The sequence below is a fragment of the Sphingomonas sp. SFZ2018-12 genome (assembly GCF_022496715.1).
Taxonomy (GTDB): Bacteria; Pseudomonadota; Alphaproteobacteria; order Sphingomonadales; family Sphingomonadaceae; genus Sphingomonas.
On the sequence record NZ_WTFM01000003.1, the window covers coordinates 54,046 to 164,500 of the forward strand.

General features: G+C 67.9%; 117 protein-coding genes and 1 tRNA gene (1 of these 118 cut by a window edge). 58 read left to right on the forward strand and 60 right to left on the reverse strand.

Going from position 1 to position 110,455, the window contains the following annotated elements:
• Window positions 1-183: 183 nt before the first annotated feature.
• Window positions 184-1,179 carry an RcnB family protein gene (locus tag GO308_RS18650; RefSeq protein ID WP_156437626.1) on the reverse strand — a complete coding sequence of 332 codons (996 nt, stop codon included), beginning with the start codon at window positions 1,177-1,179 and terminating at the stop codon, window positions 184-186.
• A 91-nt stretch (window positions 1,180-1,270) separates the two neighbouring features.
• Window positions 1,271-1,756: a GAF domain-containing protein gene (locus tag GO308_RS13650; RefSeq protein WP_240885854.1), complete on the reverse strand. Its 486-nt coding sequence runs from the start codon at window positions 1,754-1,756 to the stop codon at window positions 1,271-1,273.
• A gap of 152 nt (window positions 1,757-1,908) precedes the next feature.
• Between GO308_RS13650 and GO308_RS13655 the strand changes: the two genes are divergently transcribed.
• Window positions 1,909-2,484 carry a hypothetical protein gene (locus GO308_RS13655; protein ID WP_240885855.1) on the forward strand — a complete coding sequence of 192 codons (576 nt, stop codon included), beginning with the start codon at window positions 1,909-1,911 and terminating at the stop codon, window positions 2,482-2,484.
• 119 nt (window positions 2,485-2,603) lie between these two features.
• Here the strand turns inward: GO308_RS13655 and GO308_RS13660 are convergent, their stop codons facing one another.
• The 13 genes from GO308_RS13660 to GO308_RS13720 form a co-directional block, all read right to left on the reverse strand.
• Window positions 2,604-3,509, reverse strand: a complete 906-nt coding sequence (locus GO308_RS13660; protein ID WP_066476750.1) for a flagellar motor protein MotB — start codon at window positions 3,507-3,509, stop codon at window positions 2,604-2,606.
• A 55-nt stretch (window positions 3,510-3,564) separates the two neighbouring features.
• Entirely contained in the window at window positions 3,565-4,428 is an 864-nt protein-coding gene (motA, locus tag GO308_RS13665) for a flagellar motor stator protein MotA (protein WP_066476748.1), read from the reverse strand.
• A gap of 105 nt (window positions 4,429-4,533) precedes the next feature.
• The gene (gene flgL, locus GO308_RS13670; RefSeq protein ID WP_066476747.1) at window positions 4,534-5,445 is read right to left on the reverse strand and encodes a flagellar hook-associated protein FlgL; all 912 of its coding nucleotides are present in this window, start codon (window positions 5,443-5,445) and stop codon (window positions 4,534-4,536) included.
• Between the two features lie 4 nt (window positions 5,446-5,449).
• Entirely contained in the window at window positions 5,450-6,796 is a 1,347-nt protein-coding gene (gene flgK, locus GO308_RS13675) for a flagellar hook-associated protein FlgK (protein WP_240885856.1), read from the reverse strand.
• Complete coding sequence (locus GO308_RS18730; RefSeq protein ID WP_240885857.1) at window positions 6,793-7,158, reverse strand: rod-binding protein; 366 nt, start codon at window positions 7,156-7,158, stop codon at window positions 6,793-6,795. Before GO308_RS18730 ends, flgK begins: the two co-directional genes overlap by 4 nt.
• Entirely contained in the window at window positions 7,155-8,246 is a 1,092-nt protein-coding gene (locus GO308_RS13685; RefSeq protein WP_240885858.1) for a flagellar basal body P-ring protein FlgI, read from the reverse strand. The genes GO308_RS18730 and GO308_RS13685 overlap by 4 nt, the downstream gene beginning before the upstream one ends.
• Before the next feature lie 14 nt (window positions 8,247-8,260).
• Window positions 8,261-8,959 carry a flagellar basal body L-ring protein FlgH gene (locus tag GO308_RS13690; RefSeq protein ID WP_240885859.1) on the reverse strand — a complete coding sequence of 233 codons (699 nt, stop codon included), beginning with the start codon at window positions 8,957-8,959 and terminating at the stop codon, window positions 8,261-8,263.
• Window positions 8,952-9,740, reverse strand: a complete 789-nt coding sequence (gene flgG / locus GO308_RS13695) for a flagellar basal-body rod protein FlgG (protein ID WP_066476736.1) — start codon at window positions 9,738-9,740, stop codon at window positions 8,952-8,954. Before flgG ends, GO308_RS13690 begins: the two co-directional genes overlap by 8 nt.
• Window positions 9,741-9,755: 15 nt before the next feature.
• On the reverse strand, window positions 9,756-10,502 hold the full coding sequence (flgF, locus tag GO308_RS13700; RefSeq protein WP_066476730.1) for a flagellar basal body rod protein FlgF: 747 nt from the start codon (window positions 10,500-10,502) through the stop codon (window positions 9,756-9,758).
• A gap of 32 nt (window positions 10,503-10,534) precedes the next feature.
• Window positions 10,535-11,782 (reverse strand): flagellar hook protein FlgE, encoded by a 1,248-nt coding sequence (locus GO308_RS13705; protein WP_066476726.1) that lies wholly within the window; start codon window positions 11,780-11,782, stop codon window positions 10,535-10,537.
• Between the two features lie 27 nt (window positions 11,783-11,809).
• Window positions 11,810-12,502, reverse strand: a complete 693-nt coding sequence (locus GO308_RS13710; protein ID WP_240885860.1) for a flagellar hook assembly protein FlgD — start codon at window positions 12,500-12,502, stop codon at window positions 11,810-11,812.
• A gap of 2 nt (window positions 12,503-12,504) precedes the next feature.
• Window positions 12,505-12,915: a flagellar basal body rod protein FlgC gene (gene flgC, locus GO308_RS13715; RefSeq protein ID WP_066476884.1), complete on the reverse strand. Its 411-nt coding sequence runs from the start codon at window positions 12,913-12,915 to the stop codon at window positions 12,505-12,507.
• A gap of 2 nt (window positions 12,916-12,917) precedes the next feature.
• A complete protein-coding gene (locus GO308_RS13720; RefSeq protein WP_066476723.1) occupies window positions 12,918-13,277 on the reverse strand; it encodes a flagellar basal body protein in 360 nt (119 codons plus the stop codon).
• Window positions 13,278-13,495: 218 nt separating this feature from the next.
• Between GO308_RS13720 and GO308_RS13725 the strand changes: the two genes are divergently transcribed.
• The 8 genes from GO308_RS13725 (at window position 13,496) to fliA (ending at window position 19,828) form a co-directional block, all read left to right on the forward strand.
• Window positions 13,496-14,197, forward strand: a complete 702-nt coding sequence (locus GO308_RS13725) for a MotA/TolQ/ExbB proton channel family protein (protein WP_231726106.1) — start codon at window positions 13,496-13,498, stop codon at window positions 14,195-14,197.
• Window positions 14,194-14,784, forward strand: a complete 591-nt coding sequence (locus GO308_RS13730) for a flagellar motor protein MotB (RefSeq protein WP_066476720.1) — start codon at window positions 14,194-14,196, stop codon at window positions 14,782-14,784. The genes GO308_RS13725 and GO308_RS13730 overlap by 4 nt, the downstream gene beginning before the upstream one ends.
• An 11-nt stretch (window positions 14,785-14,795) precedes the next feature.
• Entirely contained in the window at window positions 14,796-15,329 is a 534-nt protein-coding gene (locus GO308_RS13735; RefSeq protein WP_240885861.1) for a flagella basal body P-ring formation protein FlgA, read from the forward strand.
• A 68-nt stretch (window positions 15,330-15,397) separates the two neighbouring features.
• A complete protein-coding gene (locus GO308_RS13740) occupies window positions 15,398-15,697 on the forward strand; it encodes a flagellar biosynthesis anti-sigma factor FlgM (RefSeq protein WP_066674271.1) in 300 nt (99 codons plus the stop codon).
• Window positions 15,681-16,001, forward strand: a complete 321-nt coding sequence (locus GO308_RS13745; protein ID WP_066674273.1) for a hypothetical protein — start codon at window positions 15,681-15,683, stop codon at window positions 15,999-16,001. The genes GO308_RS13740 and GO308_RS13745 overlap by 17 nt, the downstream gene beginning before the upstream one ends.
• Window positions 16,002-16,102: 101 nt before the next feature.
• Window positions 16,103-16,999, forward strand: coding sequence for a lytic transglycosylase domain-containing protein (locus tag GO308_RS13750; protein ID WP_240885862.1), 897 nt, complete (start codon window positions 16,103-16,105; stop codon window positions 16,997-16,999).
• Between the two features lie 4 nt (window positions 17,000-17,003).
• On the forward strand, window positions 17,004-19,085 hold the full coding sequence (gene flhA / locus GO308_RS13755; RefSeq protein ID WP_240885863.1) for a flagellar biosynthesis protein FlhA: 2,082 nt from the start codon (window positions 17,004-17,006) through the stop codon (window positions 19,083-19,085).
• Complete coding sequence (fliA, locus tag GO308_RS13760) at window positions 19,082-19,828, forward strand: FliA/WhiG family RNA polymerase sigma factor (RefSeq protein ID WP_066479091.1); 747 nt, start codon at window positions 19,082-19,084, stop codon at window positions 19,826-19,828. The genes flhA and fliA overlap by 4 nt, the downstream gene beginning before the upstream one ends.
• Before the next feature lie 349 nt (window positions 19,829-20,177).
• Here the strand turns inward: fliA and GO308_RS13765 are convergent, their stop codons facing one another.
• Window positions 20,178-20,999 carry a flagellin gene (locus tag GO308_RS13765; protein WP_240885864.1) on the reverse strand — a complete coding sequence of 274 codons (822 nt, stop codon included), beginning with the start codon at window positions 20,997-20,999 and terminating at the stop codon, window positions 20,178-20,180.
• A 249-nt stretch (window positions 21,000-21,248) separates the two neighbouring features.
• Here GO308_RS13765 and GO308_RS13770 point away from each other — a divergent pair, with 249 nt between their 5' ends.
• The 20 genes from GO308_RS13770 (at window position 21,249) to GO308_RS13865 (ending at window position 38,239) form a co-directional block, all read left to right on the forward strand.
• Entirely contained in the window at window positions 21,249-22,544 is a 1,296-nt protein-coding gene (locus GO308_RS13770) for a sigma 54-interacting transcriptional regulator (RefSeq protein WP_240885865.1), read from the forward strand.
• The gene (gene fliE, locus GO308_RS13775) at window positions 22,541-22,909 is read left to right on the forward strand and encodes a flagellar hook-basal body complex protein FliE (RefSeq protein ID WP_240885866.1); all 369 of its coding nucleotides are present in this window, start codon (window positions 22,541-22,543) and stop codon (window positions 22,907-22,909) included. Before GO308_RS13770 ends, fliE begins: the two co-directional genes overlap by 4 nt.
• Window positions 22,910-22,913: 4 nt before the next feature.
• The gene (gene fliF, locus GO308_RS13780; protein ID WP_240885867.1) at window positions 22,914-24,680 is read left to right on the forward strand and encodes a flagellar basal-body MS-ring/collar protein FliF; all 1,767 of its coding nucleotides are present in this window, start codon (window positions 22,914-22,916) and stop codon (window positions 24,678-24,680) included.
• A gap of 5 nt (window positions 24,681-24,685) precedes the next feature.
• On the forward strand, window positions 24,686-25,693 hold the full coding sequence (fliG, locus tag GO308_RS13785; protein WP_066549305.1) for a flagellar motor switch protein FliG: 1,008 nt from the start codon (window positions 24,686-24,688) through the stop codon (window positions 25,691-25,693).
• A complete protein-coding gene (locus GO308_RS13790) occupies window positions 25,686-26,444 on the forward strand; it encodes a FliH/SctL family protein (protein WP_240885868.1) in 759 nt (252 codons plus the stop codon). Before fliG ends, GO308_RS13790 begins: the two co-directional genes overlap by 8 nt.
• Window positions 26,438-27,769 carry a FliI/YscN family ATPase gene (locus GO308_RS13795; protein ID WP_240885869.1) on the forward strand — a complete coding sequence of 444 codons (1,332 nt, stop codon included), beginning with the start codon at window positions 26,438-26,440 and terminating at the stop codon, window positions 27,767-27,769. Before GO308_RS13790 ends, GO308_RS13795 begins: the two co-directional genes overlap by 7 nt.
• Window positions 27,762-28,190, forward strand: coding sequence for a hypothetical protein (locus tag GO308_RS13800; RefSeq protein WP_066479116.1), 429 nt, complete (start codon window positions 27,762-27,764; stop codon window positions 28,188-28,190). The genes GO308_RS13795 and GO308_RS13800 overlap by 8 nt, the downstream gene beginning before the upstream one ends.
• Window positions 28,191-28,238: 48 nt before the next feature.
• Entirely contained in the window at window positions 28,239-29,840 is a 1,602-nt protein-coding gene (locus GO308_RS13805; RefSeq protein ID WP_240885870.1) for a flagellar hook-length control protein FliK, read from the forward strand.
• Between the two features lie 17 nt (window positions 29,841-29,857).
• Window positions 29,858-30,505: a flagellar basal body-associated FliL family protein gene (locus GO308_RS13810; RefSeq protein WP_066548270.1), complete on the forward strand. Its 648-nt coding sequence runs from the start codon at window positions 29,858-29,860 to the stop codon at window positions 30,503-30,505.
• A 6-nt stretch (window positions 30,506-30,511) separates the two neighbouring features.
• On the forward strand, window positions 30,512-31,459 hold the full coding sequence (locus tag GO308_RS13815; RefSeq protein WP_066477635.1) for a FliM/FliN family flagellar motor switch protein: 948 nt from the start codon (window positions 30,512-30,514) through the stop codon (window positions 31,457-31,459).
• The gene (fliN, locus tag GO308_RS13820; protein WP_066477637.1) at window positions 31,456-31,752 is read left to right on the forward strand and encodes a flagellar motor switch protein FliN; all 297 of its coding nucleotides are present in this window, start codon (window positions 31,456-31,458) and stop codon (window positions 31,750-31,752) included. The genes GO308_RS13815 and fliN overlap by 4 nt, the downstream gene beginning before the upstream one ends.
• Window positions 31,749-32,003, forward strand: a complete 255-nt coding sequence (locus GO308_RS13825; protein ID WP_066548272.1) for a flagellar biosynthetic protein FliO — start codon at window positions 31,749-31,751, stop codon at window positions 32,001-32,003. The genes fliN and GO308_RS13825 overlap by 4 nt, the downstream gene beginning before the upstream one ends.
• Before the next feature lie 131 nt (window positions 32,004-32,134).
• Window positions 32,135-32,884 (forward strand): flagellar type III secretion system pore protein FliP, encoded by a 750-nt coding sequence (gene fliP, locus GO308_RS13830; protein ID WP_231727454.1) that lies wholly within the window; start codon window positions 32,135-32,137, stop codon window positions 32,882-32,884.
• A gap of 4 nt (window positions 32,885-32,888) precedes the next feature.
• Window positions 32,889-33,158: a flagellar biosynthesis protein FliQ gene (gene fliQ / locus GO308_RS13835; protein WP_082730913.1), complete on the forward strand. Its 270-nt coding sequence runs from the start codon at window positions 32,889-32,891 to the stop codon at window positions 33,156-33,158.
• A 3-nt stretch (window positions 33,159-33,161) separates the two neighbouring features.
• Window positions 33,162-33,935, forward strand: a complete 774-nt coding sequence (fliR, locus tag GO308_RS13840; protein ID WP_066477641.1) for a flagellar biosynthetic protein FliR — start codon at window positions 33,162-33,164, stop codon at window positions 33,933-33,935.
• Entirely contained in the window at window positions 33,935-35,071 is a 1,137-nt protein-coding gene (locus GO308_RS13845; RefSeq protein ID WP_066477643.1) for a flagellar type III secretion system protein FlhB, read from the forward strand. Before fliR ends, GO308_RS13845 begins: the two co-directional genes overlap by 1 nt.
• Before the next feature lie 63 nt (window positions 35,072-35,134).
• Window positions 35,135-36,547 carry a flagellar filament capping protein FliD gene (gene fliD / locus GO308_RS13850; RefSeq protein WP_066477644.1) on the forward strand — a complete coding sequence of 471 codons (1,413 nt, stop codon included), beginning with the start codon at window positions 35,135-35,137 and terminating at the stop codon, window positions 36,545-36,547.
• A 2-nt stretch (window positions 36,548-36,549) separates the two neighbouring features.
• Window positions 36,550-36,948 carry a flagellar protein FliS gene (locus GO308_RS13855; protein WP_066477646.1) on the forward strand — a complete coding sequence of 133 codons (399 nt, stop codon included), beginning with the start codon at window positions 36,550-36,552 and terminating at the stop codon, window positions 36,946-36,948.
• A gap of 61 nt (window positions 36,949-37,009) precedes the next feature.
• Window positions 37,010-37,576, forward strand: a complete 567-nt coding sequence (locus GO308_RS13860; protein WP_082730851.1) for an NADPH-dependent FMN reductase — start codon at window positions 37,010-37,012, stop codon at window positions 37,574-37,576.
• A 57-nt stretch (window positions 37,577-37,633) separates the two neighbouring features.
• Window positions 37,634-38,239, forward strand: a complete 606-nt coding sequence (locus tag GO308_RS13865; RefSeq protein ID WP_231725972.1) for a response regulator — start codon at window positions 37,634-37,636, stop codon at window positions 38,237-38,239.
• Here the strand turns inward: GO308_RS13865 and GO308_RS13870 are convergent.
• The 5 genes from GO308_RS13870 to argH are packed head-to-tail and all read right to left on the reverse strand — an operon-like array spanning window position 38,211 to window position 42,839.
• On the reverse strand, window positions 38,211-39,167 hold the full coding sequence (locus GO308_RS13870) for a CorA family divalent cation transporter (protein ID WP_066548278.1): 957 nt from the start codon (window positions 39,165-39,167) through the stop codon (window positions 38,211-38,213). The genes GO308_RS13865 and GO308_RS13870 overlap by 29 nt on opposite strands.
• A complete protein-coding gene (locus GO308_RS13875) occupies window positions 39,167-39,928 on the reverse strand; it encodes an NAD(P)-dependent oxidoreductase (protein WP_240885871.1) in 762 nt (253 codons plus the stop codon). The genes GO308_RS13870 and GO308_RS13875 overlap by 1 nt, the downstream gene beginning before the upstream one ends.
• A gap of 5 nt (window positions 39,929-39,933) precedes the next feature.
• Window positions 39,934-41,199 (reverse strand): diaminopimelate decarboxylase, encoded by a 1,266-nt coding sequence (gene lysA, locus GO308_RS13880; protein ID WP_240885872.1) that lies wholly within the window; start codon window positions 41,197-41,199, stop codon window positions 39,934-39,936.
• Window positions 41,200-41,214: 15 nt separating this feature from the next.
• Complete coding sequence (locus tag GO308_RS13885; RefSeq protein ID WP_066477651.1) at window positions 41,215-41,460, reverse strand: hypothetical protein; 246 nt, start codon at window positions 41,458-41,460, stop codon at window positions 41,215-41,217.
• Window positions 41,457-42,839: an argininosuccinate lyase gene (gene argH, locus GO308_RS13890; protein ID WP_240885947.1), complete on the reverse strand. Its 1,383-nt coding sequence runs from the start codon at window positions 42,837-42,839 to the stop codon at window positions 41,457-41,459. The genes GO308_RS13885 and argH overlap by 4 nt, the downstream gene beginning before the upstream one ends.
• Before the next feature lie 16 nt (window positions 42,840-42,855).
• Here argH and GO308_RS13895 point away from each other — a divergent pair, with 16 nt between their 5' ends.
• From GO308_RS13895 to GO308_RS13905, 3 genes are all read left to right on the forward strand, one after another.
• Window positions 42,856-43,428, forward strand: coding sequence for a TlpA family protein disulfide reductase (locus GO308_RS13895; RefSeq protein ID WP_240885873.1), 573 nt, complete (start codon window positions 42,856-42,858; stop codon window positions 43,426-43,428).
• Window positions 43,429-43,769: 341 nt separating this feature from the next.
• The gene (locus tag GO308_RS13900) at window positions 43,770-44,441 is read left to right on the forward strand and encodes a glutathione S-transferase family protein (protein ID WP_066477655.1); all 672 of its coding nucleotides are present in this window, start codon (window positions 43,770-43,772) and stop codon (window positions 44,439-44,441) included.
• A gap of 276 nt (window positions 44,442-44,717) precedes the next feature.
• Entirely contained in the window at window positions 44,718-46,790 is a 2,073-nt protein-coding gene (locus GO308_RS13905) for a S9 family peptidase (protein WP_240885874.1), read from the forward strand.
• Window positions 46,791-46,896: 106 nt separating this feature from the next.
• On the opposite strand, the gene GO308_RS13910 is transcribed toward GO308_RS13905, so the two are convergent.
• Window positions 46,897-47,229, reverse strand: coding sequence for a hypothetical protein (locus GO308_RS13910; protein ID WP_066477658.1), 333 nt, complete (start codon window positions 47,227-47,229; stop codon window positions 46,897-46,899).
• 120 nt (window positions 47,230-47,349) lie between these two features.
• Entirely contained in the window at window positions 47,350-48,024 is a 675-nt protein-coding gene (locus tag GO308_RS13915; RefSeq protein WP_066477668.1) for a DUF4893 domain-containing protein, read from the reverse strand.
• A 167-nt stretch (window positions 48,025-48,191) separates the two neighbouring features.
• Here GO308_RS13915 and GO308_RS13920 point away from each other — a divergent pair, with 167 nt between their 5' ends.
• From GO308_RS13920 to GO308_RS13935, 4 genes are all read left to right on the forward strand, one after another.
• On the forward strand, window positions 48,192-49,019 hold the full coding sequence (locus GO308_RS13920; protein ID WP_066477670.1) for an outer membrane protein assembly factor BamD: 828 nt from the start codon (window positions 48,192-48,194) through the stop codon (window positions 49,017-49,019).
• Window positions 49,020-49,044: 25 nt separating this feature from the next.
• Window positions 49,045-50,706 carry a DNA repair protein RecN gene (gene recN, locus GO308_RS13925; protein ID WP_240885875.1) on the forward strand — a complete coding sequence of 554 codons (1,662 nt, stop codon included), beginning with the start codon at window positions 49,045-49,047 and terminating at the stop codon, window positions 50,704-50,706.
• 208 nt (window positions 50,707-50,914) lie between these two features.
• Complete coding sequence (locus GO308_RS13930) at window positions 50,915-52,672, forward strand: DUF885 domain-containing protein (protein ID WP_240885876.1); 1,758 nt, start codon at window positions 50,915-50,917, stop codon at window positions 52,670-52,672.
• A 126-nt stretch (window positions 52,673-52,798) separates the two neighbouring features.
• Window positions 52,799-53,131 (forward strand): hypothetical protein, encoded by a 333-nt coding sequence (locus GO308_RS13935; RefSeq protein ID WP_066546473.1) that lies wholly within the window; start codon window positions 52,799-52,801, stop codon window positions 53,129-53,131.
• A 64-nt stretch (window positions 53,132-53,195) separates the two neighbouring features.
• Here the strand turns inward: GO308_RS13935 and GO308_RS13940 are convergent, their stop codons facing one another.
• The 6 genes from GO308_RS13940 to GO308_RS13965 all read right to left on the reverse strand — a co-directional run bounded on the left by GO308_RS13940 (window position 53,196) and on the right by GO308_RS13965 (window position 58,197).
• A complete protein-coding gene (locus GO308_RS13940) occupies window positions 53,196-54,128 on the reverse strand; it encodes a cell wall hydrolase (RefSeq protein ID WP_240885877.1) in 933 nt (310 codons plus the stop codon).
• A gap of 109 nt (window positions 54,129-54,237) precedes the next feature.
• Window positions 54,238-54,441, reverse strand: a complete 204-nt coding sequence (locus GO308_RS13945; RefSeq protein ID WP_066477984.1) for a hypothetical protein — start codon at window positions 54,439-54,441, stop codon at window positions 54,238-54,240.
• Between the two features lie 18 nt (window positions 54,442-54,459).
• Window positions 54,460-55,602 (reverse strand): tRNA guanosine(34) transglycosylase Tgt, encoded by a 1,143-nt coding sequence (gene tgt, locus GO308_RS13950; protein ID WP_240885948.1) that lies wholly within the window; start codon window positions 55,600-55,602, stop codon window positions 54,460-54,462.
• Window positions 55,603-55,929: 327 nt separating this feature from the next.
• Complete coding sequence (locus tag GO308_RS13955; RefSeq protein WP_240885878.1) at window positions 55,930-56,448, reverse strand: EF-hand domain-containing protein; 519 nt, start codon at window positions 56,446-56,448, stop codon at window positions 55,930-55,932.
• Between the two features lie 5 nt (window positions 56,449-56,453).
• The gene (queA, locus tag GO308_RS13960; RefSeq protein WP_240885879.1) at window positions 56,454-57,497 is read right to left on the reverse strand and encodes a tRNA preQ1(34) S-adenosylmethionine ribosyltransferase-isomerase QueA; all 1,044 of its coding nucleotides are present in this window, start codon (window positions 57,495-57,497) and stop codon (window positions 56,454-56,456) included.
• Window positions 57,498-57,540: 43 nt separating this feature from the next.
• A complete protein-coding gene (locus tag GO308_RS13965) occupies window positions 57,541-58,197 on the reverse strand; it encodes a peptidylprolyl isomerase (RefSeq protein WP_240885880.1) in 657 nt (218 codons plus the stop codon).
• A gap of 165 nt (window positions 58,198-58,362) precedes the next feature.
• On the opposite strand from GO308_RS13965, the gene GO308_RS13970 reads away from it, so the two are divergent.
• Complete coding sequence (locus GO308_RS13970) at window positions 58,363-59,001, forward strand: M35 family metallo-endopeptidase (RefSeq protein ID WP_066672656.1); 639 nt, start codon at window positions 58,363-58,365, stop codon at window positions 58,999-59,001.
• A 66-nt stretch (window positions 59,002-59,067) separates the two neighbouring features.
• On the opposite strand, the gene coaD is transcribed toward GO308_RS13970, so the two are convergent.
• The 8 genes from coaD to GO308_RS14010 all read right to left on the reverse strand — a co-directional run bounded on the left by coaD (window position 59,068) and on the right by GO308_RS14010 (window position 67,369).
• Entirely contained in the window at window positions 59,068-59,577 is a 510-nt protein-coding gene (gene coaD, locus GO308_RS13975; RefSeq protein WP_066477683.1) for a pantetheine-phosphate adenylyltransferase, read from the reverse strand.
• Between the two features lie 18 nt (window positions 59,578-59,595).
• A complete protein-coding gene (locus GO308_RS13980; protein ID WP_066477686.1) occupies window positions 59,596-60,495 on the reverse strand; it encodes a polyprenyl synthetase family protein in 900 nt (299 codons plus the stop codon).
• Window positions 60,496-60,503: 8 nt separating this feature from the next.
• Complete coding sequence (locus GO308_RS13985; protein WP_066672658.1) at window positions 60,504-60,749, reverse strand: exodeoxyribonuclease VII small subunit; 246 nt, start codon at window positions 60,747-60,749, stop codon at window positions 60,504-60,506.
• Window positions 60,750-60,806: 57 nt separating this feature from the next.
• Window positions 60,807-62,513: an AMP-binding protein gene (locus tag GO308_RS13990; protein ID WP_240885881.1), complete on the reverse strand. Its 1,707-nt coding sequence runs from the start codon at window positions 62,511-62,513 to the stop codon at window positions 60,807-60,809.
• Between the two features lie 94 nt (window positions 62,514-62,607).
• The gene (locus tag GO308_RS13995; protein ID WP_066477694.1) at window positions 62,608-62,805 is read right to left on the reverse strand and encodes a hypothetical protein; all 198 of its coding nucleotides are present in this window, start codon (window positions 62,803-62,805) and stop codon (window positions 62,608-62,610) included.
• Between the two features lie 59 nt (window positions 62,806-62,864).
• Window positions 62,865-64,565: a diguanylate cyclase gene (locus GO308_RS14000; protein WP_240885882.1), complete on the reverse strand. Its 1,701-nt coding sequence runs from the start codon at window positions 64,563-64,565 to the stop codon at window positions 62,865-62,867.
• A 150-nt stretch (window positions 64,566-64,715) separates the two neighbouring features.
• Window positions 64,716-67,040 carry an ATP-dependent Clp protease ATP-binding subunit ClpA gene (clpA, locus tag GO308_RS14005; RefSeq protein WP_066477704.1) on the reverse strand — a complete coding sequence of 775 codons (2,325 nt, stop codon included), beginning with the start codon at window positions 67,038-67,040 and terminating at the stop codon, window positions 64,716-64,718.
• A gap of 131 nt (window positions 67,041-67,171) precedes the next feature.
• Complete coding sequence (locus GO308_RS14010; protein WP_066477712.1) at window positions 67,172-67,369, reverse strand: DUF1192 domain-containing protein; 198 nt, start codon at window positions 67,367-67,369, stop codon at window positions 67,172-67,174.
• 88 nt (window positions 67,370-67,457) lie between these two features.
• On the opposite strand from GO308_RS14010, the gene GO308_RS14015 reads away from it, so the two are divergent.
• Entirely contained in the window at window positions 67,458-68,465 is a 1,008-nt protein-coding gene (locus tag GO308_RS14015; RefSeq protein ID WP_240885949.1) for an NAD(P)H-quinone oxidoreductase, read from the forward strand.
• A gap of 53 nt (window positions 68,466-68,518) precedes the next feature.
• Here the strand turns inward: GO308_RS14015 and GO308_RS14020 are convergent, their stop codons facing one another.
• Window positions 68,519-69,610, reverse strand: a complete 1,092-nt coding sequence (locus tag GO308_RS14020) for a Coq4 family protein (RefSeq protein ID WP_240885883.1) — start codon at window positions 69,608-69,610, stop codon at window positions 68,519-68,521.
• Window positions 69,611-70,100: 490 nt separating this feature from the next.
• Here GO308_RS14020 and GO308_RS14025 point away from each other — a divergent pair, with 490 nt between their 5' ends.
• The 7 genes from GO308_RS14025 (at window position 70,101) to GO308_RS14055 (ending at window position 75,558) form a co-directional block, all read left to right on the forward strand.
• The gene (locus GO308_RS14025) at window positions 70,101-70,730 is read left to right on the forward strand and encodes a glutathione S-transferase family protein (RefSeq protein ID WP_240885884.1); all 630 of its coding nucleotides are present in this window, start codon (window positions 70,101-70,103) and stop codon (window positions 70,728-70,730) included.
• 83 nt (window positions 70,731-70,813) lie between these two features.
• Complete coding sequence (locus GO308_RS14030; RefSeq protein ID WP_066477715.1) at window positions 70,814-71,701, forward strand: UDP-2,3-diacylglucosamine diphosphatase; 888 nt, start codon at window positions 70,814-70,816, stop codon at window positions 71,699-71,701.
• Window positions 71,702-71,736: 35 nt separating this feature from the next.
• On the forward strand, window positions 71,737-72,762 hold the full coding sequence (locus tag GO308_RS14035; RefSeq protein WP_066477995.1) for a glycosyltransferase family 1 protein: 1,026 nt from the start codon (window positions 71,737-71,739) through the stop codon (window positions 72,760-72,762).
• Window positions 72,763-72,862: 100 nt separating this feature from the next.
• Window positions 72,863-73,546: a DUF1013 domain-containing protein gene (locus tag GO308_RS14040; protein ID WP_066477718.1), complete on the forward strand. Its 684-nt coding sequence runs from the start codon at window positions 72,863-72,865 to the stop codon at window positions 73,544-73,546.
• 79 nt (window positions 73,547-73,625) lie between these two features.
• A complete protein-coding gene (locus GO308_RS14045; RefSeq protein ID WP_240885885.1) occupies window positions 73,626-74,510 on the forward strand; it encodes a dienelactone hydrolase family protein in 885 nt (294 codons plus the stop codon).
• Between the two features lie 77 nt (window positions 74,511-74,587).
• Complete coding sequence (locus GO308_RS14050) at window positions 74,588-75,208, forward strand: glutathione S-transferase family protein (protein WP_240885886.1); 621 nt, start codon at window positions 74,588-74,590, stop codon at window positions 75,206-75,208.
• A 59-nt stretch (window positions 75,209-75,267) separates the two neighbouring features.
• Window positions 75,268-75,558 (forward strand): hypothetical protein, encoded by a 291-nt coding sequence (locus GO308_RS14055; protein ID WP_066477727.1) that lies wholly within the window; start codon window positions 75,268-75,270, stop codon window positions 75,556-75,558.
• A gap of 35 nt (window positions 75,559-75,593) precedes the next feature.
• Here the strand turns inward: GO308_RS14055 and GO308_RS14060 are convergent, their stop codons facing one another.
• From GO308_RS14060 to GO308_RS14070, 3 genes are all read right to left on the reverse strand, one after another.
• Window positions 75,594-76,442, reverse strand: coding sequence for a helix-turn-helix domain-containing protein (locus GO308_RS14060; protein ID WP_240885887.1), 849 nt, complete (start codon window positions 76,440-76,442; stop codon window positions 75,594-75,596).
• Window positions 76,443-76,552: 110 nt separating this feature from the next.
• On the reverse strand, window positions 76,553-78,829 hold the full coding sequence (gene ptsP, locus GO308_RS14065; RefSeq protein WP_066477733.1) for a phosphoenolpyruvate--protein phosphotransferase: 2,277 nt from the start codon (window positions 78,827-78,829) through the stop codon (window positions 76,553-76,555).
• Window positions 78,830-78,911: 82 nt separating this feature from the next.
• Complete coding sequence (locus GO308_RS14070) at window positions 78,912-79,475, reverse strand: helix-turn-helix transcriptional regulator (RefSeq protein ID WP_240885889.1); 564 nt, start codon at window positions 79,473-79,475, stop codon at window positions 78,912-78,914.
• 92 nt (window positions 79,476-79,567) lie between these two features.
• Between GO308_RS14070 and GO308_RS14075 the strand changes: the two genes are divergently transcribed.
• The 3 genes from GO308_RS14075 to GO308_RS14085 all read left to right on the forward strand — a co-directional run bounded on the left by GO308_RS14075 (window position 79,568) and on the right by GO308_RS14085 (window position 82,687).
• Window positions 79,568-80,023, forward strand: a complete 456-nt coding sequence (locus GO308_RS14075; protein WP_066477741.1) for a DUF6456 domain-containing protein — start codon at window positions 79,568-79,570, stop codon at window positions 80,021-80,023.
• A gap of 52 nt (window positions 80,024-80,075) precedes the next feature.
• Window positions 80,076-81,119, forward strand: a complete 1,044-nt coding sequence (gene dapF / locus GO308_RS14080) for a diaminopimelate epimerase (RefSeq protein WP_240885890.1) — start codon at window positions 80,076-80,078, stop codon at window positions 81,117-81,119.
• A 203-nt stretch (window positions 81,120-81,322) separates the two neighbouring features.
• Complete coding sequence (locus GO308_RS14085; RefSeq protein WP_240885891.1) at window positions 81,323-82,687, forward strand: hypothetical protein; 1,365 nt, start codon at window positions 81,323-81,325, stop codon at window positions 82,685-82,687.
• A gap of 46 nt (window positions 82,688-82,733) precedes the next feature.
• Here GO308_RS14085 and GO308_RS14090 read toward each other — a convergent pair whose 3' ends face one another.
• The 8 genes from GO308_RS14090 to GO308_RS14125 form a co-directional block, all read right to left on the reverse strand.
• Entirely contained in the window at window positions 82,734-83,147 is a 414-nt protein-coding gene (locus GO308_RS14090; protein ID WP_240885892.1) for a response regulator transcription factor, read from the reverse strand.
• Entirely contained in the window at window positions 83,144-83,524 is a 381-nt protein-coding gene (locus GO308_RS14095; protein WP_066477750.1) for a response regulator transcription factor, read from the reverse strand. The genes GO308_RS14090 and GO308_RS14095 overlap by 4 nt, the downstream gene beginning before the upstream one ends.
• Before the next feature lies 1 nt (window position 83,525).
• A complete protein-coding gene (locus GO308_RS14100; RefSeq protein ID WP_240885893.1) occupies window positions 83,526-83,903 on the reverse strand; it encodes a response regulator in 378 nt (125 codons plus the stop codon).
• Entirely contained in the window at window positions 83,903-87,832 is a 3,930-nt protein-coding gene (locus GO308_RS14105) for a PAS domain S-box protein (protein WP_240885894.1), read from the reverse strand. Before GO308_RS14105 ends, GO308_RS14100 begins: the two co-directional genes overlap by 1 nt.
• A gap of 11 nt (window positions 87,833-87,843) precedes the next feature.
• Window positions 87,844-88,140 (reverse strand): response regulator, encoded by a 297-nt coding sequence (locus GO308_RS14110; RefSeq protein WP_240885895.1) that lies wholly within the window; start codon window positions 88,138-88,140, stop codon window positions 87,844-87,846.
• Window positions 88,141-88,341: 201 nt separating this feature from the next.
• A complete protein-coding gene (locus GO308_RS14115; RefSeq protein WP_240885896.1) occupies window positions 88,342-89,535 on the reverse strand; it encodes a cation:dicarboxylase symporter family transporter in 1,194 nt (397 codons plus the stop codon).
• Window positions 89,536-89,538: 3 nt separating this feature from the next.
• On the reverse strand, window positions 89,539-90,570 hold the full coding sequence (locus GO308_RS14120) for an LLM class flavin-dependent oxidoreductase (RefSeq protein WP_240885897.1): 1,032 nt from the start codon (window positions 90,568-90,570) through the stop codon (window positions 89,539-89,541).
• Complete coding sequence (locus GO308_RS14125; protein ID WP_240885898.1) at window positions 90,570-91,523, reverse strand: alpha-L-glutamate ligase; 954 nt, start codon at window positions 91,521-91,523, stop codon at window positions 90,570-90,572. The genes GO308_RS14120 and GO308_RS14125 overlap by 1 nt, the downstream gene beginning before the upstream one ends.
• Window positions 91,524-91,635: 112 nt before the next feature.
• Here GO308_RS14125 and GO308_RS14130 point away from each other — a divergent pair, with 112 nt between their 5' ends.
• From GO308_RS14130 to GO308_RS14155, 6 genes are all read left to right on the forward strand, one after another.
• Window positions 91,636-92,406 carry a TlyA family RNA methyltransferase gene (locus GO308_RS14130; RefSeq protein ID WP_066477767.1) on the forward strand — a complete coding sequence of 257 codons (771 nt, stop codon included), beginning with the start codon at window positions 91,636-91,638 and terminating at the stop codon, window positions 92,404-92,406.
• Between the two features lie 96 nt (window positions 92,407-92,502).
• Complete coding sequence (locus GO308_RS14135) at window positions 92,503-93,057, forward strand: TspO/MBR family protein (RefSeq protein WP_066672695.1); 555 nt, start codon at window positions 92,503-92,505, stop codon at window positions 93,055-93,057.
• A 19-nt stretch (window positions 93,058-93,076) separates the two neighbouring features.
• The gene (locus tag GO308_RS14140) at window positions 93,077-93,337 is read left to right on the forward strand and encodes an accessory factor UbiK family protein (RefSeq protein ID WP_066477777.1); all 261 of its coding nucleotides are present in this window, start codon (window positions 93,077-93,079) and stop codon (window positions 93,335-93,337) included.
• A 120-nt stretch (window positions 93,338-93,457) separates the two neighbouring features.
• The gene (locus GO308_RS14145; protein WP_066478001.1) at window positions 93,458-93,958 is read left to right on the forward strand and encodes a YbjN domain-containing protein; all 501 of its coding nucleotides are present in this window, start codon (window positions 93,458-93,460) and stop codon (window positions 93,956-93,958) included.
• 44 nt (window positions 93,959-94,002) lie between these two features.
• Window positions 94,003-94,782 (forward strand): pyrroline-5-carboxylate reductase, encoded by a 780-nt coding sequence (gene proC, locus GO308_RS14150; protein ID WP_276616591.1) that lies wholly within the window; start codon window positions 94,003-94,005, stop codon window positions 94,780-94,782.
• A gap of 89 nt (window positions 94,783-94,871) precedes the next feature.
• On the forward strand, window positions 94,872-95,492 hold the full coding sequence (locus GO308_RS14155; RefSeq protein WP_066478008.1) for a hemerythrin domain-containing protein: 621 nt from the start codon (window positions 94,872-94,874) through the stop codon (window positions 95,490-95,492).
• 117 nt (window positions 95,493-95,609) lie between these two features.
• On the opposite strand, the gene GO308_RS14160 is transcribed toward GO308_RS14155, so the two are convergent.
• Entirely contained in the window at window positions 95,610-96,113 is a 504-nt protein-coding gene (locus GO308_RS14160; protein ID WP_240885899.1) for a helix-turn-helix domain-containing protein, read from the reverse strand.
• Between the two features lie 85 nt (window positions 96,114-96,198).
• Here GO308_RS14160 and GO308_RS14165 point away from each other — a divergent pair, with 85 nt between their 5' ends.
• The 3 genes from GO308_RS14165 to GO308_RS14175 all read left to right on the forward strand — a co-directional run bounded on the left by GO308_RS14165 (window position 96,199) and on the right by GO308_RS14175 (window position 97,639).
• Window positions 96,199-97,311, forward strand: coding sequence for a branched-chain amino acid aminotransferase (locus GO308_RS14165; RefSeq protein ID WP_066477780.1), 1,113 nt, complete (start codon window positions 96,199-96,201; stop codon window positions 97,309-97,311).
• 80 nt (window positions 97,312-97,391) lie between these two features.
• Window positions 97,392-97,466: transfer RNA gene (locus GO308_RS14170), tRNA-Gln, on the forward strand.
• Between the two features lie 26 nt (window positions 97,467-97,492).
• Entirely contained in the window at window positions 97,493-97,639 is a 147-nt protein-coding gene (locus GO308_RS14175; RefSeq protein ID WP_240885900.1) for a hypothetical protein, read from the forward strand.
• Between the two features lie 66 nt (window positions 97,640-97,705).
• On the opposite strand, the gene GO308_RS14180 is transcribed toward GO308_RS14175, so the two are convergent.
• Both GO308_RS14180 and GO308_RS14185 read right to left on the reverse strand, forming a co-directional pair.
• Entirely contained in the window at window positions 97,706-100,075 is a 2,370-nt protein-coding gene (locus tag GO308_RS14180; protein WP_240885901.1) for a TonB-dependent receptor, read from the reverse strand.
• 126 nt (window positions 100,076-100,201) lie between these two features.
• Entirely contained in the window at window positions 100,202-100,402 is a 201-nt protein-coding gene (locus tag GO308_RS14185) for a hypothetical protein (protein WP_240885902.1), read from the reverse strand.
• An 89-nt stretch (window positions 100,403-100,491) separates the two neighbouring features.
• On the opposite strand from GO308_RS14185, the gene GO308_RS14190 reads away from it, so the two are divergent.
• Complete coding sequence (locus GO308_RS14190) at window positions 100,492-102,174, forward strand: hypothetical protein (RefSeq protein ID WP_240885952.1); 1,683 nt, start codon at window positions 100,492-100,494, stop codon at window positions 102,172-102,174.
• Here the strand turns inward: GO308_RS14190 and GO308_RS14195 are convergent.
• From GO308_RS14195 to GO308_RS14230, 8 genes are all read right to left on the reverse strand, one after another.
• On the reverse strand, window positions 102,171-103,151 hold the full coding sequence (locus tag GO308_RS14195; protein WP_240885903.1) for a hypothetical protein: 981 nt from the start codon (window positions 103,149-103,151) through the stop codon (window positions 102,171-102,173). The genes GO308_RS14190 and GO308_RS14195 overlap by 4 nt on opposite strands.
• Entirely contained in the window at window positions 103,148-104,245 is a 1,098-nt protein-coding gene (locus GO308_RS14200) for a GNAT family N-acetyltransferase (protein ID WP_240885904.1), read from the reverse strand. The genes GO308_RS14195 and GO308_RS14200 overlap by 4 nt, the downstream gene beginning before the upstream one ends.
• Window positions 104,242-105,372, reverse strand: a complete 1,131-nt coding sequence (locus GO308_RS14205; RefSeq protein WP_240885905.1) for a hypothetical protein — start codon at window positions 105,370-105,372, stop codon at window positions 104,242-104,244. Before GO308_RS14205 ends, GO308_RS14200 begins: the two co-directional genes overlap by 4 nt.
• Window positions 105,369-106,193, reverse strand: a complete 825-nt coding sequence (locus tag GO308_RS14210; protein WP_240885906.1) for a ThiF family adenylyltransferase — start codon at window positions 106,191-106,193, stop codon at window positions 105,369-105,371. Before GO308_RS14210 ends, GO308_RS14205 begins: the two co-directional genes overlap by 4 nt.
• A gap of 44 nt (window positions 106,194-106,237) precedes the next feature.
• Complete coding sequence (locus GO308_RS14215; protein ID WP_156437661.1) at window positions 106,238-107,188, reverse strand: hypothetical protein; 951 nt, start codon at window positions 107,186-107,188, stop codon at window positions 106,238-106,240.
• Between the two features lie 567 nt (window positions 107,189-107,755).
• A complete protein-coding gene (locus tag GO308_RS14220; RefSeq protein ID WP_240885907.1) occupies window positions 107,756-108,520 on the reverse strand; it encodes a metallophosphoesterase in 765 nt (254 codons plus the stop codon).
• On the reverse strand, window positions 108,517-109,482 hold the full coding sequence (locus tag GO308_RS14225) for an acyltransferase domain-containing protein (protein WP_240885908.1): 966 nt from the start codon (window positions 109,480-109,482) through the stop codon (window positions 108,517-108,519). The genes GO308_RS14220 and GO308_RS14225 overlap by 4 nt, the downstream gene beginning before the upstream one ends.
• Window positions 109,479-110,455 carry the 3' portion of a glycosyltransferase family 4 protein gene (locus tag GO308_RS14230; RefSeq protein WP_240885910.1) on the reverse strand. The gene runs 196 nt beyond the window's last position, so 977 of the gene's 1,173 nt are visible here — the last part of the coding sequence; the start codon falls outside the window, past its right edge — the gene reads right to left on this strand; its stop codon occupies window positions 109,479-109,481. Before GO308_RS14230 ends, GO308_RS14225 begins: the two co-directional genes overlap by 4 nt.

Sequence of the window (110,455 nt, forward strand, 5' to 3'; positions counted from 1 at the left end):
CGTGTGCCGGGGTTCACTGCGCCATTCAGCTCGCGCCGCGCCAGGTGCAGCCTGCGCGGTGCCGTTGGTGCACACCCGTGCGACGGTCAAAAGCCTGTGCCCATGTCGCGGCGGGGCCCGGCATGCGGCCGGGGCAACGGCCCCTGGGGCTTCGTGCGCAGCGGATATTGCCGGGCCGACTGATCAGCCGCCGCAGGTCACCGTCGTCTCGAAGGTTGCCGGGAAGTACCAGCCGCGCGCGACATAGGCGGGGCGGACCTCGACCGTGCGCGTGGTACAGCCATTGCCCGTGACCTGGACCTGTGGCGGCACCGACGGCGGCAGGTCGATCTCGTCCGACCGCCAGTCGCGGTAGCCCGCGCGGTCGTCATCGCCCCAGGGCGGATAGTCGGCGTCGTCATCGCGCGGCGCCCGACCGCGATCCTCCGCCCGGTCGATCGCAAGGCCAGCCACTGCCCCGACGCCCGCACCGATCAGCGCCCCGCCCAGCCGGTCGCCGCGACCGGCGATCAGCCCACCGGCGACCGCACCGGCCCCCGCCCCGATGGCCGCGCCACCGATGCCGCGATCGGCGCGCACGGGCGCTGCCGCCGGCCGCGGGTAGCCGCGCGGGGGTGCGACCGGCCCCGGCCGGGGCGGCGGGGCTTCCGCCAGCACGGTCGCAGGCGCCGCCACCGCTGCCGGGCGGGCGGGCGGCGGCGCATAGGTCGCACCGGGCGCGGCCGGCGCGCGTGCGACGACGGGCGCTGATGCGGGTGCAGGTGCAGGTGCAATGGCGCGCATCGGTGCAGCGGGCGCGAACAGCGCGACCGGCGCGGCCTTCATCGCGGCGGGATTGTTCCAGTCGATGCCGGTGCGCGCGTCGATCACCCGGCCATCGTCGCCGACCAGCACCGCGTCGTCATAATAGCGCAGCCAGCGCCGCCCCGTCTCGGCGGCGGGCAGTCGGTACCGGGCCGGATCGCGCACCTCGAACCCCGGTTCGATCCAGTAGCGCGGCAGTTCGACACCGGCTTCGGGCGCGCGATAGGCCGCCCAGCCGCCCGGCGCATAGCTGCCCGCATACCAGCGCCCGTCGACGCTGCCGCCCCAGCCCGTCTCGGGTGCCGCCTGTCCCGCGTGAACGGGCATGGCGGTCAGGCTCGCCAGGATGAGGGCGGTCACGGTCGATCGGCGCATCTTGGTCAACTCCCGGGTGGTCGCGCGCAACCTAACAGCCGGGTCACCGGGTGGGAAACCGGCGCAATGGTTAAGCCTGTCCCGCTTCGGATCAGTCCGCGATGCGCGCGGCCAGGATCGCCATCAACGCCTCGCAACCCGCAGCATCCTCCGCATCGAAGTGCGCCACCTTGGGACTGTCGAGGTCGAGCACCCCGATCAGCCGGCCGTCATGGACGATCGGCACGACCAGTTCGGACGCGCTGGCCGCGTCGCAGGCGATATGGCCGGGAAAGGCGTGGACGTCGTCGACCAGCTGCGTGGCGCGGGTCTGCGCCGCGGTGCCGCACACGCCACTGCCGAACGCGATGCGGATGCACGCCGCCTTGCCCTGAAACGGCCCGAGCACCAGTTCGTCGCCGACGTTGCGATAGAAACCCGCCCAGTTGAGATCGGGCAGATACTGCCAGATCAGCGCGGCGGCGTTCGCCATGTTGGCGATCGCATCAGGCTCCTCCGCGGTCAGCGCATCAAGCGCGCCCGCCAGTTCACGATACAGCTCGGCCTTACTGCCGGCGGCGATGTCGAAGTCGTACATGGGCCGGGATGTAGGGGCTTTGTGGTACCGGCGCTACTGCGGCAAGGCCTGCATTTTCGGCGCGGTCAAGACTGGGAGGGTTGCGGTTGCGATGGGGTGCAAAAGCGGACGTTCGGCTTGCGGCCCCTTTGCGGACATTGCTTCGTTGGCGTATGCATGAAAAAATGCACGATCCTCTTCAAGAACCGTATCTTGGTAAGCTCGAACATTTTGCAAAGATGGCGCTCGTCGATAGGCATGAGCCAGAATGGGTTGATCTCAATAGTAAGTTGCTAGAGATCGCACTCAAGGACCAGATAGACGAACAAAGGGTTTTTAAAAAGCAGTCGCTCGACTGGCTTATGACTGCAAACGGAGCTGGTCTTGCATTCTTGCTGAGTTTTATGGCTATAAAATCTTCACCACCAGAAACAGTAGTTGTATTACTACCATCATTTATTGCTTATTTTTTTGGATTAATTGGAGCTTGGATAACGACGTTCTATGCGACAAAAGAATCGGAGAATTGGGTTGGATTTTATCTTAGACACATGAGATATGATTATTCTTTAAAATTATATCACCATTCAAGAATTGATACTACTAAATATTGGAATGATGCCAACAGATTCTGTGAAAAGATTATTTCTAATAATTTAATATACCGACGAGGAATCTTACTTTCTATTCTTATGTTTTTTGTCGGTACGGCAAACTTGTTTAGTTATATATTGATCTATAACTTTTAGTATGCCCTGTTCTGATCGTTGAATTTCCAGCTATGACTGGGCGTGGTGGGGCGGTGCTTTTCCACCCCCAGTCGAACGCAGAGCAATTGTATTGAACGCGCCCGTTCAACGTCTGACACTTAATCCCCGAACCCCGTCCGGCGATAGAGCAGCGTGATCGCGACGCGGCGGTTGCGGGGGTCGGCGGGGTTTTCCTTCACCATCGGCTCGCGGTCGGCGACGCCTTCGATGCGTTCGAACTGGTCCTCGCGGATGCCGCCCTGCGCCAGGCGGCGGCGCGTCGCCTCCGCGCGGCCGCTCGACAGCATCCAGTTGTTCATCGCCGCCGGGTTGCCATAGCCCAGGCTGTCGGTGTGGCCGCGGATCATGATGGGATTGTCCATCCCCTCGATGCTTTCGGCGACCATGCCGATCAGCGTGCTGGCGTCCGGCACCAGCGCGGTCGTCCCCAGCGCGAACATCGAATAATTGGCGTCGTCGATCAGGTCGATGCGCATGCCGTCGCGGGTACGCACGAAGCGGACATATTTGGCGATCTTCGCGATGCGCGCGTTCGACTTCATCGTCGCTTCGAGCTTGGAACGCATCTTGGCGAAATTCTCGCGATCCTCCGCCGCCATCGCCTGGCTTGCCTTCAGGCTGCCCTTGTCGCCGGTGCCGACTTCCTTGCCGCCGGTCGCGCCCGCCGGGATGGTCAGCGACCGCGTGCCGGTCTGCTGCGCCTTGTGCGGATAGCTGTCGACGTCGGTGATCGATTCGCCGCCGAAAATGCCGTTGGAGCCGGCGCTGTTCTGCTTGAGTTGGACCAGCGTCGGCGCGAAATAATCGGCGATGCCCTTGCGCTGCTTCTCGCTGGTCGCGCCGAGCAGCCACATCAGCAGGAAGAACGCCATCATCGCGGTGACGAAGTCGGCATAGGCGACCTTCCACGCGCCGCCGTGATGGCCGCCATGCCCCTCGATATAGATTTTCTTGACGATGACCTTGGGCGGCTGATTGGTCCCGTGGGGTGCGCGCGCGGCCATTATTCGACGCCTCCCGGCGCGACGCGGCACCGCATCGGCGTGAGCCGATCAGTCATCACTTCCCCCGCAGACCGTCGAACACCTCGGCAAAGCCGGGCTGGTTCTGATGAGCGATTCCCGAGCGTGCGGCTTCGATCACCAGCGGCTGGGGATGGCCGTGAAGCGAGGCGATGATAATCTGCTTGACGACGTGATAGATCGCGGCGTCCGCGTCGATCACCTGCTGCAGCCGGGTGGCGAGCGGGCCGACGATGCCATAGGCGAGCAGCACGCCCAGAAAGGTGCCGACGAGGGCCGAACCGATCATCCCGCCCAGGATCGACGGCGGCTTGTCGATCGATCCCATCGTCTTGACCACGCCCAGCACCGCGGCGACGATGCCGAGCGCGGGCAGCGCGTCGGCCAGGCCCTGCAGCGTGCCCTGCGGACCCTGGACCTCGTGGTGATGGGTCTTGATCGCGTTGTCCATCACCTCCTCGACCGCGTGCACGTCGAGCGTGCCCGACGAGACGACGACGAGGCGCAGCGTATCGGCGATCAGGTTGACCAGCGTGTGATCGGCCATCAGGCGCGGATATTCGGCGAAGATCGCGGAGGATTTGGGATCCTCGACATGCGGTTCGAGCGCGATCGGCCCTTCGGTGCGCAGCATCTTCATCAGCTTGGAAACGAGGAAGATGGTGTCGAGATAGTCCTGCTTCTTGTATTTCGGGCCCTTCAGCACCTTCATGACGCCGCCGCCGATCGCCTTCAGCTCCTTGCCGGAATTGCCGATGATCAGCGCGCCGACCGCGGCACCGCCGATGATCAGCATCTCGTGCGGCAGCGCGTGCATGACGGGGCCCAGCGCGCCGCCGGTGATCGCGAATCCGCCGAACACCATCGCCAGCAGGACAACCAGGCCAATCAGCGGAAACATCGGCGCATCACACCCTTAAAAAACTGCCACCGGTCCGGAATGGAATCGGCGGGCCATGGCCCTTCATGCCCGACACCCGTCGAGAAATGGTTACCGCGCGCGGCGTCAGCTCAGATAGTTGAACAGCGACAGGTCGCTCAGCCGCGCAAAGCTCGACTGGGTCGCCTGGAGAATGGTCAGCGTCTTCTGCAGCTCGGTGATCGCCGCGCTGACGTCGGTATCCTCGAGCGCGGAGCGCAATTCCTCGCGCACCAGCCCGTTGGCCTCGACCTGATCGCGCTCGAGATCGAGTCGATAGGCGCGCGCGCCGACCATCGATCGCGCCGCCGACACCTGGTCGAGCGCCGAATTGACTTCGCTCAACGCGGTCGCGCTGGGTGCCTGGACATCCGCGCCCGATCGCAGCGCGGCGCTGTAGGTCGCGATCATTGCGAAAATGTCGATCACGCCCGGCTGGCCCGCGCCGCCGAAGATGCGGCCGCCGTCCTCGGTGGTCTGGATCGCGACGCCGTCGGCGACGGGCACCGTTCCCGCCTCGCCCGACCCGGCATAGGTGATGCTGCCGTCGGGCTGGGTTTCGAACGCGACATCGCCGGACGCGCCGCCGAACAGGGGCTGGCCGCGTACGTCGGTCGCGTTGGCGAGGCGCAGCAGGTCCTCGCGAATCGCGTCGAGCGCGGTGGCGATGCCGACCCGGTCGTCGGCGGACAGCGTGTCGTTCGCTGCCTGGATGATGAGTTCGTTGACACGCTGAAGCTGGGTCTCGGTGCCTGCCAGCGCGGTATCGGCCTGGCTCAGCACGCCCTGCGCGAGGCTGATGTTGCTCGAATAGGCGACGTCGTCGGCGACCAGCGCGCGAAGCCCGCTCAGCCGCTGATAGGCGGCGGCGTCGTCCGATGCGGTCTGCAGCTTTTTCCCCGTCGCAATCTGCGTCTGCAGCCGGTTGGCATCGACGTTGAGCGTCGAGATGTCGCGCAACGACTGGCGGAAATATTGCGAGGTGGTGACGCGCATCATCGGCTTATCCGATATCGAAGATGGTCTGGAGGGTTTCGCGCGCGACCTGGATCACCCGGCTCGACGCCTGATAGGCCTGCTGGAAACGCAGCAGGTCGACGGCTTCCTCATCCAGATTGACGCCGGTCACCGAATCGCGCTGCGTCACCGCCTGGTCGCGGATCACGGTCTGCGCCGCGCTCACCGACTTGCGCGCTTCCAGCGCGGAGGCGTTGCCCAGGATCAGGCTGTTGACCCGCCCCTCGATCTGGCTCGAATCGCGCAGCGCGGCGATCGCCTGAAGATTGCGGTTGTCACGCGCGCCGCCGCCCGGCTGCGCCGCCGCGACCCCCGACGGATCGGTCAGCAGCACCGATACCTCGCCCGCGCCGCCAGGGCCGATCGCGAACATCGGTGCGCCCGGATTGCCGTCGAGCCCCTCGCCGGCTGCCTGTACCGCGTTGACGTCGTTCACGAATTGCGTGGCGAGCGCGTCCAGCCCCGTCCGCGCCTCGTCGATGCGAATCGCGCCTTCGGCGACGCCTGCCAGGATGCCGCCGGTCGGCGTCACGATCGATGCGGTCGCATTGCGATACAGCGTGAACGCGGTCGCGCCACCGCTACGTTCGTAGCGCAGCTGGCCGGCATTGTCGCCTTCCACCAGGATCGGGCCGGTCGCGCCGTTCAGCCGCACGCTCGCGCGACCATATTCGTCGATCGCGACGTCGATGTCGGTCTGTTCGGCCAAGTTTTCGAGCAGGCGGTCGCGCTGGTCGAGCAGCGCGGCATGCCCGGACGTGCCCGGCGACACGCGCGCCAGCCCCGAATTGACTTGGGCCAGCGAACTGGCGGTGCCGTTCAGGTCGCGCGTCGATTGCGCCGCGGTCGCGTCAAGTTCGATCGCGGCGGTGGCGAGCGCGCGGTCGGTCGCGACGAAACCGCCCGAAATGCCGCTCGCGCTGTCGAGAAACACGACGCGCGCCGCCTGCGATGCGGGGTCGGCGGCCAGATTCTCCGATGCACCGAAAAAGCGGGTCAGGCTGTCGCCCAGCCGGTTGCCAGTCAGCGCGCGCTCGATCGAATCGAGCCAGACGATGCCCGACTGCGTCTTGGCAAGGTCGGTGGTGGCGCTGCGCACCTCGCTGGCGCGGAACTCGTCCGCGGCGCGGGTGATGCCGGTCGCCGCGACGCCGAGCCCGTTGACCAGCCGCCCGCCGAGCAGGTTCGATCCGGGTGCCGAAATCTCGGTCAGGTTGGTCGTGCGGCGCGAATAACCGGACACGCCGGCGTTGGCGACATTCTCCGACGATGTGGTCAGCGCGGTCTGATAGGCACGCAGCCCCGACGCGCCGATTGCGAGCAGATCGGTCATCGCGTCACCTGCGGGTCATCGCCTGCCTCGGGCACCGCCGGCGCCGCCGGCGCGGGATCGGCCGCAACCGGGTGGCTGCGCGACAGGAACTCGGTCATCGCCTTGCCGATGCCCAGCGGCGTGGATGCCGCCATCGACTTGGCGAGCTGCTGGTCCTGCATGTCGCGGAACTGGTCGAGCGCCTGACTTTCAAAGAGCCCTTCGGACAGCCGCGCCTTGCGCATCGCGCCCAGCATCATGTTGACGAAGATCGCCTCGAACTGCTGGCCGGCCTGATCCAGATTCTCAGCCGTCGCCAACCGGCGCGTGTCGATCGACCGGCCGGCAGCTGCGGGAGAAACGGGGGCGACCGGCTGGGTCACAGGACGATCAGCTCCGCCTTGAGCGCGCCGGCTTCCTTCAGCGCTTCCAGGATCGCGACCAGGTCGGCGGGCGACGCACCGATGGCGTTCACCGCCTTCACGATGTCCGCCAGCTTCGGGCCGGGCTCCAGCAAGAACATCGGGCGCTTTTCCTCTTCGATTCCGACCGCGCTCTGCTGCTCAACCGCGGTCTGACCACGGCTGAGCGGTGCGGGTTGGCTGATCCTCTGCGATTCCTCGATACGGACAGTAAGTTTACCATGCGTTACCGCGGACGGCGCGACGCGGACCGCCGAATTGATGACGACGGTGCCGCTGCGCGCATTGACGATCACGCGCGCGGCCGCCTCGGCCGGGTCGACGGTCAGGTTCTCGATCTCGCTCATCAGCGCCGCGCGGACGTCCGCGCCCGGCGGCGGGGTCAGCGTCACCGACACCGCATCGAGCGCGCGCGCGGTGCCCGGGCCGAAGCGGCTGTTGACCGCGCTGGCGACGCGCTGGGCGGTGGTGAAGTCAGCACGCGCCAGGTTGAAGGTCAGCGTCGGCGAGCTGTCGAAGCCGGTATCGACCGAACGCTCGACCGTCGCCCCGTCGGGGATGCGCCCGGTCGACGGGACATTGACGACGATCTGCGATCCGTCCTTGCCCTCGGCACCGAGGCCACCGACCGCCAGATTGCCCTGCGCCATCGCATAGATCTGGCCATCGGCACCGATCAGCGGGCTGAGCACCAGCGCGCCGCCGCGCAGGCTCTTGGCCTTGCCCAGCGCCGACACGGTGATGTCGATCTTCTGCCCTGGCTTGGCGAACGCCGGCAGTTCGGCGGTGATCATCACCACGGCCGAGTTCTTGAGCGCCGGATTGACCTGGGGCGGCAATTGCAGCCCGAAGCGCGACGCGATACCCTTCATCGACTGGACGGTATATTCCAGATTGTCGTCGCCCGTGCCCGGCAGGCCGACGACGATGCCGTAACCCGTCAGCTGGTTGGTACGGATATTCTGGAACTTGCCCAGATCCTTGACGCGCTCCGCATTCGCCGGCGTGGCGAGCAGCAGGGCGGCAAAGAGGGTAAGAAGAAAGCGCATGTGAATGCTCCGCCTCAGAACGGGCTGATGACTTGGAAGAACCGGCTCAGCCAGCCCTGGCGGGCGGCGCGGGCGACGTCGCCCCGGCCGGTATAGGCAATGCGGGCGTCGGCGACGCGGGTCGACGCGACGCGGTTGTTCACGTCGATGTCGGCGCGGCGCACGATCCCCTTGATCTGGACGAACTCGTCGCCGCGATTGAGCGTCACGCGCTTCTGGCCCTGCACCACCAGCGTGCCGTTGGGCAGCACCTCCGCGACGGTGACGCTGATCTCGCCGGACAAGGCGTTGGACTGGTCCGCACTGCCCGCGCCGGTGAAGCCGCGATTGCCCGACAGCCGCGCGGCATCCGGGTTGAACGAGAACGGGCCGGACGCCGGCGGGGTCAGGCCGAAGCCGCCCTCGCTGTCCAGCTGCGTGCCGGCGGACTTCGATGCCTGCATGCGCTCCACCAGAATGATGGTCAGCGGATCGCCGATGCGAAAGGCGCGCGCGCCCTCGTGCAGCCCGGCATAGCCGTCGGCGACCTGAAAGATCGAGCCGTTGGCCGGGGGTGGCGCGGGCGGCGTTGCCGGCGCGATCGTTGCGGAGAAATCCTCCGGCGGCTGCTTCTTCCCAAACAGGCGCGCGTCCGCGGACTCCGGCGCCAGGATCAGCGCGAGCGCGGGGACGAGCGCGAGGCCCAGCCGGGCGGAGCCGCGACGATCAGACATTCTGGTTGACATATTGCAGCATCTCGTCGGTGGCCGAGATCATCTTGGAATTGACCTCATAGGCGCGTTGCGTCTCGATCATGTCGACGAGTTCCTCGACGACGTTGACGTTCGATCCCTCGAGCATCCCTTGGCGCACCTGGCCGCGACCATCGAGGCCGGCGATGCCCAGGTTGGCCGGGCCGCTCGATGCGGTCTCGATCAGGTAATTGTCGCCGGTCGCCTGCAGGCCCGCGGCATTGGGAAAGGTCGCGACCTGGATCTGGCCGATCTGCTGCGCCTCCGCCTGGCCGGGAACGACCGCGGACACGGTGCCGTCGCTGCCGACGGTGATGCTGGTGGTGCCTTCGGGAACCGTGATCCCGGGCGTGACCTGATAGCCTTCGCTGGTGACGAGCAGCCCCTGGGGCGAACGGGCGAAATTGCCCGCGCGCGTGTAGCCGAGCTGCCCGCCGGGCAGCTGCACCTGGAAATAGCCGTCGCCGTCGAGCGCGAGGTCGAGCGAATTGCCCGTGGTCTGCAACGAACCCTGGGTGTTGATCCGCGCGGTCCCCTGAACCCGGACGCCGGTGCCCAGATTTAGGCCGACGGCATACTGGGTTTCCTGCGTGCTCGCCGAACCGGCGGCGGTCACGACCTGATAGGCGAGCGTTTCGAACGCCGCGCGGTCGCGCTTGAAGCCGGTCGTGTTGACGTTGGCCAGGTTGTTGGAGATCACGCGCATCCGCATGTCCTGGGCATCCAGGCCGGTGCGGGCGATGTGCATTGCGGCGTTGCTCATAACGTTATTCCTTCATCAACCCTGCACACGCATCAGCGACGCGGCGCTTTCGTCCATCTGCTTGGCTTCTTTCAGCAAATTCGCCTGAACCTCATAGGCGCGCTGGTTCTCGATCATGTCGACCAGCGCCTGGGTGAGGTTGACGTTCGACTGTTCGAGCGCGCCCACGCGCACCTTGGCGTCGAGATCGACCGGCAGCACCCCGCCGCCGCGGACATGCAGCTGGTTGTCCAGCCCCTTGACGGTGCGGCTGCCCTGATCGCTGACCAGCTTCAGCCGGTCGATGATCTGCGGCGCGGAACCGGGCTCGGCACCCACCGGCATGATCGACACCGTGCCGTCCTCCGCCACCGCGATCGACTGATAGGGCGGCAGCGTGATCGGGCCGTTATTGCCGATCATCGGCCGCCCTTCGCCATTCTCGAGCAGCCCCGACGCGCCGACCTTCAGGTCGCCGCGCCGCGTATAGGCCTCCGTGCCGTCAGCTGCCTGCACCGCGAACCAGTTGTCGGTCGCGATCGCCACGTCGAGCGGCTGGCCGGTCTCGACGATGGTCCCGGCGCGCCGGTCCATGTCGACGACTTCCTCGGCATTGGGCTGGCGGGTTTCGAACTGCTGGCCCTTGAGCACCAGCCGCTCGAACGACACCCGGTCGGAGCGATAGCCGACGGTCGAGGCGTTCGCGATGTTGTTCGCGATCGACGCCTGTGCCGACATCTTGCTCTTGAGACCCGACAGGGCCGTGTAGACCAGACCGTCCATATGCGTGCTCCGTCAGCCTTTCCGCGACGCGATCAGATGTTGAAGATCGTCTGCGAGATCTCGTTCGACGTTTCGAGCGCCTTGGAGTTCGCCTGGAAATTGCGCTGCGCCGCGATCAGCGACACCAGCTCCTCGGTGATGTCGACGTTCGAGCCCTCGATGATGTTCGACATCAGGTTGCCCGCGCCGTCGCGTCCCGCCTCGCCCGCGATCGCCTCGCCCGACAGGCCCGTCGATGCCCAGTAGCTGTCGCCCAGCTGGCGCAGGCCGGCGGGATTGGCGAAATTGATGATCGCCACCTTGCCGAGCGCCTGGGTATCGCCGTTGGAGAAGGCCGCGGTCACGATGCCCTCGCTGTCGACCGACACCGATTCGAGCTTGCCGACCGCCACGCCGTCCTGCAGCCGGCTGTTGACCGTGAACGGCGACGCTTCCTGCGTCGAGCCGGTCAGATCGAACGACACGGTCTGCTCGCCGGCGCTGCCCGCGGGCGTGAACGGCGGAAAGGCCGTCGGCGTCGTCGGCGACACCAGCGCGCCGGTCCCGTCAAAGGTCGCCGCAATCGGCGCCGTGCCGAGCTGCTGGTCGCCGACAAAGTTGTAGATCGACCAGTCGCTGTTGGGGTTGCCAGCGGTCGGTGCGGTTTCGCGGACGAAATAGGTGGTCAGCGTGCGCGGATTGCCGGTCACGTCATAGATGGTGGTCTGCGTCGCCTGATTATAGGTCGACGGATCGAAGCGGTCGAACGTGCCCGACGGGATCGACGATCCGGCGTTCAGCGTCACCGACAGGCCGACATTGCTCGTCGCAACCGGCGTGCCGCTCGTCGCGGGCAGGCGCAGGCTGATCGTCGAATCGAGCCCCGACGCGACCACCGCGCCGCTGCCATCGACCGGATAAACCTGAAGATTGGCACCCTTGCCGTCGACGACATAGCGGTCCTTGTCGACCAGGAAGGCGCCGTTGCGGGTGAAGTTGACCTTCTCGCCGTCGGGATCGGGCTTCATTGCGAAAAAGCCGTCGCCGGAGATGGCGAGGTTGAGCGCACCGGTCTGCTGGACCAGATTGCCCTGGGTGAACTGCTGGCGGATCGCCTTGGTGACCACGCCCGATCCGACCTGGGCGGTGGGGCTCAGCGACACGCTCGACGAGATCACGTCGGCGAACTCGACGCGGCTCTTCTTGAAGCCGTTGGTCTGCACGTTCGCCAGATTGTGCGAAATGACCGACATGTCCTTTTGCGAAGCCTGCAGGCCGCTCAGCGAAGTGAAGAAAGACATTGGATTCTCCTGTTCCTAAAGGGCGGCTCAGCCGATCGAGCGGACCGCAGAGGCGGGGACCTGGCCGAGGCCGGGCAGATTGAGGATGGCTTCGCCATTGCTGACTGAAACCGAGTTGACGGGTGCCCACACCAAAGGCTGGGCCGCGACCGGGCCGTTGGTGCCGAGTGCGGTGACCTGGATCGAGAACGGCCCCGCGCCGGCATCCTCGCCGGCGGCATCCTTGCCGTCCCATTCATAGCTGGCGGTACCGGCGGACTGGGCGCCCAGGTCGATCGTCTTGAGCAACCGGCCATCGGCATCGGCGATCGACACCATGACGCTGCCGGCGGCTTCGGGCAGTTCGACCGCGCCCTGCAGCCCGCCAGTCGTGCGGCCGAAGGCGACGTCGCCGGCGGTCAGCACGTTGCGGCCGACCCATTGCAGCGCGTCGGTCGTGCTGGTCCCGCCCAGCTTCGCGGCGAGCGACTTCAGCGTCGAGTTCATCTCGCTGATGCCGGCCAGGCTGGAGAACTGCGCCATCTGCGCGACCATCTGGCTGTTGTCGACCGGCTCGAACGGGTCCTGGTTGTTGAGCTGCGCCGTCATCAGCCGCAGGAAATCGGACTGGTCGAGCGTCGCATTGGCGTTCGCGGACGCGGCAACCTGCGGCGAGCTGTCGCCGCTGCGGTTGATCCCCAGTCGCGAAAGCGTCGAGTCAAAGGTGTTGGCGATGGTCATGATCAACCTCCCATCCGCAGGGTTTCGGTGATCAGCGTCTTGGCCGTCGCCATCACTTCGACATTGTTCTGGTAGGTGCGGGCGGCTTCCATCATGTCGACCAGCTCGCGGGTCTCGTCGACCGCGCTTTCATAGACATAGCCGTCCTTGTCGGCGAGCGGATTGCCCGGATCGTGGCGCTTCACCGGCTCCTCGCCCGCGGTCACGACGCGCGCGACATCGACGGTGGCCATGGTCGAGGCCGCGTCGAAATGGGTGCGGAACACGGGCTTGAGCGAACGATAGGCCGCGTCGGGCGTGCTCGCGACCGCGCCGGCATTGGCGAGGTTGGACGCGGTGGTGTTCATCCGCACCAGCTGTGCCGACATCGCGCGGCCGGCGACCTGGAACAGGTTCATCGGAGCCTCAGGCATCTTCATTCACCCTTCAGCGCGCGCGTGATGGTCGAGATGCGACCGTTCAGGAACGCGAGCGTCGATTGATAGGCGATCGCGTTTTCGGCGAACGCGGTCTGTTCGGTGGTCAGTTCGACGGTGTTGCCGTCCAGCCGCGGCTGGAGCGGCTTGCGATACAAGGTCGCGCCGCGGATCGCGCGATCGGGGGACCCCCCCGGGCCCTCGATCGCCGACATCGCCGCGCGAAAGTCGATGTCCTTCGCCTTGTAACCGGGCGTGGAGGCGTTCGCGATGTTCGACGCGAGCACGCTCAGGCGCTGCGAACGGACGGCCAGCGCCGCGCCGTGCACTCCAAAAAGCGTATCCTGTGGCATCGTCATTCGTCTCCAAGGACTATTCCGGTTCCCGCTCAGCAAATGGCGTGCCAATTGCCCCGATGCCGCCTCGACCGGGCGTTTCGACGGTCCGGCAGCGGTCGGGCGGCAAGATTTTGCCGGGTGCGGCAGCCGATTGCCGGTCGCCGGCCGCGATGCGGCAATGCGCGGGGTTCCCCGGCGGCTTCGGTCGAATTGGCGCGGGACTTGCTGATATGAACGCCATGACTCCACCCGTCGCACCCCTGACCGGCGAAATCGCAGGCCTGGCCCCGGCAATGGCGCCGTTTCTCGATCCGACCGCGCTGGCGATCGTGGTCGGCGGGACGCTCATCGCCCTGCTGCTGCGCGCGCCGCTCGGCGATCTGGTCCGCGCCGTGCGCGCGCTCGGCACGCTCGCCCGCCGGTCGTTCGATGCCGAGGGCTGCCTGACACAGATCGACGCGCTCGCCCGCATTTCCGCGCGCCATGGGATCGTCCCGCTCGACCGGGCGGTGATCGCCGACCCCGATGTCGCCGACGCCATCGCGGCAATCGTCGACGGCATCGCCCCCGACATGCTCGAGCGCCGCCTGGCCGAGCGCATCGCCGCGCGTGACGAACGCCATGCGGCGGCGATCGGCGTTTGGACCGCCGCCGCCGACCTCGCGCCGGCGATGGGCATGGTCGGCACGCTGATCGGCCTGGTGCGGATGTTCAGCGCGATGAGCGATCCGATGGCGATCGGCGGATCGATGGCGATCGCGCTGCTCGCCACGCTCTATGGCGCGATCATCGCCTTTCTCGTCGCCAGCCCGATCGCCGGGCGCCTTCGCGCGCGCGCGCGTGCGGAATCAATTGGCCGAGCCCGGCTGGTGCCGCCGCTGGTCGAACTCGCCGGCCGCGAACAACCGCGCCGCGTCACCATCGCGACCGAGGCGGCATGACCGACGCCTTCGCCCCGACCGAGGCGGCGCGCCCCTTGTGGCTGACCACGCTCGCCGACCTGTCGCTGCTGCTGCTCGGCTTCTTCGTCCTGCTCCAGTCGATGCAGGCGGCGGACCGCGCGCGGCTCGCCGCGGGACTGCGCGCGGGGTTCGGCATCGATACGCCCGCCGCGGCCGCACCGATGACGCCGGCCGGCGCGCCGATGCCGGTCGATTATGCGCGCGTGGGCGGCTTCGCCCCCGCCAGTGCGATCGTACCGGACACCATCGCGACCTATGCGCAATGGGCCGCGACCGTCGGCAGCGACCGGCGACTGACGCTGACCGTCACCGGGTCGGTCGACGGATCGCCCCGCGATGTCGACCCGGCGACCGGCAGCGCCGCGATCCTGGCCGCCGACCGCGCCCGCGCGGTCGCACGCGCGCTCATCCTGTCGGGTCAGGTCGCCCCCGCCCAGCTTCGCGTCGCGATCGCACCGCCGTCCGAGCATGCCCGTGCGGTCCACCTCGCCATCGGCTTCGCGGGCAATCCTGCCCCCGCCGCTTCCACTACCGCCGCCGACCCGGTCGGCCGCGCCCTTCCCTGATGGAGCCCATCATGCCGCTTGCCCCGCTGACCTGGCTGCTGATCGCCGCCGCACCCACCACGCCCGCCTTTCAGGACACCCGCCTGATCGACGCGGCCGTCGTCCAGTTCACCGGCAAGCCGGTGGGCGAGGAAGGCGGCGCGCGCGCGCCGGTCGATGCGCGCCTCAAGCTCGCCGCCTGCCCGATGCCGCAATTCGAGTGGCGCAACGCCGCGCACGATGCGGTGGTCGTCCATTGCATGGCGCCGGCCTGGCGAATCTTCGTGCCGGTGGTGCGCGCCACCCCGGTCGCGCCGCCCCCTGCGGCGGCGGCGACACCCGCGGTCGCCGCGCGGCCGGAGCGTGTCGCGCCGGTCATCAAGCGTGGCGACCCGATCGTCGTCGAGGCGGTCGCGGTCGGCTTTTCGATCACGCGCGAGGGGATCGCGGCGAGCGACGCCGCGCCCGGCGCGCGGCTGCTGGTCAAGGTCGATCCGGCCAAGCCGCCCATCCAGGCGATCGCGATCGAAAGCGGCCGCGCGACATTGCCCGGCTGGGCTCAATAATTTTTTCTAAAGGTTTTCGCCAACCGGTCGTTTGGTCTGAATGTCGGCAGATTCATAAGGACGCAGACATGGTGGACCCAATCGGCTTCAGGCCCATATCGGCGACGGACGCCCGAAATGCGCCCGTTGCACCGGTCACCCCGGTGCAGCCGGTCGAGCCGGTGGCCAAGGCGGATCCGACCGCCGCCGAACTGAACGCCAGCGAGACCGCGCGCGCACTCGCCGCGGCACCGCCGGTGGATGTCGACCGGGTTCATCGCATTCGGTCGGCCGTCCAGGACGGAACCTTCCCCATCCTTCCCGCAACGATCGCCGACCGGCTGATCGCGCTGCGCCTGCAATGGAGTCCCCATGAACAGTCGGCGTGACGCCCTGATCCAAGTGATCGAATGCCTGCACGCCGAAATCGCGGCGCTGAAGGCCAACGATGTCGCCGCACTGGAGCGCGCGACGCAGGCAAAGCTGGTCGCGATCGAGACGGTCGCCGCCAACGACAACATGCCCGCGCAGGACCATGAGCTGCGCCTGCTGGCTGCGGAGGCGAACCGGCTCAACGAAACCGCGCGCATCTACGTCAACCTGATGGCGGCAAATGTCCGCCGCCGCCTGCAAGTTCTTGCCGGCCACGACGGCACGGCATATCGCGCCGCCGGCGCTGTCGCCTTCGGCTGAGCCGCCGCGCGGGCGCGAACACACCGGCTGCGCGCCGGCCTTGCGACATTGGCATGGTCCTTGCTGAGCTGTTCCCGACGGAATAGCCAGAGCAAGGATCGATGAGCGTCACCCCGGTCGGTTCCCCCAACCCCATCCAGAACGCGATCGCCAGCGCCGCCCGGCGCACCGGCGTCGACTTCGCCTATCTGATCGGCCAGGCGCAGGTCGAAAGCGGCATGCGCGCCGACGCGCGCGCCGCCACGTCGAGCGCGACGGGGCTATATCAGTTCATCGATCAGAGCTGGCTGGGCGTGATGAAGCGCCACGGCGGCGAGCATGGCCTGGGCTGGGCGGCGGACAGCATCCGCCAGACGCCGGGCGGACGCTATGTCGTCGACGATCCCGCCACCCGCCGCGCCATTCTCGACCTGCGCAAGAACCCGCAGGTCGCGTCGCTCATGGCGGCGGAGCACGCCGCCGACAACAAGGCCGTGCTCGAAGGCACGCTGGGGCGCGGCGCCAGCGGCACCGACCTCTACATGGCGCATTTCCTGGGTATCGGCGGGGCCAAGTCGTTCCTGTCGGCGATGCAGGACAATCCCGACCGCAGCGCCGCGTCGATGTTCCCGGCGGCTGCGCGCGCCAACCGCAGCATCTTCTTCGAAGGCAATGGCCAGCCGCGTTCGCTGGCCGACATCTATTCGCGCTTCGCCGCCAAGCTGGATCGCGGGGCCGCCGCCGCGGGTGCGACGGGCCTCGCCTCGGGGGGCATCGCGCCGCCGTCGATGCCGCAGCTCGAACCCGGCGTCGAGGTCATCATGGGCAACGCCGCCGCGGGCGGCAGCGAGGATCTCTGGCTCCAGACCACGCTCGCCAACCTGAACGTCGTCGGCGGCCAGCGCGGCACGCCGGTCGCGACCGCGCAGCTCGGCACGCAGCTCGGCCAGCCCGGCTACCGTCCGCTGCCCGAAACCGCGCGGCTCGCCTATATGATGCTCGCGCAGCTGGGCGCGTGACGCGATGATCGCTGCACTCAAGGCGCCCCAGGGGGTTTTTCCGGCATTGCGCAGCACCGCGCTGCCGCTCGCGATCCTGTTGCTCGTCATGCTCATGGTCGTGCCGATCCCGGCCATGCTGCTCGACGCCTTCTTCATCCTGAACATCATGATCAGCCTGGCGGTGTTGATGGTGGCGCTGAATGCGCAGAAGCCGCTCGACTTCTCCGCCTTTCCCACCGTGCTGCTGTTCGCCACGCTGTTCCGCCTGGGCCTCAACGTCGCGTCGACGCGCGTCGTGCTGGTCCACGGCCATGAAGGCGAAGCCGCCGCCGGTCACGTGATCGAGGCGTTCGGTACCTTCCTGATCGGCGGCGACTATGTTGTCGGCCTGTTCGTCTTCGCGATCCTGATCATCATCAACATGATCGTCGTGACCAAGGGCGCGGGCCGCGTGTCCGAAGTGTCGGCGCGCTTCACGCTCGACGCCTTGCCCGGCAAGCAGATGGCGATCGACGCCGACCTCAACGCCGGCCTGATCACGCCCGACGAAGCGCGCCAGCGCCGCTTCGACGTGTCGACCGAAGCCGACTTCTACGGCGCAATGGACGGTTCGTCGAAATTCGTGAAGGGCGACGCGGTCGCCGGCCTGCTCATCCTGGCCATCAACATCGTCGGCGGCCTGATCCTGGGCACGCTCAGCCACGGCCTGAGCGTGGGCGACGCCGCGCAGACCTATATCCTGCTCGCGATCGGCGACGCGCTCGTCGCGCAGATCCCGGCGCTGATGCTGTCGATCGCGGCCGCCGCCATCGTCACCCGCGTCGCGTCCAGCATGGACCTCGCCGGCCAGATCGGCAGCCAGTTCGGCAGCCACAAGACCTGGATCCCCGTCGCCGCGATCCTCGCGCTGCTCGGCATCGTGCCGGGCATGCCCAGCATGATCATCCTGCCGGCGGCGGCCGCCGCGGGTTTCGCGGCATGGCGGATGCGCGAGGCAGCCAAGCGCCCGCCCCCGCCCGCCCCCGCCCCGCCGCCGGCCGACCTGTCGCGTATCGGCTGGGACGAGGTCACCGATCACATGCAGATCATGCTCGACATCGGCTACGGCCTCGTGCCGCTGGTCGACGAGCGCCGCGGCGGGCCGTTGATGAACCGGATCACCGGGGTGCGCCGCCAGCTGTCGAAGGACCTGGGCTTCGTCGTCCCGCAGGTGAAGGTGCGCGACGACATCAACCTCGCGCCCTATACCTATCGCATCCTGGTCAACGGGGTCGCGCTGGGCGAGGACAGCGTTTCGCCCGACGGCATGCTGGCGCTCGATACCGGCCAGGCAGCGGGCAAGCTGAAGGGCAAGCCGGCCAAGGACCCGACGTTCGGCCTCGACGCGGTGTGGATCGCGCCCGGCGATGCCGACGGTGCGACCGGCATGGGCTATCTGGTCGTCGATCCGGGCACCGTGATCGCCACGCACCTCAATCATGTGCTGGTGCAGAGCGCGGCCGACCTGCTCGGCCCCGACGAGGTCCAGTCGCTGCTCGACGGGCTGAAGGAGCGCGCGGCGCAGCTGGTCGCGGCGCTGTCGCCCAACCCGCTGCCGCTGACCACGCTGACCCAGGTGCTGCGCGGCCTGCTGGCGGAGAACATCCCGCTCAAGGAGTTCCGCCTGATCGCCGGCGCGATCGCGGTCGCCGCCCAGCGCACCGCCGATGCCGAGGAGATCATCGAGATGATCCGCCCGCAGCTCGGCCCGCTGATCATCCAGAAGCTGTGCGGCGTGCGCGAGCCGCTGCGCGTGATGACGCTGGAGGGTCAGCTCGAGGCGCTGCTCGGTCAGGCGATGCGCAGCGACACCAGTCGCCGCCACACCGTCGAACCCGACCTGGGCCGGCGCATCATCGACGCGGTGCAGAGCGCCGCCACGCCGCTGATCGCCGAATCGAAACCGTTCGTGCTGGTCGTCCAGCCGTCGATCCGGCTCGCGATCCGCAAGCTCGTCCGCACCGTCCTTCCCGACACGCCGGTGATGAGCTTCTTTGAAGTGCCCGAGGACAAGGCGGTCGAGGTGATCGCGGTGATCGGGGCGCCCGAAATGCTGCCCGCATGAGCGTCCCCTTCACCCCGCCCGACGACGCGCAGCCGCTGACCTATGGTCGCACTGCCCAGGCACGCGACCATCAGGCGCTGATGCGCCGCCACCTGCCGATGGTGCGCCGGATCGCATGGCACGTCCACGGATCGATGAGCACGCTGGTCGAGGTCGAGGACCTGGTCCAGATCGGGCTGGTCGCGCTGGTCGAGGCGCTCGCCGCGTTCGAGGATCGCGGCCAGGTCACCTTTGAACAATATCTCGCCACCCGGCTGCGCGGCGCGATGATCGACGAACTTCGCCGCCAGGCGACGATCACGCGCGGCGCGATGCGGCGCAAGCGCGTCTATCAGGATGCCGTCGCCGCCCTGACCCGCGATCAGGGCCACGCGCCCAGCGATGCGCAGGTCGCCGACAAACTGGGGATCACCGTGGAAAAACTCCGCCAGGACTATGCGACGGCCGAACCGGTCCGCTTCGATTCGATCGACGACGTCTATTCGGACGAGGGGCCGTGGTTCATGTCGGACGCGCCCGACCCGTTCGTGGCGCTGGCCGAAGCGGATCAGCGCGACCTGCTCGTCGCCGCGATCGAGGATCTGCCCGAGCGCGAGGCGCTGGTCATCCAGCTTTATTATGTCGAGGAACTGAACCTCGAGGAGATCGGCCATGTGCTGGGCGTCGGCCAGGCGCGCGTGTGCCAGATCAAGAAGTCCGCGCACGATCGCCTGAAGCGCGCACTCGATCGCCGGCTGGGCTGAGCGCCACACCCGCGTGTCGCGGGGAGGCTCCCCAAAAGCAACAAGGCGTCGCCCTGGCGGAGGCCGGGCCTTTGGCCGAATGGAGCGCTCCTTTCTGCCGGGGGCCCCGGCCTCCGCCGGGGCGACGTCTCGGATTCAACGGCACCGGGTGCTGCACGCCCTGCGCCGGAGCGACGCCTTTGCTGTTGGCGGGCTGGAGCTGATCAGCCGACGAGTGGCTCGCCTCCCTTCGCCGGACAAACAAAAACCCCGGTGGCAAACACCACCGGGGTTCTCGCGTCCCGTTCGGATCGGGAGCCGAACCGCCGCCCTTTCAGGGGGGGTGGCGGCGGCTCGAGCCCGACGTTCCTTAGCGGAGCAGCGTCAGCACGTTCTGCTGGCTCTGGTTCGCCTGGGCGAGCATCGCCGTCGACGCCTGGCTCAGGATCTGGGCCTTGGCGAGCGCGGTCGTTTCCGCGGTATAGTCCGTGTCTTCGATGCGGCTGCGCGCATCCGACAGGTTGGTCGCGTTGTTGGTCAGGTTGTTGACCACCGACTGGAGGCGGCTCTGGCCCGCACCCAGCGTCGCACGGGTCGTGCTGACCGCGGTCAGCGCCGTGTCGACCAGGTCGATCGCCGTGTTGGCGCCAGCCTGGGTCGCAACCGACGAACCGGTCGCGCCGGTGATCGCGGCGTTGAAGCCGGTCGCCGACATGGTCAGCGTGACGTCGTCAGCCGCTTCGGTGCCCGCCTGGACGACGACGGTCGCGCCGTCGGTGGCGAACAGGTTCACGCCGTTGAAAGTCGTGCCGCTGATGATCGCACCGATCTGGGTGCTCAGTTCGGCAGCTTCCGCCTGCAGGTTGGTGCGGTCGCTGTCCTGATAGGTGCCCGAAGCCGACTGAACCGCCAGCTCGCGGATACGCTGCAGCATGTTGGTGACTTCGTTCAGCGCGCCTTCGCCGGTCTGCGCCAGCGAGATGCCGTCATTGGCGTTGCGCACGGCCTGGTTCATGCCGCGGATCTGCGAGGTCATCGACGTGGCGATGGCGAGGCCGGCGGCGTCGTCCTTGGCCGAGTTGATGCGCTTGCCGGTCGACAGACGCTCCATGGCCATCGAGAGGCCCATATTGGCACCACGCGACGCATTCGCAGCGCGCAGGGCCGAGGTGTTGGTTGCGATAACGGTCATTTGTCCGATCTCCTGTGTCCTGGCGTTCCCGCCTTCCCCCCGAAAAGCGGGAGCCGGGCTGCCACAAGGGATAACGACCGGGGCGCAAAGGACTTTAGGGGGACCGGCAAATATTCCGCGACCCCGTTTTCGCGGGGCCCTCACGCGCGCGCGCAAGGGCGCGGGTGTTCCAGCGGTATTTTTCTTCGGACGTTTACCACGTCTTTACCACGGAACCCGCAAAGAACGCTGGAAGAACGGGGGAAGTCCATGCCGACCATCATTGCAAGCGATTCGGTGCTCGATCGGCGCTTCACGCTTGTGTCCAGCCTGCGCACGCAGGGCTTTGAAATCGCGCCGGTCGCCACAGCGCGGCCGGGACCAGGCGACCTGTTCCTGGTCATGGCGGGCGAAACCCCGCCGATCGCCGCGCGGACGCTGATCCTCGACGATGGCCCGGTGCTTGCGATCCCCTTTGCCGACGGCAATCCGGCGCGGCTCAGCTATACCGCCGACGAAGCGACCATCGGTCAGGCCATGGCGATCGCGATGCTGCGCGGCCCGCACGCGCCCGTCGCCGCCGATCCCGAAAGCCTGGCGATGTTCGCGCTCGCCGAACGCGTCGCCGCCGCCGACATCACCGTCCTGATCAACGGCCCGACCGGCACCGGCAAGGAAGTGCTGTCGCGCACGATCCATCTGGGCTCGCCGCGCGCGGAAGGGCCGTTCGTCGCGATCAACTGCGCCGCCCTGCCCGAGACAATGCTCGAAGCGATGCTGTTCGGTCACCAAAAGGGTTCGTTTACCGGCGCGTCATCGGGCGGAGAAGGTTTCTTTCGCGCGGCCAATGGCGGCACGATCCTGCTTGACGAAATCGCGGAAATGCCGCTGTCGCTGCAGGCGAAGCTGCTGCGCGTGCTGCAGGAACGCGAAGTGGTGCCGATCGGCGCGACGGCCGCCGAGCCGGTCGATGTCCGCGTCATCGCCTGCGCCAATCGCGACCTGCAAACCGAAGTCGAGGCCGGCCGCTTCCGCGCCGACCTTTATTACCGGCTGAGCGTCTTCCCGCTCAACACGCTGCCGCTGGTCGATCGCCCCGCCGACATCCTGGCGCTCGCCGCCGCGATGACGGTGCGTCACGCCGGCAACCGCGCGAAGCTGCCTTGGATTTCGGCGGAGGCACAGCAGCTGCTGCTCGCGCACGACTGGCCGGGCAACGCCCGCGAGCTCGAGAATGTCATCCAGCGTGCGTTGCTGCTCGCCGGCGACGCGATCGAGGCGCGCGACATCGTGTTCGACCGCAAGCCGGCGCCCGTCGCGCTGCGCACCGACAACGTCACCCCGCTGCGTCCGCGCACCGCCACCGGCGAGAAGCTGAGCAACATCGTCCAGATGTCCGAGTTTCAGGCAATCCGCGACACGCTGGCCGCGTGCGGCGGCAGCCGGATCGAGACCGCGCGCCGCCTGGGCATTTCGGAGCGCACGCTGCGCTACCGCCTCGCCAAGGCGCGCGAACAGGGCGACCTGATCGACACCTTTCCTCATGAAGAGGTACGTTCGGCATGAGCATCGGCGGTGTCGGCGGTGCGATGAGCATCGACCGGATCATGGCGCTCCGCGCCGAGATCCTGGAACGCAACACGGCGCTTCAACGCGCCAGCAGCGCGCCCGCGCCGACGAACGCGCCGGTCGGCGCGCCGTCTTCGGGCGTCAGCAGCTTCACCGATGCGATGGCGAGCGCGCTCAAGGGCGTCAACGCGGCGCAGGCCCAGGCGGGGGAACTCTCCGCCGCCTATGAACGCGGCGAAACGGTCGACATCGCCAAGGTGATGATGGCCCGCCAGCAGGCGTCGGTCGGGTTCGAAGCCACCCTCCAGGTCCGGAACAAGCTGTTGAGCGCGTACAAGGACATCATGAGCATGCCGGTCTGATCCCATGGAAAACGCACTCGCACCCGCCCTTTCCGCGCCCGCCGCGCTGCCGGTCGCCGAACGCTTCGCCAATCCGCTGAAGCAGCTCAACACGCTGGTCAGCCAGCCTGCGGTCAAGCGCAGCCTGCCCGTCCTGATGGTGCTGGGCCTTGTCGGCGCGGCGGCGCTCGCCTGGATGCTGCTCGCCACCCCGCCGCAGCGCGTGCTGTTCCCCAGCCTGACCGATGCCGACAAGGCCGCGGTCAGCGAGGCGCTGAAATCGGGCGGCATCACGCCCAGCTTTGATCAGGCCGGCTCGCTGACCGTGCCGGAGGATTCCTATCACAAGGCGCGGATGCTGCTCGCCGCGCAGGATCTGCCCAAGGCCGCGCCGGGCGGCTATGCCATTCTCGACCAGCTGCCGATGGGCGTCAGCCGCGCGGTCGAGGGCGAACGGCTGCGCCAGGCGCGCGAGACCGAACTCGCCCGCTCGATCCAGGAAATCGATGCCGTGGTCGAGGCGCGCGTGCACCTCGCCATGCCCGAAAGCTCGGTCTTCATCCGCGACAATGCCGCCCCGTCGGCATCGGTGATCGTGCGCCTCAACCAGGGCCGCACGCTGACCGACGCACAGGTCAAGTCGATCATCAACCTTGTCGCCTCGTCGGTGCCGGGCATGAAGGCCGAAGCGGTGACGATCGTCGACCAGATGGGCGCGCTGCTGAGCCAGCCCGGCTCGGGCGACGGCCCCGGGGCGATGAGCGACAAGCGCATCGATTTCCAGCGCCGCGTCGAGGACAAGTTCCGCGCGCAGCTGACCAAGCTGCTGACCCCGCTCGTCGGCCCCAACAATTTCTCCGCCGAAATCCAGGCCGAAGTCGATCTGGACGAGAATCAGGCGACCAAGGAAGTCTATGACCGCCAGGGCGCGCTGCGCGCCGAACAGGGCAACTGGACGACCCCAGACGGGACCGTGGTGCCGGAGGGGATTCCCGGCGCGCTGTCCAATTCGGCGCCGGCGCCGAGCACGCTCGACCGTCCGAACCAGCCTCCCGCCGCCGGCCAGCCGGCCCCCGGCCAGCCGCCCGTCGACCCGGCGGTCGCCGCCGCGGCCAACGGCACCGCGGGCCAGGTGGGCGCGGCTCCGGCCAATCCCGCGGTCAAGGCGAGCGAGAGCTATGCCCGCAGCTATGACCTGGGCAAGGAAGTCTCGGTCACCCGCACGGCGCCCGGCCAGATCAAGCGGCTTTCGGTGGCGGTGCTGCTGCGCGAGCCCGATGGCGGCAAACCGCGCAGCCCGGCCGAAATCCAGCAGATCACCCAGCTCGTCCGCGCCGCGGTCGGTTTCGACCCGACCCGCAACGACCAGGTCACCGTCATCAGCCGCAAGTTTTCGGCCGAGGTGACCGATCCGGTCGAGGCGGCATGGTATGAAGCACCGTGGGTGCCGATGGCGGCGCGCAATGCGACCGCGCTGATCATCGCCCTGCTCGTCCTGTTCATGGGCGTCCGGCCGCTGGTCCGCTCGATGACGCGCGGCAAGAAGGATGCCGCCGCCGCGGCCCAGGCCGGCGATGGCGGACCGACCGATCGGCCCGCGCTGGCGATGACCGGCGACGATGCGTCGGGCACCGGCGCACAGCCCGAACGCCAGGGCCCGCCGCCGATCAGCATCGAGATGCTCGACAATGCGCGCAGCTATGATGAGCGCGTCGGGCTGGTCCGCGGCTTTACCCGGGACAATCCCGCGCGCGCGGCACTGGCCGTACGCGACATGATCAAGGCGGAGTAGAGGGCATGATTGCGCCCGCGCGTATCTATAGCGGCGTCGAACGCGCCGCGGTGCTGATGATGCTGGTCGGCGAGGAGGAAGCCGCCGCCATCCTGCAGAAGCTGGAGCCCGACGAGGTCCGCCAGCTCGGCAAGGCGATGTTCGCCGTTGCCGACGTGTCGGAGGAGGAAGTGGTCGGCGTGCTCGACGATTTCGTCGAAAAGGCGCGCGAACGCACCGATGTCGGCTTCGACCCCCGCCCCAAGATCGAGACGATGATGACCCGCGCGCTGGGCCAGGAAAAGGCCGAAAGCGTGCTGTCGCGGATCATGCCGCCGTCGGCGCAATGCGCGATCGAGCTGCTCGACTGGCTCGACCCGGCCGAGATCGCCGGGCTGATCGAGGAAGAGCATCCCCAGATCGCGGCGGTACTGATCGCCAATCTCGACCCCGCTGTCGGTGCGCAGGTGCTGGAAACGCTGCCCGAAGCGGTGCAGCCCCAGATCCTGCATCGCATCGCGCGACTGGGGCCGATCACGCCCGAAGCGATCGAGACGCTGAAGGGCGTGCTGTCGCGCGCGTCGGGCCGGGCACAGAGCCCCGCCGGCCTGCAGCTGGGCGGCACCCGCGACGCCGCCAAGATCCTGTCGAGCGCGCGCAAGACCACCGAAGTCCGCGTCATGCCCAAGCTGGCCAAGATCGACCGCGAAGTCGCCCGCCAGATCGAGGAAGCGATGTTCGTGTTCGACAACCTGCTCGAACTCGACGACCGCAACCTGGGCACGCTGATCCGCAATGTCGAGGCGAGCCTGCTCGTCCCCGCGCTCAAGGGCGTCGACGAAAATGTCCGCGCACGCTTCCTGGGCTGCATGTCGTCGCGCGCGGCCGACGGCATCCGCGACGAGCTGGAGGAACGCGGGCCGATGCGCCTGTCCGAAGTGCTCGACGCGCAGAAGGCGATCATCGCGATCGCGCGCGCGCTGGCCAAGGACGGGGTCATCATGATGGGCGGCGGGGAGGACGACTATGTCTGATTTCGCCCCCGGCTTCGCCAGCCGCCATGCCAGCGTGTCGCCCGAAATCCTCAGCGCCGCCTTTGCGCCGCCGCCCGGCTTCATGCCGGGCGAGATCAAGCCGCGCGACGCCGCGCCGCGCACCGCGGCACCGCGCCACTTCACGCCCGAAACACCGGGTCCGCGCCATTTCAGCCCCGCCGACCGCGATCGCAATCCGACCGAGGGGTGGGATCCGTTCGACACGATGGCGGACGTGCACGCCGACGCACCGCCCGCGGCCTTTGTCGATCCCATCGCCCAGGCGCGCGCGTCGGGCTTTGCCGACGGCATGGCGGCGGCGATGGCGGATGCGGCGGCCGCGCGCGCACGCGACGAGCAGCTGCTCCGCGGCCTTGCCGATGCGCTGCGCATGAGCGGCCATATCGATCGCAATGCCCTGGCCGAGCGGCTGCGCCATACCGTGCTGACACTGGTCGCGCGCCTCGTCGGCGAAACCGGGATTTCCGCCGAACTGCTGCAACAGCGCATCGCGTCGGCGGTCGAGCTGATTGCGGAAGGAACCGAGCGCGCCAGCGTCCGGCTGCACCCGTCCGACATCGCGCTGGTCCGCGATGCGCTGCCGCCGGGACTGTCCGCAGTCGCCGACGCCGCGATCGGCCGGGGGGCGTTCGTCATCGAATCGCCCGCGACGGTGGTCGAGGACGGGCCCACGCTGTGGCTCGAGCAATTGACCGAGGCGCTGGATCGCGCCGCGTTGCCCGGATGCTGAACCGCTTCGCCGAAGACTATCTGGAAACGCTGGCGCAGGGCGACTTTGCGCCGCGCCCGCGCGCGTCGGGCCGTCTTGCATCCTATGACGGGTTGCTGATGGAGGCGGTCGGCCTGTCGCTGCCGGTCGGCACCGTCTGCCGGATCGGTGCCGATCGCGCCCATCAGGTCGAGGCGGAGGTCATCGGTTTTCGCGGCGGCCATACGCTGCTGATGAATCTGGGGGGCCCCGCTCCGCTGCTGCCCAACGCGCCCGTCCGCGCGATCGGCGCACCGGGTGAAGCCGAAGTCGGCGATGCGCTGCTCGGCCGGGTGGTCGACGGCGCGGGCAAGCCGATCGACGGCTTGGGCCCGATTCGCGGCGCCCGGCGATGGCCGCTCGCCGGCAAGCTGCAGGGTCCGCTCGACCGCGGCCGCGTGCGCCAGCCGATGGATGTCGGGGTGCGCGCGATCAACGGGCTGCTCACCATCGGCCAGGGCCAGCGCGTCGGCATCATGGCGGGCTCGGGCGTCGGCAAGTCGGTGCTGCTCGGCATGATCGTGCGCGCAGCACAGGCGGATGTCGTCGTCGTCGGCCTGATCGGCGAGCGCAGCCGCGAAGTCGCCGACTTCCTGGAAACCAAGGTTTCGGGCGAGGCGCGGGCGCGATCGGTCGTGGTCGCCGTGCCCGCCAATCATTCGCCGGTGCTGCGCATCCGCGGCGCGCTGCGCGCCACCGCCATCGCCGAGGCGTTTCGCGATCAGGGCAAGAACGTCCTGCTGATCATGGACAGCCTGACCCGCGTCGCGCATGCCGGGCGCGAGATCGGGCTGGCGTTGGGCGAACCGGCATCGGCGCGCGGCTATCCGCCGTCGGCGATCGCGATGCTCCCCGGGCTGATCGAACGCGCGGGCACCTGCGTCACCTCGGGCGGGTCGATCACCGCCATCTACACCGTGCTGGCCGACGGCGACGACGGCAACGACCCCGTGGTCGATTCGGCGCGGTCGATCCTCGACGGGCATATCGTGCTCAGCCGCCAGCTCGCCGAACGCGGCGTCTACCCCGCCATCGACCTCGGCCCGTCGGTCAGCCGCGTGATGACCGACATCGTCGGGCGCGAGCATGTCCAGGCTGCGCGCGTGCTGCGCCGCCACCTGGCGACCTATGAGGAAAATCGCGATCTGGTGCTGATGGGTGCCTATCGTGCCGGCACCGATCCGACGATCGACACCGCGATCGCTTATCAGCCCGCGGTGCTCGACTATATCCGCCAGGATGCCGACGCGGTGGTGCCGCTAGATCAGGCGGTCGCCGAACTGATCGGCGTGTTCGGCGATGGCTGAACGCCACGCGCGCAAGCTCCAGCGGCTGCTGCACGTCCGCACGCTTCAGCTCGGTCTGGTCCGCGCGGACGAAGGGCGCGCGGCGGAACGCGTCGCGCAGGAATCGATGCTGCGCCAGCGCATTGCCGGGCTCGCCGCCGATGTCGCCCCCACCGTCGCCCCCGCGCCTGCCCCGGCGATCGGGCTGCAGGCCGCGGCGACGTTGCGCGCGCGGCTGCACGTCGCGCATGAAGCCGCCGACCATCGCCTGGCGGGGGCGGAGCACGCGCTCCAGTTGGCCCGTTCGGCGACGCTTGAGGCCAAGCGCGACCAGAGCGCGATCGAAAAGCTGATCGAACAGGCACGTATCGCGGAGGGGATCCGCGAACGTCGCGCGCTCGAAAAATTGCCGGCCACGCCCCGGATGAAAACGGCACGGTAATTGCTGTCCGGTACAAGGACTCGTCACGAGCCTGCACAAGGACCGCCCATGATCGACCCATTGACGATCACGCTGCCACCCACCGGTGCCGCAAATCCTGCGCGGCCACCGGCGATCGGCGGCGATTCGTCCGATCGTTTCGTCGATGCGCTGGCGCTGCTCGCGCAGCCGCCCGCCGACGCCGCGGCCGCGGCGACCCGGCAAGAAAGTGCCGCCCCCGGCAATGATTTGCCGGCCGACGACCTGGCCGACGACATGCTCGACACGATGCTGGCGGACCTGCTCCAGCTGGACGCGCCGCCGCCACTGGCTGCACCGGTGCCGTTGCCGGTCATGGCGACACCCGTCATCACGCCGGCCCCGACTGCCCAGACGATCGCGCCCGCGGTGTCCGCCCCGGTCGCGCGGCTGACGACGACGGCATTGACGCCGCTGTCCCCCGCCACGCCCGCGCTGCCAGAGGCCGGCGCATCGAGCGTCTTGGCCTTACCCGACAGCGCCGCACCCTCCCTCCCCCTGCCGAGCCAGCTCGACACGCCGGGATCAGCGGACGAAGCCGCCGCGCCGTCGCTGCCGGCCGCCGCACCGGCCGCACCCGCCGACGCACGCCCGGCCGCCGGACGAACTGACCCGGCCCCTACCGCCAGCCCGGCGATCGCGGGAGCATCCCTGCCCGCTGCACCCGCCACGCCGCATGAAAGTGCGGTGCCCGAAACCGCGGCGATCAACGCCCCTGCACCCGCGCCTGCACCGGCCGTGTCGCGCACCGGCCCCGCCGCCATCGTGCCGCCGGCCGAAACCGCCGACGCGGTCGTGGTCCAGACATCACTGACCGCCGCTGCCCGCACCGATCGGGCCGCCGCGACGCCAATTTCGGCGGTCGAAGCGCCGGTAGACACGCGCGACCGGCCAGTGTCGCGCACGCAGGCGACACGCGCCATCCCCGACGCCGAACCGGCTTCGACTGGTCCCGCCGCGCGCATATTCGCCCGCCAGCTCGCCCAGCCCGGCGCGGCCGTGGCCGGGCCCGCCCCTGCCGACGACGCGCTCGCCGCCCCGGTCGCCGAGATCGCGGACATCGGCGAAACCGGCATGGCCGGCGACGTCATGGTCGAGAGCCCACCCGCAATCACCCCCGCCGCCCGCCCCGCCGTGACGCCGCCGACCGGCGCTCTGCCGCCGATCGACACCGGCCGCGCGGAATGGATGGAGGGGATGATCGACCGGATCGAGACGCTGCGCGACGAACCCGGTTCGCGGACGCTGCGTATCCGGCTGAGCCCCGACGCGCTCGGCGATGTCGAGCTTGTCTTTGACGAAGGCGCGGGCCGCGATGTCGGCGTGCGCATCCATGCCGAAAATCCCGCGGCGCGCGCGCTGCTGGCCGACGCCGCACCCCGCCTGGCCGAAATGGCCGAAGCGCGCGGCATCCGCCTGGCCCAGCAGGACGGCGGCGCGCCGAGCGGCGGGGGCAATGCCGGCAATGGTGCTGGCCATGCCCAGTCCGGGCTCGCGCATTCCGGCGCCGGATCGAACCCGGGACAGCAGGATGCCGGCCAGGGCCGACGTCCCGCCCCGGCCACACCCCAGGACGCACGCCGCGATCCGCAGGCCGCGCATGCGACCGCTGACGACGAACGAATCGCCTGAATTGAAAGGATCCTCCGATGAGCGACGCCAAAACCGATACCGAAAAGCCCAAGAAGAAGGGCGGAATGAAAAAGCTGCTGCTGATCGCCGGTGGCGCGATCCTGCTGACCGGCGGCGGCGCTGCGGCCGGCATGTTCCTGAGCGGGTCGCTGATGGGCGGCGGCGGCGCGGCCGAACATGCCGAGGCCGAAACCCCGAAGCTCGTCCCCAAGTCGGAGGAGAAGCGCGCGTCGCTGAGCGGTGACAAGGGTGGCGAAGGCGGCGGCGACCATGGCGGCGGCGGCGAGGAATCGGGCGGTTCCGAGCACAAGGGCAAGCCGACGCCGGAGGGCGAAGGCGGCGACCGCTATGCGTCTAACTATTATGCGATGGACAAGGAGTTCACCGCCAATCTGCGCGAGAGCGTTCATTTCGTTCAGGTCGGGATCGCGATCTCGACCCCCTATGACGATCGCGTCCTCGAAAACCTGAAGACGCACGAGATCGCGGTTCGATCGCAGGTGCTGATGACGCTGGGCGAAACCGACGAGGAACAGGTGTTCACGCTGGCGGGCAAGCAGGTCCTGCAGCGCCGCCTCGCCAAGGCGATCAACGACGTGCTCGAAGAAAAAGAAGGCTTTGGCGGCGTTAGTAACGTCTACTTTACCAATTTTGTTGTTCAGTGACCGTGCATGGTTAACGGCACGTCATCTTTGGGCAGCGAGGGGCGCGAGCGCGATCGGCCGCGGGCGGAGCATGCGCTCGCGCTCGCGGCCAACAACCTCAATCCGTTCGGCGACCTCCACACCCTCCAGCACCTGTCGGCGCGTCTGGCGCGGCTGCTGCGCGGGGTGTTCGAGCCGATGATGCGCCGCGCCATCCGCGCCTGGGCCGAACCGCTGACCGTCGAGCGGTTCAGCAACTATGTCGCCGAACGCAAGCCAGGTCTGACCGCCTGGGTGCCGCTGACGCTGCGTCCCGGCGGCGGCCAGGCGTTTCTGGTGCTCGACGGTCGCTTCACGCTCGAGATGCTCGACCTGTTCTTTGGCGGGCTGGGCGATACGCCGGATACCCTGCCCAACGAATTTTCGCCTGCCGCCGAGGCGCTGGTGCGCCGGATCGCGGCCGCGCTGGTCCCGGTGCTGCAGACCGCGTGGGAGCCGGTGACGCGAATCGGCTTCGAACCCGGCAATGTCGAAATGAACCCGTCGCTGCTCGCCTCGCTCGACAGCGAGGATCCGGTGATCGTCACCCGTTTCGGGATCGCGGCTGCCGATGGCGAGCCGACGATGGTCGACCTCCTTTATCCCGTCGCCGCGCTCAAGCCGCACGCGGTGTCGCTCAACACGCGCGTGCACGGGCCGTCGGCCGAACCCGATCCGCGCTGGCGCAACAACCTGACCCGCGTCGCGATGGGCGTGCGCTTTCCGGTGCGCTCGGTGCTGGCCGAACCGACCATTTCGCTCGGCCGCCTGCTCGAACTCAAGGAAGGCGACGTCATCCCGGTCAGCTTCGGCCCCGAAGTGCCCGTGATGGTCAACAACCACCGCCTGGGCACCGGCACCATCGGCACTGCCAATGGCAAGGCCGCCATCCGCCTCGCTTCCATCGTCCCGCTGCTCGAAGAGGATCTGACATGAACGACATGACCGGCGGTTTCCCCGCCGACGGCGCGGTCGCCGCGAATTTCCGGCTGCTGCAGGACGTCGACGTCCGCCTGACCGTCGAGATCGGATCGACCCAGCTGACGCTGCGCGAGCTGCTCGCGCTGGGCGAGGCGAGCGTCATCGAACTCGACCGCCACGCCAACGAGCTGCTCGACGTGTTCGTCAACGGCACGCTGATCGGGCGCGGCGAAGTGGTGACGGTGGGCGATCGCTTCGGCGTGCGGATGACCGAACTGGTCAGCCCCGAAAAGCGGCTGTCGCGCTGATGTGGGAATATATCCTCAAGCTGGTCGTGCTGCTGCCGCTCGTTTGCGGCCTGCTCGTCGGCTGCCTCTATCTGTGGCGCAAGCTGGAGGCGCGGATGCCCGGCCAGCAGGGCGAGCGGATGTTGAAGGTCAAGGAAACGATGATGATCTCGCCCGGCCTGCGCCTGGCCGTGCTGGAGTTTGAAGGCCGCAAGCTGCTCGTCTCGGTGGGCCGCGGCGGCGTCAACCTGATCGACCGGGGCCAGGGATGATCCGCCTTGCCGACCTGTTCGCGGGCCTGCGCGCGCGCATTGATGACGTCATGACGCCAATCGATCCGCGCCCGGCCGACCGCGCCGAACGCCGGGTGCGCTGGATCGGCATCGCCGCGGCGCTGCTGGTCATGCTCGCCGCGGTCGAGCCCGCGCTGGCTCAGTCGGTTCCCGCGCCCGCCGCGCCTGCGGCACCGGGCGTCGGCGACGCGATCGACCGCGCACTGGGCGACCTGGGCGGCGGCGACGCGCCGCTGTCGCTGTCGCTCCAGATCCTGATCATCATGGGGCTGCTGACGGTCCTGCCCAGCATCCTGCTGATGATGACCAGCTTCACCCGCATCCTGATCGTGCTGTCGGTGCTGCGCCAGGCGCTCGGTCTGCAACAGACGCCGCCCAACCAGGTACTGGTCGGGCTGTCGCTCTTCCTCAGCTTCTTCGTGATGGCACCGACCATCGACCAGGTGAACCGCACCGCGATCCAGCCCTATTCCGCCGGCACGATCGGCGCGACCCAGATGATCGAGAATGGCGGCCGCGCGCTCCACGGCTTCATGGTCAAGCAGACGCGCAAGAAGGACATCACGATGTTCGCCGAAATGGCGAAAAGCGGCCCCTATGCCTCGCCCGCCGACATCCCCTTTTCGGTCCTGCTGCCCGCCTTCGTGACCAGCGAGCTCAAGACCGCGTTCCAGATCGGTTTTCTCATCTTCCTGCCCTTCATCATCATCGACCTCGTCGTCGCCACCGTGCTCATGTCGCTCGGCATGATGATGCTGTCGCCGACCATCATCTCGCTGCCGTTCAAGCTCCTCCTGTTCGTCCTGGTCGACGGCTGGGCGCTGACCATGGGCAGCCTCGCCAACAGTTTCGTGAGTTAGCGCCGTGGATGCAGATTATTTCATGGATGTCGCGCGCGAGGCGATGTGGGTGCTGGCGCTGGCCGCCACCCCCATCCTGCTGCCTGCGCTGCTCGCCGGGCTCATCCTGGGCATGATCCAGGCGGCGACGTCGATCAACGAACAGACGCTGACCTTCGTGCCCAAGCTGATCGTGGTCGGCGTGTCGCTGATCGTGTTCGGCGGCGCGATCCTGACGCTGATCGGCGATTTCACCATCAGCATCTTCGAGCGCATTCCCGACCTGGTGCGCTAGCCGATGCTCGGCTTCGGCCTCTCGATCGAATCGCAGCTCTGGGCGATGCTGTTCGTGATGGTGCGGATCAGCGCCGCGTTCGTCGCGGCCCCGGTGTTCGGCGCGGTCGCGGTGCCGGTGCAGGTGCGGATCGTGCTGTCGGGCGCGATTGCGATCCTGACGCTCAACGTGGCTGCCATTCAGCCGCCGGCCGAAATCTTCGCGCTGACCACCTTCCTGTCGATCGCGGCGGAGGCACTGGTCGGCCTCGCGCTGGGCTTCATCCTCCAGATCGCGTTTGCCGCGCCGCTGATCGCCAGCGAGACGATCGGCGTGTCGATGGGCATCGGCTTTGCCGCCGCACTCGACCCGCAGCGCGGCGAACAGACGCCCGCGCTCGGCAATTTCCTGGGCATCCTGCTGACGCTGTTGTTCCTGGCCATTGACGGCCACCTGATCCTCACCCGGCTGGTGGTCGAAAGCTACACGCTCCTGCCCCCCGGTGGCGCATGGCTGGCGACCGCCCGGCTTCAGAACATCGCGATGTTCGGCGGCTACGCGTTTCTGGCCGGCCTGTTGCTGGCCCTGCCGGTCGGGTTCCTGCTGCTGTGCCTCAACGTGATCGTGGGCATGCTGTCGCGCTCGGCGCCTTCGCTCAACCTGTTCGCGGTCGGCCTGCCCGCCAGCCTGCTGGTCGGCGTCGTCGGCCTGTTCGTCGCGCTGCCGGCGATGAGCGACTACATGCTCGTCATCCTCGATGAGGCGCTGAAGGCCACGCGCACCCTGGTGGTCGGCTGATGGCGGAGCAGGCCGGCGAACGGACCGAAGCCCCAACCCCAAAGCGCCTCAAAAAGGCGCGGGACGACGGCGATGTCCTCAAATCCACCGACTTGTCGTCGGCAATGGTCATCCTGTTCGGCTGCTTCTGGATGCTCATGCTCGGCCCCGCGCTGCTCTCCGCCTGTCGCGAGGTCATGGCGGCCAGCTTCACCTTCGGCCGCGCCGATGTGGAGGATTTCGAACCCTGGCGGCCGCTCGCCAATGCCGGGTGGCAGCTCGCCCCGTCGCTCGGCGGGTTGCTCGCCTTGTCCTTCGCCAGCGCGATCGCGGCACAGGCGGTGCTGGGCTCGCTGCGGTTCAATTCGAAGCTGATCCAGCCCAAGGCGTCGCGGATCAATCCCGGCGCGGGCATCAAGCGCATCTTCGGTCCCCAGGGCTGGATCGAGCTGATGAAGTCGCTGCTCAAGGCCGTGCTGCTCGGCAGCATCGGCTATGCGATGCTATGGTCGTCGGCGGAACAGATGGCCGGCCTGGTCTCCTCCGACCTCATGGGCGCGGTCGGCGCGCTGGGCGAAACCTTCCTGCTGCTGATGTTCGTGATGGCGCTGGGCATGGTCGTCATCGCCGGCATCGACGTGCCGATCGCGATCGTGCGGCGCATCAATCGCCTGAAGATGTCGAAGCAGGAAATGAAGGACGAGCACAAGGAGAGCGAAGGCTCGCCCGAGAACAAGGCCGCAATCCGCAGCCGCCAGCGCGAGGTGATGAAGCGCGGGTTCAGGAAGGCGATGAAGGAAGCGCATGTCGTGCTGACCAACCCGACGCATTTCTCGGTCGCGCTGCGCTACGAGCGCGGCCGCGACCAGGTGCCGGTGGTGGTCGCCAAGGGGCGCGGCGCGACCGCGCTCGCCATCCGCGAACTGGCGGGCGAGATGACGGTGCCGGTGCTCGAATATCCGGCGCTTGCCCGCGCGGTCTATTATACCAGCAAGGAAGGCCAGGAGGTCCGCGACGACCTGTATCTGGCGATCGCCACCGTGCTGGCCTTCGTCTTCGGGCTCAACGTCGCGGCCGGCGGCACCCCGCCGCCGATCACCGTGCCGGCCAGCGCGCGCTTCGACGAAAATGGTCAGCCGACCGAGAAAAACAGCTAAAGATTCCGCGGGTTCGGCCGTTTTCACGAACAGGCCTGAACCCCGGGGGGAGCACTACGCGAGATGGAGTCGATTACCAGCACGCTAGGCGCCGGATCCGGCATCAACATCACCGAACTGGTCAACGGCCTGGTCGAGGCGCAATTCGCGATCAAGACCCAGCGGCTGGAGGCGCGCAGCGAGACGCTGACCGCCCAGATTTCCGCGGTCGGTTCGCTGAAAAGCGGCATCAACAACCTGGCTTCGGCGCTCGGCTCGGTGACGCGCAGCGGCACGCTCGCCACCCAGCCGACCAGCGGCAATCCAAATATCGTCCGCGCCAGCCCCGTCGTCGGCACCAAGATCGAGAATCTGAGCGCCAGCATCGAGGTGCGTCAGCTCGCGACCGCCCAGTCGAGCTATACCGCGCCGATCGCCGATCCCGCGGCTGCGGTCGGCACCGGCACGCTGACCCTCACGCTCGGCACCGCGACCGTATCGAACGGCGCGATGACCGGCTTCACCGCCGGCACCGGCACGCCGGTCGACATCGCCATCGACGCGAGCAATTCGTCGCTGACCGGCATCCGCGATGCGATCAACGCCGCGCGCGCCGGCGTCACCGCCTCGATCGTCGCCGACAGCGCGGGATCGCGTCTGATCCTGAAGGGCGCGACGGGCGAGGCGCAGGCGTTCACGCTGACCGCCACCGAGGATGCGGGCGCGCCGGGGCTCGCCGCGCTCAATGTCGGCGTCGGCGCGGCGGGCACCACGATCGGGGCAACCGCCGGCGATTCGATCGTCGCGGTCGACGGCGTTGCGCTGCGCCGGTCGGTCAACACCATCACCGATCTGCTTCCGGGCATTCGCCTCGACCTCGTCTCGGCGAGCGTCGGCACCCAGGTTTCGATCAACTCCGCCCCGCCGGTCGAAAGCCTGCGCCAGACGGTCAACGACGTCGTCGACGCGATCAACGAGCTTCAGGCGTCGATCCGCACCGAAACCGATCCGGTCACCGGCCCGCTGCGCGCCGATCCCGGAGCGCGCTCGCTGGTCCAGTCGCTGCGCGAGCTCACGCTGCGACGGCTGTTGCCGTCGACCGCCACCGGCCCGGCGACGCTGGCCGAAATCGGCGTCAGGACCAATCGCGACGGTTCGCTGAGCGTCGACGCCGCCCGGCTTTCGCGCGTGCTCACCGAAAATCCCGAAGCGGTGGAGGCGATGTTCGCCTCGATCGGCGGGCTGGGCAGCGAGATCAACCGGATCGCCGTCGCGGCCAGCAGCCGGGTGACCGGACTGGGCGCCAGCGAGCAGCGCTACACCCGCGAACAGACGCGACTGAGCGATGAACAGGCCGACGCGCTCGAGGAAGCGGAGGCGACCCGCGTGCGCATGACCCAGCAATTCGCCAGCATGGATGCGCGCGTCGCGGCCTATCGCCAGACCCAGACCTATCTGCAGCAACAGATTGACAGCTGGAACGCGGACCGGAATTGATCATGGCACGCTACGCGACGGTCCTCAGCAATCCCGAAGCCACATATCGCGCGGTCGACCTCGCGGGGCGCGTCGGCGGCTCGGACAGCCACGGGCTGGTCGGACTGCTGTACGAAGAGCTGATCCGCGCCCTGCGCACGGCGGCGTGGGCTGCGGAAAACCAGAAGCTGGCGCTGAAAAGCGAGCGCGTGACCCGCGCTGTCGCCATTCTGTTCGCACTCGAAAACGGGCTGGATTTTGAGCGCGGCGGCGGCGTCGCGGATACGCTCGCCACGCTCTATCGCGGCATGCGCGGCGACATCGTGTCGGCCAGCCTGGGCACCGATCCCGCCCCCTTCCGCCGCGCCGCCGACGACCTGGCCGAAATCTCCGGCGCCTGGGCGAGCCTGCGCGCGGCCTGAGCGGCTTCGCGCCACCGCGCGGCTCTGGCGGTCGGCGCGGCTTTCGGCTAGCGCCTTGCCGATGACCACGCCCCATATCGTCGCGATCGGCGGGACGCTTCGTTCGGATTCGAGCACCGCCCGCGCGCTTTCCGCTGCGCTCGACGTCGCCGCGCGCAGCGGCGCGCGCACCACGCTGCTCACCGCCGATGCCATCGATTTCCCCGCCTTCGATCCCGAAGCCGCGAGCGATAGCCCGGCGATCGTCCGGTTCGTCGCGACGATCCGCTCGGCGGACGGCATCCTCATCGGATCGCCCGGCTATCACGGCACGCTGTCGGGGCTGGTCAAGAACGCGCTCGACCACGTCGAGCTGACCCGCGACGATGCGCGCCCGTATTTCGACGGCCTGCCGGTCGGGATCGTCGCCACCGCGGCAGGCTGGCAAGCGGCGGTGTCGACGCTTCAGGCGCTGCGCACCGTCGTCCACGCGCTGCGCGGCTGGCCGACGCCGATGGGCATCGCGATCAACACGGTCGAATCGGGCCGCGACCTGACCGGCGCGATGCCGGGCATCGAGATCATGGTCGGGCAGATGCTCGACTTCGCGCAGCGGCGGCTGCCGGGCGGGTCCGCGCCATCGGCTTAACCAAATCGTGAAGGTCCGCCGCTAGGCTGCGAGCTTCCTATCGCGACGGATACGATAATGACTCAGCTGACGCGCATCAGCCCGGCCATGCGGGGCGCCCGCCCCACCGCCTCGGTGCTGGTCGTCGACGACAGCCGGACCGGCCTGAATGCGATGGGCGAACGGCTCAGCCAGGCCGGCTATGCCGTCGTGCTGTGCGATCGCGGCGCCGACGCGCTCGACCTGATCGCCGGCTGCCGCTTCGACCTGCTCCTGCTCGATGTCGTGATGCCCGAAATGTCGGGGCTTCAGGTGCTGGCCGAACTGCGCGCCTCGACCGAGACCGTCGACCTGCCCGTCATGATCGTGACGGCGTACACCGATCCGGCAATCGCGCGTCAGGCCATGGCGATCGGTGCCGATGATGTCGCCACGGTCCCGATCGATTTCGAGATGCTGACGACGCGGATGGAGCGGCTGCTGCATCGCGCCGCCCGTCTCAACGAGCTCAAACGGGCCAACGCCGCACTCGACGCGCGGATCGCCGACCGCGCGATCGAACTGGGCGAAGCCCGCGACCGTCTGGCCGCAGTGCGCGGCGACCGTGACCGGCTCGCCGCCTCGCTGGAGGCGCTCAACCGCCACGTCCAGACGCTTACTGCTCGAACCAGCGGCGACGAATGAAATAGCCGAAGGTGGCGAGCGCCACCAAAGTCGACGCCGCCACCACGCCCCAGAACGCCCAGGGTTCATGCGCATAGGGGATGCCGTCGACGTTCATGCCGAGCAGCCCGGTCAGAAAGGTCAGCGGCAGGAACACGATCGCCACCACCGAAATCGCCAGCGCGCGCTGATCGATCAGCTCGGCGCGCAGGTCGGTCAGCGTTTCGTGGAGCAGCGCCGCGCGTTCGCGAATCGCCTCCAGCTCCTCGGCCATGCGCGCGGCGCGATCGGCGGCGGCGTTGAGGTGCAGCCGGTCTTCCTCCTCCAGCCAGCTGAAGGGGAGCAGCGACAGCTTCTCGATCGCCACCCGCTGCGGGTTGAGGAAGCGGCGATAGCCGATCGCCTGCACCCGCGCGGAGCTGACCGCGCGGCGCAGCGCGAAGACCTTGCGCGCGTCCAGCATCTCCTCGCAATCGTCGAGGTCGTCGCCCAGTTCGGCGATCACGGGGTCCAGTTCCTCGGTGATCGCGACCGCGATCTCGGCGATCAGGTCGCCGGCATCGCGCACCTCCCCGGCGGCAACGCGCGCGCAGACCGGGCCGAGCGCATTGAGCGGCAGACGACAGACCGACAGGACGCGCGTGCCCTGCGCATGGATCCGGATCGACGCGAGCGGGTCGGACATCGTCATGTCGGTCGACGTCGACAGCCCGCGCAGGTTGACGAGCGCCGCCTCGCCCAGCGCGTCGCAGCGCGGCCGCGTCTCGGTGGCGGTCAGCGCATCCGCGGCGAGCTCGGACAGCTTCGCCACGTTGATCAGCCAGTCGCGCGCCGCCTGAGTCGTCTCGTGCAGGTGGATCCACACCAGCTTGCCGCTCGCCACGATCGCCGCATCGGGGGTTGCTTTGGTCACCTCGGCATCGCCGACAATATAGGCATAGCCCGCCATCAGCCGCGCTCCACGTCTATGGTCACACCCGGTCCCGGATCGGCCGGCGGCGCGGCGCACGCGATCCGCTCCGCATCCGCGCGGGCGCGGTCCAGAATGGCGGCGGCGACCCCCGGGCGGTGGGTGACGCGATCAGCGGCGGCCAGCCAGCGCGCCTCGCGCAGCGTCAGGTCGTCGGGATCGTCGCTGCGCAGCCGGATCGCGTGAAAGGCGGCGACCGGGGCATGGGGCTCGGCAAGCCACCGGTCGAATTGTGCCCGGCCGACCGGCGCGAGCGGATCGAGTGCCCCCCCGGCGCTCAGCGCGTCGGCGATCGCCCGGCGACGCTCGGCGGTGCTCGCGAACCGGTCACGCGCCGCGCCCAGCCACTGCGCCAGATCGCCCAGCCGCGCGGGCAGCAGCAGCTCGAGCCGCTGGCGCAGCGCCGCCGCCAGGCCGGCAGAGACACCGCCCGTCGACACTGCGACCAGCACCGGATCGCGGTCGACGATGGCCGGCAGCGTGAAATCGCACTGATCGGGGCGGTCGACCGCGTTGATCAGCACGCCGCGCGCGCGCAGCCGATCGATCGCCGCCCGCGCATCGCCGTCATCGGCGATCGCGATGATTGCCAGCCGCGCCGCGCCGCCGTCGTCCTCGCCCACGATCCGCGCACCGGCACGTTCGAGCAATCGGCGCTTGGCCTCGGCGGCCTCGCCCTCGCCCAGCAGGATGACGGGCCGTCCGGCCACCCGCATCAGGATGGGCAGGCCTGATCGCATCGGGTTCAGGCGTCCTGGAGCCAGTCGGGCACGCGTTCGGCCGCGATCATCCGTTCGGGCGGGATGCGGTCGGCCACGACGGCGTAGCGGTCGCCCGACACCAGCACCTCGGGCACCAGCGCGCGGCTGTTATAGGTCGACGCCATCGTCGCGCCATAGGCCCCGGCGGTGCGAAAGATCGCCAGGTCACCCGGCGCGACCCGGTCGATGTCGCGCCCCATGCCGAACGTATCGCCGCTTTCGCAGACCGGGCCGGCAATATTGGCGATCATCCGCTCACCGCTTGGCCGGACCGCGACGAAATCGTGATAGGCATCATACAGCGCCGGGCGCATCAGGTCGTTCATCGCCGCGTCGACGATGACATAGGGGTTGACCGCACCGGGCTTGACCCACAGCACCTCCGTCAGCAGCACCCCGGCATTGCCCGCGATCACCCGGCCGGGCTCGAACATCAGCGTCACGTCCCAGCCGCGCGTCACCCGCGCGACCATCGCCCCGAACTCGGCCGGCGTCGGCATGACGTCGCCGGGGCGATAGGGCACGCCCAGCCCGCCGCCCAGGTCGACATGGCTGATTGCATGACCGGCCCCGCGCAGATCGGCGACCAGCTGGCCCATGCGGACATAGGCGCTTTCCAGCGGCTCCAGCCGGCCGAGCTGACTGCCGATATGCGTGGCTACGCCGCGCAGGTTCAGGCCTGGCAGCGCCGACAGCCGCGCGAACACGCCCGGGGCCTGGTCGATATCGATGCCGAACTTGTTTTCCTTGCGCCCGGTGGAGATCTTGGCGTGGGTGCCGGCATCGACATCGGGATTGACGCGTATCGTCGCGGGCGCGCGCACGCCGCGCGCCGCGGCGATCTCTGCCAGCGCCACGCCCTCGGCCTCATGCTCGATATTGAACTGGCCGATCCCGGCATCCAGCGCGGCCTCCAGCTCGTCGCGGCGCTTGCCGACGCCGGAGAACACGATGTCGGCGGGCGCGATGCCCCCGGCGATCGCGCGCCACATCTCACCGACCGACACGACATCGGCGCCATAGCCTTCGCGCGCCAGCACCTTGAGCACGCCCAGATTGGGATTGGCCTTGACCGCGAACGCCAGGTGCGTGCGGTCGAGCCCCGCCAGCCCCGCGCGGAACACGCGGGCATGGCGCTCGAACGTCGCCTGCGAATAGACATAGACGGGCGTGCCGACTTCGGCGGCAATGCGCGGCAGCGGCACGTCCTCGACGTGGAGCACGCCGTCGCGATAGGTGAAATGGTCCATCGGGCTCCGGCGGGGCTAGCGGGTGGGCGGCAATTCGAACGGATCGGGCGCGCGCTCGACCGAATCGCGCAGCAATTCGTCGCTGCGCTGCGGGCGCTGTTGCGGCGTCGGCGCCAGCAGGTCGCGCGATTTCGGCGTCGCGGTCGCGCCATAGGGTGCAACCGGCAGGCTTTCGCCCTGTTGCGGGCGCAAGTCACGCCGGGCACCGCACCCGCTGAGCGCCAGCGCACACAGACCCAGCAGCATCGCCATCCGCATCATCGCGCCGTCTCCTGCTCGCGCGCCGCGCGCGCCGCCGCCACCGCCGCGCGTACCCGTTCGGGCGCGGTGCCGCCCGGGCTGGTGCGGCTGGCGACCGACGCGTCGACGCTGAGCACGTCATAGACCCGCGCGTCAATCCGCGGGTCAATCGCCTGCAAGGCATCGAGCGACAGCTCGTCGAGCCGCACGCCATCGGCTTCCGCACGCGCCACCGCACGCCCGGTAATGTGATGCGCCTCGCGGAACGGCACGCCGGCTTCGCGCACCAGCCAGTCGGCCAGATCGGTCGCGGTCGCATAGCCGCTCATCGCCAGCGCGCGCATCCGGTCGGTGCGGAAGGTGGCGCTCGCCACCATCCCGGTCATCGCCGCGATGCTGAGCGCGAGCAGGTCGTGCGCCTCGAATACCGGCGGCTTGTCGTCCTGCATGTCCTTTGAATAGGCGAGCGGCAGCCCCTTCATCGTCACCATCAGCGCGGTCAGCGCGCCGACGATGCGCCCGGCGTGCCCGCGTACCAGCTCGGCCGCGTCGGGGTTGCGCTTTTGCGGCATGATCGAGCTGCCCGTCGACCATTGGTCGGACAGCGCGACAAAGCCGAAGGGCTGGCTCGCCCAGATCACGAACTCCTCCGCCAGCCGGCTGAGGTGCAGCGAACATTGCGCCGCCGCCATCAGGTAATCGAGCGCGAAGTCGCGGTCCGATACCGAATCGAGCGAGTTTTCGGTCGGCGCGTCAAAGCCCAGCGCCTGCGCGGTCATCTCGCGATCGATCGGAAAGCCCGTGCCCGCCAGCGCCGCGCTGCCCAGCGGACAGCGGTTCATCCGCACGCGCGCATCGGCAAATCGGCTGCGGTCGCGCGCCAGCATGGCGTGATAGGCCATCAGGTGATGGCCCAGCGTCACCGGCTGCGCGGACTGCAGGTGGGTGAAGCCCGGCATCACGCTGTCGGCATGCTCGCCCGCGCGCGCGATCAGCGCGTCCTGCAGCGCGCCCAACCCCTGGTCGACCGCGTCGATCGCGTCGCGCACCCACAGCCGGAAATCGGTCGCGACCTGGTCGTTGCGACTGCGCGCGGTGTGCAGCCGCCCGGCGACCGGGCCGATCTTTTCCGCCAGCCGCGCCTCGGTCAGCATGTGGATGTCCTCTAGCGTCAGGTCGTCGGCGATGCCGTCGCGGGCATAATCCGCCGCCACCGCATCCAGCCCGGCCGCAATCGTCGCGGCGTCGCCCGCATCGATGATCCCGCGCGCGCCCAGCATCGCGACATGCGCCTTCGATCCCGCGATGTCCTGCCGCCACATTCGCTTGTCGAACGGGATGGAGGCATTTATCTCGCGCATCACGGCCGACGGGCCTTCGTCGAAACGCCCGCCCCACATCTGATTGGAGCCTGTCATGCGCCCAGTGATCGCGCCTCTCCTGTTGCTCGCGCTCGTGTCCGGCGGCTGCGATAGGCAATCGCCGGGCGCGGAGCAAGCAGCCGGGGACCCCGCCGGCAACATCACGCAAGCCGCCGCGCCCGCCGCGACCGGCAAGCTCGATCGCAGTCACAAGGGCGAGGCCGCGCCCGATTTCGCCTTCGCCACGCCCGACGGGCGCAAGGCGACGATCGCGGCATTCAGCGGCACGCCGGTGCTCGTCAATTTGTGGGCGACATGGTGCGCGCCGTGCATCGCCGAAATGCCGACGCTGGATGCGCTGGCGGTGCGCGAAGGCGACAGGCTTCGTGTGCTGACGATCAGCCAGGACCTGGACGGCGCGGCGAAGGTGACGCCGTTCTTCGCGGCGCGCGGGTTCAAGAAGCTGGAGCCGTGGCTGGAGCCCGACCTCCAGTTCAGCACCACTATGCAGGCCAATCTGCCGACGACGATCCTCTACGACGCGCAGGGCCGCGAAGTGTGGCGCGTGGCGGGCGGCATGGACTGGGCCGGCGCGGAAGCGGCCAGGCTGATCGCCGAAGCAAGCTGAGCACACTTGCAAGTCTAATCGTCACCCCGGCCCTGTGCCGGGGTCCACGGTGCCGCAAAGCGCCGTCGCTCGCCGGTTGGCGCCGAGCCAATGCGCGGGGCAAAGGGAGCGCGCCGATGATGAAGCCGTTCGGGTCGCGCGGTGGACCCCAGCACAAGGCCGGGGTGACGAGGCGGGATAGGCGCGCTTGCAGGTAGCATCGTCACCCCGGGCTTGACCCGGGGTCCCGCTGCCCTGAGCCACGGCGCAGAAAGGCGAGCACCGCACGACAATTCGCTTCTGTTGCGCTCTGTTTCCTACACCGCTTCCCCCGCCCGGTTGCGCCGGTTAAGGACGGTGCGATGTGGATGCTGCTTCAATTCCCGCTCTGCCCCTTTTCGCGCAAGGTGCGCCTGCTGCTCGGTGAAAAGGGCGTCGGCTATGATCCGGTGCGGGAATCCCCCTGGCTGCGCCGCGACGAGTTCCTCGACCTCAATCCCGCCGGCCAGACGCCGGTGATGGTCGACACCGAACGCCAGATCGTGCTGATCGATTCCGCCGCGATCTGCGAGTTTTTCGAGGAAACGATCGATCGCAACGCGCTGATCAACGGCACCGCGATCGACCGCGCCGAAATCCGCCGGCTGGTCGCATGGTTCGACACGCAGTTCTTTCGCGACATCACCGGGCCGCTGCTGGTCGAACGCATGGAAAAGCGCATCGTCCACCGCATGAGCCCCGACGCGCGCGTGCTGCGCGATGCGATGAAAGCGGCGGTCCAGCATCTCGACTATATCGACTATCTGCTCGATCACCGCACCTGGCTGGCCGGTTCGACGATGAGCCTCGCCGACCTGGCCGCCGCCGCGCACATCTCGGTCGCCGACTATCTGGGCGGCATCGACTGGAAGAGCCATGAACAGGCGAAACGCTGGTACATGGTGATGAAAAGCCGCCCCAGCTTCCGCCCGCTGCTGTCCGAACGGATGGAAGGGATCACCCCGCCGGCGGATTACGAGAAGCTGGATTTGTGAGGGGTGGGTTTAGGCTAGTCTGTCGAGCGGCTGACTGACCATTTAATTTGATCGTCACCCCGGCCTTGTGCCGGGGTCCACCGCGCCACACGTGCTGGCACCAGATCATCGCGTGATGACACGCCTTGCAACCCGGCCCCGGCCTCAATTGGCTTGCGGTGTGCTTCGCGGGGTGGTGGACCCCGGCACGAGGCCGGGGTGACGGAGTGGAGAGGCTTCGGCTCGTATTGAGCCCCCCCTCGACGACCCACCGCACATCCCGCTAGGGGCTAGGGGATGAACGAACACGCCAAGCCGCCCCTCACCCCGCCCGTCGCCCCGCAGCGTCCGCACCGCTTTGAACGCCACGGCATCGCCATCGATGATCCCTGGGCGTGGCTGAAGGACCCGAAATACCCGGACGTCACCGACCCGGACGTGCTCGGCTATCTCGAGGCGGAGAATGCCTATTTCGAGCAGGTGATGGCGCCCTTGAAGCCGCTCGCCGACACGCTGTTCACCGAGATGCGCGGGCGGATCAAGGAAGACGAGGCAACCGTGCCGCAAAAGGACGGCGACTGGCTGTACTGGACCGATTTCGAGGAGGGCGGCGAGTATCGCCGCTGGTGGCGCAAGCCGGTCGCGGGTGGCGAGGCGCAGTTGATCCTCGACGAACCCGCACTCGCGCAAGGCCTGGAATATTTCCGGCTGGGCGAGATTTCGGTCAGCCCGGATGGACGCCTGCTCGCCTATGCCACCGACACCAACGGGTCGGAGCGGTTCGAGGTCAAGGTCAAGGATCTGACCACCGGCGAATTGCTGCCCGACACCATCCCCGGCATGTTGTCCGACATCGTCTGGACGGCAGACTCGCGCGCGTTCCTCTATGGCGTCGCCAACGCGCAATGGCGCACCGACAACGCCCGGCTGCACCGCATCGGCACGCCCATCGAAGCGGATATCGAGCTCTATCGCGAGGCCGACGAAGGCTATCGCGTCGGCGTCGGCGAGACCCAGTCGCGCAAGTGGATCATCATCTCGACCGGCGACCATGTCACCAGCGAAGTGAGGCTGCTGCCCGCCGACAATGTGCTGGCCGAACCGATCCTGGTCGCGCCGCGCCTGCCCGGCCGCGAATATGATGTCGACGAACATGACGGCACCTTGTTCATCCACACCAACGACACCCACCCCAATTTCCGGCTGGTGACCGCCAGCATCGACGCACCGGCCGAGTGGGTCGAGCGGATCGCGCCGTCGGCCGGTTTCTACATGACCGGCGTCACCACCTTCGCCGACTTTTTCGTGGTCGAGGGCCGGCGCGACGGCATCGATACGATCGAGATCCACCGCTATGAGGGCGGCACGCCGACTCCGATCGAGTTTGCGGAGGCGAGCCATGTCGCCGGGCTGGGCGACAATCCCGAATATGCCATCGACCGCTTGCGCATCGGCTATGAATCGATGGTCACGCCGGGCACCGTCTATGACTATCACCTCGCCGACGGGCGGCTCGAGGTCCTCAAGGTCCAGGAAATCCCGAGCGGCTATGACGCCAGCCGTTATGCGACGGAGCGGCTCAAGATCGCCGCGCGCGACGGGACGCAGGTGCCGGTGTCGATCGTGTTCCCACGCGATTTCCCGCGCGACGGCACCGGCAGGCTCTATCTCTATGCCTATGGCGCCTATGGCTATGCCATCCCGCCGGGCTTTTCGACCTCACGGCTGAGCTTCCTCGATCGCGGGGTCGCCTTCGCCATCGCGCATATCCGCGGCGGCGACGATCTCGGCCAGCAATGGTATCTGGACGGCAAGCTGGAAAAGCGGGCCAACACCTTCAACGACTTCGTCGATGTCGCGAAGGGGCTGATCGACCTTGGCTATACGAGCGCGGGTCAGATCGCGATCGCGGGGCGGTCGGCGGGCGGCGAACTGATGGGCGCGGTGGTCAATTCCGACCCCGACCTGTGGGGCGTCGTCGTCGCCGACGTGCCGTTCGTCGACGTGCTCAACACCATGCTGGACGAGACACTGCCGCTGACGCCGGGCGAATGGCCCGAATGGGGCAATCCCATCGAGGACAAGGCCGCGTTCGAGCTGATCCGGGGTTACTCACCCTACGACAATGTCCGCGCACAGGCCTATCCGCCGATGTTCATTTCGGGCGGTCTCAACGACCCGCGCGTGACCTATTGGGAGCCTGCGAAATGGGCGGCCAAGCTGCGCGCGACCAAGACCGACGACCATGTCCTGGTGCTCAAGACCAACATGGGCGCGGGCCATGGCGGCAAGTCGGGCCGCTGGGAATCGCTCAAGGAAGCGGCCGAGGAAAACGCCTTCGTGCTGTGGCAGCTCGGACTGGCGAATTGACGGACAGCCGATAAGCGCGTCGCCCCGGCGCAGGCCGGGGCCGCTGGCTACAGGTGCGCGCATTCTGCCAACGGCCCCGGCCTGCGCCGGGGCGACGTCACGGGCCTCAGCGGCGGATGGCCGCCACGTCCTCCAGCACCGTCACCTCGCCGCGCCGCAGCTTGACGCCACGCTCGGCCATTTCCTTGCGGAAATCATAATCGGCGTCGGCGACCTCGCGCTCATATTCGGCATAGGCCTCGACCCGGTCGGATTCGCTGTCCGCATCCTCCAGATCCTTGCGCAGCTCGCGCTTCGCCTCGGAGATCGAGGTCTTGTAGTCGAGATAGTGCGAATTGGAGTCGTTGAAGATATGCGCATAGCGGTCGTGCCCGGCCATGGCAGGGACAGCGGCGAACGCGGCGGCGGCGGCGATGGCGCCCGTGATCGGCTTCAACATCGGTCTTTTCCTCCATTGATTGGACCTGAGCGGCCCAACGCCTGGAGGATCAGCCCCGTTGCATGAACCGCACATTACGCGCGCGACAGGCTGGGTTCAGCTGAAAGCGGGCAGGGAAAATCAGACTTCGGGCTGCGCGTCGGACGGCACCGGACGAAATTCGTAGATGTCGAAGCGCTGCGCATCGCCGGTCACCGCCATCGCGAGCCGCCAGCGGAAGGGACCGATCCGCTCGATCACGCCCGCCCGGTCGCGCGCGCGTTCGACTCCGTAACCGAGCTTGCCCTCGCCGGGTTCGTCCTGCTGCGCGCCAAGGAACACGATGCGCCGGGGTCCACCGGGAAACAGCCACCCCGCAGGCAGGTCGGTCCCCGTCTGCTTGAGGAAGGTCAGCTGATCGCCCTCCGCGCGGATGTAACAGAAGAACTCGGGATAGGCGCGCAGGCGACGGGCCGGGCGTTCGTCCATCTGCAGGCGCACCACCCGGCATTTGTACGAACCCGGCGTCGGCGCGGGATGGTCGAGCGCGGCCGCCGGATCGAGCAGCGCGCCTTCGGCCTCCGCCGACTTTCGCGTCGTGGGACCAAGCGTCGCGAGCGCCTGCTGCCAGCGTTGGTCAATCGAATCGAGCGTCTGGGCGTCGTCGCTCAGCGCGATCTCGCGCCATTTTTCTTCGGGGCCCGGAATTGGGACGGTCGGCGCGACCTGCACGGTCGCCGTCGGCTGCGACGTTGCGCACCCGCCCGACATTACCCCGCACAAAAGGGCGATCACGACAACACGCACGAGATACATGAAACGACGTCTCCACCGAGTGGCCAAGGGGCGTCAATCCGTAAAGAAACCATGAACCCGAAATCGTTAACAAAGCGTAAATTTTTTGCGGCGCGGCGGAAATGCGCGGGTTGTCCGCGTTGATTTTGGGATTGTTCGCCATGGCCCTGCTCCGCTACTAACCGTCCATGCAAATCCGCCTGTCCCGCGTCGCCCGTTGCGGCATCATCGCCATTTCCGCGCTGGGCCTCAGCGCCTGTGCGGGCCTGACCGGTCCCAAGCGCGGGGCCGACACCGCCTATGTCGCGCGCGACGTCGGCACGCTCTACACCGCCGCCAAGCAGCGGCTGGACAGCGGCCAGTACAAGGTCGCGGCCGCGCTGTTCGACGAGGTCGAGCGCCAGCACCCCTATTCCGTCTGGGCGCGCCGCGCGCAGCTGATGGGCGCGTTCAGCTATTATCTGGACCGCGACTATACCAAGGCGATCCAGGGTTCGCAGCGCTTCCTGGCGGTCCACCCCGGCAACCGCGACGCCCCTTACGCCTATTACCTGATCGCGCTCAGCTATTATGAGCAGATTTCGGACGTCTCGCGCGACCAGAAAATCACCGATCAGGCCCAGGGGGCGCTGGGCGAACTGACCCGCCGCTACCCCAACAGCCGCTATGCCGCCGATGCGCGGCTTAAGGTCGATCTGGTGCGCGACCATCTGGCGGGCAAGGAGATGGAGGTCGGCCGCTTCTATCAGCAGCGCGGCCAGTGGCTCGCGGCGTCGCTGCGCTTCCGCACCGTCATCGACCGATATCAGACGACGACGCACACGCCCGAGGCGCTGATGCGGTTGACCGAGAGCTATCTGGCGCTGGGCGTGCCGGACGAAGCACGCAAGTCGGCAGCGGTGCTCGGCGCCAACTATCCCGGCTCGAAATGGTATGAGCGCGCCTATGCGCTGATCCAGAAGCACGCGCCCGCGACCGCCGCGCCGGCAGCCCCCGCCACACCGGCGGCGAGCTGAGCCGCACCGGTCAGGAGGCCGGCAGATGCTGACCGCGCTGGCGATCCGCGACATAGTGCTGATCGAGGCGCTCGACCTCGAATTCGACGCCGGGCTGGGCGTGCTGACGGGGGAAACGGGCGCGGGCAAGTCGATCCTGCTCGACGCGCTGGGACTTGCGCTCGGCGCGCGCGGCGACACCGGCCTGGTGCGCGAAGGCGCGGCGCAGGCGGCGGTGACCGCGTGCTTTTCGCCCCCCGCGCCCAGCAACGCATTGTGGGCGCTGCTCAACGAAAACGGGCTGGAGGTCGAGGCCGGCGAGCCACTGATCATTCGCCGCATCGTCAAGGCCGACGGCGGCAGCCGCGCCTTCGTCAACGATCAGCCCGCATCTGCCGGACTGCTGCGCGAACTCGGCGCGCTGCTCGTCGAGATCCACGGCCAGCATGACGATCGCGGGCTGCTCAATCCACGCGGCCACCGCGCGCTGCTCGACGCGTTCGGCGCGCTCGACACCGCGCCGGTCGCGGCGGCATGGCGCGCGTGGCAGGAGGCCGAGGCACGGCTGGCGACCGCGCGCGACGACCAGGCCAGTGCCGAGCGCGACCGCGAATGGCTGGAACATGCCGTCGGCGAACTGCGCGCGCTCGCGCCCGAACCGGGCGAGGAAGCGACGCTGGCCGAACGGCGCGCCGCGATGCAGCGCGGCGAGCGGGTGGCGGGCGAGCTGCAGGCGATTGCCGGGCTGATCGACGGGGCGGACGGCGCGCTGTCGCGGCTGCGCCAGGCCGCGCGCATCCTCGAACGCGTCGCCGACGATCATGGCGCGCTCGCCGAAGCCCTGGCGGCGATCGACCGCGCGCTGATCGAGGCCGGGGCCGCACAGGACCAGGTCGACGTCGCTGGCGAGGCGCTCGCCTTCGATCCCGCCGCGCTCGAGGCCGACGAGGCGCGGTTGTTCGAGCTGCGCGGACTGGCGCGCAAGCACCGGGTTCAGCCCGACGATCTCGCCGCGCTGGCCGAAGAGATGGGCGCGCGGCTGGAGCGGATGACCGCGGGCAGCGCGGGGCTGGCGGCGCTCGAACGCGCTGCGGCGGCGGCGGCGGATACCTATGCCGACGCCGCCACCGCACTGTCGGCGGCGCGGCGCGATGCAGCGGCGCGGCTCGACGCGGCGGTCGCCGCCGAGCTCGCCCCGCTCAAGCTCGACGCCGCGCGCTTTCGTACCCATGTCGAGCCCCTGCCCTCCGAACAGGGCAGCGCCGCGGGCCGCGACCGGGTGGAGTTCGAGGTCTCGACCAACCCGGGCGCGGCCTTCGCCCCGCTCATCAAGATCGCGTCGGGCGGCGAATTGTCGCGCTTCATCCTGGCGATGAAGGTGGCGCTCGCCGAACAGGGCGCGCCGCGCACACTGATTTTCGACGAGATCGATCGTGGCGTCGGCGGCGCGGTGGCGAGCGCGATCGGCGACCGGCTGGCGCGGCTGGCGGAGCGCGCGCAGGTGCTGGTGGTGACGCACAGCCCGCAGGTCGCCGCACGCGGCGCCCGCCACCTGCTGATCGCCAAGCGCCACGACGGCATCGTCACGCGCACCGGCGTCCACGCCCTCGACGACGCGGAACGGCGCGAGGAAATCGCCCGGATGTTGTCGGGCGCGGAAATCACCGACGAAGCCCGCGCGCAGGCGACCCGCCTGCTCGCGGCATAGCGCCGACCGGCGGTCTCCATGTGTCCATTCAATCAGGGGCAGCCCAAAACGCTCGTCGCCCCGGACTTGATCCGGGGCCCCGCTGCCTGATCCGACGCGCGAAGAAGCGGGACCCCGGCGCAAGGCCGGGGTGACGACAGGTTTGGACTATTGTGCCGACTTCAGCTTTTGGCGAAGGTCCTTGGATGCGGGTGTGGAGGGCATTGAAATGCGGAACCTGAAATTGACGGTCGCGGCGATTGCCCTGGTGCTAACGAGTGCGGGCGCTGCGCACGCCGGGCCGAGCGAGGACCTGGTCGCCCTGCTGGACGACCATTGGCAATGGGCGCTGCGCGAAAGCCCGCGCCTCGCCTCGTCGGTCGGCGTGCGCGATTATGACACCGAACTGGGCGACGTGTCGCTCGCTGCCGAGGATCGCCGCGCCGCCGACGCACAGCGTTTCCTCGACCGGCTCGAAGCGATCCCCGACGCCGGCCTCGATGCGGCGGGGCGCGTCAACAAGGGCATTTTGCGCCGGCTGCTGCGCAACGACATCGAGGGCAACCGCTTCGGCCAGCGGATGATCCTGTTCACCAGCTACAGCTCGCCCTGGCAGGGGCTGGCCGGCCTGGGCGAAGACCTGTCGTTCCGCAGCAAGGCCGATTACGCCAATTACCTCACCCGGCTCGGCAAGTTTCCGGCGATGAATGCCGAACTGATCGCGATCACCGCGCGTGCGGTGAAGGAAGGCTATGTCCAGCCCTGCGTCACGCTGACCAATTTCGAACGGACGCTGACCGGGGTGATCACCGCCGATGCCACCCAGTCGCGCTTCTATGCGCCGTTCAAGAATCCCCGCCCGGCCGACGCCAGCGACACCGAATGGGCGGCGTTGCAGCAGCGCGCCCGCGACGTCATCACCGGCACGCTCAACCCCGAATATCGCAAGGCCGCCGACTTCTACACCCGCGCCTACCAGCCCGCCTGTGCGCGTTCGGTCGGCGTATCGGCGCAGCCCAACGGCCGCGACTTCTATGCCTTTCGCGTGCGCCAGATGACGACGACCGATCTGACGCCCGATCAGATCCACGACATCGGCCTGAAGGAAGTCGCGCGCATCCGCGCGGAGATGGAAGCCACCGCCAAGGAAGCCGGCTTCGCCAGCCGCGAGGCGTTCATCGCCGAACTGCGCACCAACCCCAAATATTACGGGACGACGCCGGAGGAGCTGCTGGCGGCGAGCTCGCGCCAGGCCAAGATCATCGACGGGCTGATGCCGCAATATTTCGGCCGGCTGCCGCGCCTGCCCTATGGCGTCAAGCCGATCCCGGCCGAAACCGCGGAGGGAACGACCACCGCCTATTACGGGCCGGGAAGTCCCGAGAACGGGCTGGCGGGCTTCTACTTCGTCAATACGTCCAAGCTCGACCAGCGGCCGTTGTGGGAGCTGCCCGCGCTGACGCTGCATGAGGCCGTGCCGGGGCACCATCACCAGATCGCGCTGCAACAGGAACTCGACCTGCCGCCGCTGCGCAAATATCTCGCCTTCTTCACCGCCTTCACCGAAGGCTGGGGGCTCTATGCCGAGCGGCTGGGCATCGAGATGAAGCTCTATGACACGCCGGAAAAGAATATGGGCCGGCTGAGCTACGAGATGTGGCGCGCGTGCCGGCTGGTCGTCGACACCGGCATCCATGCCAAGGGCTGGACCAAGGAACAGGCGGTCGCCTTCATGACCGACAACACCGCGCTGTCGGCCGCCAATATCGATGCCGAGGTCAATCGCTACATCAGCTGGCCGGGCCAGGCGCTGGGCTACAAACTGGGCGAGCTCAAGATCCGCGACCTGCGTGCGAAGGCAGAGGCCGCGCTCGGCCCGCGGTTCGACCTGCGCGCCTTTCACGACGCGGTCGTCGGCCAGGGTTCGGTTCCGCTCGACGTGCTGGAACGCCAGATCGACGACTGGATCGCCACGCAGCGAAGCTGAACGAACCCGCCCGACCTGCGACAAGGTGTGACAGTTTTCCGCGTTCGGCGGAACACGCGTGCGACAATTGCGTCCGATATCCTGTCTCAACCGGTCACCCGGCCGGTTCAGTTCAGGAGTTGGAACATGAAGAAGATTGCGATGATGATTGCGGCGCTGGGCGTCGCCGCCAGTGCCGTCCCCGCCACCGCGAGCGCGCAGTCGGGCTGGATGTCGATCAACCAGCGTCAGGCCAATCTCGACCGGCGGATCGACCAGGGCGTGCGCTCGGGCGCGTTGAACCGGGCCGAAGCAAGCCGCCTGCGCGCCCAGTTTCGCGATCTGACGGTGCTGGAACGCCAGTATCGCCGCTCCGGCAATGGCCTGAACCGGGTCGAGCGCCGCGATCTCGACCAGCGTTTCGACCGGCTGTCGCAGCGCATCCGCATCCAGAAGAACGACCGCCAGGGTCGCTACTGAACCTGACCCCAGATGAAGGCGCGGGCCGTCGCAGCGATGCGGCGGCCCGTTTGCATCGGCGGCTTCAGATCAGCGGCCGGCCGCTGTCGCGCCATTCGTCGCGCACCTGCGATTCGGGCAGGCGATCGGCCGGCGCCGCGCCCACGGGCGCGTCGGCCGGCGATACCGGCACCGCACGCGGCATCGCCAGCGCGGCGACCGGCGCGTCGAGCCCCGCGCGCACCGCTGCGCTGCCCCGCACATCGGGCTCGCCGCCGGCATGGCGGCTGGTGAACGCCGCGGGCGTGCCCCAATAGCCCTTCCACCGGTGAAAGAAGTGCGCGCCGAATACGCCGGTCATCACCAGTCCCCGGTTCCACGCCGGCGTGACCGCATAGGTGTGGTAATGCGTCGCCAGCCCGACCGGGGCGAAGACCGCGCCGTTGAGCGCCGCCGCCGCAACCCGCTGCGCGCGCGCCCAGGCGGCGGGCACCGGTCGCCGCGCCAGCGCCCCGTCGCAGGTAAAGCTGAACTGGCACACCCGGTTCTGCGACCCCTGATACACCACGCCGCACACCGTCGCGGGAAAGGCGGGATGGCGCACGCGGTTCAACACCACCTGCGCCACTGCGCGCTGGCCATCGTCGGGCTCGCTTGCGGCCTCGTAATAGATGGCGGCGGTCAGGCACTCGAGCGCGCGGGCCTGGTCGGTCGTCGATCCGCCGAGCACGAATGGCGACGCGGCGCGCACCGTCGCGTCGGTCGGCGCGCGAGCGTCGCCTTCGGGGGCCACGCCCGCGGGCAGCGCCGGCAGCTCGGTCGTCCCGGTCGTGCCGGGCGTCACGATCGCGCGCCCCACCAGCGCCGGCTGGGCCGCCGGGGCCGCCATGGCTGCGGGCGTCGCGCGCGCGACCTGGTCGAACGATGCGATCGCCGCGTGCGCGGTGAATATGCTCGCCGGAACGACGAACAGCGTCGCGAGCACGATCTGGGAAGTGGAGGGACGCCGACGCCGCATCGCGGCCGGTTAGCGCATCACGCCCGCGCGCGCTTCCCCGATTTTCGCCCTGTCCCGCGGCGGAACAGATGCGGCCGGCGGTAACCTTGTCGGGCGCGCAGGGTCGTCGTCAGTGCTTGTCGCGATTGCGATTGGCATAGAGCAGCGCCGCCGCCAGCGCGGCGGAACCGATGCCGATCCCGATGCCGATCGTAGTCAGCGGCCAGTTGAGGCGATCCGCGGGCTCGGGGGTCGTCGCGTTCGCCGCCTGCTTGCTGCGCTTGGCGTTCCTGGCTGCCGCCACGATCTCGTTGCTCTCTTCGTCTTCGGCCATCACCCTCTCCACTTGCACTCAGCCCGCGGCGCGCGCGCTGGCCTGACCATATCGCGCGCGAAACGCGCTGGCGAAACCGGATAATTGCTGCGCGGCGATTGCATCGCGCAGGTCCTGCATCAGCGTCTGATAGAACCACAGATTATGCTCGGTCATCAGCATCGCGCCCAGTATCTCGCCCGACCGCACCAGATGATGCAGATAGGCGCGCGTCCACGTCGCGCATACAGGGCAAGCGCATTCGGGGGCGATCGGTTCCTGATCCTCCGCAAAACGCGCATTCTTGATGTTGATCGGCCCGTCGCGGGTGAACGCCTGGCCGGTGCGCCCCGACCGCGTCGGCAGCACGCAATCGAACATGTCGATGCCGCGTTCGACCGCGCCGACGATGTCGTCTGGCTTGCCGACCCCCATCAGATAGCGGGGCTTTGCGGGGTCGAGCTGGCCCGGCGCATAATCGAGCACGCCGAACATCGCGTCCTGTCCCTCGCCCACCGCCAGCCCGCCGACCGCATAGCCGTCAAAGCCGATGTCGAGCAGCGCATCGGCCGATTCGCGACGCAGTGCCTCGTCGAGCGCGCCCTGCTGGATGCCGAAAAGCGCCGCGCCCTCGGCATGGGCACCGCCCGCGTCGAACCCGGTGCGCGACCGCTTCGCCCAGCGCATCGACCGCGCCATCGCCGCCGCCTGTTCCTCGCGCGTCGCGGTGGTCGGCACCAGTTCGTCGAACGCCATCACGATGTCGGAGCCCAGCAGGCGCTGAATCTCCATCGACCGTTCCGGCGTGAGCAGATGGCGCGACCCGTCGAGATGGCTCTTGAACGCCACGCCCTCTTCGTTGCGGGTCGTGAGGTCGGACAGGCTCATCACCTGATAGCCGCCGCTGTCTGTCAGGATCGGCCGGTCCCAGCCCATGAAGCGGTGCAGCCCGCCCAGCCGCGCGACCCGCTCCGCGCCGGGGCGCAGCATCAGGTGATAGGTATTGCCCAGGATGATGTCCGCCCCCGCCGCGCGCACATCGGCGGGCTTCACCGCCTTGACCGTTGCCGCGGTGCCGACCGGCATGAAGGCGGGCGTGCGGATCTCCCCCCGGCGCATGGTGATGCGCCCGGTGCGCGCCTTGCCGTCGGTGGCATGAATGGAAAAATCGAACCGCGTCATGTGGCGTGCGCTCATGCCGCGCTTCGCAGCCGCTGTCGATGGGCTGGCGGCGATATGGTCCGCCTGCCACCGCGAACACGACCGCCCTCGCCCGCCAACTTTATACCCTCGTCACCCCGGCCTCGTGCCGGGGTCCACCGTGAAACAGGCGCAATTCCCCGCCCAGGCGTACGACACGCGCTCACTGGCGCGTACCACCTCAATGGCCCGGCAAGCCCGAAGCGGCACCGTGGACCCCGGCACGAGGCCGGGGTGACGGTGAAGGGTAATTAGAAGCCAGACCCCGGGGTGATCAAGGTCCGGCACCTCGATCGTCCGGCTGCCCCCCTATCTCCGCCGGCGACGCCGCTCGCCCGGATCGAACAGCGGCCCCGCGGCGCTGCGGATCGTCAGCAGTTCCTTGCGCGTCACGCGCTGGTCCTTGTCGGCATCGATGCGGGCATAGATTTCGCGCATCCGCCCCTGCAGCTCGGCCAGGGTGATGCGGTTGTCCTGATCGCGATCGACCTCGAACGGGCCGGGCAACGCGGTGCGATCGCCCAGCCACCGCTCCGCCCAGTCGGCGAACTGGATATAGCCGATGTCGCCCGCCCCGCGCGCACTGGCGGTGAAGGTTGCGCCCACGCCCGTGTCGAGCTCGTCGGGCGTGACCACGGCGTCCCCGTCCTGGTCAAAGGTCGCGATCAGCATGCCGACCGGCTCGACCACGACCGTCGCCATTGCCGGGCGATCGCCAAGGGCACGCGGATCGGCGATCGCCGGCACGTCGGGCACTCGCCGCTGCTGCGCCTCGACGCCCGCGAGCGGCACCAGCGCGACGACGGCAATCCACATCTGGCGCAGCATAATCCTCAGCCCTTCCCCGACGGCAGCAACAGGCTGGAGTCGCCATAGCTGTAGAAGCGATAGCCCGACGCGATCGCATGCGCATAGGCCGCCTGCATCCGATCCAGCCCCATCCATGCTGACACCAGCATGAACAGGGTCGATCTGGGCAGGTGAAAATTGGTCATCAGCCCGTCGATGCCGCGAAACCGATAGCCGGGCGTGATGAAGATCGACGTGTCGCCCTCGAACGGGCGGATCGTGCCGTCGGCATCGGCCGCGCTTTCAATGAGGCGCAGCACGGTGGTGCCGACCGCGATCAGCCGGCCGCCATTTGCGCGCACGCGGTTGAGCCGTTCGGCGGTCGCGGCGTCGATCCGCCCCCATTCGGCATGCATGACATGATCGTCGGTGTCCTCGACCTTGACCGGCAGAAAGGTGCCCGCGCCGACGTGCAGCGTCAGCGTCTCGCGCGCGATCCCGGCGGCGTCGATCCGCGCGATCAGCTCGGGGGTGAAGTGCAGCGACGCTGTCGGCGCGGCGACCGCGCCTGCCTCGCGCGCGAACATCGTCTGGTAATCCTGCGCGTCGCGTTCGTCGATCGCACGCTTCGACGCGATATAGGGGGGCAGCGGCATCGTGCCGACCCGGGCGAGCAGCAGCTCGACCGGCGCATCGCCGGCAAAGGTCAGCGCCCAGCTGCCGTCTTCGCCCCGGTCGCTCGCGGTCGCGCGCACGCTGCCGTCCGCGCCGAAGCGGATTTCGTCGCCCTCGCGCAGCCGCTTGCCGTTGCGGACAAAGGCGCGCCAGCGGCGCGGTCCTTCGCGCTTGTGCAGCGTCGCGCCGATCCGCGCGGTCCCGCGCAGTCCCTCCAGCTGCGCCGGAATGACGCGGGTGTCGTTGAACACCAGCACATCGCCCGGTGCGAGCAGGTCGGGCAGGTCGCGCACGCCCGCGTCGCGGATGGCGTCGCCGTCGAGCACCAGCATCCGCGCCGCATCGCGCGGCTCCGCGGGGCGCAGCGCGATGCGGTCGGCGGGCAACTCGAAATCGAACAGGTCGATGTTCATCGCGGCGGGCGCGCGGTCGGCGGGCGGGGGTTCGCGCCGGGGCTCAGTTGGGCTTGGCGCCCGGCAGCGTGACCGGCGTCTCGCCCGCCGGCAGCACGGGCGCCGCCGGGGCCGCGGCCTGATAGGGCGGCGGATTGTCCGATGCGATATACGCCTTCAGGATGCGCGCCGGCTCGGCCGGCGGCTCGCCGCGCGGGATGGCGTCGACGAACTCGATGCCGTCGAGGACACGGCCGAACACGGTATAATTCTTGTCGAGCCCCAGGCGCGGCTGGAACATGATGAAGAACTGGCTGTTCGCGCTGTTCTCGTCCTGCGCGCGCGCCGCCGACACCGCCCCGCGCACATGCGGCAGGTAATTGAACTCCTTCTCCAGGTCAGGGAGCTCGGAGCCGCCGGTGCCGTCGCCCTTGGGGTCGCCACCCTGCGCCATGAACCCGTCGATCACCCGGTGAAAGGGCAGCCCGTTGTAAAAGCCCTGGCGCGTCAGCGTCTTGATCCGCTCGACATGCTTGGGCGCGACATCAGGACGCAGCCAGATCGTCACCCGGCCGCCGGTCGACAGGTCGAGCAGCCACAGATTGTCGGTGTCGGTGGTCGCCGGCGGCGTCGCGCGACCGGGTACCTCGATCAACTGGGCATGCGCGACGGGCGCGAAGAGTCCGATCAGCAACGAAAACAGGATCATCCAGAAACGCATTGCATCACCACCACAGTCTCAACCGCTCCTGCGCTTAGAGCAAATCAACATCGGCGCAAATGGCATGCGTCGAGCATCGGGAAGAGGCTGGGAACGACCGGTCCGGAATGATAGCTTGTCGCTTCCGGCCACGGGGCGCGCGGCCGCTCATTGGGAGGGAAAGCGATGGGATTTTTGCTGTCCGGCTTCACGGTAAGCCATAACGTCAAGGTTCAGAATGCGATCACCCTTGCCGGCAAGGCGACCGCCGTCGCCTATACCCGCATGTCGGCCATTCGCTCCACGCGCACGCCGACCAAGGCCTATACCGCATTTTTCGGCGCGATGGACGCCACGCGCCTGGACCAGGCGTGGAAAGTGCTGAACATGATCCACTACGCCATGGGCACCTCGTTCATCCGCTATAATCGCAGCGTCGGGCGGCCGGGGACCTATGCGGCGGCGCAGCGCCCGGCGAGCGGCTGGTCGGAAAAGAACGTCAAGCAGATGCTGGACAGCGGCGAATTCACGATGAAGATCGACGACGCCTTCTACAAATCGGGCACCGATGCGCGCACGGCGGCGCTGACGATCGTGCACGAGATTTCGCATCTGGTCGGCAATACCGACGACGTCGACTGTCCCTGGGACAGCAAGGAATGCTACGAATATGACCGTTGCCGGCGGCTCGCCGAACAATATCCCAATCTCACGATCAAGAATGCCGACAGCTACGGCTACTATGTCATGGCCGAATATGACGAGGTCCTTCCCAAGCAGGCGGAGGCCGAACCGGACCTGAACATGGACTTGCTGTTCGCCTGACCCCGGTGCGCGGGACCGGCCCCGGCCTGGTCCCGCGCGCGACGCGGCGCGGTGCGTCGATCGCCCTCAGTCGCTGCCCTTGCGACCGATCCGTTCGACGCGGGCGACCATGTCGGCCTTGACCGCGGGGGTGACGAACTTGCCGATATTGCCGCCGTAGATCGCGATTTCCTTGACCAGTCGCGACGCGATCGGCTGCAGCGACACGTCGGCCATCAGGAACACGGTCTCGATCCCGCTGTTCAGCTGCTGGTTCATGCCCGCCATCTGATATTCATATTCGAAATCGGCGACCGCGCGCAGCCCGCGCACGATGACACGCGCGCCCTCGCGCTCGGCAAAATGCATCAGCAGCGAGTCGAAGCTGACGACATGAATCTCGCCTTCGATGCCCGCAACCTCGCGCTTCACCATTTCCATGCGCTCGTCGACCGTGAACATCGGCGACTTGGACGGATTGGTGGTCACGCCGATCACCAGCCGGTCGACCAGCTTCGCGCCGCGCCGGATGATGTCCATGTGGCCGAGCGTGATCGGATCGAACGTGCCGGGATAGACGCCGGTTCGGATGGTCATGGTGGTCGCCCCCCGGGGTTAGCGATCGCGTTCCAGCGTGAACCGGGCGATCGCGCGCAACAGGTCCGCCTCCTGCCCATAGCTGTGCAGGTGGCTGACCGCCTGGTCGACCAGGATGCGTGCCTGTTCGCGCGCGCGGTCGACGCCCAGCAGCGACAGGAACGTTTCCTTCCCCGCCCCGTCGTCCTTGCGCAGCTTCTTGCCCGCCATCTCCTCGTCGCCCTCCGCGTCGAGCAGGTCGTCGGCGATCTGGAACGCCAGCCCGACGTCGCGCGCATAGCCGCGCAGCCCCGTGCGCCCCTCGGGCGGCACGCGGCCCAGGATCGCGCCGGCCTCCACCGAACACGCGATCAGCGCGCCCGTCTTCATCGCCTGCAGCCGCGTGACCGTCGGCAGGTCGAAACTCGCCCGCTCGGCCTCCAGGTCCATCATCTGGCCGCCGCCCATGCCTGCCGGTCCCGCCGCGCGCGCCACGTCGGCGACCAGCTCGGCGCGGACGAACGGGTCGGGGTGGGTCGCCTCGTCGGCGAGCAGCTCGAACGCCAGCGCGTGCAGGCAGTCGCCGGCCAGGATCGCGGTTGCCTCGTCGAAGGCCTTGTGCACGGTCGGCTTGCCGCGGCGCATGTCGTCATTGTCCATCGCCGGCAGGTCGTCGTGGACGAGCGAATAGACATGGATGCACTCGATCGCGGTGGCGACGCGCGCGGTGCAGTTGCGGTCGACCCCGAACAGGCGCGCGGTCGCGAACACGAGCAGCGGGCGCAGCCGCTTGCCCCCGCCGATCGTGGCGTGGCGCATGGCTTCGTACAGGCGCTTGCGCGGGTCGCTCGGCACCGGCAGCAGCCGGTCGAACTGGCGATCCATCTCGGCCGAGATTTCACGCAGCGCAGGTCCAAGCGGTGCCGGAATTGCCCCCATCTTCCGGTTCAACCTGCCGCGAATGGCTGGGTGCCGACCGCCCGCCCCTCGGCGTCGGTGCGGACGGATTCGATCCGCGCCTGCGCCGCATCCAGCCGTGCCGCGCATTGGCGGCGCAGCTGGTCGCCGCGTTCGTACAGGTCGATCGCCTCCTGCAGCTGGGCGTCGCCGCTTTCCAGCCGGGTAACGATCCGCTCCAGTTCCTTGAGGGCGTCTTCGAAAGACAGTTCGGCAATGCCGGGTTCTTGCACCATGGGCACGCTATGCGGCAGCGGAACGACCAGGGTCAAGCCGCGGCGCGGGCGAAAAGCTCACCAGCCCTCGGCCTCCACTTCCTTGATCAGGTCCTTGCGGCTGAGCTTTCCGATCATCGTCTTGGGCAAGCCCAGGCGGACAACCACCTGGTCGACGCGCTCGTGCTTGCCCAGTTGCGGGTTCAGCCATTCGCGCAGTACCGCGCCGGTCTCGGCCGCGCCGTCGTGCAGCGTGACATAGGCGCGGGGCACTTCGCCGCGATAGGCATCGGGCACGCCGATCACCAGCGTCTCCCTGACCGCCGGATGATGATACAGGATCGCCTCGATCTGGCTGGGGAACACCTTGAACCCGCCGACCGCGATCATGTCCTTCAGCCGGTCGACGATGCGGATGAAGCCATCCTCGTCGATCACGCCGACATCGCCGGTACGCAGCCAGTGGCGGCCCGGCACGCCGGTGTCGGGATCGTCGACGAACACGTCGGCATCGGCATCTGGGCGGTTCCAGTAGCCCCGCATGATCTGCGGCCCCGCGACGATGATCTCGCCGGGTTCGCCGGGCGGCGCGGGCTTGCCGGGATCTTCCTTGTCGACCAGCCGCACCCGCGTCGCGATGATGGGCTGGCCGATCGTGCCGGGCTTGTTGAGCGCGCCATAGGGATTGCACGACACCACGCCCGAACTTTCGGACAGGCCATAGCCCTCGACCAGCCGCGATCCGATCGTCGCCTCGAACCGCGTCTTCAATTCCGCGGGCAGCGGCGCGCCGCCGGAAATGCAGAAGCGCAACGACGAAAAATCGGTGTCCTTCAGCTTGGGATGATCGAGCAGCGCCCGATACATCGTCGGCACGCCGGGCAAGGCGGTGGCGCGCGTGCGTTGGAGCGCCGCCAGCGCCTGCGCAGCGTCGAAGCGCGGCAGCATCACGATCTCGCCGCCCGTCACGACCGTTCGGTTGAGCACGCAGGTGTTGGCGAAGACGTGGAACATCGGCAGCACGCCCAGCACGCGGTCGACCTGGCCCGGGTCGGGGTCGAGCCGCGCCACCTGGCGGGCATTGGCGGACAGGTTCTGGTGGGTGAGCATCGCGCCCTTCGGCGTGCCCGTCGTCCCGCCGGTATACTGGATCAGCGCCAGGTCGCGATCGGGATCGATCGCCGGCGCGTCGAAGCGCCCGTCATTGGCGATCAACCCCGAAAAGGCGGTGACGCGCCTGTCACCGGCGGGGCGCGGCGTCACTTCCTTGCCGCGGAACATGCGATACAGGATCGACTTGGTGGTCGGCAGCGCCCCGGCGATCGACCCGACCACCAGCCGCTCCAGGCTGCTCTTGTCGAGCACCTTCAGCGCGGTGGGCAGCAGCGCGCTGGCGGACAGGGTGAACAACAGGCGCGTGCCCGAATCCTCGACCTGATGGGCGAGCTCGTCGACCGTGTAGAGCGGCGAGAAGTTGACGACCACGCCACCCAGCTTGAGGATGCCGTAATAGGCCGCGACATAATGCGGCACGTTGGGCAGGAACAGCCCGATCCGGTCGCCCGCCCCGTAGCCCAGCCGCGACAGCCCCGCCGCGATCCGGTTCGCGCCGTCCAGCGTCTCGGCATAGCTGTAGCGCCGGCCCATGAAATCGATCAGCGGCCGCGCGGGGTGACGGCGGGCGGTCTCGTCGAACAATGCCACCATCGAAACGGGTTCGATGGTCTGGTCCCAGGGGCCGGGGTGGAGATAGTCCGATCGCCAGATCGTTTCAGGGTCGCGCATTGACAAGGGTGTAAGCAGCCTGCCCGTCGCGCGCAACCGCGATCGCGTGAAACCGCCCCTTACGGTGTACGCACGCCTGTCCCGCGCCGCGCGATCAGCGCGGCTGCGCGGCTGTCCAGGTGACGAGCAGCGACAACGCCATCACGCCCATGTCGACTGCGGCATGCACGCGATGCGGCGAGCGATCCTCTGAGTCATGGGTGAGGATGCGGATATCCGCGCTCGGCGGACGGACAAGCAGGACCAGCGCCAGCAGCGCCAGTGCAGCCATCACACCCTTTCGCGACTTCATCACGATCCGCCCTCGCTTTTCCCCCGCCCCAATACGTAAAATCGACCGGCTCTGCAAGCTCAGGCGGCAATCGGACCGATGCCCGCGCGTGCGCCTTCGCGGGCACGGTCGCGCCCCGCCGCCTTGGCGTCGAACAGCGCGCGATCAGCCGAACGGTACAGTCGCTTCCAGTCGGTTTCGTCGCGCAGCGGGCCGTGGCTGGTGCCGATGCTGGCGGTGACCCGCAGGTCGAACGGCATGCGCGCCGCCCGGATTTCCGACAGGATATCGCCGGTCGTGGGGGCAGCGGCCTGGTCGACCAGGATGCCGAACTCCTCGCCGCCCAGCCGGACGATCAAGCCGTTTTCGGGGGTCACCTTGCGCAGCGTGCGGGCCAGCACACGCAGCACCTCGTCGCCACCGTCATGCCCCAGCGTTTCGTTGACGCGCTTGAAATGGTCGATGTCGATCAGGATCAGCTGCGCGGGGTCGGCACGCCCGATCGCCTTGGCCAGGAAGGCGCGACGGTTGAGCAGCCCGGTCAGCGGATCGATGTCGGCCAGCCGCCGCGCGAGCGTCTCCTGCTCGCGCGCCACGTCGCGTTCGAGGGTCAGCAGCCGGATGCGATACGCGATCGCGACGCTCGACAGCAGCGCCTCGACCGCCATCGCGATGATCGTCGAATTGTCGACCCAGAAATTCCAGGGGAGGAGATTCAGCGACGAGGCGATCCGCGTGAACGCGCTGATCAGCGGTGCCAGCCAGGCGGTAGCGTAGAGGAACACATATTGGCTGCGCCGATACCAGGCGACGATCAGGATCGTCGGGATCAGCAGCGCGACCGGCGTGAAGCTGATCGTGTAGACCAGGTCGGCGACAGGCAGCAATTGTTCGGCGAACAACGCGAAGAACGCCGCCGCCAGCACAAGCTGCGCGGCGACGATCAGCGTCACCCGGCCCAGCCAGCCGCCAAAGACGTTTTGCTCGAAATAGGCGCGCATGAACATCAGCCCCGCGCCGGCCGACCAGCTGAGCAGCAGGTAGTTGAGCTTCAGCCGCGTGTTGTTTGCGATGTCGGGCCATGCCCAGGCAAGCAGGCCGGACGCGGTGAATGCGTAGAGCAGCAGCCCGCCGACCATCGCGCAATAGATCAGCTGGAAACCGTGGCGCAGTGCCCACCACATGCTCAGATTATAGATGAGCAGGGCCGCCGCCAGGCCCATGAAGCTGAAATAGACGCCCGCCATGGTCAGGTTGTCGACCACGCTCTCGCGCGCGGTGATGATATGGGCGCCGAGCAGGACGCCGCGCCGGTTGGCGGACTGCTCGACGCGCCACGCCAGCCGGCTGATCGCGACGTCGCGCGGCGGCAGGGCGAATTCGATCACCGCGCCGAGCTGAAGGTTGCGCGAGATGTTGTGCTGGTCCAGCCGCTCGCGACGCACCACGCCGTCGGCATAGACGATGTGCAGCGTCACGGCCTCCTGCCACAGGCTCGCGATCCGGACCGCACGGGGCGTATGATCGTTGGAATGGATGTGGAGGGGGCGGGAAACGGCCCAGAAGTCGCCCTGGCCATATCGCGTCTGCGCACCCGTGCAGCCGAGTGACTCTGCCTCGGCCAGGACGCGCGCGAGCGACAGGCCGGCCGGGTCGGGACGCACACAGATCGCGACCCGTTCGTCGCTGTGGGTCGCTTGTGCCGGGGTCACCGCAAGCGTCGCGGCGACGAGCAACGCCAGCGCGCATGCCAGCAGCCAGCGATGGAGATGGCGGACCATGCCCGTGGCATAGCGGCACGGTTGCGAAAGGAAGGTAAACGCCTGAAACAAAACACCCGAAACGGTGCGTTGCGCCACGGCCGTCGTGGCCCGCCGTGGCGGCGTTTGGCGGTGCGTCCGGCCCGGTCCCGGCCGGACGCCGTCTGGGCGTTACTTCACCCCGACCTTCTCGGCCTTGCCGCCCTTGCGGCGCGGCTTCTTCGGGGGAGCAGGCACGATCTCGAACATCAGCTCATTGTCCTTGAGCTTCACGTTGACCTCGCCGCCATGGACCAGCTTGCCGAACAGCAGCTCTTCGGCGAGCGGCTGCTTGACCTTTTCCTGGATCAGTCGGCCCATCGGGCGGGCGCCGTACAGCTTGTCATAGCCGCGCGCGGTCAGCCACGACTTGGCTTCCTCATCAAGGCGGATATGAACGCCGCGATCGGCCAGCTGCAGCTCGAGCTGGAGGATGAACTTCTCCACCACCCGCGCCACGACTTCGGGCGGCAGATAGCCGAACGGCACGATCGCATCGAGGCGGTTGCGGAATTCGGGGGTGAAGAGCTTTTTCACCGCCTCTTCCTGCACATCCTCGCGCGCGATTTCGCCGAAGCCGATCGATTCGCGCGCCATGTCCGACGCGCCGGCATTGGTGGTCATGATCAGGATTGTGTTCCTGAAATCGACCGTCTTGCCGTGGTGGTCGGTCAGCTTGCCGTTGTCCATGACCTGCAACAGGATGTTGAACAGGTCGGGATGCGCTTTCTCGATCTCGTCGAGCAGCAGCACCGAATGCGGATTCTGGTCGACCGCATCGGTCAGCAAGCCACCCTGGTCATAGCCGACATAGCCGGGCGGCGCGCCGATCAGCCGGCTGACCGAATGCCGCTCCATATATTCGCTCATGTCGAACCGCTGGAGCGGAATGCCCAGGATTTCGGCGAGCTGGCGCGCGACTTCGGTCTTGCCGACCCCGGTGGGCCCGCTGAACAGGTAATTGCCGATCGGCTTGTCGGGATCGCGCAGCCCCGCGCGGCTCAGCTTGATCGCGCTCGACAGCACCTCGATCGCCTTGTCCTGGCCGAACACGACGCGCTTCAGGTCGGTCTGCAGATTGGCCAGCACCTTGGTGTCGTCGGTCGACACCGTCTTGGGCGGGATGCGCGCCATCGTCGCGATAACCTGCTCGATCTCCTTGGGGGTGATCGTCTTCTTGCGCTTGTTGGGCGGCACCAGCATCTGCATCGCGCCGACCTCGTCGATCACGTCGATCGCCTTGTCGGGCAGCTTGCGGTCGTTGATGTAGCGCGCCGACAATTCCACCGCCGATTTGATCGCGTCGGGGGTGTATTTGACGCTGTGATGCCCCTCGAACGCGGTGCGCAGCCCGGTCAGGATCTTGATCGTGTCCTCGACCGACGGTTCGTTCACATCGATCTTCTGGAACCGGCGCAGCAGCGCGCGATCCTTTTCGAAGTGGTTGCGGAACTCCTTGTAGGTCGTGGAGCCGATGCAGCGGATCGTGCCGCCCGACAAAGCGGGCTTGAGCAGGTTCGACGCATCCATCGCCCCGCCGCTCGTCGCGCCCGCGCCGATGACGGTGTGGATCTCATCGATGAACAGGATCGCGTGCGGCAGCTTTTCCAGCTCCGACACCACCTGCTTCAGCCGCTCCTCGAAATCGCCGCGATACCGCGTGCCGGCGAGCAGCGCGCCCATGTCGAGCGAATAGATGACCGCGGGCAGCAGCACTTCGGGCACGTCGCCCTCGATGATCTTGCGCGCCAGTCCTTCGGCGATCGCGGTCTTGCCGACGCCGGGATCGCCCACATAGAGCGGGTTGTTCTTGCTGCGGCGGCACAGGATCTGGACGGTGCGGTCCACCTCCGGCCCGCGACCGATCAGCGGGTCGACCTTGCCGTTCTTCGCCTTCTCGTTCAGGTCGACGCAGAACTGCTTGAGCGCGCTCTCGTTCTTGCCGCCCTTGGCGTCCTGTTTCTGCGGCTTTTCCTCTTCGGCCGCGCCCTTGACCTCGCGGCTTTCGGACGGGGTCCCGCCCTTGCCGACGCCGTGGCTGATATAGCTCACCGCATCCAGCCGGCTCATGTCCTGCTGCTGCAGGAAGTAGACCGCATAGCTCTCGCGCTCGCTGAACAGCGCGACGAGCACGTTGCCGCCGGTCACCTCGTCGCGGCCGGACGACTGGACGTGCAGGATGGCGCGCTGGACGACGCGCTGAAAGCCGCTGGTCGGCGAAGGGTCGGTCGCGTTCTCGACCTTCAGCGCCTCAAGCTCGGTGTCGAGGTAGCGCGCCACCACGGTCTTGAGCTCGGACAGGTCGACCCCGCACGCGCTCATCACCTTCGACGCGTGCTCGTCGTCGATCAGCGCGAGCAGCAGGTGTTCCAGCGTCGCATATTCGTGCCGCCGCGACGACGCGGCCTCGAGCGCGCGATGGAGGGTGGTTTCAAGCGCGGATGCAAAGGAAGGCATTTACGTCATACTCCAGTCGGATCGCGGCTTGGGCGCGATCCTTGATGGCAATGTCGGAAGCGTTCTGCCCCGCATCAAGCACTTGCACGCGGCGATTGCCGCACTAACCGTCCACCCGTTCGCCAGGCGCGTCATCGCTTGAACAGCGCGTCGGCGCTGGCGCGGTGTTGCGACGCGAACGCCATCCGCGCTCGGACGCGGGCGATCTCGCCCTCGAGCAGCGCGATGCGCGCCGCAAGCTCTTCGACCGAAAAGGGGTCGAGGTCCTGCCGGATCAGGGCCGTCAGCGGGTCACCCGGACTCCGCCCGAGAATCTCTTCGGCGTCCATCGGCACAGCGTTGACCGGGGGACGGGTGAAGTCAATAAGGCACCGGGCCCATATGGTGACGGGCCTCGACGGGGGATGCGGCGAAGCGATGGACCTGCCCGAAACGATGCGCGCGATAGATCCGGCCGAACGCGGGGGGCCGGAAGTGCTTCGGGTCGTCGAGCGCCCGGTGCCCGCACCCGGCGCGGGCGAGGTGCTGATCCGCGTCGCGGCCGCCGGGGTCAATCGCCCCGACGTGCTCCAGCGCGTCGGCCTCTACCCGATGCCGCCGGGCGCGCCCAGCATCCCGGGGCTCGAAGTCGCCGGCGCCGTCGTCGCCGCCGGGCCGGGCGCAGCCGCCTCGCTGGTCGGGACACGCGTCTGCGCGCTGATCTCGGGCGGTGGATATGCCGAATATGCGGTCGCGGTCGCCGCGCACTGCCTGCCGCTGCCCGCCGGGCTGAGCGATGTCGAGGGCGCGGCGATGCCCGAGACACTGTTCACCGTGTGGACCAACCTGTTCGAGCGGGCCTATGCGGCCGAGGGCGATACGGTGCTCGTCCATGGCGGCACCTCGGGCATCGGCACCATGGCGATCAGCCTGGCGAAGCTGTTCGGCCTAACCATCATCGTCACCGCCGGTTCGGACGAAAAGGTCGCCGCCTGCCTCGCCCACGGCGCCGATCATGCGATCAACTACCGGACCGAGGATTTCGTCGCGCGGGTTCAGGCGATCACCGAAGGCCAGGGGTGCCAGGTGGTGATCGACATGGTCGGCGGCGATTATGTCGCCCGCAACCTGAAATGCCTGGCCGAAGACGGCCGCCACGTCTCGATCGCGGTGCAGGGCGGGGCCAGTGCCGAAATCCCGCTGTTCGAAGTGATGCGCCGCCGCCTCACGCTCACCGGATCGACGCTGCGCCCGCGCAGCGCCGCGTTCAAGGCGCTGGTCGCCGACGAACTCGGCCGCACCGTGTGGCCGTTCGTCGCCGCCGGCCGCCTGCGCCCGGTCATCGACGGCACCTTCCCGCTTGCCCGGGCGCCCGAGGCCCATGCGCGGATGGAGGCGGGCAGCCATTTCGGCAAGATCGTGCTGACGATGGGCGAGATCGCCTGAATCGCGCGCATGGCTTCGTCAGGTCGCGCGATATCTTCGATGCCGCCGCCGCACTATCGCGTCGACATTGCCACCGGCGCGCTGTCTGGCACCAGATCCGCCTTCAGATAATGCGAACCGTCCCGGAAACGCTTACGTCGAGGGATGTTGAGAAACGCACGGACTTCGTTCAGGTCGTTAGCCAGATAGCGGTCCCATTCGAAACAGATCAGTGGCCTGCTTCGCAAGCCCCGTTCAAAGCTCTCCAGCACCATGTCCCGTGCCTCCCTTTCCTCCAGCCCCGCGTCCAGCGGCAGGGGCGGCAGCAGCCTGTGAAGGTCGTTCAGGAAATCATCGACACAGACATCCGCCTCGAGTTGGCCGAGCTTCATCGACGCATAGGTGAATTTCTCGCAATCCCCGATGAAACGCGGAAATTCGAAGTGCTCGATTCTGCTGAAGTCCTGCGTATCTCGCCATATCGGATAGGCCTGTGTCAGCCAGGCCGCACAGTGGTCATAGCCATTATTGGCCCAATCCGCGACGGTCGGAATGACTTCTTTGAGCCGAACCTGCCCCATCATGAAGGCGTAGATGCAAATTTCCTCGATCAACACCAGCATGTCGTGGCCGAAACGCCGGGGATCATTATAAACCAGGTACCCACCTTCCCATCCGTAATGGTAGAATTCACCGACCAGGTGATAAAAGTCGTGAGTCTGCCTCATCAATCTTATCAGCCATTTCATATCTGAATCTGGCGACAATGGGTTTTTGTCGAATTCATAAAACTTGGCATCGTTCATGTACTGAAGATAAGCACCACCCATTGAAGAATCCGGAAGATCGGCCAAATCTTGCGGAGACAAGTACGGCAAACAGTATTTTGCACGACAAAGTTGCTCAACCGTTGCAAGCTCCAGCTTTCGTTGCTCAAGGCGAATTCGACGCACCCAATGATATCTGTTGATATCAATCGATGACCACTTTCTTGCAACAAAGTTTGATGTACATGATTTATTCTGTTCTATTTTGTCTTTTAGTAATTCATACCATGAATTTAGCTTATCGTCGGGAACAAGTAGGAATGTCGAGTCATCGGTGTTAAAGTAATTCTTTCCGACATAATCATCGGCTTCCAAAATATACTTATGTATATCTTCCATTTCCGACCCACCTTCCCCAAAAAGGCATACTTGCTGTTTTGTAAGGCCCATGGATAGATTGTTTCACATTTCAGTAAAGGCGTTAAAAACTTTCTGTTTTGGTTTATACAGATATCATCATGGTTTCAACACGATGGGCATTGCGTGTTTCAGGAAAATCTGCGGTCAGTATCTTGTGGGACTTACGGACCCGATTCTGATAATTACGAGCGCAGCGGGCGAGGCGAAGGCAAAGGTTCAAGCGCGTTGGCCCGCCGCATCGACCACACCGGTACCGGCACGCCGCTGAACGGCTTGAAAAATTGATGTCGTCAAATCCAATTCTGTTAGGCGACAAGCACCAATCCGCCTAATGTCGGCCAAACTGGAGATCGATCGTGTTTCGGGTTCTGGGCGCATCGCCCGTATCGACGCTGCGGCCGCGCAGTGCAGCGTCAGAGGCGCTTGTCGGCGGCCGCCAATTTGGCGGAGTCGCGCGGGTGGCCGCCGAATGACCTCGCCGCGCCTCGTCCTGCATGAGGACCCGGTGTCGGGCAATTGCTACAAGATCCGGCTGGTCGCCGCGATCCTGGGCCTCCCGCTCGAACGTCGCGCCTACGACATTCTGAAGGGCGCGACGCGCACGCCGGCATTCCTTGCGCGGGTCAATCCCGACGGGCGCATCCCGGTGCTTCAGGTCGGCGATCGCTTCCTGCCCGAAAGCAACGCCGCCTGCCTCTATCTGGCCGATGGCAGCGACCTCGTTCCCGCCGGACGCTTCGAGCGCGCCGACATGATGCGCTGGCTGTTCTGGGAACAGTACAGCCATGAACCCAATATCGCGACGCTGCGCTTCTGGCGCGCCTTTGTCGGCGAGGACCGGCTGAGCGACGCCCAGCGCGCGATGATCCCGGGCAAGGAGGCCGCCGGACGCGCCGCGCTCGACCTGATGGAGCGCCAGCTGCGGCGCAGTGCGTGCCTGGCGGGCGACCGGGTGACGCTCGCCGACCTCGTCCTCTATCCCTATACCCATGTCGCCGACGGCGGCGGGTTCGACCTGGGCCACTATCCGGCGATCGACGACTGGATGGAACGCATCGGCCGGTTGCCGGGTTTTGTCCCCATGGCGGATGCCGTATGACGGTTTGGTGAAGGCGCGACGATTCGATCTGTAACAATTTGGCGGCATAGGCCGGTCGAACCAAGGCGTGGGGACCACAGGGAATGGCCACGATCACCAAATTGCCGTTCGACATGGACGTTGCCGACCTCAGCGATTTCACCGACGCGGCGCCGTCGATCCCGGAAAAGGCGATCACCCAGCGGCGGCAATATCGCACGATCTGGATTTCCGACATCCATCTCGGCACCCGCGGCTGCAACGCGGAGATGCTGATCGACTTTCTCGACCATGTCGACAGCGAGAAGATGTATCTGGTCGGCGACATTTTCGACGGCTGGCAGCTGAAGAAGAAATTTTACTGGCCGGCCGCGCACAACGACATCGTCTGGCGCATCCTGAAGCGCGCCAAGCGCGGCACCAAAATCGTCTACATTCCCGGCAACCATGACGAGATGTTTCGCCAGTTCGCCGGCCTGAATTTCGGTGGCGTGGTGATCCGGCGCCAGGTGATCCACACCACCGCCGACGGTCGCCGCCTGCTGGTGCTCCACGGCGACGAATTCGACGCGATCACGCTCAGCCACCGCTGGCTCGCGCATCTTGGCGACTATGCCTATCATGCGATGATGGCGCTCAACCGCTGGGTCAACGCCTATCGCCGGGCGATGAAGCTGCCCTATTGGTCGCTCAGCAAATACGCCAAGCACAAGGTCAAGAACGCGGTCGAGTTCATCAGCGATTTCGAGGAAGCAGTCGCCCACGAGGCGAAGCTGCGCGGCGTCGACGGGGTGATCGCGGGGCATATCCACACCGCCGACATGCGCACGATCGAAGGCGTCGAATATTTCAACGACGGCGACTGGGTCGAAGGGTGCACCGCGCTGGTCGAACATTTCGACGGGCGGATGGAGATCCTGCACTGGGCGGACGAGATCGCGATGCGCGACGGTGTCGTCCCGGTCGGGGTCGAGACGCGGGTCGCCGCATGAGCGCCGGCGTCGTCGGGGACGCGGGGCCGGCGCGGATGCGCATCGCCATCGTCACCGACGCCTGGGACCCGCAGGTCAACGGCGTGGTGCGCACGCTCAAGTCGATGCAGCGCATCCTGACCGCGCAGGGGCATGAAGTGCTGGTCATCTCGCCCGACCGCTTTTACTCGCTGCCCTGCCCCACTTATCCCGAAATCCGGCTGGCGGTGACGCGGGTGGCGACGGTGGGCGGAATGCTCGCCGAATTCGGCGCGGACGCGATCCATCTGGCCACCGAAGGGCCGCTCTGCGTCGCCGCGCGGCGCTGGTGCCTGCGCCGGGGTCTCCCCTTCACCACCGCCTATCACACCCAGTTCCCCGACTATGTCTCGGCGCGCTCGGGCCTGCCGGCGGAGTGGATCTGGCGCTATATCCAGTGGTTCCACGCCCCGGCCCGGGCGATCCTCGCGTCGACGCCGTCGATCCGCCAGGCGCTGGTCGACCATGGCCTCGACCAGGTGCGGCACTGGGGGCGCGGGGTCAGCCTCGACCAGTTCCGGCCCGACGTGCCGCCCCATCCCGATCTCGCCGACCTGCCCCGCCCGATCCAGCTTTATGTCGGGCGCGTCGCGGTCGAGAAGAATCTGGAGGCCTTTCTGCAGACTCGCCAGCCGGGGACGAAGGTCGTCGTCGGCGACGGCCCGGCGCGCACGTCGCTCGAGGCGCAATATCCCGATGCGATTTTCGTCGGCCCGCGCTTCGGTGACGAACTGGCCGGTTTCTATGCCGGGGCGGACGTCTTCGTCTTTCCCAGCCGAACCGACACCTTCGGGCTGGTGATGATCGAGGCGCTGGCCTGCGGCACGCCGGTTGCCGCCTTTCCGGTCAGCGGCCCGATCGACGTGCTCGACGCCCGTGTCGGCGCGATGTCGGAGGATCTGGACGACGCGATCGCGCGGGCGCTCGCGCTCGACCGCGCGGCCTGCGCCGACTACGGGCGCGGCTTCACCTGGGAAGCGAGCGCCGCACAGTTCCTGTCGGCGCTGGTGCCGATCGAAGGGGCGCTGCGCGAAGCCGCCTGACAGGCGCGCTTGTGCTTCGCGGCGCAACGCATTAAGTCATGGATATTGAGCGGCCGCTCCGGCAAGGGGCGGCCCTTGTTGTTTCCGGAGGATTTTCGACGTGGCCCAGCCGCTGATGCCGCACGCGACCGCTTCCTGGCTGGTCGATAACACCGCGCTCTCGTTCGAGCAGATCGCCGAGTTCTGCGGCCTGCACATCCTGGAGGTCCAGGCGATCGCCGACGACACCGCCGCGACCAAGCTGACCGGGCGCGATCCGGTGCGCGCGCACGAACTGACCATGGAGGAGATCGAGAAGGGTCAGAACGACCCCGATTACCGGCTCCAGATGCTCAAGGGCCCCGATCAGGTCCGCCGGACCAAGGGCCCGCGCTACACCCCGGTCAGCAAGCGCCAGGACAAGCCCGACGGCATTGCGTGGATCATTCGCAACCATCCCGAGATCAGCGACGGCGCGATCGGCAAGCTGATCGGCACGACGCGGACGACCATCGCCGCGATCCGCGACCGCACTCATTGGAACATCGCCAATATCGTGCCCAAGGATCCGGTGACGCTGGGCCTGTGCTCGCAGCGCGAACTCGACGCGCTGGTCGCCAAGGCGGCGAAGGCGGCCGGGCTTGAAGCCCCCGTCGACACCCGGCTGGAGGGCGACCGCGAGGCGCTGATCGAACAGCTGCGCGCCGAGCGCGACGCTGCGGCGCGCGATGCCGAAGCCGCCGCCTCCGGGGTGGATCGCAGCGCGCCGGCGGAGCCGACCGCGGACACGCTGTTCCGGCGCTGACCCCTTCCCGGGGTTCGCCGCTTTCGCGCATGTGCCGATGCGGATAGCGTGGAGCTTCCACGATTCGCGAGGCTGAACCATGTGCGACGATCTGACCGCCGACGATAATGACCGGTTTCTCGGCACGCGCGCGGGGGTCTCGCGACGTGAGTTCGGCGCGCTCGCCGGCGCGGCCGGGCTGATCGCCGCGCTGCCCGTTCCGGCCAATGCCAAGCCGATTACCGGGCGCGACGTGACGATCACCACCCCGGACGGCGTGTGCGATGCCTATTTCGCCGCCCCCTCGCGCGGCAAGGCGCCTGCCGTGCTCGTCTGGCCCGACATCATGGGCCTGCGCCCCGCCTTTCGCCAGATGGGCGACCGGCTCGCCCAGTCGGGCTTCGCGGTGCTGACCGTCAACCAGTTCTACCGCTCGACCAAGGCGCCGTTCCTCGCGCCCGGCGAAAGCTTCGACCAGCCCGAGGTGCGCGCCCGCATCGCGCCGTGGCGCGCGGCGTTGAGCCAGGACGGGACGCGCCGCGACGCGCGCACCTTCGTCGACTGGCTCGACCGCCAGCCCCAGGTCGATACGCGGCGCGGCATCGGCACCACCGGCTATTGCATGGGCGGTCCGATGACGATGCTGACCGCGACCGAGCGGCCCGACCGCGTGCGCGCGGGTGCGTCGTTCCACGGCGGCGGGCTCGCCACCGACCGGCCGGACAGCCCGCATCTCGGCGTGCCGGCGATGAAGGCCGGCTTCCTGTTCGCGGTCGCCGAGAATGACGACCAGCGCAACCCGGCCGAAAAGGACAAGCTCCGCGACGCCTATGCCGCCGCGAAGCTGCCTGCCGAGATCGAGGTCTATGCCGGCACGCTCCACGGCTGGTGCCCGCCCGACAGCCGCGTCTACAATGCGGCGCAGGCGGAAAAGGCGTGGGGCCGGCTGCTCGCCCTGTTCGACGGCGGCCTGCGTCGCGGCTGACCGGCGCGCGTCGGCGCACTTGACCGCGACGCGGAATCGTTCACTATATGTTCTCATTTGAGCGGAAGGAGCGAGTCGTGGCCGAGGAACTGGTGCTCTACACCCACCCCTTTTCGCGGGGACGGATCGCACGGTGGATGATCGAGGAGGTCGGCGCGCCTTACCGGACCGAGTTGATCGAATACGGCCCGCCAATGAAATCGCCCGAATATCTCGCGATCAACCCGATGGGCAAGGTGCCGGCGATTGCCCATGGCGGGCGCATCGTCACCGAAGCCGCGGCGATCTGCGCCTATCTGGCTGACGCCTTCCCCGATGCCGGGCTCGCCCCGCGGGCGGACGAGCGCGCGGATTATTATCGCTGGCTGTTCTACGCCGCCGGACCGCTCGAACATGCCGTGACCGAGAAATCGCGCGGCATCGCGCCGAGCGAGAAGGAGATGCAGTTGGTTGGCTACGGCCATTACGATCTGGTCGTCGACGTGCTCGATGCGCTGCTGACGCGCCAGCCTTTCGCGGCGGGCGATCGCTTCACCGCCGCCGATGTGGCGCTCGGGTCGCAGATCGGCTGGGGCCTGCAATTCGGCACCCTGCCGCATCGCGACGCCTTTGCCGCCTATGTCGCGCGCGTCACCGACCGGCCCGCCTATGTACGTGCCAAGGGCACCGACGACGCGCTCGCCGCCGCCGCGGGTTGAGGCGGACACCGGATCGCCACAATCCTGGTCGATACGTCCGGCGACAGCGGGGGTAGCCGATGATTTTCGCGATGCTGTGGATCCAGGCGCTTCCCGCCCTCCCCGCTCGCCAGACCCCGCCGGCGCCGCGGCTGACCGAAACGCCCGGCGATTGCGCGGCCGCCCCCGGCGATGACATCGTCATATGCCGCCGGCGCGACGACGCCCGCTACCGATTGGCACCGCTGCCCGACACCTGGGTCCGATCCGACCGCGCCGAAGCCGACCTCGCCGGCGGCAAGCTGTCGGTGGAGGCGGAGCAGGGACGTTACGATCCGCGCCTGATGCTCCGCTTCAAGCTACCGTTCTGACCGCACCGCGCGGCCGAAGGATCAGGGCCGAAGGATCAGGACACCGTCGCCGTCGGTGCCCCGCCCCGCCCGCGCAGCGCCTCTGCGCTGATGCCGACATCCTTGATCGCGCGGCTGCCGTCGCCGAGCGGCGCGACCTGCGATCCGTTGATCGTGACGGTCAGCTGATCGGGCCGGCCGACATTGATCATCGGCCGGTCCGCGTTCATCGGTACGTCATAGCGTTCGCCGGGTGCCAGCGTCTTCATCACCAGCGTCTCGTTGCTGGCATCATAGACACGGACCCACACCTCTTCCTTGGCGGTCAGCGTCACCTGCCCGGCAGAGGTCGGCGCGGCGGCGGCCGCGACGGCGGCATCGGGACGCGCGCTCACGCCCCCCGCCGACGCCGCAGGTGCCGGTTGCGGCGCGATGCCCAGGTCGCGTTCGACGCGCGCCTGTTCGGCGACCGGCGCCTCGCCCGGTGCGAACATGCCGGGGGCATAGATCAGCCCGACCGCCACGATGGCGACGATCGCCACCACCAGCGCGCCGATCGCCAGTGCCGCCGACGGCACCCGGCGCGGCTCGCGAAATTCCTCGGCGACGCGCGGCGGATCGCGGTGATAGCTGCCGGCCAGCTCGCGGCGCAGTTCGCGCGACAGCTCGACATCGTCGACGCCGACCGCGCGGGCATAGGCGCGGCAAAACCCCATGACATAGGTGATCGACGGCAGGCTCGAATAGCTCGATGTCTCGATCGCATCGAGGTGGCGTTGCGGGATCCGGGTGCGCGCCGCGATCTCGGCCAGATCGAGACCCTGGGCGACGCGGGCGTCGCGCAGCCGTTCGCCGACGGTTTTCGGAAAAAGTTGCGGGTCGCCCATGACTTCGGCTTCGCCCATCCCGGTCTCTCCAGCGAAAGCGTGGGCGCGACCTCCCCGCTTTCGTGCCTATGGGGTTTCCCCGACCCGACCCGCGCTGTCAACGCCGCATCGGGGCGGATCGTCTGAAATCAGGCGATTTCCACGGCATTTGCGGTCGCCCAGGCAAGCAGCGGCTCGCGCAGGCTACGCGGCGGGTGCGCGAGCAGCCGGTCCATCTCCGCGGTCAGCGCGGCGCGGTCGAGCGATCGGATCATCGCCTTGACCGGCCCGACCGCGGCCGGGGTGATCGACAGCCGGTCGATGCCGATGCCGATCAGCGCCATCGCCTCCAGCGGCCGGCCGCCCATTTCGCCGCACACCGCCACCGGCTTGCCCGCCGCGCGTGCCTCGCCCGCCACGCGGCGCAGGAAGCGCAGGATCGCCGGGCTCAGCCAGTCATAGCGCAACGCCAGCTTGGGATGCGCGCGGTCGGCCGCGAACAGGAACTGGGTCAGGTCGTTGGTGCCGATCGACAGAAAATCGAGCCGCGGCAGCAGCATGTCGAGCACGTCGGCCAGTGCCGGCACCTCCAGCATCGCGCCATAGCGGATTTCGGTCGGCAATTTGCGCCCGCGCGCGCCCAGCCATTCGCGCTGCGCCTCGAACAGCGCGCGCGCCTCTTCATATTCCCAGGGTTCGGACACCATCGGGAACATGACGTTGAGCTGGCGGCCCGACGCGGCTTCGATCAGCGCGCGCGCCTGCGCCTTCATCAGCCCGCCGCGGTCGAGCGCCAGGCGCAGCGCGCGCCAGCCCATCGCGGGGTTTTCCTCTTCATTGCCCTCGTCATGGTTGAGGTACGGCAGCGCCTTGTCGCCGCCGACGTCGACGGTGCGGAAAATCACCGGCCGGTCGCCCGCCGCGTCGAGCACGTCGCGATACAGGCGCTGCTGACGCTCGCGCTGCGGCAGGGTCGCGGAGACCAGGAACTGGAACTCGGTGCGGAACAGGCCGATGCCATCCGCGCCGGTCAGGTCGAGTGCGGCGACATCGTCGCGCAAGCCGGCATTGACCATCAGCGTGACGCGATGCGCGTCGCGCGTTACCGGCGGCTCGTTCTTCAGCGCGGCAAAGGCGGCACGACGCTTCTGGCTCGCCGCCAGCTTGGCCGCGAACGCCTCGTCCATCGCCGCCGACGGGCGCACGACCAGCGTTTCGCCGGTCACGTCGAGCAGGATGCGGTCGCCCTCCGCGATCAGCCGCCGCACGTCGCGCACGCGGCCCAGCACCGGCACCCCCATCGCGCGGGCGACGATGGTGACGTGCGCGGTCAGCGATCCTTCCTCCAGCACCACGCCCTTCAGCCGCCGGCGGTCATATTCGAGCAGCTCGGCCGGGCCCAGGTTGCGCGCGATCAGGATCGAATCCTGGCGCAGGCCCATCTGCGCGGCGGTGCCCAGCTGGCCCGACACGATCCGCAGCAACCGGTTGGACAGGTCCTCTAGGTCGTGCATCCGGTCGCGCAGCAGCGGGTCGTCGATCTGGCGCATCCGCATCCGGGTGCGCTGCTGGACGCGCTCGATCGCGGCCTCCGCGGTCAGGCCGCTGTCGATCGCCTCGTTGATCCGCCGCGACCAGCCCTCGTCATAGGCGAACATCTTGTAGGTCTCGATGACCTCCTCATGCTCGCCCGCGCCGCCGAACTCGGCCTGGCTCGTCATGCGGTCGATCTGCTCGCGCATCTTGTCGAATGCGGCATAGACGCGGTGGCGCTCCGCCTCGACATCCTCGGCGACGGTGTGTTCGATGGTGATGCGCGGTTGATGGAACACCGCGACGCCCGCCGCCATCCCCTCGACCAGCTTGAAACCGGGCACGCGCATCGTCGCGGTCGACTGCGGGCGCGCCGCATCGCTCGCCGCCCCGTCGATCAGGCCGGCATTGGCGATCAGTTCGGACAATACCATCGCCACCGTCTGCAACGCCTCGATCTCGACATCGTCGTACCGGCGCGGGTCGACATGCTGCACCGCCAGCACCCCGACCGCACGCTCACGGCGGATGATCGGCACGCCGGCGAAGCTGTGAAACCGCTCCTCGCCCGTTTCCGGACGATAGGCGAAATCGGGATGCGCCGTCGCCTCATCAAGGTTCAGCGTTTCCACATTCTTGGCAATCGTGCCGACCAGCCCTTCGCCCAGCGTCATCTTGGTGACGTGCACCGCCGCCTCCGACAGGCCGCGCGTCGCGAACAGCTCGAGCACGCCGTCGCGCAGCAGGTAGATCGAGCAGACCTCGCTATCCAGCGCCTCGCCGATGATGTTGACGACCGCGTTCAGCTTGCTCTGCGCGGGCGTGCGCGCCGCCATCACATCATGAAGGCGGGTCAGGATCTCGCGGGCGGAGGCGGCAGCGGAAAAGGGCATGGGACAGGGCTAACAGATTGCGGGGCAACGCGCCAAGGGTGCCGCCACGCCGCGCGCAGCGAAGGGGTTCGGCGCGCGGCGCTCAGAGCGCGCGGATCAACCGGGCGGCGACCGCCAGCCACGGGGGGTCGGCGATCACCTGCTGGCGCTGACCCGTGCCGAGCGGGATGAGGTGCAGCCTGCCGCCATCCCGCGCGATCAGCCGCCCGAACAGGAACCGGCCCGCCGCGCGCGGCACGAGCACGTCGCGGTTGAGCGCGGCGTCGAAGCCTTCGGGTGCCAGGCGGCGGCACCACAGCTCGTCGCCCGCGCGATAGTCGCCCATCCCCACCGCGACGCGCAACGCGACCATCTCGGGTTCGGGGCGCGGCGGCACCGCCACCTCGGCGCGCCGGGGCGCGACCGCCCCGCCCGCTTCCAGCCACGCCGCGACCGGCACGTCGGCGCGATCGGGCAACCGGACCAGGTCCGCCGCCTCGACCTCGAGCGCGCGGGCGATCCGGTTGAGCCACGCGACTGACACGGTGCGGGTGCCGGTCTCCAGCCGGCCGATCGTCTGCGCCGTCGTCGGCGGCACGCAACGCTGCGCGACTTCGTCGAGCGTCAGCCCCTTGGCGCGGCGGACCTCGCGGATCGAACTGATCATCTCGCCCCTCCATTTAACCAGATCGGTTTCTCTCTGTCCTACAATCGAGCGATAATGGCAATAGAGCCGCATCGGGTTTCGAGGAGGCGAGGATGCGCGAACTGATCGACCGGCCCCTTGACGCGCAGCGGCCGTCAGGGCGTCAAGTTTGTGTCAACTTAGCCGAATCGCCGCTCACCTGGCTGCGTGCGCGCGGCCATGTCGATGCCCGCCAGTTCGAGGCGGGCGAGCGGCTGCGCGCCGATTATGAGCGCGCGCATCTCGCCCCCAGCATCACCATGCGGTGGGATGCGGCCGCCGCGTCGCGCGGGCGACGCGGCCCCGACCGGGGGCTCGATCCGGGCGCGGCGCAGATCGCGGCCAGGCAGCGTTTCGATGCGGCGATCGCGGCAACCGGGCGCGGGCTCAGCGACATTTTGTGGCGCGTCGTCTGCGCGGGCGAAGGGATGAGCCACGCCGAACGCGCGCTCGGCTGGCCGGCGCGCGCGGGCAAGCTGGTGCTCGGCCTCGCGCTCGACCGGCTCGCCGATCACTATCGCCTGCCCTGACCGCATCGCGCGGCGGTTTCGCCGGCCCGCGCGATCGGCTATCCGGGGGCGCATGCGGCTGCGCTTCATCAAATGCCATGGCTCGGGCAACGACTTCCCGCTGATCGACGCGCGCGATCTGGCGCTCACCGATACGCAATGGGCGGTGGTCGCGCGCGCGCTGTCCGATCGCGGCGGACCGGTCGGCAGCGACGGGCTGCTGCTGCTCACCGGCGATGCCGCGACGGGCGAACGGCCGGGCATGCGGATGTTCAACCCCGACGGCAGCGAGGCCGAAACCTGCCTCAACGGCCTGCGCTGCACCGCGCGGCTGGCGTTCGAGGTCGGCGGGCAGGCCGAAATGATGATGCACCTCAAGACCAGTACCGCCGATGTCCGCCGCGTCGACCCGATCGCCCCCGGCGTCGTCACGGTCGAAACGCGGGTCGGCCCCGTATCGACGCGCAGCCGCGACGTCGGGCTGACCCATGGCGTCGACCATGTCGTATTCGCGACCATCCCCGGCCTGCCGAGCCTGCGCCGCTTCACCGCCGTCGCCATGCCCAACCCGCACCTGATCAGCTTTGTCGACACCGTCGACGAGGAGGAGCTGGTCGCGCTCGGCGACTGGTGCGAGTCCGCGCCGCCGCTCATTCCCGGCCGCGCCAATGTCAGCTTCGTCGAGCTGCGCGGCCGCGACCTCTATGTCCGCACCTATGAACGCGGTGTCGGTCTGACCAACAGCTGCGGCAGCGCGATGGCGGCGTCGACGTTCGCCGCCGCGCTCAACGGCCGGGTCGCCTTCGACCGCTGGCTGACCGTCTTCAACCGCGGCGGCATGGTGGGCGCGATGGCCAGTGCGCCGCATGGCCCGAGCGCGGACCCGGCGGCCGGGGCTTCGGCGTCGGTGCCCGCGAACATGGTCGCGATCCGCGGCAATGCGACCTTCGAATTCGACGCCGAGGTCGAGGTCGATCTCGACACCGGTGCGCTCGGCGCCTTCCACATCGTCAACCGCCGCGACGACGAAGTCCTCGCCTGGACCGACGCGGTCGCGGCCCTGAGCACGGTCGATCAGCCACGAACAGGACAGAGCCGATCATGGACATCGGAATGATCTGGGTCGAACCGCCGCAACGTCGTGGTCCGCCTCAACCTGATAGGGGCACCCGGTTTCGGCCTGTGCGGGGCATCGGGGCATCTGCGCGTCTGCGCACAGTCCAGAATTGGCCAGCCTCGCCTTTTCGACTTCTGAAGGGAATCGTAGGTGTCGCAGCGGGGCTGCCGCCTCGTGCGATCATGCGGGGAAACGCCAGGCCATTGTCCTGTCGCCCCTTTGCGGTGATGCTGGGCGGGGCATTGGCAATCGCGGGCTGTGCCACCCACGCCGGCAGGCCGGATCCGGTCGAACCGCTGACGCTCGACCTGACCCGCACCGCGGAGCGGGAGGTCATGGCGCGCTATCGCCTGCGCGCGCCGACGACGGCGCTGCACTTTCCGCAGGCGCTGGGCGGTTATCGGGCCGATGCGTGGCGCGCCGCGGATCCCGGTTTCCGATGGGTGGATGAGGGCGATGGCGAGCGGGTGGAGCGCATCGACGGGCGGCCGTTCCGCACGGTCGCGTTCGCCATTGCCATCGATTATCGCGCGCTGCCGAAAAGCTATGCGCCCTTTTCGCCGTTCAGCCAGGGCGGCGCGCTCGTGCATTCGGGGCAGTTCCACGCGTGTCTCGCCGCCCCGTGCGAACAGCCGGCGCCCCTGTCCGTCCGCGTCGACGCGCCCGGCGCGACGATCGGCGTCGAGGGGCGTCGCACGCCGGCGCGCGAACGCTTCGTCAGCCGCGACGAGGGCACGAACATCTTCATCGGCACGCTGCAGCCGGTGGACGCCGATGGTTTCGTCGCGATCATCGATCCCGGCCTGCCGCCTGCCACGCGTCAGCATCTCGACCGCTCGCTTCCCGACGCGATCCGGGGCTTTGCCGCGATCTATGGTCCGCTGTCCTTCAAGCCGGAACTCTATGTGTCGATCGACGACACGCCGGAGAAGAACGGCCGGATTTCGACCCAGGGCGGCACCCTGCCGCGGCAGATTTTCATGCACTTCGATGGCGAGAATGCCAGGGAACGGGTGGCGGCGGGCGACGCACTGTGGCTGGACTGGTTTTTTGCCCATGAGGCCGCGCACCTGTTCCAGCAGGACAAGTTCGGCAAGCTGGTCGGCGACGATCAGGTGGGATGGATGCACGAAGGCGGCGCGGATGCGCTGGCTGCGCTGGCCATGGCCGCGCGGGGACCGGCAGCGCGCGCCTATGTGCTGAGCCGCGAACAGGCGGCGGAAAAGGCCTGTGCCGACGGTGTTGCGGTCACGGCGCTGCCCAAGGCGAAGGGCGAAGGTAAGTTCGACCTGCATTATCAATGTGGGCTGATCATCTGGCTCGCGCTCGATCAGGCGTTGCGGCGCGGCGGCAAGGATGGCCTGCACGACCTCAATCGCGCTCTGTTCGCGGCGGTGCGCGGCGGACAGCCATGGGGCGAGCCGCTCCTGTTCGAGACTGCGCGCCAGCTCGGCGTCGCACCGTCGTTGCTGGCCCAGATCGCGCGGCTGACACAGGGCAGCTCAACCGACGCGGTCGATGCCGTCAGCATGCTGGGGCCGGTCGGCGCGCAATCGCTGCAACCCTAGCCCCGAAGCGCCCCGGGGTCCCGCTGTCGGCCCGTGCCGTTGGCGTTCAGAGCGCCCGTTGCGGCAGCGACGCGCCGGTGAGCGCCCTGGCCACCAGGATTACAAGCTCTGCCGGATCGAACGGTTTCTTGATATAGGCCGAGGCGCCGGTTTCAAAGGCGAGCCGGGCGTGCCAGTCGCTGGTCCGGCTGGTCAACATGATCACCGGAAGCGATTTCAGCATGTGGTCGCCGCGAATGTCGCGAAGCACGACCATCCCCGCCTTTCCCGGAAGATTGCAGTCGAGAATGACAAGGTCGGTCGTCGCGCCATAGATCGATTCCAGCGCGTCGTCGCCATCGTGCACGACATCGACGCGATACCCGGCGGCACCCAGCGTTGCCGCCACGATGTCGCAGGTGATCGGATCATCGTCGATCACGACGATCCGCTTTGCCGCCAGTTTGACGGGTGCGCTCAATGCCAACGTCGGCTCCTTTCAAGCAGGCTGTTCACCCTAGCGAGCAGGAGCGGCATGTCGAAGGGTTTGGTGACATAGTCATTGGCACCTTCGTACCGGGCGATCGACTGGTCGGCCGCGCCGCGCCGCCCGGTCAGCATGATCACCGGCACCTCCACCAGCGTCTGCGACACGCGCATCTGCCGCAGGATCGTGATGCCGGTCATCTTCGGCAGGTTGCAGTCGAGGATCGCCAGGTGCGGCGGGCGCCACAGCATGGCGTCCCACGCGCTTTGGCCGTCGACCAGCCAGCCGACGGCATGGCCGGCGGCGCCGAGCGCGTCGGACACCATCCTGCCGAGGATCTCGTCGTCCTCCGCGAGGATCAATCGCGCCATGTCAGCTGCTTTCCGCCGTCAGCGCGCGCGTGATCGCGCCCGCCAGCTCGGTCGCGGTGACCGGCTTTTCCAGGACGTCCGCGGCCCCATAAGCCCGCATGATCTGGTGATGGGCGTCCCAGCGCGGCGCGGAGACGATGATGACCGGGATCGGCGGATGGCGCGACTGCAACCGGTTGCGCAGGGTCAGTTCGGAAAGCCCTTCCAGCCCGCAATCGAGCAGCACGATGTCGGGCTGGCTGGCGGACAATCCATCCCGCGCCGCACTGGCGTTTTCAAACATCGTCGCTCCGTGCCCCATGCCATGCAGCATCGCGCACAGCGATTCCGCGAACACCGGGTCGTCGTCGACCACGAATATGGCCAGTCGGTCGGGCATCATCCCGCATGGCGCAAGTCGTCCAGGCCGGTGCGGATGATCAGGTGGCGGCTCGCCGGGTCGCCCGCGTCGCGAAGCGCGTTCTCCAGCGCCGCCGCCGCGTCGCCCAGCGCGGGCTCGCCGAACATGCCGGCGGTGCCCGCAAGCTTGTGCAACAAATCAATCACCCGAAGATAATCGTCGTCGCCGCCCGCGCCCGATTGGCCGAGCGATGCGATCATGTCCAGCGTCTCGTCGCGTCGTTGCACGTAACGCTGCTCCAGACTGACATGTTGCGCCTCCACCAGCGGGGGCGAGGCCGCAACGTCGGAAAAAGACCTCACGTCCAGATATTGATCAATTAACTGCTTCAGGTCAGGGGTGCGAACCGGCTTGCTGAGGTGCGCCTGCATGCCTGCGGCGAGACAGGCGGCCACGTCCTCGGCATAGGCGTTGGCCGTCAGCGCCACGATCGGCAGGCTCCCGGCGTCGAACCCTTCCGCGCGCAAGCGACGCGTGGCTTCAAGCCCGTCCATGACCGGCATCTGGATGTCCATCAGCACGAGGTCGTAGGGCCGGCCCGCATCTGCCGCCTCGCGGACCATTGCCACCGCCCTGGCACCGTCGCCCGCAATCGCGACATCGAATGCGAGCTGCCGGGCGATTCCCTGAATCAGCGCCTGGTTGATGTCGTAATCCTCCGCGACCAGAATGCGCGGCCGGCGGGGGGGCGAGAGTGGTGACGCGGTCGGCGGCTCCGCGCCGACCGTCCAGTCGGCCGCCGCCGGTGCCTGCGCGACTCGCAGCGGCAGGAAAACCGAGAAAATGGCGCCCTTGCCCAGCTCGCTCTGCACGGTGATGCGCCCGCCCATCATCGCGACGAGCTGCGTGCTGATCGACAGACCCAGGCCCGTTCCCCCGAACTTGCGGACGATCGAACCATCGGCCTGGCTGAACTTTTCGAAAATCGTCCCGACCCGATCGGGCGGAATGCCGATGCCGGTATCCGCGACGTCGATCCGCAATTCATCGCCCGACGGCGCCCGGGCCACCGTCACGTCGACATGGACGTGCCCGTGTTCGGTGAACTTGACCGCGTTGCCGACCAGGTTGAGCACGACCTGGCGAACGCGAAGCGGGTCCCCGATCACGAAACGCGGGACCGCGTCGTCAACGGTACAGCGCAGCGCCACGCCCTTGGCCCTGGCGATCGGCTCCATCAGCTGAAGCGCCGCGCGCAGCTTGTGCCGGATACCGATCGGCTCGTCGGCGAGCTGCATCTGGCCCGCCTCGATCTTCGAGATATCGAGGATGTCGTTCAGCAGCCGCATCATCGCACGTCCGGATTCGGCGATCAGGTTGACGTGGCGGCGCTGCTCGTCATCGAGCGGGGTTGCGGCGAGCAGTTCGGTGAACCCGATCACGCCGTTCATCGGCGTGCGGATCTCGTGGCTCATATTCGCGAGGAACGACGATTTGGCGTTTGCGGCGTCCTCCGCCTGCCGACGGGCGGCGACGAGCTGCGCCTCGATCGCCTTCGTCTTCGACACGTCGCGGATCGATGCAATGATCTCGACGGGCCGGCCGGTTTCGGGGTCCTGCACCGCGGCGCAGTTTGCCTCCATCCAGCGATAGCGCGTGCGGTCGGTCGGCGCGGCCGAACGAAATGCGATGAGCACCTGCTTCATGTCGCCCGCGACGAGCGCGGCGAAGGCGTTGCGGACCTGTGCGTCCTCATCGGGATGGAAATCGGCGAGCAGATTGGCGCCGACCAGCGCATCAGCGGGAACTTCGAACAGGGTCGCCGACGACGGCGACGCGTAAAGGCAGGTCCCGTCGAGCGACAGGCGCACGACGGCGTCGGTGACGTTGTCGGTGATGAGGGTGAGTTGCTGGTCGCGTTCGGCCAGCGCGGCGAGCGCGGCCTTCTGGCTCGTCACGTCAAGGTTGACGCCGATGAACCCGATGACGTCGCCCTTGTCGTCGACCTCCGGCCGGCCGACCGTGTCGACCCAGACGATCGATCCGTCGGGCTTGCGCCAGCGGAATTCCTCCCGGAACACGGTGCGTTCGCTGACCGCCTCGCGCCAGGCCGCACTGACTCGATCGCGATCGTCTGGGTGGAGCGCGGCGGCCCAGCCGTCGCCCTGCCAGTCGCCGTCGCCCAGTCCGGTCAGTCCCAGCCAGGCCTGGTTGACATAGGTGCAGCTGCCGGCTGCATCGGTCCGGAAAATCCCCGCAGGCGCGAGGTTGGCCAGCGTCTGGAAGCGCAGCTCGCTCGCACGAAGCTGCTCGATCGCGCGCTTTTGTTCGGTCACGTCGACCGCGGCCCCGAAATAGCCGATGACCCGCTCGTCTTCATCGAACTGCGCGGCGTTGTACGTTTCCATCCAGAGGCTGGTCCCGTCGGCGGCCCTGAATTCGATCATCCGGCGACGCATCATCCCCGGCTTGAAATTGCGGAAAGGCGGGTCTTCGCGCAGCGGCCGCAGGTCGGCAACCGCCTCCATCCACCCGTTGCCCAGCATCTCTTCGACCGACTTGCCGAGCTTCGCCGCCCAGGACGGGTTGATATAGGTCAGCGCCCCGGCGCTGTTTGCGCGGAAGATGCCGACCGGCGCGGATTCGGCCAGCATCCGGAAACGCGCCTCGCTGTCGGCGAGCGCGCGTTCCTGCAGGACGGCCTCGGTCACGTTGCGGATATTGCCCGTCGTGCCGATGAAGTTGCCCTGCGCATCGGCAAGCCGGCGGATGCTGACCTCGATATGCGCGAGCTCGCCGGATCGGCGAAAGAAGCGTTGGCGGAACGTCGCTTCGGACAGCTTGCCCGATGCGAAGTCGGGATAGACCGTGGCGGTCATCGCCCGATCGTCGGGGTGCAGCAGTCGGGTGGTCCGCCAGCCCAGGCTTTCGGCGACGGTATAGCCGGTCAGCGCCTCCCACGCCGGGTTGAGGAAAATCCACCGGCCCTGCGCGTCGGTCTTGAAGATGACTTCGCGCATATTGTCGAGCATGGAGCGGTTGAGTTCCTCGCTCTGGGTAAGCGCGCGGGCGATCGCGGCGCGGCCCGCCAGCGCAACGGCGACGGGCAGGCTCATGCCGAAGTTGACGACCAGGAAGCCCTGAAGCGTGTGCAGCCGCGCGGCCACGTCCCCCTTGACGAGCGTGATGGGGCCGGATCCCGACCATGTCGCAATGCTGGCGATCACCGCCACCATCAGCGTCGCGGCCGCGGCCCCCAGCCCGCCCAGGCGGAAGGCGGCCAACAATACGACCGGCGTGGCGACGTAGAGCAGCGGAAAACGCGACTGGGCGAAGACCCCGACGACGACAAGGAAGCCGCCCGACATGACCAGGAACCATTCGACCAGCCGTTCGCGCGAAACCGGCGCGCGGTCGTTCCAGGCGTCGATCGCGACCCAGATCGACGGCGCGAGCAGCAGCAGCCCCAGCGCGTCGGTCAGCGCCCAGGTGATCCAGAATTCATAGGCCAGCACGCCCTGCCCCAGCACCATCGCGGCGACGAAGCCGGCAAAGGCCGGCGCGACCAGGCCGCCGAAGAGCGTGAAGGCCATGAGGTCCGAGAATTTGCTCATGTCCGGACGCGCACGGCCGGCGTGGCGCATCAGGATGGTGACCGACATGATCTCGATCGTGTTGACCGCGCTCAGCCCGATCGCCCGCGACAGCATGTCGCCCGCGAGCAGGTTCGCAAGCACATTGGCGGCGAATGCCGTTGTATTCAGCAGCAGATCGGGCCGATCGCGACGAAGCAACAGTGCGACCAGCACCGCGTTGGGCAGCCAGACGGCGGCGATGCGGCTGGAATCGCGGGTCAGCGCGACACCGAGATAGGCCAGCACGCCGAACAGCAGGGTGACGCCCGTGACATAAGCGACGCGCGACAAATGCCGCCGCGCCTCCGGGTTGTGCGTGTCGGCTTGCATCATGACGCGTTCTTTCAACGATGGCCCGGCCCGGCCGGATCGAAGGTCACATCGCCTCCGCCCGCCGCACACTCGGGGACATGATCGTCGCGCGGCCAGACGGCAAGCCCGTCCGCTTCCGCCCTGATCCGCTGAAGGACCTGACGCCCGGAAAGGACCGGCATCATCGCGTCCAGGACGAGCATGTCGAGCGGTTCGTCCGCGAGAGCATCGATTGCAGCCTGGCCGTCAGCAACCGTCAGCACATGGTGACCGGCGGCTTCGAGTTTGAAGCTGACCAGATCCTTCAACAAGGGATCGTCGTCGGCCATGATGATGTACGCCATCCTTCAATCTCTTTGCGCGCGAAGGCGAAAGATGAGCAAACATCGTTAATTTTTGGTCAAACCAGCCGGCAAAAGCGCCAATTCATGCGGGTTCCGCGACGCTTGGCGGGCCGGCTGTCGAGGGCGGTCAGCCGCGTCGCGCACCGATGCACGTAACCCGTTCGATCTTCACGCGTTCGGCGTCGCTCAGTCGGTGGACTCGCGGTCGCTGAGCAGGCTGGTCAGGCCGAGATCGGCGGTCACGTTGCTCACCGTATAGGCCATGTCGGGAATGGCATCGACCGCGAGCATCAGCGGCAGCAGCTCGATCGGCACGCCTGCGGCAATGGCCGGCGGGGCATAGGCGGCGAAGAAGGTGATCTGATTGGGCAGGCCCGCGATCGTCAGCGTATTGACCACCGCCAGCGCGCCGATCACCGCCAGCTGCGCCCAGCCCAGCGTCACGCCGTTCAGATGCGCGAGCGCGAGCGCGACGACGACGATCGATGCGGGCGCGGCGATGCGGAACAGCGCGACCGCCATCGGCAGCACCATGCCCGACTGCGCCGGCGCCAGCCCGAGCGTGCGCGCGCCCGCCAGCATCGCGGGCAACGCGGCAAGCGAGGATTGTGTGGTGAAGGCAACCGCCTGGGCCGGGGCGACGGCGCGCGCAAAGCCGGCCAGCGACCCGCGCCGCGCCAGCGCCACGGCGGCATAGACGATCAGCATCAGCGCGAGCGTCGTGACGATCTGAACCAGCACATACCAGCCGAGCGCGGCACCCACGCCGAACCCGGTGCGCGCGGCGACGACGAAGGCGAGCGCGAAGACGCCGAGCGGTGCCAGGAGCAGCACCCAGCGCACGATCACCAGCATCGCGTCGACCACGCCCGCCAGCACATCGCCGATCGCCCGGGCACGCGCCGCATCGATCCGTCCGAGTGCGAAGGCGAAGAACAGGGCAAAGATCACCACGGGCACGATCGCGCCCTGCGCCGCCGCGCCGATCGGGTTGGCGGGAATCATCGCGCGCAGCGTGTCGGCGGTGGCGGGCAAGGCGGGCATCGCCTGAGCGGGCGGGCCGAGCGGGGCGGCGAGCCGCCAGCCGCTGAACAGCAGTTCGCCCATCACCAGCCCGACCACCGCCGAAACCGCCAGCAGCGCGACGAAGCTGAGCAGCGCGCGCCGGGTGATCGCGGCGCCACCCTGGCGCAGCGTCTGGCCGATGCCGGTCACGATCAGGCCGAAGACCAGCGGAACGACCGTCATGCGCAGCGCATCCAGCCAGATACCCCCGACGAGCTGGGCGGCGGGGATGAACCGGCTCGCCGGCCCGGCCAGGATGCCGAGCACGAGCCCGGCGAGAACGCCGGCCAGGATGCGCAGGGTCGGGCCGGTCATGCGTCAGGCATAGGCGGCGGCATGCGTGCCCATCACCTGGGCCGCGAACCGCTCCATCTCCTCCGCCTGCGGGCTCATCTGGAGGAGCAGCAGGTCGAGCCCGGCTGCCTCATATTCGGCGATGCGCTCCTTCAGCTGCTCGGGCGTGCCGACCAGATTGGGGCGCAGGCCGCGATTCGACACCGAATATTCCTGAATCTTCATTTCGCGCTCGAGCTGGGTGCCCGACAGCCACTGGTCGAAATTGTCATAGCCCGCGGGCAGGTCGCTGACCGTGGTGATCCGCTCCAGCTCGCGCTTCGCTTCCGCCTCGCTGTCGCGGACGATGGCATAGGCAGCCATGCCATATTGCATCGGCGGCTTGCCCAGCGCCTCGCGCCGGGCGGCCATGTCGGCGATCTTGGGCGCGACCGCGTCGACGGGATCACCATGCATGACATAGGCGTCGCATTGCGCGGCGATCAGCGCCTTGGCCGCGGGGCTTTCGCCGCCGGCATAGGTGACGGGCTTGCGCACCGGCTTGGGCGCGCACACCGCGTTTTCGGTGGTGTAGAATTGGCCGGCGAAGCTGAACTCCTCCTCGCGCCACAGCCCCTCGACTACCTTCAGCCATTCGCTGGTGCGCGCATAGCGATCGTCGTGCTGGTCGAATTGCAGGCCGTAGCGTTTGGCCTCGTCCGCCCACCAGGACGACACGACATTGAGCGCCAGCCGGCCCCCGGCGATCTGGTCGATGTTGGCCGCTGCCTTTGCAAACAATGCCGGCTGGTGGAAATTGGGGCGCACCGCGACCATCAGCTCGAGCCGCTCGGTCACCGCCGCCAGCGCCGCCGCGGTCGACCAGGCATCGAGCGTCGGCGCGCCCGGCCCCTTGATATCGTTCATGTTGAGCTCGGCGATCAGCGTCAGGTCATAGCCCCAGCGTTCCGCGTCCTGCGTCAGCCGGCGGGTATAGTCCCAGCTCGCCTCCATCCCCTCGTCGGCGATATTGCGCAGCCACCCGCCGAACACCGGCATCCAAAATCCATAGCGCATCAGCGCACCTCCTCGATCCCCGACGCGCGCATGCGCGTTTCGTCCAGCCACCGCGCGATGCGGTCGACCAGCCGGTCGTGCGGGTCCCAGCCCAGCACGTCTTGCGGCTTCGCGACGAAATTCGACAATGCGTTGACATCGTAGAAGCGCGGGCATCCGTCGCGATCGTCGATCATCACCTCGACCCCGCCCAGATCGAGCGATGCGGCGCGCGCGATCGCCTCGACGGCATCGCGCAAAGCGCGGTCGGGCTCGACCGCGACCATGGTGATCGCGCTGCCCGGCACCTGGCACGCATCGGCCGGGCATAGGTCGAACGCGCCGCCGCCCGCGACCTCGATCGCATAGAGATAGGCGCGGTCGAGCGTCTCGATCCGCGTGATCGTGCCGCCGCGCGCGGGCACGTAATCCTGGACGAGCAGCACGCCGTCGATGCTGGTCGGCAGCGTTGCGTCGGCAACTGCGGCGCGCACTTCGTCCAGGCTGTCGAAACGGGCGATTCCTGCCCCTGCCCCGCCGATATTCGCCTTGACCACCAGCGGAAACCCGATCGCTTCGGCGGCGGCCGGCACGTCGGCGGCGCGGTGGACGACGCGCGTCGCAGGAATCGCCAGCCCGAGCGATGCGATCAGCGCGAGCTGACGCGCCTTCGACGTGTCGACCGCGAGCGCGGCCGTACCGTTCAACACGCGCGCGCCGGCAAGCTCCCACTGGGCGAACAGCGACTGCGCCCAGAAGATCGGATGCTCGGCCTCCCGCAGGAACGCCGACATCGCCAGCCGGCTGAGCACCAGCGGCGCCGGCGGCGCAGGATCGGCGGGGTCGAACGCGGTACCCGGCTTCAGCGCGCGATAGGCGATGCCGCGCCGGTCGAGCGCGGCGAACAGCGGGACGAACCATTGGGGATGTTCGTAGAGGATGGCGAGGTCAGCGGTCATGATGGCACGCGTCATGCCGCGCACGGCCCGGGTTGGAAAGCGCGACGCGCTTGTCGCCCGCCAAGCAAAGCTTGGGCCGGAACGATCGGCGGTTGCGGCCGGGGCGCGGCGACGGCATGGGCAGGGGATGGCGAAGCTGCGCGTCGATCAACTGCTGGTGGAGCGCGGACTGGCGGAAAGCCGCACGCGCGCGCAGGCGCTGGTGATGGCGGGCCTCGTCTTCGCGGGCGATCGCAAGGTCGACAAGCCGGGCCAGCAGCTGGCCGGGGACGCGGCGCTGAGCGTCCGGGGGCGCGACCATCCCTGGGTCTCGCGCGGCGGCATCAAGCTCGCCCATGCGCTCGACCATTTCGGCTGGGACGTGGCGGGTACGGTCGCGATCGATGTCGGGTCGTCGACGGGCGGCTTCACCGACGTGCTGCTGAGCCGCGGCGCGGCGCGCGTCTATGCGGTCGATTCGGGCACCAACCAGCTGGCGTGGAAACTGCGCCAGGACCCGCGCGTCGTCGTGCACGAACAGACGAGCGCCCGCATCCTCACCCCCGCCCACATCCCCGAGCCGGTCGACCTGGTGGTGTGCGACGCCAGCTTCATCGCGCTCGAAAAGGTGCTGGCGGTGCCGATCGGCTTCGTGCGGCCCGGCGGGCGGCTGGTCGCGCTGATCAAGCCGCAGTTCGAGGCGGGGCGCGATGAGGTCGGCAAGGGCGGCGTGGTGCGCGACCCCGCCGTCCATGCGCGCGTGTGCGACGCGGTCGACGCGTGGCTGACGGCGGCGGGCTGGACGGTCGCGGGGCTGACGACGAGCCCGATCACCGGGCCGGAGGGCAATGTCGAATTTCTGATCGCCGCAAGCCTGCCCGCAGCAATCGCGGACCCCAATCGGGACGCGAAGGGCTGACAACCCTCTTGCGTTCACGCCCAACATCGCCACAACCCGGCGCGTCCCTGTTGCGTTGCGGTACATCTGAACAAAGGAACGGGTGAAGGGCGGCGAATGAGTGAAATAGCGTCCAAGGGTCAGTTGCGGATGTCGTTCCTGCGCTGGGCGATGGTCACCGTACCGCTGGTGCTCCTGCTCGGCCTGATCGCGGGACGGCTGGTGCCGGCCGGATCGGAAAGCGCCTGGTATGCGGCACTGGCAAAACCCGCGGGCACGCCCCCCGACTATGCCTTTCCGATCGCATGGACGACCATCTACGTCTGCAGCGGGCTGGCGCTGGCGATGATCCTGCATGCGCGCGGCGCACGTGGCCGGGGTGCGGCGATTGCGCTGTTCGTCGTCCAGATGATCGCCAACATGGCCTGGACGACGGTGTTTTTCGGCTTTCACCAGATTTTCGGCGCGCTCGTCCTGCTCATCGTCATCCTGTTGCTGGTGATCGCGACCGCGCTGGCGTTCGGCCGCATCCGCAGCGCCGCGGCTTGGCTGCTCCTCCCCTATATGGTCTGGGTCAGCTATGCTGCGGTGATCCAGTTCCAGATCTGGCAGCTCAATCCGGACGGCGGCGCCCTTGTCCCCGCCGCCCCCGCCACCCAAATCGAGCTCTGAGAGCGAAAAGGAACCCCGCATGCAATCCGAGAACCGCCTGTTCGACGACTTCGTCAAGTTCGTGAACGGTGCCGCCGGCACGGTCGCCGGAATGGCGCGCGAAGGCGAAAGCGCCGCACGCGAACGCGCCCGCGAATGGATCGGCGGGCTCGACTTCGTCAGCCGTGACGAGTTCGAGGCGGTCAAGGCGATGGCCGCCGCCGCGCGTGACGAGGTCGACGCGTTGAAGGCCCGTCTCGACGCGCTGGAGGCGAAGCCGGCGGGCAAGGCCAAGCCCTGACCCCCGGCACCCACAGGTTGTCCACAGATTTTTGCACCGGCGCGGCTGCCGCTGCTTGTTCCTCGCTTTGCCGGTTGGCAACCATGCGCGCGCCGGGACGCGGCGCGGGAGATGAAACGGATGCTTGACGAAGCGGAGTATGAACGCGACGCCGCGCCGATCGACATGCTCGAAAACTATTTCGGCGCGCATGGCTGGAGCTATGAGCGCGAGGACGAGGAGATCGTCGCCAAGGTCAAGGGCAGCTGGACCGAGTTCGAGCTGCGCGCGATCTGGCGCGAGGAAGACGGCGTCCTGCAGTTCCTGGCCTTTCCCGACATCCGCGTGTCCGACGAGCGCCGCGCGGCGCTGTACGAGGCGATCGGGCTGGTCAACGAACAGCTGTGGATCGGCCATTTCGAGCTGTGGTCGTCGAGCGGCATCCTGCTGTTCCGGCACGCCGCAATGATCGATGCGGGCGACGGCGGCGTGATGACGCTGGCCCAGGCCGAATTGCTGGTGGAAAGCGCGATCGACGAATGCGAACGCTTCTATCCCGTGTTCCAGTTCGTGCTGTGGGGCGGCAAGTCGCCCAAGGAAGCCATCGCCGCATCGATGATCGAGACCCAGGGCGAGGCGTGAGGCCCTATCAACCGCTGCCCGCCGCCGGGCCGAACCGGCTGCTGATGATCGGGTGCGGCAATATGGGCGGTGCGATGCTGGCGCGCTGGATCGCGGCCGGCACGATCGATCCGGCCAGGGTGTGGGTGGTCGATCCCGGCAGCCCGCAACTGCCCGAAGGCGTGCGGCTTGCCGCGGCGATCGCCGACGCCCCTGCTGCGGACGCCGTCCTGCTCGCGGTCAAGCCACAGCAGTTGACGGCCGCGCGCGATGGCGGGCTCGACCGGCTGGCACCGCACCTGTTGATCTCCATCCTCGCGGGCGTCGATGCGGCGACGCTGGCCGGAGTCAGCCACGCCGCGCATGTCGTGCGCGCGATGCCCAACCTGCCCGTCGCGATCGGACAGGGCGTGGTCGGGCTGTACAGCGCGACTGCCACCGATGCCATCCGCGCGACCGCGACCGCGTTGATGACGCCGCTGGGGCTGGCCGAGTGGATCGCGGACGAAACACTGTTCGACGCGGTGACCGCGCTGTCGGGCAGCGGCCCCGGCTTCACCTATCGCTTCATCGACGCCCTGGCGCAGGCCGGCGCGGCCCTGGGGCTGGACGCCGACCAGGCATTGCGGCTGGCGCGTGCGACCGTGGCGGGTTCGGCCGCGCTCGCCCAGGCATCGCCCGACACCCCCGCGACGCTCGCCGACCGGGTGGCGAGCCCGGGCGGGTCGACGCGCGAAGGGCTGAACATCCTCGACCGCGACGATGCGCTGCGCCGCCTGCTCGTCGAGACGCTGGCGGCGGCCGAGCGCCGCAACGCCGAACTCGCTGCCGCCGCGCGCGCCTGAACCTGCCCCTCGCCCGGCAGAACGGTGCGATGGAACTTCGCACGACGATGCGGGGTTAGTCGGTCAGGTTTGAGATCATGGAGGCGATGATGGCGACGACGATCGAACGCGATCCCCAGGGACGTTTTGTCAGCAACAACGACGATGCGGTGAGCCCCGCGTCGAGCAATCGCAACTTCGGCGTGCTCGCGGGTGCGGTCGGGGCCGGCGCAGCGCTGGGCGTGCTGGCGATGCTCGGCCGCAAGGCGGCGGTACAGGCCCCCACCGCCCTTGCCGGCGACTGGGCAGAGGCGCTGGCCGCCGAGCACAAGGCGGTCCTGAAAATCTTCGACGCAATCGAGGCGACAGCGGAGAATGCGACGGGCCGGCGGACGATGTTGCTGACGCAACTGAAGCACGCGCTGACCAAGCATGCGATCGAGGAAGAGAACGTCATCTATCCCGCGCTGCGCGATGCGGGTCGCCGTGACGAGGCCGATGCGCTCAACAAGGAGCATGGCGACGTCAAACACTATCTCTATCAGCTCGACCAGACGCCGAAGAACGCGACCGAGTGGCTGGCGATCGTCCGCCGTTTCCGCGCCGATATCGAACGGCACATGACCGAAGAGGAAACCGAGCTGTTCCCGGCGCTGCGCGCGCAGCTGTCCGAGGAAAAGAACAAGGCGCTCAAGGCGGCGATGAACAAGGAAGGCTTCAAGGTCGCTTGAGCTCCGGCGTCCTTGCAGGGTCGGGAGACCGCCGCCCGGACGGGCCGCACGGTCTCCCGACTTCGCGCTGACACCGCCGGCGCGTTGATCGAAACCGCGGCCCCGCTGAGGTGATCCTCAGCCCTGGAGCGCCTCGATCCGGGCGCGCTCCTCCGCCGGTATCAAGCTGTCGAGCACGGCCCAGAAGCCGCCGACCGCCCCCTGCCCCGCCCGCGAATAGGCCGCCGACAGCCGCTCACGCAGCTGATCGAACAATTCCGCCTCCAGCGCCGCCCCCGCCGCGGTCAGCCGCATCAGCCGCTGGCGACGATCGCTCACGCCGGGCCGGCTTTCGACGAGCGCGCGTTCGGACAGGTCGTTGAGCACGCGGCCCAGCGACTGCTTGGTGATCGCCAGCAGCGTCAGCAACTCGCTGACGGTCAGGTCGGGCTTGCGCGCGATGAAATAGAGCGCGCGATGGTGCGCGCGGCCAAGGCCGCGATCGGCCAGCCCGGCATCGATCGCCCGATAGAGATGGCTGTAGCCGAAATAGAGCAATTCGACGCCGCGCCGGACCTCGGCCTCGCGCAGGAACAGGGGGGACGCGGCGCGATAGCTTTCCGGGGTATTTTGGCCAGCCATGTTGACCGGGTTCTACACCGCGCTACACCGGGCGCAACCCAGCCCGACGGTGATCGGTCCCGTGCGGGCGACGACAGGGAACGCCATGCTCGCCACTGCCACGCACGCCGCGCCATCGCTGGTTTTCCAGCATGATCCCCACCCCGCGCCGCGATCCGCCGATGAACGCGCCGCACTGCTCGCCGCGCCCGTGTTCGGCCGCGCGTTCAGCGATCACATGGTCGTTGTGCGCTATAGCGAAGGCCAGGGCTGGCACGACGCGCGCGTCCAGGCGCGCGGGCCGATCCCGATGGACCCGGCGTCATCGGTGCTGCATTATGCGCAGGAGATTTTCGAGGGGCTGAAGGCATATCGCCTGCCCGACGGCGGGGCGGCGCTGTTCCGGCCCGACGCCAATGCCCGCCGGTTCCGCGAGTCTGCCGAGCGGCTGGCGATGCCGCCGATGCCCGAGGCGATCTTTCTGGATGCGGTGCGCGAGATGGTGCGCATCGACCATGAATGGATCCCCGCGATCGAGGGCGGCTCGCTCTATCTGCGCCCATTCATGTTCGCGAGCGAGGTGTTTCTGGGCGTCAAGCCGGCGTCGGAATATCTGTTTATCGTCATTGCGTCGCCGGTCGGGCCCTATTTCCGGGGCGATTCGCCGTCGATCACGATCTGGACGTCGCAGCAATATACGCGTGCGGCCCCCGGCGGCACCGGGGCGGCCAAATGCGGCGGCAACTATGCCGCTAGCCTGATCGCGCAAGCGGAGGCGACGCGGCAGGGCTGCGACCAGGTCGTCTTCCTCGATGCGGTCGAGCGCCGCTATGTCGAGGAATTGGGCGGCATGAACCTTTTCTTCGTCTTCGACGACGGCACGCTGCGCACGCCGCCGCTGGGCGGCACGATCCTGCCCGGCATCACGCGCAGCTCGCTGATGATGCTCGCGCGCGACGCGGGCATGCGGGTCGAGGAAGCGCCATACGCGATCGACCAGTGGGAGGCGGATGCACGCAGCGGGCATTTGCGCGAGGCTTTCGCCTGCGGCACCGCGGCGGTCGTCACGCCGATCGGGCGGGTGCGCGGCGAGAAGATCGACTTCACGATCGGCAATGCCGGCCCGGGCACGGTGACGGGAACGCTGCGCGAGCGCCTGGTCGCGATCCAGCGCGGCATCGCCCCCGATCCGCACGGCTGGGTCGAGCGCGTGATCTGAGGCACGCACGATCCGGGCTTTGACGAAGCCCCCGCCCCGCGATAGAGGGACGGCCCGCCGGACGCACCGGCGGTTCCTGCTGGGGCGTCGCCAAGCGGTAAGGCACCGGTTTTTGGTACCGGCATTCGCAGGTTCGAATCCTGCCGCCCCAGCCAGATCTTACCGAACGCGCCGCGAAGGCATGCGCTTGCCGCCGATCGCGGCGGTGCCCGATTTCACCGCGACGCCCACGCTTGAAGCGCAACTTGTGCGCGTCTGGAACCACCTGCGCACGATCCTACCACGCGCAGGCATGACGACCGACAATCCGGCGCACTTGAACAGCTAGCCTCGCGGCGCAAGCTACGCCGACGCCGACATCACCGTGTGACGCATCCAGCCGTCGCCGAGCCGGCTAGAAGCGGTTGGCCAAGGTCACGCCGAACGTCGCCGGATCGCCCAGCTGGCCGACAGCCAGGCCGTTGTTGCCGGGCTGGTTCGACAGAAACTCGAAATATTCGGTGTCGAAGGCGTTTCGCGCCCAGACCCAGGCATTCAGCCCGCTGGCTTGACGATAGCCGACGCGGAAATTGGCGATGCCATAGCCATCGACCACAAAGAACGGGGATGGCGTGGCGTTCGACGAGAAGGCCGAGCGATAGCTCGCATCGGCGCCAGCATAAATCTCGCCCCTGCCCAGCGGAAAATTGACTTCGCCGCCCCAGGCGAGCGCCCATCTGGAAATGCCGGGAAAGCGTTCGCCGGAGATGTCCTTGAACCCGCCCAGCGTGCCCTGGCAATTGGCCGGGACATTGGGGGTCGCCGCGGTGATCCCGGTGCACTCGGGCGGCGGCGGGGCATCGGGAAAATCGCGGAACTCGCCATCGTTGAAGGCGACGTTGAAATAGGTGGCGATCCGGTCGCTGGGGCGCAGGCTCAGCTCGCCCTCGAACCCCTGGATACGGACATCGGCATTGGCGAGATAACCGCGCACCACCCCGATGGCGCCGTTGGTGACGGTCGTCTGATAGTCGTCGATATCGGTCCGGAACGCGGTGAGGTTCAGGGTCACGCGCCGGTCCCAGAACTGCGTCTTGGCACCGATCTCGAAATGGTCGAGCTGCTCGGGCCGGACCTCGACCAGTTCGGTGGCGACCGTCACCCCGTCGGCGCGGAACGGCAGGCCGTTCAGGTTGAGCCCGCCCGATTTGAAGCCGCGCGCATAGATCGCGTAGAGTTGCACATCGTCGACCGGACGCCACGACAGGTTGATGTCACCGGAAACGTTGAAGTCGCGATAACGCCCGGCGTAGGACTGGGCGGGCAGCGCCGCGCGTTGCTGGGCCTGCTGCGCCGGTGTCGGATTGGCGATGCCTCCCGTCACCGTCGCGTCATAGGTCGAATCCTTGGTATCATAGTTGAGGCGCAGGCCCGGCTGGAGGCGAAGCCGATCGGTCAGGTTCCAGGTGAGCTGGCCATAGGCAGCGACGCTGTTATTCTCAAAACGGATGTCGTTGCGCTGGGTCAGCCCGTCGAGCACCGCGGGGTTGGCCCCGGCCGTCGGCCCGTTGCTGAACAGATTGGCCGCCGCGCCCTGGGACTGGAGGCCGCGGGTGTCGATCGTCTGGCGGAACCCGAACAGTCCCGCGACGAAATCGACGCGATTGTCGCCCGAGGTGGCGAAGCGAAATTCCTGTGTCAGCTGGCGCTGGTCGGAGGGGTTTTCGGACCGGGTCGTGATGGGCAGGCCGATGAAATCACGGTCGTTCGACGGACGCCACGTCCAGAACCGCCAAGCCGTAACCGATGTCAGCGTGCTGTCGCCCAACTGCCATTCGGCGACCAGCGACGCACCGCCCAGATCCTGCTGCGCGCGCAGATCGGCGTCGACATCGGTGATGCGGGCAAAGGGATCATCGGTCGGCAGCGCGTAGCCGAGCGCCGCCGTCAGCGCGGCAAACTGGCGATTGGCGGCACGCAACGTCGGAAAGACCCGCGCCGGCACCTGGGTGTAGCCGTCGGGCCGCTGGCGGCTCCAGTCGGCCGCGAAGGTCAGCTCCAGCCCCTCGACGCCGGTATAAAGCAGGGTGCCGCGCAGGCCGAGATTGTCGAGCGAATTGGTCCATTCGTCGGTACGCACGTTGCGCACCGTGCCGCGCCGGGTGGTACCGACGATCGCCAGGCGCGCCGCCAGCGTCTCGCTGAACGGCCCCGACACCGATGCCTTGCCCTGGAAGAAGTCGTAATTTCCCCCGCTCAGCTCGACACGTGCCTCGGGCGAGAAGCTGGGTGCACGGGTGCGGATATTGATCGCGCCGGCGGTCGTGTTCTTGCCATAGAGCGTCCCCTGGGGCCCGCGCAGCACCTCGACCTGTTCGGTATCGATGAAGTCGAGCGCGGACGCCGCCGGTCGCGCATAGTAAACCTGGTCGATATAGAGCCCGACGCCCTGTTCGATCCCGTCATTGGTGAGGCCCAGCGGCGCACCGAGCCCGCGGATGTTGATCGCGGAATTGCGCGGGTTGGACGCGTAATACTGGATGACCGGCTGAATCTGCGCGATGCGGCTGATGTTATAGGTGCCGGTCGAGGTCAGCTGGCGTTCGCTGAACACGCTGATCGGCACGGGCACGTCCTGAAGCGCCTCCTCGCGGCGGCGGGCGGTGACCAGGATGGTCTCGCGCTCGGCCTCTGGTTGTTCGTCATCCGGCGTCGTTTGGGCGTGGGCGGGTGCTGCGGCGAGCAGCGGCAAGAGCAGCAACAATTGGCGCGACGGCATGTGCATGACGCGAACTCCTCCCTGTCGGTCGCCCGAAACTCGATCGATTCGATAGGAATTACAAAGAAGGAGAAATTGTCGAGCCAAAGCTTCCGCTTTGCGGCATCCCGGGTCGGCGAGCGGGCCGCGGGTTCAGTCGAGGCCGACGAGCCGTGCGACGCCGGTGCGCAGCATCGCATCGATGATCGCGGCGTCACTGGACATCGGCAGCTGGCCGGTGATCGACAGCGTGACGGCACCGTGGACGATCAGCCTCAGGTCGCGCACGCGCGCGCTGGCCGCCGCCCGGGTCGAGGCCGGGCAGCGCGGCCGCGAGATCGTCGAGCTGAGCACAGATCCGGCGGGCGACGAATGTCGAGCGCCCCCGACGCAGATGCCAATCCCCGATTGACGATGATCGACGCGTGCCGCCACTATCTGCGGTGGACACAGCCGTCAGCGGCCGCGGCGGCGGCGAGGAAGTTCGCGCGATGAAACGGGGAAGGATCCTGGCCGGGGCCGCGATCACGCTGGTCACGATCGGCGCGGCGGGCTGGTTGCTGTCGGTACAGGTCGCAGAGTCGCAGTCCCGCCCGGTCGCGGCCGCCGACGCGGATCGCCGGGCGCATGGCGCGGCGGCCTTCATGGGCGCGGGCTTCGGCGGGATCAGCACTGATGCGCTTGCAACCAACGCGCTCCCGTGGCGCATCGCGGCCACGGCGCTGGTACTCGACGCGCAAGCCAGTGATCCTGCCGCATCGCTGTCGCAGGCAACGCTCGACAGGGTGCTTGCCCGCTTCGGTTTCCTGACCGGCACCCGCGTGGTCGATCTGCCGCAAGGCGTGCGCCAGGTTGCGTCGTCGCTGCCGCTCGGCATGACCTATGGCGATATCGCCCCGGTGGCGGGGGCAAAGGTCATGGTTTCGAACCTCGGTTGTGCGGCGTGCCACGCGGGCGCGACCTACAACGCGGAAGGCATCCCGATGCCGGATCGCCCGGCCCTTGGGATGCCGAACACCTCGATCGACCTCGAAGCCTACACCCTTGCCGTCTTTCGGGCGATGCGCCGGCATATCGATTCGCCCGACCTCCTTCCCGCGGCGCAGACCCTGTTCCCCGAGATGGGCTGGCGCGAGCGCGCGAGCCTGCAGCTGATCGTGCTTCCCCTCGCCCGCAGGCGCCTCGACGCGCTCGCCGATGCGGAACGGCCGTTACCGTTCACCAACGGCGCGCCGGGAAGCACCAACGGGGTCGCCGCGCTCAAGCAGGCGCTGGGGACGCCGTTGACCGACGGCGGACGGGGCGATGCGGGCGTCGTTTCGATTCCCGATCTCGGCGGCCGAACCTGGCGGACGCGCCTGCTTGCCGACGGGGTTTACGCGGTCCCGGGTGCGGGCGCCGGTCCGACGACGGCTCCCCCCGACCCGTCGCGGCGGCGCGCACTGGCCGCGATCACGACATTTTTCACCGTGCCGAGCATGGGCGTACATCCCGACAAGGCAAAGGCGAGCCTCGACGACGCCGAAGACGTCATGGCCTTTATCGACGGCTATCGGGCGCAGCGGTTTCCCGGCGTCGTCGACCGCGCTGCCGCGGCGCGCGGGCGCACGCTTTACGCGGGCCAATGTGCGCGTTGCCACGGGACATACGACGACAGGCTGGACGCGCCGCGGCTCGTGTCGTTCCCCAACTGGTACGGCGATGTCGGAACCGATCCGATGCGCCGCGCAAATTTCGATTCCGCGTTGGCGGCTGCCGTGGCGAAGTCCCCCTATCGCGCGCTCATCACGGTCCGTCAGGGTCCGGGCTATGCGGCGCCACCGCTCGCGGGACTTTGGGCGTCCGCGCCTTACCTGCACAACGGATCGGTGCCGACCATCGCCGCCTTGCTCGATCCCGCGCGCCGCCCGGCCCGGTTCATGGTTGGCGGACATGCGCTCGATTTCGGCGCGCTCGGGCTGAGGTTGACAGCGGACGGGCGCTATCCGCCGGGGTACCGGCCGTTCTCCCGTCCAGCATGGATCGATACGGGCACGCCGGGCCGCGGCGCGACGGGGCATTTGCAGGGCACCGCGCTGTCCGCGGCCGACAAGCGCGCGCTGATCGAATATCTGAAGCTGCTCTAGCCGATTAGAACTTCGTCGATCGGCAGCCGCGCCCGCGCCGTAATGGGTCCTGCCGGCCGGCGACCGAGCCGGAAGGCCGAGACGAGCCGCCGATCCTGCGGGATGCGCGCCACGTGCTTCGCCCATGCGTTCGCCTCCGGATCGTCGGCCAGCGCCGCGAGCACCGCCGCGCCGAATCCCGCCGCCTCAATCCGCAGCCACAGGCGATAGAATTTGCGGCCGCTGTCGAACGGATCCTCGCCGACGGGGCGGTGGAACAGGACGACCGCCGCGTCCTTCGCGATCCGGCCCCCCTCGGAAACCAGCGGCTTCGCCAGTCCGGCCCGCGCAAGCCATCCGAACATCGGCCCGAGCACCAGTCCGGCGCCCCTGGCCGCGATCGGCCCCATCGCCATGGCATCGGCATTGAGGCCATCGCGCGCCCAATCGGGATGTCCGCGCGACAGCCGCATCCACGACAGCAATTCGCGACGAAACGGATCCTCGCGCATGAAGCGCCAGCTGGCCTCGTCGAGGTGGCGGTCGACAGCCCTAAGCGTCGCGGGGTCGGCGAGTATGGCGGCATCATCGCCGACGAGCGCGGTGGCGGCGTCGCGGTCGGCGGGCGAGGCTTTTTCGAAGCCCCCCCGGAACGAACTGCGCCTGTCGACCCATTCCGCCAGGGGATCGGGCTCGACCGGCCCCGACAAAGCGAAGTGCGCGGTGCGTCGGAGCCCGGTTTCCCCGCCGCCCTGCAACCGCTCCACACGAACGCCCCGCGTCGCGCGGCTGGCGGCGAGACAAAAGCCCTCTGCTGCCGCGCCGAGGCTCATTGCGGCATCGTGGCCGGTCGGATCGGCGGCGGGCAGGCGCCGAGACAGGTCCTCGAAAAGCGTCGCGCCATCGTCGTCGATCCGCCAGCGGGCAGGTTGCACATTGTGCACGCTCGGCGCGAGCGCCGCTTCAGCCACGAGCGCCGCCATGTCCTCGCGGGTCATGCGATCTCCTTGCGGAAAAGATGCGTGCGATGGAGCGGCTTTCCGCCGAGCCGATCGATCTGGCGGAGGCTCGCGGCGTTGACGTCGGCAATCCAGGTGACGCCCAGCCGCTCGTACCCGGCATCGCGCAGGGCGGTCACCGTCCGCGCCAGCATCGCCGGCATGACGCCGCGGCCGTGCCATGCGGTCGCCACCGAATAGAAGATGATCACCGCGCGCTTCCGGTTGATCCGATACCGCAGGTAGTGCCACGGCGTCGCAAGGCCGATGCGCGAACGCGTCGCGGCGAGGAAGCCGTTGAGATCGGGGATGCAGATCACCGCCCCGATCGGCTTTCCGTCGTGGTGCAGTACGGAAGACAGCCGCGGATCGAGGATCGCGCTCATCTCGCCGGCCTGGAATTCGAACTCGTCGGCGGTCAGCGGAACGAACATGGGATTGGCCGCAAAGCCATCGTTGAGCACCTGTCGCGCTTCGGCCATCCGCTCGGGAAAGACGCGCTTTTCGACCGGTGCGAAGCGGAAGCCAGCGGCGGCGTCGAACCCCTCGACGGTGGCCAGGTTCACGGTCGACAAGTCGATGTCGAAGGTGGTCATCGGAAAGAATGCCTGGAACCCGTTTGCATCGAGCAGGCGCGGCAGATGCGGCGGCCCGACGATCATATCGGTATAGGCGCGATTGCCGAAGCCGCCGGTCTGCACGCCCGCCTGCTGCATCGCGGTAAGGTTGAAGTTTCCGACCAGCTCATTTTGCGCATGCGCGCGCGCAAAATCTGTCGCAGCGTCGAGCAGCGCGCGGGCAGCGTCCCCGTCATCGGCGCAGTCGAAGAAGCCGAACTGCGCGCGGCGGATGCCATGGCGCATGTTCGACTGCGAATGGACATGCGCCACGATCCGGCCGAGCGGACGCCCGTCACGATGGGCAGTCCAGTAGCGGAACGGATTGCCGGACGCCCACAGGGGGTTCCTCGCGGGATCGAGCATCCGGCGGATATCGCGCTTCAGCGGCGAAACATAGCCGACCGAGCGGTCATACACGGCGAAGGGCACATCGAAAAAGGCGTCTGCATCGCCTTCGCGCAGCTCGGTTGTCACGCGCTTCGCTCCAACAGCCGGGAAAGCAGAATCAGCTCGTCGCCCAGGCGCGGGCCTGCGAAGCTGCCGGCCGATACCGCGAGGAAGCGTGGCTGATCGCCGGGCAACCGGACGAGATGCGTCGCCGCGAGCGAGTCGAGCAGGTCACGGGCTGCGTCGCGCAAATCCGGATCGACCGAGGAATCGCTCACGACCGGCATCGCCGCGAGCGTCGAAACGGTCGATTGCGGCCAGGCTGCGAGCGCCTCACCCTCGATGACCCTGCCCGTCGCCAGCAACGGATGGCTTGCGAGCAGCGCCGCGGGATCGCGGGGATCGGCCCGGGCGAGCGCGCGGACGAGTCCCTCGGTGCCGCGACGACTGCGCGCAAACCGCTCGACAAGCAACGCCAGCGCCGAAAGCGCAGTACCGAACGCGGCGGCGCTCGGGCTGCCTTCGCTCGCCAACGCGGCAAGTCCGCCTCCGCCCAGGCACAGGAGGACGTCGCGCACAAGCTTGCGCGGCGCATCCGCACCGTCGACCAGGCGCGACGTCGCGAGGACGAGCAGCAGCATGGCGAAGGGGCCGAAGCGCACGGGCAAGCCGGGAGCGATCGCGTGGAAATCGGTCAGCGCCATCGGAATGGTCGCGGCCAACGCGATCAGGAAGGTGTCGGCGGTCGCCCGCTCACCCTGCGACAGCCCGGTCCGGTTGGCCGTTATAAGCATCACCATCAATGCGACGACAATGGCCTGGAATGTCGCGAGCGCGACGAGGGTCGGCCCGCTCCAGACGAAGCCGATGGTCAGCGCGATAACCGAGAACGCCGCCCCCCCGACAAGCGCGAGTAGCTTGATCCAGCGCGCCGCATGCCGCCGGACCAGTTCCTCGGCAAAGCGCAGCCCCGCGAGCGGCAGCCAGGCGGCCACGACCATCAGCGCCACGGTAACGAAGGACGCGGTCGCGCCCGGCACGAGGACGATGACAAGGCGGCAGACGAGCAGGGCTGCAACGAGGCGATAGATCGTGGCCAGCCGCCGCGCCACCGGATTGGCGGCGCGCCCCTGCGGGCCGATGCCGCGCAGCGCAACGGTGACTGCAAGCAACGCGACGGCGAGCAGGACCGGCTGAACGAGCCCCGGCGTCACGACATGAAGCGCTTCATGAAACGGCGCACGACGAGCTTCTTCGGCGCCGCGAGAACAGCCGGAAGCGGCTTCTCGACACGGCCCGCATGCGGATTGAAGAACCAGCCCCGGTGGTCCGCCCCGCCCTCGCGCCGGAGGATTACGCGGATCGCCTCCTCCGCCATCATCGTGCCGGCCATGGTCACCATCGTCGAGAACGAGAATCGCGACCGCGTGCCGGCCGCCACCTCGCCCGCGATGTCGAGGTCGACATATTTGTGCGAACTGCTGTGGACGAGGACATACTCGATCTCGCGCATCAGACACTCGATCTTCATCCCCGGCGTCACCGCCTGCCACTCCACCCCGACGGTGGGGTAGGACAGACGTTCCTCCAGACGCGGCGCGGCCGGGCCCACGCGCGTCACCGAGGGCAAGGGCGAGGCATAGGCATCGATAACCGTCTTTCCATGCGCCTTCGCGCGGCGATAGAGATGCACCCCGGCAGCGGCATCGTCCATTCCGTTGACGACGACGTCGACCCGCTGAAGGATGTCGTCGAGTTGCGCGGTCCATTCGCCGCCATGGACCAGAACCCGGGCATCCGGATTGATCCGGAGGGCGCCATCGCGCGCTGCCTCTGCCTTTTCCCGGCCGACCGTGTCGAGCGTCGCAAACAGTTGACGATTGAGGTTCGAGACCTCGAAATCGTCGATGTCGGCGATGACGAAGCTGCCCACACCTGCACGCACCAGCGCCATGAACGCCGCACCGCCCATGCCGCCGACGCCGGGAATGAACACGCTGCCGCCGCGTAGCCGATCTTGCTCGTCCTCGGTCACAAAGCCGCGGTTGCGGGTGGTCATCTCGCGATAGGAGAATTCGATCATGCGGGGCGCAGCCTACCATGGGGTTTGCGGGGGTCGAGCCATTGAAGCGTCGGCGCGATCACCGCGGCGAGCGCGATGAAAACGACCTGCACCATGAGTGCCGGCAGCGCACCGCGCGGGACCATGCGCAGCACGTATCGCCGCGCCGTCGCCAGATCGAGCTTGCCGATCTGCAGCACGTCGTCCCCGCGCGCATAGTCGAGCGCGGCTTCGCAATATGCATTGTAGCGCGGGTCGCGATGCTTGGCGGCGACCGCGAAGGTTTTTTTCAGATTGTCCGATCCGCCGGTGTAGGCGTCGGTGATCACCTGTGCATCAGCATCGAATCCGGCGTCCTCACCGACGCCGAACGCATCGCGCTGGCTGCGCATGATCTGGTGCGCGAAGTGGCGATGCGCGAAGGTCTGCCGGGTGCCCGCCTGTGCCGGGTACACGTCGGAGAACGTTTCCGCGACGAGGCCGACGACCGCGGGAACCTGCGTCACGCTGCTGATCCATAGGGACCGCAAGCCGCGACGCACGAACAGCGCAAAGCAGGTAAAGCCATAGAGCACCCATGAGAGCCCCTCGCCGCGATCGTTCGGGTCGATCATCACGAGGCCCAGATGGAGAATTTCTTCGGCCTGCCCCCCGCGCACGACCGGCAGGATCGGCATGGCGTTGAACGCGATCGGGCGACCATCGTCGCGTCGGCGCACGATGGTGATCACGCTGCGCGCCCAGGGCGAGCGATCCTCGCCGAACAGACCATAGTCAAGATCGCGCCCGCCGAGGCAGGCGCGCACCACGACCGCGCAATCGGCGACCAGCCGCTCGACATCGACGGGCGCGAGCCAGGCGCCCGGTCGCTCGATCGTCTCCACGGAGAGCTCGGGCGAGGCCGCGAAGCGCAGATGCAGATAGTTCCCGCCAAACGCTTTCAGAAATGATGCCCGCCCCATCGCCATATGATACGCCAAACCGGGTTACGTTTCTCCTGCCATGGCAACGCGCTGGCGCATCGATACGCTCTTCTCCCCAGATCCGGCGCAATCGGCAACGTCGCTTCGATGTCGGATGGGTTATGCGTGAAGTCACAGATCCGGGGGCGATGGATCCTACACCCCCCCTGAAAGCGGACCGGTTGCTCAGGCAGCGCAATGGCAGCGGATCCATACGGGAGGGAGATTGCGTGACTGGCGCGAGACAGGGCAGTCTGGCGTGGACATGCCGGATTGCGACCGTCAAGAAGACCTTCTCGCGAGCAAAGCTGACCGATGGCCGCTTTCGCTGATCCAGCTCCAAATTCCTCGTGCGAAAGCTGGGTGAGCCAAAGATCGAGTGTTCCGGGAGACTTTAGCAACTCGATGATGCGCCCACGGCATCACCGGCGACGGAGAAACGAAAGATGGAACCTACGGTCCGAGATGCTGCGGCGGCCGCCATAGGCGCCAATGTACGCCGACGTTACGATGCACGGGCTTGCCGACGCACTTGCGTGCCGCCTGAACCGCATCAAACAATGATGCGGCGGCTCATCTCTCATAAACGCATCTGAGGCGCCGCTCTGAAATCGCCGTCTCCTGCGGATATCCGAGCGCGCTGTTCACGTAAGTGACGCCATCGATCACCGCGCGACGATTGACGTGACTGTGGCCATAAACGTGCACGACCGCCCCGAGCGATCGCAGCTTTGTGTCGATCCGGCCCGTCCCCAGCACAGGCAGCAGGTTCAGGCTTTCCCGCCCGGGGAACCAGGGCAGCAGATCGCGCCGCGGAACGAAGTGTGAGAAGGTGATCACGTCGCGACCGATGCTGCCCTGCGCTCCGTCGCAGGTCTCCGCCAGGAAACGGGTCGTTATCGCTTCTTCGTCGATTCCCGAGGGCCATCGGCAGGCGGTGAAATCCGCCCACACACGTCGCAGATCAGCGCTCGGTTGACCGAAGGAAAAGTCGTACCACGACAGGATCGGCAGAACGGACAGGCCGACCTCTTCGTGTGGCGCGGTGGAGACGCCGCAGTCGTTCGCCACCTTCCGCACGAGATCCAGTTTCTCGAACGATGTAATCCGCCGGTCGTCGCGCATCACCCACAGGTCGTGGTTGCCGGGTACGAACACGACCTTCCTGAATCGTCCGGACAGATCGGTCAAACACCAGCGGAGACGGCTTAGATCATCCGATACGTCCCCCGCCAGAATAAGGACGTCGTCGGTATAGTCTTGGCGGGAAAGAGCCGAAATCCATCGCGCGTTCAGGTCGTAGTCGACATGCACGTCGGAGACCGCATGCACCCTCATGCCCCAGCGGTCGGACGAGCGCGTTGGCCGTGCCGGAACAGAATGGCAGAGAGATTTGCCTCGTCATTTCCGAACGGGTCCATGATCTTGCTGACGCGCGCCCGCGCGTGCGGCAGGAGGTAGCCGACAAAGGTGGCCAGCGTGCTCGACGGCCCGACGTCGATGTAGGTGTAGTCACCCGCCGCCTCCAAGTTCCTTACAGTGTCGCGAAACAGGATCGGGCGCCGCAGCAATGTCCACACATAATCGGCTGGCAGGCGGGTGAAAGTGCGGGCGTGCGCGCAGCAGGCGAACGGAATGGTGCCGGGACGAAGGGGTAGCGACGCCAGCGCAGCCTTGGCGTGCGTTTCCAAGCCGTCGATCCAACGCGAGTGAAAGGCGTAGTTGACTGGCAGCCGCTGAAACAGGATGCCGCGCGCGCCGAGATGATTCTCGACGTCATCTATACGATCACCGTCGACGGAGATCACGAAGTGCGAGTCGAAGTTGATTGCCGCGACTTCGCTGTTGTCGCGCAGGAACGGATCGTCATACGCGGTGAGCGGCGCGATGATCGCGATCATCCCGCCCTTCGGCGCGATCGATTGAGCGTCGCGGGCCATTTGGACAACCGCCCCCAGCGCATCTTCGTCGTCGAGCATCCCGGCGATGGTCAGCGCAGCAAATGCCCCGAGGCTGGCCCCGAGCGTCATCGCGACAGGCACGCCCGAGTCGATCAGCGTTCGGGCGAGCGCGAGCTCGACCATGAAGATGGCCGGGTTGGCTAACGCGATGTCGCAAATCGGATTGCCGGTCGCGCTGGCCTCGTCATAGATGTGCGCGACGACGGACGTACCAATCAGCGCGGCGGCGTGCTGATCCAGCCGGTCGAGATGCCCCCGGAACAGTGGATTGCCGCGGTAGAGGGCCTCACCCATCCGAAAATATTGCGAGCCCTGCCCGGAAAACATCAGCACATTCATGACGCCGCCTTGAGCTCGCGCCCGCCGGTCGTGGTACGCGACGGCGCGTCCGGGCCGCTGCCCGCCCGCGACGTGCGCGCGCCGCGTCGCTTCTGTTCGATCGCATGGGTCATCCGGCGCTCGAGGCCGGCAGCGATGACGGCCCAATCAAACGCGGAGTGCGCGCGTGCGCGGCCATGTGCCGTCATGCGCAGGAACTCGGCATCGTCTGTCAACAGGCGCTCGAGCGCCGCGACGAAATCATCTTCATAGGCGCGCGACCCCGGCAGACCAGCGACGAGAATGCCGGCCTGACCAACCGTTTCGGGCAGCGCCGCCCGATCCGACGTGACGATCGCGCAGCCGGCGGCCTGCGCTTCGGCGGCAGTGACGCAGAATGTCTCATTGAACGTGTTGGGATACGCAAGGATCGACGATCGCATGAATTCGCGCGCCAGCTCATGCTGCAGGACGTTTCCGTGGACCGTACATCCGGGCAATGCGGACAGCGTGTCTGCCAACGTCCGCCATTCCTCGTTCCATTCGTCGCGATCCCCGCCCGGTCCTTGACGATACGTGCCGAAGCCCGCGAACACATGCAGCTCGGCATCGGGATGTCGGCTCGCCACGCGCTCATAGATGCGTGGTAACAGAACAAGGCCACGGACGGGCGTGGAGCTGTAGATCAATCTCTTTCGCCCGCGCGGCTCCGCGCCCGCAAAGTCAAGCATGTGGACGCCGCACCCGATGATCCACGCCTTGTCGGTGGATATCCCGGCCCGCCCGCAAAGCTCGCGCGCATGCCAGTCGCTGTTGAGCATCATCGCGTCGATGCGACGCGCCACGCGGGGATCGCCGATGCCGAAGGTCGTTGGCGCATCATGCGCGTCGCCCGTCCAGAACAGACGCAGCTCCGCATGGGCCGGCGACATCAAGATCTTCCACTCGCGCACGGCGATCAGCACGTCGCAGATCGGCATCCTCTCGAGATTGG

What these genes read in the sequence shown, in the direction of transcription:
- GO308_RS18650 (WP_156437626.1), bottom strand. Translation starts at nt 1,179, where the DNA reads ATGCGCCGATCGACCGTGACCGCCCTCATCCTGGCGAGCCTGACCGCC.
- GO308_RS13650 (WP_240885854.1), bottom strand. Translation starts at nt 1,756, where the DNA reads ATGTACGACTTCGACATCGCCGCCGGCAGTAAGGCCGAGCTGTATCGT.
- GO308_RS13655 (WP_240885855.1), top strand. Translation starts at nt 1,909, where the DNA reads ATGCATGAAAAAATGCACGATCCTCTTCAAGAACCGTATCTTGGTAAG.
- GO308_RS13660 (WP_066476750.1), bottom strand. Translation starts at nt 3,509, where the DNA reads ATGGCCGCGCGCGCACCCCACGGGACCAATCAGCCGCCCAAGGTCATC.
- motA (WP_066476748.1), bottom strand. Translation starts at nt 4,428, where the DNA reads ATGTTTCCGCTGATTGGCCTGGTTGTCCTGCTGGCGATGGTGTTCGGC.
- flgL (WP_066476747.1), bottom strand. Translation starts at nt 5,445, where the DNA reads ATGATGCGCGTCACCACCTCGCAATATTTCCGCCAGTCGTTGCGCGAC.
- flgK (WP_240885856.1), bottom strand. Translation starts at nt 6,796, where the DNA reads ATGACCGATCTGCTCGCAATCGGCGCGTCGGGGCTGCGTGCCTATCAG.
- GO308_RS13685 (WP_240885858.1), bottom strand. Translation starts at nt 8,246, where the DNA reads ATGCGCTTTCTTCTTACCCTCTTTGCCGCCCTGCTGCTCGCCACGCCG.
- GO308_RS13690 (WP_240885859.1), bottom strand. Translation starts at nt 8,959, where the DNA reads ATGTCTGATCGTCGCGGCTCCGCCCGGCTGGGCCTCGCGCTCGTCCCC.
- flgG (WP_066476736.1), bottom strand. Translation starts at nt 9,740, where the DNA reads ATGAGCAACGCCGCAATGCACATCGCCCGCACCGGCCTGGATGCCCAG.
- flgF (WP_066476730.1), bottom strand. Translation starts at nt 10,502, where the DNA reads ATGGACGGTCTGGTCTACACGGCCCTGTCGGGTCTCAAGAGCAAGATG.
- GO308_RS13705 (WP_066476726.1), bottom strand. Translation starts at nt 11,782, where the DNA reads ATGTCTTTCTTCACTTCGCTGAGCGGCCTGCAGGCTTCGCAAAAGGAC.
- GO308_RS13710 (WP_240885860.1), bottom strand. Translation starts at nt 12,502, where the DNA reads ATGACCATCGCCAACACCTTTGACTCGACGCTTTCGCGACTGGGGATC.
- flgC (WP_066476884.1), bottom strand. Translation starts at nt 12,915, where the DNA reads ATGCCTGAGGCTCCGATGAACCTGTTCCAGGTCGCCGGCCGCGCGATG.
- GO308_RS13720 (WP_066476723.1), bottom strand. Translation starts at nt 13,277, where the DNA reads ATGACGATGCCACAGGATACGCTTTTTGGAGTGCACGGCGCGGCGCTG.
- GO308_RS13725 (WP_231726106.1), top strand. Translation starts at nt 13,496, where the DNA reads ATGACTCCACCCGTCGCACCCCTGACCGGCGAAATCGCAGGCCTGGCC.
- GO308_RS13730 (WP_066476720.1), top strand. Translation starts at nt 14,194, where the DNA reads ATGACCGACGCCTTCGCCCCGACCGAGGCGGCGCGCCCCTTGTGGCTG.
- GO308_RS13735 (WP_240885861.1), top strand. Translation starts at nt 14,796, where the DNA reads ATGCCGCTTGCCCCGCTGACCTGGCTGCTGATCGCCGCCGCACCCACC.
- GO308_RS13740 (WP_066674271.1), top strand. Translation starts at nt 15,398, where the DNA reads ATGGTGGACCCAATCGGCTTCAGGCCCATATCGGCGACGGACGCCCGA.
- GO308_RS13745 (WP_066674273.1), top strand. Translation starts at nt 15,681, where the DNA reads ATGAACAGTCGGCGTGACGCCCTGATCCAAGTGATCGAATGCCTGCAC.
- GO308_RS13750 (WP_240885862.1), top strand. Translation starts at nt 16,103, where the DNA reads ATGAGCGTCACCCCGGTCGGTTCCCCCAACCCCATCCAGAACGCGATC.
- flhA (WP_240885863.1), top strand. Translation starts at nt 17,004, where the DNA reads ATGATCGCTGCACTCAAGGCGCCCCAGGGGGTTTTTCCGGCATTGCGC.
- fliA (WP_066479091.1), top strand. Translation starts at nt 19,082, where the DNA reads ATGAGCGTCCCCTTCACCCCGCCCGACGACGCGCAGCCGCTGACCTAT.
- GO308_RS13765 (WP_240885864.1), bottom strand. Translation starts at nt 20,999, where the DNA reads ATGACCGTTATCGCAACCAACACCTCGGCCCTGCGCGCTGCGAATGCG.
- GO308_RS13770 (WP_240885865.1), top strand. Translation starts at nt 21,249, where the DNA reads ATGCCGACCATCATTGCAAGCGATTCGGTGCTCGATCGGCGCTTCACG.
- fliE (WP_240885866.1), top strand. Translation starts at nt 22,541, where the DNA reads ATGAGCATCGGCGGTGTCGGCGGTGCGATGAGCATCGACCGGATCATG.
- fliF (WP_240885867.1), top strand. Translation starts at nt 22,914, where the DNA reads ATGGAAAACGCACTCGCACCCGCCCTTTCCGCGCCCGCCGCGCTGCCG.
- fliG (WP_066549305.1), top strand. Translation starts at nt 24,686, where the DNA reads ATGATTGCGCCCGCGCGTATCTATAGCGGCGTCGAACGCGCCGCGGTG.
- GO308_RS13790 (WP_240885868.1), top strand. Translation starts at nt 25,686, where the DNA reads ATGTCTGATTTCGCCCCCGGCTTCGCCAGCCGCCATGCCAGCGTGTCG.
- GO308_RS13795 (WP_240885869.1), top strand. Translation starts at nt 26,438, where the DNA reads ATGCTGAACCGCTTCGCCGAAGACTATCTGGAAACGCTGGCGCAGGGC.
- GO308_RS13800 (WP_066479116.1), top strand. Translation starts at nt 27,762, where the DNA reads ATGGCTGAACGCCACGCGCGCAAGCTCCAGCGGCTGCTGCACGTCCGC.
- GO308_RS13805 (WP_240885870.1), top strand. Translation starts at nt 28,239, where the DNA reads ATGATCGACCCATTGACGATCACGCTGCCACCCACCGGTGCCGCAAAT.
- GO308_RS13810 (WP_066548270.1), top strand. Translation starts at nt 29,858, where the DNA reads ATGAGCGACGCCAAAACCGATACCGAAAAGCCCAAGAAGAAGGGCGGA.
- GO308_RS13815 (WP_066477635.1), top strand. Translation starts at nt 30,512, where the DNA reads ATGGTTAACGGCACGTCATCTTTGGGCAGCGAGGGGCGCGAGCGCGAT.
- fliN (WP_066477637.1), top strand. Translation starts at nt 31,456, where the DNA reads ATGAACGACATGACCGGCGGTTTCCCCGCCGACGGCGCGGTCGCCGCG.
- fliP (WP_231727454.1), top strand. Translation starts at nt 32,135, where the DNA reads ATGCTCGCCGCGGTCGAGCCCGCGCTGGCTCAGTCGGTTCCCGCGCCC.
- fliR (WP_066477641.1), top strand. Translation starts at nt 33,162, where the DNA reads ATGCTCGGCTTCGGCCTCTCGATCGAATCGCAGCTCTGGGCGATGCTG.
- GO308_RS13845 (WP_066477643.1), top strand. Translation starts at nt 33,935, where the DNA reads ATGGCGGAGCAGGCCGGCGAACGGACCGAAGCCCCAACCCCAAAGCGC.
- fliD (WP_066477644.1), top strand. Translation starts at nt 35,135, where the DNA reads ATGGAGTCGATTACCAGCACGCTAGGCGCCGGATCCGGCATCAACATC.
- GO308_RS13855 (WP_066477646.1), top strand. Translation starts at nt 36,550, where the DNA reads ATGGCACGCTACGCGACGGTCCTCAGCAATCCCGAAGCCACATATCGC.
- GO308_RS13860 (WP_082730851.1), top strand. Translation starts at nt 37,010, where the DNA reads ATGACCACGCCCCATATCGTCGCGATCGGCGGGACGCTTCGTTCGGAT.
- GO308_RS13865 (WP_231725972.1), top strand. Translation starts at nt 37,634, where the DNA reads ATGACTCAGCTGACGCGCATCAGCCCGGCCATGCGGGGCGCCCGCCCC.
- GO308_RS13870 (WP_066548278.1), bottom strand. Translation starts at nt 39,167, where the DNA reads ATGGCGGGCTATGCCTATATTGTCGGCGATGCCGAGGTGACCAAAGCA.
- GO308_RS13875 (WP_240885871.1), bottom strand. Translation starts at nt 39,928, where the DNA reads ATGCGATCAGGCCTGCCCATCCTGATGCGGGTGGCCGGACGGCCCGTC.
- lysA (WP_240885872.1), bottom strand. Translation starts at nt 41,199, where the DNA reads ATGGACCATTTCACCTATCGCGACGGCGTGCTCCACGTCGAGGACGTG.
- GO308_RS13885 (WP_066477651.1), bottom strand. Translation starts at nt 41,460, where the DNA reads ATGATGCGGATGGCGATGCTGCTGGGTCTGTGTGCGCTGGCGCTCAGC.
- argH (WP_240885947.1), bottom strand. Translation starts at nt 42,839, where the DNA reads ATGTGGGGCGGGCGTTTCGACGAAGGCCCGTCGGCCGTGATGCGCGAG.
- GO308_RS13895 (WP_240885873.1), top strand. Translation starts at nt 42,856, where the DNA reads ATGCGCCCAGTGATCGCGCCTCTCCTGTTGCTCGCGCTCGTGTCCGGC.
- GO308_RS13900 (WP_066477655.1), top strand. Translation starts at nt 43,770, where the DNA reads ATGTGGATGCTGCTTCAATTCCCGCTCTGCCCCTTTTCGCGCAAGGTG.
- GO308_RS13905 (WP_240885874.1), top strand. Translation starts at nt 44,718, where the DNA reads ATGAACGAACACGCCAAGCCGCCCCTCACCCCGCCCGTCGCCCCGCAG.
- GO308_RS13910 (WP_066477658.1), bottom strand. Translation starts at nt 47,229, where the DNA reads ATGTTGAAGCCGATCACGGGCGCCATCGCCGCCGCCGCCGCGTTCGCC.
- GO308_RS13915 (WP_066477668.1), bottom strand. Translation starts at nt 48,024, where the DNA reads ATGTATCTCGTGCGTGTTGTCGTGATCGCCCTTTTGTGCGGGGTAATG.
- GO308_RS13920 (WP_066477670.1), top strand. Translation starts at nt 48,192, where the DNA reads ATGCAAATCCGCCTGTCCCGCGTCGCCCGTTGCGGCATCATCGCCATT.
- recN (WP_240885875.1), top strand. Translation starts at nt 49,045, where the DNA reads ATGCTGACCGCGCTGGCGATCCGCGACATAGTGCTGATCGAGGCGCTC.
- GO308_RS13930 (WP_240885876.1), top strand. Translation starts at nt 50,915, where the DNA reads ATGCGGAACCTGAAATTGACGGTCGCGGCGATTGCCCTGGTGCTAACG.
- GO308_RS13935 (WP_066546473.1), top strand. Translation starts at nt 52,799, where the DNA reads ATGAAGAAGATTGCGATGATGATTGCGGCGCTGGGCGTCGCCGCCAGT.
- GO308_RS13940 (WP_240885877.1), bottom strand. Translation starts at nt 54,128, where the DNA reads ATGCGGCGTCGGCGTCCCTCCACTTCCCAGATCGTGCTCGCGACGCTG.
- GO308_RS13945 (WP_066477984.1), bottom strand. Translation starts at nt 54,441, where the DNA reads ATGGCCGAAGACGAAGAGAGCAACGAGATCGTGGCGGCAGCCAGGAAC.
- tgt (WP_240885948.1), bottom strand. Translation starts at nt 55,602, where the DNA reads ATGACGCGGTTCGATTTTTCCATTCATGCCACCGACGGCAAGGCGCGC.
- GO308_RS13955 (WP_240885878.1), bottom strand. Translation starts at nt 56,448, where the DNA reads ATGCTGCGCCAGATGTGGATTGCCGTCGTCGCGCTGGTGCCGCTCGCG.
- queA (WP_240885879.1), bottom strand. Translation starts at nt 57,497, where the DNA reads ATGAACATCGACCTGTTCGATTTCGAGTTGCCCGCCGACCGCATCGCG.
- GO308_RS13965 (WP_240885880.1), bottom strand. Translation starts at nt 58,197, where the DNA reads ATGCGTTTCTGGATGATCCTGTTTTCGTTGCTGATCGGACTCTTCGCG.
- GO308_RS13970 (WP_066672656.1), top strand. Translation starts at nt 58,363, where the DNA reads ATGGGATTTTTGCTGTCCGGCTTCACGGTAAGCCATAACGTCAAGGTT.
- coaD (WP_066477683.1), bottom strand. Translation starts at nt 59,577, where the DNA reads ATGACCATCCGAACCGGCGTCTATCCCGGCACGTTCGATCCGATCACG.
- GO308_RS13980 (WP_066477686.1), bottom strand. Translation starts at nt 60,495, where the DNA reads ATGGGGGCAATTCCGGCACCGCTTGGACCTGCGCTGCGTGAAATCTCG.
- GO308_RS13985 (WP_066672658.1), bottom strand. Translation starts at nt 60,749, where the DNA reads ATGGTGCAAGAACCCGGCATTGCCGAACTGTCTTTCGAAGACGCCCTC.
- GO308_RS13990 (WP_240885881.1), bottom strand. Translation starts at nt 62,513, where the DNA reads ATGCGCGACCCTGAAACGATCTGGCGATCGGACTATCTCCACCCCGGC.
- GO308_RS13995 (WP_066477694.1), bottom strand. Translation starts at nt 62,805, where the DNA reads ATGAAGTCGCGAAAGGGTGTGATGGCTGCACTGGCGCTGCTGGCGCTG.
- GO308_RS14000 (WP_240885882.1), bottom strand. Translation starts at nt 64,565, where the DNA reads ATGGTCCGCCATCTCCATCGCTGGCTGCTGGCATGCGCGCTGGCGTTG.
- clpA (WP_066477704.1), bottom strand. Translation starts at nt 67,040, where the DNA reads ATGCCTTCCTTTGCATCCGCGCTTGAAACCACCCTCCATCGCGCGCTC.
- GO308_RS14010 (WP_066477712.1), bottom strand. Translation starts at nt 67,369, where the DNA reads ATGGACGCCGAAGAGATTCTCGGGCGGAGTCCGGGTGACCCGCTGACG.
- GO308_RS14015 (WP_240885949.1), top strand. Translation starts at nt 67,458, where the DNA reads ATGGACCTGCCCGAAACGATGCGCGCGATAGATCCGGCCGAACGCGGG.
- GO308_RS14020 (WP_240885883.1), bottom strand. Translation starts at nt 69,610, where the DNA reads ATGGAAGATATACATAAGTATATTTTGGAAGCCGATGATTATGTCGGA.
- GO308_RS14025 (WP_240885884.1), top strand. Translation starts at nt 70,101, where the DNA reads ATGACCTCGCCGCGCCTCGTCCTGCATGAGGACCCGGTGTCGGGCAAT.
- GO308_RS14030 (WP_066477715.1), top strand. Translation starts at nt 70,814, where the DNA reads ATGGCCACGATCACCAAATTGCCGTTCGACATGGACGTTGCCGACCTC.
- GO308_RS14035 (WP_066477995.1), top strand. Translation starts at nt 71,737, where the DNA reads ATGCGCATCGCCATCGTCACCGACGCCTGGGACCCGCAGGTCAACGGC.
- GO308_RS14045 (WP_240885885.1), top strand. Translation starts at nt 73,626, where the DNA reads ATGTGCGACGATCTGACCGCCGACGATAATGACCGGTTTCTCGGCACG.
- GO308_RS14055 (WP_066477727.1), top strand. Translation starts at nt 75,268, where the DNA reads ATGATTTTCGCGATGCTGTGGATCCAGGCGCTTCCCGCCCTCCCCGCT.
- GO308_RS14060 (WP_240885887.1), bottom strand. Translation starts at nt 76,442, where the DNA reads ATGGGCGAAGCCGAAGTCATGGGCGACCCGCAACTTTTTCCGAAAACC.
- ptsP (WP_066477733.1), bottom strand. Translation starts at nt 78,829, where the DNA reads ATGCCCTTTTCCGCTGCCGCCTCCGCCCGCGAGATCCTGACCCGCCTT.
- GO308_RS14070 (WP_240885889.1), bottom strand. Translation starts at nt 79,475, where the DNA reads ATGATCAGTTCGATCCGCGAGGTCCGCCGCGCCAAGGGGCTGACGCTC.
- GO308_RS14075 (WP_066477741.1), top strand. Translation starts at nt 79,568, where the DNA reads ATGCGCGAACTGATCGACCGGCCCCTTGACGCGCAGCGGCCGTCAGGG.
- dapF (WP_240885890.1), top strand. Translation starts at nt 80,076, where the DNA reads ATGCGGCTGCGCTTCATCAAATGCCATGGCTCGGGCAACGACTTCCCG.
- GO308_RS14095 (WP_066477750.1), bottom strand. Translation starts at nt 83,524, where the DNA reads ATGGCGCGATTGATCCTCGCGGAGGACGACGAGATCCTCGGCAGGATG.
- GO308_RS14100 (WP_240885893.1), bottom strand. Translation starts at nt 83,903, where the DNA reads ATGCCCGACCGACTGGCCATATTCGTGGTCGACGACGACCCGGTGTTC.
- GO308_RS14105 (WP_240885894.1), bottom strand. Translation starts at nt 87,832, where the DNA reads ATGATGCAAGCCGACACGCACAACCCGGAGGCGCGGCGGCATTTGTCG.
- GO308_RS14110 (WP_240885895.1), bottom strand. Translation starts at nt 88,140, where the DNA reads ATGGCCGACGACGATCCCTTGTTGAAGGATCTGGTCAGCTTCAAACTC.
- GO308_RS14115 (WP_240885896.1), bottom strand. Translation starts at nt 89,535, where the DNA reads ATGACCGGCCCGACCCTGCGCATCCTGGCCGGCGTTCTCGCCGGGCTC.
- GO308_RS14120 (WP_240885897.1), bottom strand. Translation starts at nt 90,570, where the DNA reads ATGCGCTATGGATTTTGGATGCCGGTGTTCGGCGGGTGGCTGCGCAAT.
- GO308_RS14125 (WP_240885898.1), bottom strand. Translation starts at nt 91,523, where the DNA reads ATGACGCGTGCCATCATGACCGCTGACCTCGCCATCCTCTACGAACAT.
- GO308_RS14130 (WP_066477767.1), top strand. Translation starts at nt 91,636, where the DNA reads ATGGCGAAGCTGCGCGTCGATCAACTGCTGGTGGAGCGCGGACTGGCG.
- GO308_RS14135 (WP_066672695.1), top strand. Translation starts at nt 92,503, where the DNA reads ATGAGTGAAATAGCGTCCAAGGGTCAGTTGCGGATGTCGTTCCTGCGC.
- GO308_RS14140 (WP_066477777.1), top strand. Translation starts at nt 93,077, where the DNA reads ATGCAATCCGAGAACCGCCTGTTCGACGACTTCGTCAAGTTCGTGAAC.
- GO308_RS14145 (WP_066478001.1), top strand. Translation starts at nt 93,458, where the DNA reads ATGCTTGACGAAGCGGAGTATGAACGCGACGCCGCGCCGATCGACATG.
- proC (WP_276616591.1), top strand. Translation starts at nt 94,003, where the DNA reads ATGATCGGGTGCGGCAATATGGGCGGTGCGATGCTGGCGCGCTGGATC.
- GO308_RS14155 (WP_066478008.1), top strand. Translation starts at nt 94,872, where the DNA reads ATGGCGACGACGATCGAACGCGATCCCCAGGGACGTTTTGTCAGCAAC.
- GO308_RS14160 (WP_240885899.1), bottom strand. Translation starts at nt 96,113, where the DNA reads ATGGCTGGCCAAAATACCCCGGAAAGCTATCGCGCCGCGTCCCCCCTG.
- GO308_RS14165 (WP_066477780.1), top strand. Translation starts at nt 96,199, where the DNA reads ATGCTCGCCACTGCCACGCACGCCGCGCCATCGCTGGTTTTCCAGCAT.
- GO308_RS14175 (WP_240885900.1), top strand. Translation starts at nt 97,493, where the DNA reads ATGCGCTTGCCGCCGATCGCGGCGGTGCCCGATTTCACCGCGACGCCC.
- GO308_RS14180 (WP_240885901.1), bottom strand. Translation starts at nt 100,075, where the DNA reads ATGCACATGCCGTCGCGCCAATTGTTGCTGCTCTTGCCGCTGCTCGCC.
- GO308_RS14195 (WP_240885903.1), bottom strand. Translation starts at nt 103,151, where the DNA reads ATGACCCGCGAGGACATGGCGGCGCTCGTGGCTGAAGCGGCGCTCGCG.
- GO308_RS14215 (WP_156437661.1), bottom strand. Translation starts at nt 107,188, where the DNA reads ATGGCGATGGGGCGGGCATCATTTCTGAAAGCGTTTGGCGGGAACTAT.
- GO308_RS14220 (WP_240885907.1), bottom strand. Translation starts at nt 108,520, where the DNA reads ATGAGGGTGCATGCGGTCTCCGACGTGCATGTCGACTACGACCTGAAC.
- GO308_RS14225 (WP_240885908.1), bottom strand. Translation starts at nt 109,482, where the DNA reads ATGAATGTGCTGATGTTTTCCGGGCAGGGCTCGCAATATTTTCGGATG.